This window comes from Clostridium beijerinckii (assembly GCF_036699995.1).
Taxonomy (GTDB): Bacteria; Bacillota; Clostridia; order Clostridiales; family Clostridiaceae; genus Clostridium; species Clostridium helianthi.
In genome coordinates this window covers 1,852,740-1,968,082 of record NZ_CP144906.1, presented here as the reverse complement: position 1 = coordinate 1,968,082, position 115,343 = coordinate 1,852,740, and the positions used below count along the sequence as shown (strand labels likewise).

General features: G+C 29.4%; 110 protein-coding genes and 3 rRNA genes (2 of these 113 cut by a window edge). 12 read left to right on the top strand and 101 right to left on the bottom strand.

The features are described from left to right. The 7 genes from PZA12_RS09215 to PZA12_RS09185 all read right to left on the bottom strand — a co-directional run. On the bottom strand, positions 1–396 hold the beginning of the coding sequence (locus tag PZA12_RS09215) for a metallophosphoesterase (protein ID WP_078117099.1). It extends 453 nt beyond the left edge of the window; the window shows 396 of its 849 coding nt (coding positions 1–396); it begins with the start codon at positions 394–396; its stop codon lies off the left edge, out of view. A gap of 39 nt (positions 397–435) precedes the next feature. Then, positions 436–1,632, bottom strand: coding sequence for an Mbeg1-like protein (locus tag PZA12_RS09210; RefSeq protein ID WP_078117100.1), 1,197 nt, complete (start codon positions 1,630–1,632; stop codon positions 436–438). Positions 1,633–1,808: 176 nt separating this feature from the next. Further along, positions 1,809–2,807 carry an inorganic phosphate transporter gene (locus PZA12_RS09205; protein WP_077837071.1) on the bottom strand — a complete coding sequence of 333 codons (999 nt, stop codon included), beginning with the start codon at positions 2,805–2,807 and terminating at the stop codon, positions 1,809–1,811. After that, positions 2,800–3,423 carry a DUF47 domain-containing protein gene (locus PZA12_RS09200; protein ID WP_077837072.1) on the bottom strand — a complete coding sequence of 208 codons (624 nt, stop codon included), beginning with the start codon at positions 3,421–3,423 and terminating at the stop codon, positions 2,800–2,802. Before PZA12_RS09200 ends, PZA12_RS09205 begins: the two co-directional genes overlap by 8 nt. A gap of 725 nt (positions 3,424–4,148) precedes the next feature. Beyond that, a complete protein-coding gene (locus PZA12_RS09195) occupies positions 4,149–6,083 on the bottom strand; it encodes a [FeFe] hydrogenase, group A (protein WP_077837073.1) in 1,935 nt (644 codons plus the stop codon). Between the two features lie 503 nt (positions 6,084–6,586). Continuing rightward, positions 6,587–7,252, bottom strand: a complete 666-nt coding sequence (locus tag PZA12_RS09190) for an HAD family hydrolase (protein ID WP_078117101.1) — start codon at positions 7,250–7,252, stop codon at positions 6,587–6,589. 101 nt (positions 7,253–7,353) lie between these two features. Next, positions 7,354–8,013 carry a nitrite reductase gene (locus PZA12_RS09185; RefSeq protein WP_077841668.1) on the bottom strand — a complete coding sequence of 220 codons (660 nt, stop codon included), beginning with the start codon at positions 8,011–8,013 and terminating at the stop codon, positions 7,354–7,356. A 449-nt stretch (positions 8,014–8,462) separates the two neighbouring features. Here PZA12_RS09185 and PZA12_RS09180 point away from each other — a divergent pair, with 449 nt between their 5' ends. Then, positions 8,463–9,692, top strand: coding sequence for an MFS transporter (locus tag PZA12_RS09180; RefSeq protein ID WP_078117102.1), 1,230 nt, complete (start codon positions 8,463–8,465; stop codon positions 9,690–9,692). A gap of 130 nt (positions 9,693–9,822) precedes the next feature. On the opposite strand, the gene PZA12_RS09175 is transcribed toward PZA12_RS09180, so the two are convergent. The 17 genes from PZA12_RS09175 to PZA12_RS09095 form a co-directional block, all read right to left on the bottom strand. Then, on the bottom strand, positions 9,823–11,361 hold the full coding sequence (locus PZA12_RS09175; RefSeq protein WP_077837077.1) for a histidine kinase N-terminal 7TM domain-containing diguanylate cyclase: 1,539 nt from the start codon (positions 11,359–11,361) through the stop codon (positions 9,823–9,825). Between the two features lie 257 nt (positions 11,362–11,618). Continuing rightward, on the bottom strand, positions 11,619–12,011 hold the full coding sequence (locus tag PZA12_RS09170) for a zinc ribbon domain-containing protein (protein ID WP_078117103.1): 393 nt from the start codon (positions 12,009–12,011) through the stop codon (positions 11,619–11,621). 165 nt (positions 12,012–12,176) lie between these two features. Further along, positions 12,177–13,340: an ABC transporter substrate-binding protein gene (locus tag PZA12_RS09165; RefSeq protein ID WP_103698887.1), complete on the bottom strand. Its 1,164-nt coding sequence runs from the start codon at positions 13,338–13,340 to the stop codon at positions 12,177–12,179. Positions 13,341–13,530: 190 nt separating this feature from the next. After that, on the bottom strand, positions 13,531–14,244 hold the full coding sequence (locus PZA12_RS09160) for an ABC transporter ATP-binding protein (RefSeq protein ID WP_077841672.1): 714 nt from the start codon (positions 14,242–14,244) through the stop codon (positions 13,531–13,533). After that, the gene (locus PZA12_RS09155) at positions 14,237–15,007 is read right to left on the bottom strand and encodes an ABC transporter ATP-binding protein (protein ID WP_078117105.1); all 771 of its coding nucleotides are present in this window, start codon (positions 15,005–15,007) and stop codon (positions 14,237–14,239) included. Before PZA12_RS09155 ends, PZA12_RS09160 begins: the two co-directional genes overlap by 8 nt. Next, positions 15,007–16,065: a branched-chain amino acid ABC transporter permease gene (locus tag PZA12_RS09150; protein WP_077837082.1), complete on the bottom strand. Its 1,059-nt coding sequence runs from the start codon at positions 16,063–16,065 to the stop codon at positions 15,007–15,009. The genes PZA12_RS09155 and PZA12_RS09150 overlap by 1 nt, the downstream gene beginning before the upstream one ends. A gap of 2 nt (positions 16,066–16,067) precedes the next feature. Beyond that, positions 16,068–16,970 (bottom strand): branched-chain amino acid ABC transporter permease, encoded by a 903-nt coding sequence (locus tag PZA12_RS09145; protein ID WP_011969087.1) that lies wholly within the window; start codon positions 16,968–16,970, stop codon positions 16,068–16,070. A gap of 14 nt (positions 16,971–16,984) precedes the next feature. Next, complete coding sequence (locus PZA12_RS09140; RefSeq protein WP_017212966.1) at positions 16,985–18,151, bottom strand: ABC transporter substrate-binding protein; 1,167 nt, start codon at positions 18,149–18,151, stop codon at positions 16,985–16,987. Positions 18,152–18,726: 575 nt separating this feature from the next. Further along, on the bottom strand, positions 18,727–19,467 hold the full coding sequence (locus tag PZA12_RS09135; RefSeq protein WP_078117106.1) for a tetratricopeptide repeat protein: 741 nt from the start codon (positions 19,465–19,467) through the stop codon (positions 18,727–18,729). Between the two features lie 216 nt (positions 19,468–19,683). Then, positions 19,684–20,328, bottom strand: coding sequence for a lactate utilization protein (locus tag PZA12_RS09130; protein WP_078117107.1), 645 nt, complete (start codon positions 20,326–20,328; stop codon positions 19,684–19,686). Between the two features lie 529 nt (positions 20,329–20,857). Then, positions 20,858–22,258, bottom strand: a complete 1,401-nt coding sequence (locus PZA12_RS09125; protein WP_078117108.1) for an MATE family efflux transporter — start codon at positions 22,256–22,258, stop codon at positions 20,858–20,860. A 357-nt stretch (positions 22,259–22,615) separates the two neighbouring features. After that, positions 22,616–23,314 (bottom strand): 2,3-diphosphoglycerate-dependent phosphoglycerate mutase, encoded by a 699-nt coding sequence (gpmA, locus tag PZA12_RS09120; protein WP_078117109.1) that lies wholly within the window; start codon positions 23,312–23,314, stop codon positions 22,616–22,618. Between the two features lie 313 nt (positions 23,315–23,627). Further along, positions 23,628–23,744, bottom strand: a 5S ribosomal RNA gene (gene rrf / locus PZA12_RS09115). Positions 23,745–24,012: 268 nt separating this feature from the next. After that, a 23S ribosomal RNA gene (locus PZA12_RS09110) occupies positions 24,013–26,923 on the bottom strand. Between the two features lie 506 nt (positions 26,924–27,429). After that, a 16S ribosomal RNA gene (locus PZA12_RS09105) occupies positions 27,430–28,941 on the bottom strand. Together the 16S, 23S and 5S rRNA genes form the textbook arrangement of a ribosomal RNA operon. Positions 28,942–29,655: 714 nt before the next feature. Further along, positions 29,656–30,075 (bottom strand): hypothetical protein, encoded by a 420-nt coding sequence (locus tag PZA12_RS09100; protein WP_077839471.1) that lies wholly within the window; start codon positions 30,073–30,075, stop codon positions 29,656–29,658. Between the two features lie 115 nt (positions 30,076–30,190). After that, the gene (locus PZA12_RS09095) at positions 30,191–30,490 is read right to left on the bottom strand and encodes a hypothetical protein (RefSeq protein WP_077839470.1); all 300 of its coding nucleotides are present in this window, start codon (positions 30,488–30,490) and stop codon (positions 30,191–30,193) included. Between the two features lie 290 nt (positions 30,491–30,780). On the opposite strand from PZA12_RS09095, the gene PZA12_RS09090 reads away from it, so the two are divergent. Next, entirely contained in the window at positions 30,781–31,194 is a 414-nt protein-coding gene (locus PZA12_RS09090; protein ID WP_078115257.1) for a DUF1284 domain-containing protein, read from the top strand. Between the two features lie 152 nt (positions 31,195–31,346). Here the strand turns inward: PZA12_RS09090 and trpA are convergent, their stop codons facing one another. The 7 genes from trpA to trpE form a co-directional block, all read right to left on the bottom strand. Further along, positions 31,347–32,123, bottom strand: coding sequence for a tryptophan synthase subunit alpha (gene trpA / locus PZA12_RS09085; protein ID WP_078115256.1), 777 nt, complete (start codon positions 32,121–32,123; stop codon positions 31,347–31,349). Next, the gene (trpB, locus tag PZA12_RS09080) at positions 32,123–33,298 is read right to left on the bottom strand and encodes a tryptophan synthase subunit beta (protein WP_077839467.1); all 1,176 of its coding nucleotides are present in this window, start codon (positions 33,296–33,298) and stop codon (positions 32,123–32,125) included. The genes trpA and trpB overlap by 1 nt, the downstream gene beginning before the upstream one ends. 21 nt (positions 33,299–33,319) lie before the next feature. Next, complete coding sequence (locus tag PZA12_RS09075; RefSeq protein ID WP_077841797.1) at positions 33,320–34,009, bottom strand: phosphoribosylanthranilate isomerase; 690 nt, start codon at positions 34,007–34,009, stop codon at positions 33,320–33,322. 42 nt (positions 34,010–34,051) lie between these two features. Then, the gene (gene trpC / locus PZA12_RS09070; RefSeq protein WP_078115255.1) at positions 34,052–34,855 is read right to left on the bottom strand and encodes an indole-3-glycerol phosphate synthase TrpC; all 804 of its coding nucleotides are present in this window, start codon (positions 34,853–34,855) and stop codon (positions 34,052–34,054) included. Positions 34,856–34,879: 24 nt separating this feature from the next. After that, positions 34,880–35,896, bottom strand: a complete 1,017-nt coding sequence (gene trpD / locus PZA12_RS09065) for an anthranilate phosphoribosyltransferase (RefSeq protein ID WP_206491025.1) — start codon at positions 35,894–35,896, stop codon at positions 34,880–34,882. An 82-nt stretch (positions 35,897–35,978) separates the two neighbouring features. Next, positions 35,979–36,566, bottom strand: a complete 588-nt coding sequence (locus PZA12_RS09060; RefSeq protein ID WP_077839463.1) for an anthranilate synthase component II — start codon at positions 36,564–36,566, stop codon at positions 35,979–35,981. Then, a complete protein-coding gene (gene trpE / locus PZA12_RS09055; RefSeq protein WP_078115253.1) occupies positions 36,563–37,954 on the bottom strand; it encodes an anthranilate synthase component I in 1,392 nt (463 codons plus the stop codon). Before trpE ends, PZA12_RS09060 begins: the two co-directional genes overlap by 4 nt. A gap of 728 nt (positions 37,955–38,682) precedes the next feature. On the opposite strand from trpE, the gene PZA12_RS09050 reads away from it, so the two are divergent. After that, positions 38,683–38,868: a hypothetical protein gene (locus PZA12_RS09050; protein ID WP_077839461.1), complete on the top strand. Its 186-nt coding sequence runs from the start codon at positions 38,683–38,685 to the stop codon at positions 38,866–38,868. Between the two features lie 74 nt (positions 38,869–38,942). Here the strand turns inward: PZA12_RS09050 and PZA12_RS09045 are convergent, their stop codons facing one another. Further along, the gene (locus tag PZA12_RS09045; protein ID WP_077841802.1) at positions 38,943–39,371 is read right to left on the bottom strand and encodes an RrF2 family transcriptional regulator; all 429 of its coding nucleotides are present in this window, start codon (positions 39,369–39,371) and stop codon (positions 38,943–38,945) included. 324 nt (positions 39,372–39,695) lie between these two features. On the opposite strand from PZA12_RS09045, the gene PZA12_RS09040 reads away from it, so the two are divergent. Further along, positions 39,696–40,805 (top strand): DEAD/DEAH box helicase, encoded by a 1,110-nt coding sequence (locus PZA12_RS09040; protein WP_078115252.1) that lies wholly within the window; start codon positions 39,696–39,698, stop codon positions 40,803–40,805. A gap of 215 nt (positions 40,806–41,020) precedes the next feature. Here the strand turns inward: PZA12_RS09040 and PZA12_RS09035 are convergent, their stop codons facing one another. After that, complete coding sequence (locus PZA12_RS09035; RefSeq protein ID WP_078115251.1) at positions 41,021–41,713, bottom strand: cyclic nucleotide-binding domain-containing protein; 693 nt, start codon at positions 41,711–41,713, stop codon at positions 41,021–41,023. 171 nt (positions 41,714–41,884) lie between these two features. Between PZA12_RS09035 and PZA12_RS09030 the strand changes: the two genes are divergently transcribed. Beyond that, positions 41,885–42,307 carry a DMT family transporter gene (locus PZA12_RS09030; RefSeq protein ID WP_017208937.1) on the top strand — a complete coding sequence of 141 codons (423 nt, stop codon included), beginning with the start codon at positions 41,885–41,887 and terminating at the stop codon, positions 42,305–42,307. Positions 42,308–42,328: 21 nt separating this feature from the next. Further along, the gene (locus PZA12_RS09025) at positions 42,329–42,790 is read left to right on the top strand and encodes a DMT family transporter (RefSeq protein WP_078115250.1); all 462 of its coding nucleotides are present in this window, start codon (positions 42,329–42,331) and stop codon (positions 42,788–42,790) included. Between the two features lie 95 nt (positions 42,791–42,885). On the opposite strand, the gene PZA12_RS09020 is transcribed toward PZA12_RS09025, so the two are convergent. From PZA12_RS09020 to PZA12_RS08990, 7 genes are all read right to left on the bottom strand, one after another. After that, complete coding sequence (locus tag PZA12_RS09020) at positions 42,886–43,665, bottom strand: M48 family metallopeptidase (RefSeq protein ID WP_078115249.1); 780 nt, start codon at positions 43,663–43,665, stop codon at positions 42,886–42,888. Between the two features lie 81 nt (positions 43,666–43,746). Then, positions 43,747–45,783, bottom strand: coding sequence for a GTP-binding protein (locus tag PZA12_RS09015; RefSeq protein WP_103699173.1), 2,037 nt, complete (start codon positions 45,781–45,783; stop codon positions 43,747–43,749). Positions 45,784–46,062: 279 nt separating this feature from the next. Further along, positions 46,063–46,764 carry a lysophospholipid acyltransferase family protein gene (locus tag PZA12_RS09010; RefSeq protein WP_077842624.1) on the bottom strand — a complete coding sequence of 234 codons (702 nt, stop codon included), beginning with the start codon at positions 46,762–46,764 and terminating at the stop codon, positions 46,063–46,065. Between the two features lie 264 nt (positions 46,765–47,028). Continuing rightward, positions 47,029–47,955, bottom strand: coding sequence for a ribonuclease Z (locus tag PZA12_RS09005; protein WP_077842623.1), 927 nt, complete (start codon positions 47,953–47,955; stop codon positions 47,029–47,031). A 69-nt stretch (positions 47,956–48,024) separates the two neighbouring features. Then, complete coding sequence (gene yaaA / locus PZA12_RS09000) at positions 48,025–48,807, bottom strand: peroxide stress protein YaaA (RefSeq protein WP_078115247.1); 783 nt, start codon at positions 48,805–48,807, stop codon at positions 48,025–48,027. 84 nt (positions 48,808–48,891) lie between these two features. Beyond that, positions 48,892–49,047 (bottom strand): hypothetical protein, encoded by a 156-nt coding sequence (locus tag PZA12_RS08995; RefSeq protein ID WP_168983008.1) that lies wholly within the window; start codon positions 49,045–49,047, stop codon positions 48,892–48,894. Between the two features lie 426 nt (positions 49,048–49,473). Continuing rightward, positions 49,474–50,070: an FMN-dependent NADH-azoreductase gene (locus tag PZA12_RS08990; protein WP_078115246.1), complete on the bottom strand. Its 597-nt coding sequence runs from the start codon at positions 50,068–50,070 to the stop codon at positions 49,474–49,476. Between the two features lie 362 nt (positions 50,071–50,432). On the opposite strand from PZA12_RS08990, the gene PZA12_RS08985 reads away from it, so the two are divergent. Both PZA12_RS08985 and PZA12_RS08980 read left to right on the top strand, forming a co-directional pair. After that, positions 50,433–50,921 carry an RNA polymerase sigma factor gene (locus PZA12_RS08985; RefSeq protein ID WP_077839452.1) on the top strand — a complete coding sequence of 163 codons (489 nt, stop codon included), beginning with the start codon at positions 50,433–50,435 and terminating at the stop codon, positions 50,919–50,921. After that, on the top strand, positions 50,914–52,305 hold the full coding sequence (locus tag PZA12_RS08980; protein ID WP_078115245.1) for a hypothetical protein: 1,392 nt from the start codon (positions 50,914–50,916) through the stop codon (positions 52,303–52,305). The genes PZA12_RS08985 and PZA12_RS08980 overlap by 8 nt, the downstream gene beginning before the upstream one ends. A 103-nt stretch (positions 52,306–52,408) precedes the next feature. On the opposite strand, the gene PZA12_RS08975 is transcribed toward PZA12_RS08980, so the two are convergent. Then, positions 52,409–53,641, bottom strand: a complete 1,233-nt coding sequence (locus PZA12_RS08975) for a hypothetical protein (RefSeq protein WP_078115244.1) — start codon at positions 53,639–53,641, stop codon at positions 52,409–52,411. 491 nt (positions 53,642–54,132) lie between these two features. Between PZA12_RS08975 and PZA12_RS08970 the strand changes: the two genes are divergently transcribed. After that, positions 54,133–54,435 (top strand): hypothetical protein, encoded by a 303-nt coding sequence (locus PZA12_RS08970; protein WP_078115243.1) that lies wholly within the window; start codon positions 54,133–54,135, stop codon positions 54,433–54,435. A 177-nt stretch (positions 54,436–54,612) separates the two neighbouring features. Here PZA12_RS08970 and PZA12_RS08965 read toward each other — a convergent pair whose 3' ends face one another. The 56 genes from PZA12_RS08965 to dapF all read right to left on the bottom strand — a co-directional run bounded on the left by PZA12_RS08965 (position 54,613) and on the right by dapF (position 108,154). Next, on the bottom strand, positions 54,613–56,127 hold the full coding sequence (locus tag PZA12_RS08965) for a sensor histidine kinase (RefSeq protein ID WP_078115242.1): 1,515 nt from the start codon (positions 56,125–56,127) through the stop codon (positions 54,613–54,615). A gap of 2 nt (positions 56,128–56,129) precedes the next feature. Continuing rightward, positions 56,130–56,810, bottom strand: a complete 681-nt coding sequence (locus tag PZA12_RS08960; RefSeq protein WP_078115241.1) for a response regulator — start codon at positions 56,808–56,810, stop codon at positions 56,130–56,132. Between the two features lie 148 nt (positions 56,811–56,958). Further along, the gene (locus PZA12_RS08955; RefSeq protein ID WP_078115240.1) at positions 56,959–57,465 is read right to left on the bottom strand and encodes an NUDIX hydrolase; all 507 of its coding nucleotides are present in this window, start codon (positions 57,463–57,465) and stop codon (positions 56,959–56,961) included. Positions 57,466–57,666: 201 nt separating this feature from the next. Then, on the bottom strand, positions 57,667–59,352 hold the full coding sequence (locus tag PZA12_RS08950; RefSeq protein ID WP_181006061.1) for an IS1634 family transposase: 1,686 nt from the start codon (positions 59,350–59,352) through the stop codon (positions 57,667–57,669). Between the two features lie 327 nt (positions 59,353–59,679). Then, positions 59,680–60,903, bottom strand: a complete 1,224-nt coding sequence (locus PZA12_RS08945) for a macrolide family glycosyltransferase (RefSeq protein ID WP_103698943.1) — start codon at positions 60,901–60,903, stop codon at positions 59,680–59,682. A gap of 159 nt (positions 60,904–61,062) precedes the next feature. Continuing rightward, the gene (locus tag PZA12_RS08940; RefSeq protein ID WP_077839444.1) at positions 61,063–61,515 is read right to left on the bottom strand and encodes a hypothetical protein; all 453 of its coding nucleotides are present in this window, start codon (positions 61,513–61,515) and stop codon (positions 61,063–61,065) included. A 181-nt stretch (positions 61,516–61,696) separates the two neighbouring features. Continuing rightward, positions 61,697–62,587: a UTP--glucose-1-phosphate uridylyltransferase GalU gene (galU, locus tag PZA12_RS08935; protein WP_078115238.1), complete on the bottom strand. Its 891-nt coding sequence runs from the start codon at positions 62,585–62,587 to the stop codon at positions 61,697–61,699. Then, complete coding sequence (locus PZA12_RS08930; RefSeq protein WP_078115237.1) at positions 62,584–64,335, bottom strand: glycosyltransferase family 39 protein; 1,752 nt, start codon at positions 64,333–64,335, stop codon at positions 62,584–62,586. The genes galU and PZA12_RS08930 overlap by 4 nt, the downstream gene beginning before the upstream one ends. Before the next feature lie 377 nt (positions 64,336–64,712). Next, positions 64,713–66,932: a glycosyltransferase family 39 protein gene (locus PZA12_RS08925; protein WP_078115236.1), complete on the bottom strand. Its 2,220-nt coding sequence runs from the start codon at positions 66,930–66,932 to the stop codon at positions 64,713–64,715. 13 nt (positions 66,933–66,945) lie between these two features. After that, positions 66,946–67,932 carry a glycosyltransferase family 2 protein gene (locus PZA12_RS08920; RefSeq protein ID WP_078115235.1) on the bottom strand — a complete coding sequence of 329 codons (987 nt, stop codon included), beginning with the start codon at positions 67,930–67,932 and terminating at the stop codon, positions 66,946–66,948. Positions 67,933–68,236: 304 nt separating this feature from the next. After that, positions 68,237–69,955 (bottom strand): methyl-accepting chemotaxis protein, encoded by a 1,719-nt coding sequence (locus tag PZA12_RS08915; RefSeq protein ID WP_103698942.1) that lies wholly within the window; start codon positions 69,953–69,955, stop codon positions 68,237–68,239. A gap of 425 nt (positions 69,956–70,380) precedes the next feature. Continuing rightward, positions 70,381–71,547: an iron-containing alcohol dehydrogenase gene (locus tag PZA12_RS08910; RefSeq protein ID WP_078115233.1), complete on the bottom strand. Its 1,167-nt coding sequence runs from the start codon at positions 71,545–71,547 to the stop codon at positions 70,381–70,383. Between the two features lie 474 nt (positions 71,548–72,021). Continuing rightward, positions 72,022–72,966, bottom strand: a complete 945-nt coding sequence (locus PZA12_RS08905) for a metallophosphoesterase (protein ID WP_241395600.1) — start codon at positions 72,964–72,966, stop codon at positions 72,022–72,024. A 390-nt stretch (positions 72,967–73,356) separates the two neighbouring features. Beyond that, entirely contained in the window at positions 73,357–73,968 is a 612-nt protein-coding gene (locus tag PZA12_RS08900) for a histidine phosphatase family protein (RefSeq protein WP_077842606.1), read from the bottom strand. 25 nt (positions 73,969–73,993) lie between these two features. Next, positions 73,994–75,004 carry a type II toxin-antitoxin system antitoxin SocA domain-containing protein gene (locus PZA12_RS08895; protein WP_078115231.1) on the bottom strand — a complete coding sequence of 337 codons (1,011 nt, stop codon included), beginning with the start codon at positions 75,002–75,004 and terminating at the stop codon, positions 73,994–73,996. A gap of 38 nt (positions 75,005–75,042) precedes the next feature. Next, positions 75,043–75,444, bottom strand: coding sequence for a hypothetical protein (locus PZA12_RS08890; RefSeq protein WP_078115230.1), 402 nt, complete (start codon positions 75,442–75,444; stop codon positions 75,043–75,045). 183 nt (positions 75,445–75,627) lie between these two features. Then, positions 75,628–76,236, bottom strand: a complete 609-nt coding sequence (locus tag PZA12_RS08885) for a thioester domain-containing protein (protein WP_241394389.1) — start codon at positions 76,234–76,236, stop codon at positions 75,628–75,630. Positions 76,237–76,446: 210 nt separating this feature from the next. Then, on the bottom strand, positions 76,447–77,739 hold the full coding sequence (uraA, locus tag PZA12_RS08880; RefSeq protein ID WP_171772990.1) for a uracil permease: 1,293 nt from the start codon (positions 77,737–77,739) through the stop codon (positions 76,447–76,449). A 352-nt stretch (positions 77,740–78,091) separates the two neighbouring features. Then, positions 78,092–78,319 (bottom strand): hypothetical protein, encoded by a 228-nt coding sequence (locus PZA12_RS08875; RefSeq protein WP_077837561.1) that lies wholly within the window; start codon positions 78,317–78,319, stop codon positions 78,092–78,094. A gap of 314 nt (positions 78,320–78,633) precedes the next feature. Next, positions 78,634–79,041, bottom strand: a complete 408-nt coding sequence (locus PZA12_RS08870; protein WP_077837560.1) for a bacteriohemerythrin — start codon at positions 79,039–79,041, stop codon at positions 78,634–78,636. Between the two features lie 880 nt (positions 79,042–79,921). Beyond that, on the bottom strand, positions 79,922–80,743 hold the full coding sequence (gene spo0A, locus PZA12_RS08865) for a sporulation transcription factor Spo0A (protein WP_011969036.1): 822 nt from the start codon (positions 80,741–80,743) through the stop codon (positions 79,922–79,924). A gap of 615 nt (positions 80,744–81,358) precedes the next feature. After that, a complete protein-coding gene (gene spoIVB / locus PZA12_RS08860; protein WP_078115229.1) occupies positions 81,359–82,549 on the bottom strand; it encodes a SpoIVB peptidase in 1,191 nt (396 codons plus the stop codon). A gap of 228 nt (positions 82,550–82,777) precedes the next feature. Further along, positions 82,778–84,466 carry a DNA repair protein RecN gene (recN, locus tag PZA12_RS08855; RefSeq protein WP_103698941.1) on the bottom strand — a complete coding sequence of 563 codons (1,689 nt, stop codon included), beginning with the start codon at positions 84,464–84,466 and terminating at the stop codon, positions 82,778–82,780. 19 nt (positions 84,467–84,485) lie between these two features. Beyond that, entirely contained in the window at positions 84,486–84,938 is a 453-nt protein-coding gene (locus tag PZA12_RS08850) for an arginine repressor (protein ID WP_026886488.1), read from the bottom strand. After that, entirely contained in the window at positions 84,935–85,789 is an 855-nt protein-coding gene (locus PZA12_RS08845; RefSeq protein WP_078115227.1) for an NAD(+)/NADH kinase, read from the bottom strand. Before PZA12_RS08845 ends, PZA12_RS08850 begins: the two co-directional genes overlap by 4 nt. A 16-nt stretch (positions 85,790–85,805) precedes the next feature. Beyond that, the gene (locus PZA12_RS08840; protein WP_077837551.1) at positions 85,806–86,615 is read right to left on the bottom strand and encodes a TlyA family RNA methyltransferase; all 810 of its coding nucleotides are present in this window, start codon (positions 86,613–86,615) and stop codon (positions 85,806–85,808) included. 12 nt (positions 86,616–86,627) lie between these two features. Then, positions 86,628–88,484: a 1-deoxy-D-xylulose-5-phosphate synthase gene (dxs, locus tag PZA12_RS08835; protein ID WP_078115226.1), complete on the bottom strand. Its 1,857-nt coding sequence runs from the start codon at positions 88,482–88,484 to the stop codon at positions 86,628–86,630. Positions 88,485–88,501: 17 nt separating this feature from the next. Next, complete coding sequence (locus PZA12_RS08830; RefSeq protein WP_078115225.1) at positions 88,502–89,371, bottom strand: polyprenyl synthetase family protein; 870 nt, start codon at positions 89,369–89,371, stop codon at positions 88,502–88,504. Further along, a complete protein-coding gene (locus PZA12_RS08825; protein WP_077837548.1) occupies positions 89,358–89,582 on the bottom strand; it encodes an exodeoxyribonuclease VII small subunit in 225 nt (74 codons plus the stop codon). Before PZA12_RS08825 ends, PZA12_RS08830 begins: the two co-directional genes overlap by 14 nt. 12 nt (positions 89,583–89,594) lie before the next feature. After that, entirely contained in the window at positions 89,595–90,794 is a 1,200-nt protein-coding gene (gene xseA / locus PZA12_RS08820; RefSeq protein ID WP_017208899.1) for an exodeoxyribonuclease VII large subunit, read from the bottom strand. After that, positions 90,784–91,632 (bottom strand): bifunctional methylenetetrahydrofolate dehydrogenase/methenyltetrahydrofolate cyclohydrolase, encoded by an 849-nt coding sequence (locus PZA12_RS08815; protein WP_078115224.1) that lies wholly within the window; start codon positions 91,630–91,632, stop codon positions 90,784–90,786. The genes xseA and PZA12_RS08815 overlap by 11 nt, the downstream gene beginning before the upstream one ends. A 128-nt stretch (positions 91,633–91,760) precedes the next feature. Next, positions 91,761–92,162, bottom strand: coding sequence for a transcription antitermination factor NusB (gene nusB / locus PZA12_RS08810; protein ID WP_078115223.1), 402 nt, complete (start codon positions 92,160–92,162; stop codon positions 91,761–91,763). Positions 92,163–92,293: 131 nt separating this feature from the next. Then, the gene (locus tag PZA12_RS08805; RefSeq protein ID WP_011969024.1) at positions 92,294–92,674 is read right to left on the bottom strand and encodes an Asp23/Gls24 family envelope stress response protein; all 381 of its coding nucleotides are present in this window, start codon (positions 92,672–92,674) and stop codon (positions 92,294–92,296) included. Positions 92,675–92,775: 101 nt separating this feature from the next. After that, positions 92,776–93,291: a SpoIIIAH-like family protein gene (locus PZA12_RS08800; protein WP_011969023.1), complete on the bottom strand. Its 516-nt coding sequence runs from the start codon at positions 93,289–93,291 to the stop codon at positions 92,776–92,778. A 39-nt stretch (positions 93,292–93,330) separates the two neighbouring features. Beyond that, positions 93,331–93,951: a stage III sporulation protein AG gene (gene spoIIIAG, locus PZA12_RS08795; RefSeq protein ID WP_077842594.1), complete on the bottom strand. Its 621-nt coding sequence runs from the start codon at positions 93,949–93,951 to the stop codon at positions 93,331–93,333. An 11-nt stretch (positions 93,952–93,962) separates the two neighbouring features. Beyond that, complete coding sequence (spoIIIAF, locus tag PZA12_RS08790) at positions 93,963–94,562, bottom strand: stage III sporulation protein AF (RefSeq protein WP_078115222.1); 600 nt, start codon at positions 94,560–94,562, stop codon at positions 93,963–93,965. Positions 94,563–94,568: 6 nt separating this feature from the next. Then, entirely contained in the window at positions 94,569–95,858 is a 1,290-nt protein-coding gene (gene spoIIIAE, locus PZA12_RS08785; RefSeq protein WP_078115221.1) for a stage III sporulation protein AE, read from the bottom strand. Between the two features lie 10 nt (positions 95,859–95,868). Then, positions 95,869–96,252 carry a stage III sporulation protein AD gene (gene spoIIIAD, locus PZA12_RS08780; protein WP_011969019.1) on the bottom strand — a complete coding sequence of 128 codons (384 nt, stop codon included), beginning with the start codon at positions 96,250–96,252 and terminating at the stop codon, positions 95,869–95,871. A gap of 11 nt (positions 96,253–96,263) precedes the next feature. Beyond that, a complete protein-coding gene (gene spoIIIAC, locus PZA12_RS08775; RefSeq protein WP_011969018.1) occupies positions 96,264–96,461 on the bottom strand; it encodes a stage III sporulation protein AC in 198 nt (65 codons plus the stop codon). A 64-nt stretch (positions 96,462–96,525) separates the two neighbouring features. Continuing rightward, the gene (gene spoIIIAB, locus PZA12_RS08770) at positions 96,526–97,044 is read right to left on the bottom strand and encodes a stage III sporulation protein SpoIIIAB (protein WP_078115220.1); all 519 of its coding nucleotides are present in this window, start codon (positions 97,042–97,044) and stop codon (positions 96,526–96,528) included. Beyond that, positions 97,032–97,952, bottom strand: coding sequence for a stage III sporulation protein AA (gene spoIIIAA / locus PZA12_RS08765; protein WP_078115219.1), 921 nt, complete (start codon positions 97,950–97,952; stop codon positions 97,032–97,034). The genes spoIIIAB and spoIIIAA overlap by 13 nt, the downstream gene beginning before the upstream one ends. Before the next feature lie 155 nt (positions 97,953–98,107). Further along, a complete protein-coding gene (locus PZA12_RS08760; RefSeq protein WP_077842589.1) occupies positions 98,108–98,473 on the bottom strand; it encodes a CD1247 N-terminal domain-containing protein in 366 nt (121 codons plus the stop codon). A 90-nt stretch (positions 98,474–98,563) separates the two neighbouring features. Then, entirely contained in the window at positions 98,564–99,121 is a 558-nt protein-coding gene (efp, locus tag PZA12_RS08755; RefSeq protein ID WP_023974718.1) for an elongation factor P, read from the bottom strand. A gap of 323 nt (positions 99,122–99,444) precedes the next feature. Then, the gene (locus PZA12_RS08750; protein ID WP_078115218.1) at positions 99,445–99,813 is read right to left on the bottom strand and encodes a hypothetical protein; all 369 of its coding nucleotides are present in this window, start codon (positions 99,811–99,813) and stop codon (positions 99,445–99,447) included. Continuing rightward, the gene (locus PZA12_RS08745) at positions 99,806–100,216 is read right to left on the bottom strand and encodes a hypothetical protein (RefSeq protein WP_078115217.1); all 411 of its coding nucleotides are present in this window, start codon (positions 100,214–100,216) and stop codon (positions 99,806–99,808) included. Before PZA12_RS08745 ends, PZA12_RS08750 begins: the two co-directional genes overlap by 8 nt. After that, a complete protein-coding gene (locus PZA12_RS08740) occupies positions 100,167–100,832 on the bottom strand; it encodes a hypothetical protein (RefSeq protein ID WP_078115216.1) in 666 nt (221 codons plus the stop codon). The genes PZA12_RS08745 and PZA12_RS08740 overlap by 50 nt, the downstream gene beginning before the upstream one ends. 67 nt (positions 100,833–100,899) lie before the next feature. Then, positions 100,900–101,322 (bottom strand): hypothetical protein, encoded by a 423-nt coding sequence (locus tag PZA12_RS08735; RefSeq protein WP_242964319.1) that lies wholly within the window; start codon positions 101,320–101,322, stop codon positions 100,900–100,902. After that, on the bottom strand, positions 101,313–101,777 hold the full coding sequence (locus PZA12_RS08730) for a hypothetical protein (protein ID WP_078115215.1): 465 nt from the start codon (positions 101,775–101,777) through the stop codon (positions 101,313–101,315). Before PZA12_RS08730 ends, PZA12_RS08735 begins: the two co-directional genes overlap by 10 nt. Beyond that, on the bottom strand, positions 101,767–102,192 hold the full coding sequence (locus PZA12_RS08725) for a hypothetical protein (RefSeq protein ID WP_078115214.1): 426 nt from the start codon (positions 102,190–102,192) through the stop codon (positions 101,767–101,769). Before PZA12_RS08725 ends, PZA12_RS08730 begins: the two co-directional genes overlap by 11 nt. Continuing rightward, positions 102,189–102,635 carry a type II secretion system protein gene (locus PZA12_RS08720; RefSeq protein ID WP_078115213.1) on the bottom strand — a complete coding sequence of 149 codons (447 nt, stop codon included), beginning with the start codon at positions 102,633–102,635 and terminating at the stop codon, positions 102,189–102,191. The genes PZA12_RS08725 and PZA12_RS08720 overlap by 4 nt, the downstream gene beginning before the upstream one ends. Beyond that, the gene (locus PZA12_RS08715; protein ID WP_078115212.1) at positions 102,632–103,747 is read right to left on the bottom strand and encodes a type II secretion system F family protein; all 1,116 of its coding nucleotides are present in this window, start codon (positions 103,745–103,747) and stop codon (positions 102,632–102,634) included. Before PZA12_RS08715 ends, PZA12_RS08720 begins: the two co-directional genes overlap by 4 nt. Further along, positions 103,740–105,104, bottom strand: a complete 1,365-nt coding sequence (locus PZA12_RS08710) for a GspE/PulE family protein (RefSeq protein WP_171983622.1) — start codon at positions 105,102–105,104, stop codon at positions 103,740–103,742. The genes PZA12_RS08715 and PZA12_RS08710 overlap by 8 nt, the downstream gene beginning before the upstream one ends. A gap of 204 nt (positions 105,105–105,308) precedes the next feature. Beyond that, entirely contained in the window at positions 105,309–105,530 is a 222-nt protein-coding gene (locus tag PZA12_RS08705; RefSeq protein ID WP_078115211.1) for a hypothetical protein, read from the bottom strand. A 92-nt stretch (positions 105,531–105,622) separates the two neighbouring features. Continuing rightward, positions 105,623–106,045 (bottom strand): GNAT family N-acetyltransferase, encoded by a 423-nt coding sequence (locus PZA12_RS08700; protein WP_077854236.1) that lies wholly within the window; start codon positions 106,043–106,045, stop codon positions 105,623–105,625. Between the two features lie 247 nt (positions 106,046–106,292). Next, positions 106,293–107,300, bottom strand: a complete 1,008-nt coding sequence (locus tag PZA12_RS08695; protein ID WP_078115210.1) for a hypothetical protein — start codon at positions 107,298–107,300, stop codon at positions 106,293–106,295. Positions 107,301–107,326: 26 nt separating this feature from the next. Continuing rightward, on the bottom strand, positions 107,327–108,154 hold the full coding sequence (gene dapF / locus PZA12_RS08690; protein ID WP_077853671.1) for a diaminopimelate epimerase: 828 nt from the start codon (positions 108,152–108,154) through the stop codon (positions 107,327–107,329). A 428-nt stretch (positions 108,155–108,582) separates the two neighbouring features. On the opposite strand from dapF, the gene PZA12_RS08685 reads away from it, so the two are divergent. Beyond that, positions 108,583–110,316: an Rqc2 family fibronectin-binding protein gene (locus PZA12_RS08685; RefSeq protein ID WP_078115209.1), complete on the top strand. Its 1,734-nt coding sequence runs from the start codon at positions 108,583–108,585 to the stop codon at positions 110,314–110,316. 71 nt (positions 110,317–110,387) lie between these two features. Here PZA12_RS08685 and PZA12_RS08680 read toward each other — a convergent pair whose 3' ends face one another. The 4 genes from PZA12_RS08680 to PZA12_RS08665 form a co-directional block, all read right to left on the bottom strand. Then, positions 110,388–111,233, bottom strand: coding sequence for a MurR/RpiR family transcriptional regulator (locus tag PZA12_RS08680; protein WP_078115208.1), 846 nt, complete (start codon positions 111,231–111,233; stop codon positions 110,388–110,390). A gap of 363 nt (positions 111,234–111,596) precedes the next feature. After that, positions 111,597–112,757, bottom strand: a complete 1,161-nt coding sequence (locus tag PZA12_RS08675; RefSeq protein WP_078115207.1) for a THUMP domain-containing class I SAM-dependent RNA methyltransferase — start codon at positions 112,755–112,757, stop codon at positions 111,597–111,599. 23 nt (positions 112,758–112,780) lie between these two features. Further along, positions 112,781–113,317: a bifunctional pyr operon transcriptional regulator/uracil phosphoribosyltransferase PyrR gene (gene pyrR / locus PZA12_RS08670; RefSeq protein ID WP_011968922.1), complete on the bottom strand. Its 537-nt coding sequence runs from the start codon at positions 113,315–113,317 to the stop codon at positions 112,781–112,783. Between the two features lie 17 nt (positions 113,318–113,334). Beyond that, positions 113,335–114,252, bottom strand: a complete 918-nt coding sequence (locus PZA12_RS08665) for an RluA family pseudouridine synthase (RefSeq protein WP_103698482.1) — start codon at positions 114,250–114,252, stop codon at positions 113,335–113,337. Positions 114,253–114,546: 294 nt separating this feature from the next. Here PZA12_RS08665 and PZA12_RS08660 point away from each other — a divergent pair, with 294 nt between their 5' ends. Together PZA12_RS08660 and PZA12_RS08655 are read left to right on the top strand one after the other, a co-directional pair. Beyond that, positions 114,547–115,320: a flagellar motor protein gene (locus PZA12_RS08660; RefSeq protein ID WP_103698481.1), complete on the top strand. Its 774-nt coding sequence runs from the start codon at positions 114,547–114,549 to the stop codon at positions 115,318–115,320. A gap of 12 nt (positions 115,321–115,332) precedes the next feature. Next, a protein-coding gene (locus tag PZA12_RS08655) for an OmpA family protein (RefSeq protein ID WP_103698480.1) crosses the window boundary here: on the top strand, positions 115,333–115,343 show its start. It continues 745 nt past the right edge of the window; only the first 11 of its 756 coding nucleotides appear in the window; the start codon lies at positions 115,333–115,335; the stop codon falls past the right edge of the window.

Below are 115,343 nucleotides of genomic sequence, written 5' to 3'. Positions count from 1 at the left end.
TTCACTCAGCCTTTTTATGATAAAATCTAAATCGTGCTTTTTTAATCTCTGTTCATGGTTACCTATAATATAATATATTTTATAACTTTTACTCAAAGTTTCTGCTAACTTAAAAAAAATACTAAAGTCTTTATCATATTTATTAACCATGTCTCCAGTCATAACGATAATATTTGGAGCTTCAGCATGAATTTTTTTAATTACTTGGGAATTATCTTTCCCGATAAAATTATAGTTATGAAAATCTGATAAATGAACTATTTTAAATTTATTAAATTCTTTTGGAATCTTATTACTTTTTATTTCATATTTAGATAATTTTATAATTTTATTATCTAGATATATTAATGTAGAGATTAAAGCAAAACCCGATAATGTCAATAAATTTTTAATCATTTATTTACTCCATTTCTTTCAATACTATTTTTTATACCTCTAAATTTCATTCTCAATCCTATATATTAGCTCATCAACTGAACTCGACATGCTCTGTATTAACTCTATTTGGCTCTTATCTATTATTTGCAATTTTTTTACCGCCATACTTTCTAATAACTTCATTCTTACTACTACATTATTAAGCAATTCCTTTGAATTGCTTTCCTCTATAATAACAAAATCCTTCCAAAAGAATAATGGTAATATTAATATCTCTGATACAGCATATCCTATACTAAAAAATTCTTTATAGTTAGAACAATCATCATGGCAAAACATTATTAAATATTCACCTAATGATTTAAATAGATTATCCTTACCATCCGTCCTACACAATATGAGCTCTATTACATTAACTATGCCATCTATCACTAAATATCTTAAATTATCGGGCAAATTTGATATTATACTAGAAGAAAAGTAATTAATTATTTTTGAAAATTCAGCTTCGTTTGTCTCATCTCTTAAATTGCCATTTTCGTCTAAAAGCACACTTGCCTTATGGTAATCAAATGGGTTAATCTGAATATCGGTTTTTATATATATATTCTTTTCTGATATCGAATTAAATAAACAGTTTACATAATCATATTTTGCATTTATAGATATAATCTTTTCCTTGTTTTTGCTAATCTCTTCTTCATACCTACTTATAAACTCTTTTGAAAATCCTTGTCCATTAATAGAAACACATTTACTTACCTTAGGAGAAAATATTGATACGTATTGAGCCTTGTTCCCTCCCTTAGAATGGCCAGTAACCGTAATATCACTATATTCAAGGCTATTTATATATTTTAAGGCCTCTATTTGTTCCAGTGTATCATATTCATAAGCACCTTTGCCATTATCATTCCACTCTTTTGTTGTAGCTGTTCCCCTAAAAATTACTGTTGCATTTCCCTCTTCGCTTAAGAAACATGCATACTCCATTCCATTATTATAACTATTTACATTTTTAATTCTTAGATTCTTTAAATTTGGTTTAACTTTTATTTGATTTAATATCATTATCCATTCTTTTGTATCCATTCTTATTATACAATCTCCAATAGCGTTCATAAGATAGTCAAAATTATCACTTTTCAATAAATTATCTACAAGATTTATAAGTTTTTCGTTTTCTTTTATATCCCATTTCAAATATATCAGATTGTCTAGAAGTATCAACTCTTCATAAGTCAAACTGCTCATTCTGCCTCCATATAATATTACATTGATTATCTTTATATTAATAAATTATTCATATAATATAAAAATAAACCTATAAATCTCAGTTATATGAAATCTATAGGTTTATTATTTTAAAATATCATTTATTGCATATATATGATTTTAGCATAAGCGTCTCGAGCTTATTGCTCAAATGCTTACATAAACAGCTTAGCTATAAATATAATAAATGCTGAAAGAGCTGCTGTTATTGGAATAGTTAAAATCCAAGCCCAAACTATATTTTGAGCAACTCCCCACTTTACAGATTTAATTCTTTTAGAGGCTCCTACTCCCATTACAGTTGTTGAAATAATGTGAGTTGTACTTACTGGAGCGTGAAATAGTGTTGCTAAAAATATTACAGCTGCGCCTCCTGTTTGAGCCGCAAATCCATTTACTGGTGTTAATTTTGCCATTCCACTTCCCATTGTTTTGATAATTTTTTTTCCTCCAGATGCTGTTCCAAGAGCCATAGCTATAGCACAACATGCTATAACCCATGTTGGCACTTCAAATGTGCTGATAAGTCCACCACTTAATAACGCCATAGTTATTAATCCCATAGACTTTTGAGCATCATTACTTCCATGATTTAATGCCATAAGTGAACCAGCAACAACTTGTAATTTCAAAAAGATTTTATTTATTATTCCAGGCTTAAATGGCTTTAATATCCAATTCAGCAATATCATTAATATGTATCCAACTGTGAAACCAATAATTGGTGCAATAAATATCCATATTACTACATCATGAAAAAGATTATACCAATTTACTACATCAAATCTCAAATTATAAGCTATTCCGCCACCAACTAGTGCACCTATTAACGCATGAGATGAACTACTTGGAATACCAAAATACCATGTTATTATGTTCCATATTATTGCTGAAATTAAAACTCCTAATATAACCCATTGAGGCATAGAATTATGACTTACTATGTTTTCTCCTACAGTTTTTGCAACCGCTGTTCCTGCGAATGCACCAATGAAATTAAAAATTGCACATATTACTATAGCTGTTTGCGGTTTAAGTGCCCTTGTTGTTATAGAAGTAGCTACCGCTGTTGCTGTATCATGGAATCCATTGATAAAGTCAAATATTAATACTGTAATTACTATTAATACTGTTATAGTCATAGTACTAAACATTCTTAATGACAACTCCCTCTACAATATTTGCAATTTTTTCACACTTATCAATAGTGTTTTCTAATATTTGATATATTTCTTTCCATTTTATAATTTCTATAGGATCTTTTTCATTTCTAAACAAATCACCTACTGTATTTCTAAATAAACGATCTACTTCACTTTCTATTTGGTTTATTGTTAGTATTTTTTGATTTATGCTATTTTTGCCACCTATTAAATGAAGTTCATCCATTAATTCAGATATGAGTTTTGTACACTTTATTATCATATCAGCTAAATATTTTGCTGGTTCTGTACTTTTAGTAACGTTAAACATTACAAATCTATGTATTGTTGAGTTGATTAAATCTAAAATATCATCTAACCTTTTAATCAATAGATAAATATCTTCTCTATCAAAAGGAGTTATAAATGAATCATTTAATTCTTTAACCATAACATTTACTAATCTATCACCGTTATGTTCTAATTCTTCGATCTTGCTAACATTAAGTTCAATATTGGATAATGAGTTTAGGCTTTCTCTTAATACTTTTGCACCTTCCTCTACATTTTGTGCAGCTTCTATAAACATTTTATAGAACTTATCTTCTTTTGGATTTAAATTAAACATATTATCACATCTCCCTATAAAATATAAATATTCGACATATTGTTAAATATCATAATCCAGTAACAAGTATATTCTATTTTGTAACACTTTTAAACTCTTTTTAAAAAACTTAACCTAATTTTAATATTACTCACCTTATTTTAACAATTGTAGTATTTCTTGAATCACTTCAAATTATGTTATCTTACTACTAAAAAATTAATAGCCAACATCCACCTCGTTATCAATTGATAATAATTATATAATCTCTTTTATTTATTTTAAATAAAATTTCATAATAATATTATTTGATCTATTTATTAGATGATAAAATATTAATATTACTTGGCTTAAATAAGTAAATTAAAATAGCTAGAGATATATAAACAAACACTATTCTTTATGCTATAACTTGCATAATTTCATTATACAAAATATAAATGTATTATATATAATTGAATCCGATTTTTTCTCAAAATATTTTAATGAAAGATACTTATTAAATATATAATAAAATTTAACATTACATAAAGAATATTTAAATATACTCATAATCATATGAAAAACACGTACACATTCATTTTATAAATTTCAATTGCATATGTAAAGAAAATTATAAAAATGCTCTTTCAAATAATAAACTGTAAAAAATGATATATTCTATATTTTAATATAATTTTAAGAAAAACCTCGATATTTAACATCGAGGTTTTTCCATAATTTTAAATCACACTCAAATTCATGTTCTAATCTTTTTTTACTCTTGGGAAATATACTGTATGGAGTAATTCATGAGCTTTATTACTTAATGGATGATCTAAATATTTTTCATATATAGCAAGTACTTCTGGATTTTCATTTGATCTTCTAAGTGTCTTTGATCTATCTATATTATTCAATCCTTCTGCTCTTTTTTGCAATGCTGCTTGCTTATTTCCCTTTGTTTTAGGTTGACCACCACCGCCGATGCATCCACCTACACAAGCCATTATTTCTATTGCATGGAAGAATTCTTCTCCTGATCTTATTTTATCTAACATCTTAGCTGCTTCCCTAAGTCCGTGAGCAACACCTATTCTTAATTTTATATCTCCAGCTTCAAGTTCGCAAACTCTGAATCCATCCCAACCTCTAAGGCCTTCAAATTCTATATTATCAAATCTTTCTCCAGTCATCTTTTCAAGAGCTGTTCTTGTAGCTGCTTCTATAACTCCACCTGTTCTACCAAAGATAATTCCAGCTCCAGTATATTCTCCCATAACTGTATCTATTTCTTCATCTTCAATTTCTTTTAAGTTTATTCCTGAATTTTCAAATATTTTAATAAGTTCTCTTGTTGTGATTACATAATCAACATCATAATTCATATCTACTGAAAATTCCGCTCTTGAAGCTTCATACTTCTTTGCAATACATGGCATAATAGCAACTGAAGTAACTTCATCTCTTGAAAGACCCTTCTCTTTTGCCCATATTTCTTTAGCCACTATAGCAAACATCTCCATTGGAGATTTAGCTGAAGAAGGAACATCTAACATATCTCCATAATTCTGCTCTATAAATTTAATCCATGAAGGACAACATGAAGTAAGAATTGGAAGTTTTACACTCTCATCTCCAGCTAGATGTCTTTCAAGTCTTTCTTGAAGTTCTGCTGCTTCTTCCATTATTGTTAAATCAGCTCCCCAGCTTGTATCAAACACATAATCTACTCCTAGTTTTCTAAGACCTGCTGCTATTTTCTTTTCAACATTCTCTCCTGGTTCAAAGCCAAAAGCTTCACCTATCGCAACTCTAACTGCTGGTGCCATCTGAGTAATTACAACCTTATTAGGTGTCGCTAAATCTCTAAGAAATAACATAGTATTATCTCCTGCACTTATTGCATCAACAGGACATGCAGACACACATGCGCCACAATGTGTACATCTATTATAATCTATTTCATGTTTCTTTTTTAATTCTCCATCTATACAATCAACAGGACATGCTCTTTTGCAAGCTCCACATCCAATACACTTTTTAGTAATTGTTAGTTTTACTAAATGGTTACATTGTGATGTATAACACTTCTTTTCTTCTATATGTTCTTCAATTTCTTCATAGAATTTATCTATTATTTCTTCCATGATATTATGCTTTTGGTTCATCTTACTTTTCACTGTCACTGCAAGATTTCTCAAAAGATAAATCTCACGCATATTAGACACACCTTTACTTATTCTGTTTAATATGTTAAACATTTCAGTTATGTCCTCTTTAACAACCTCATAGTTCTTATAAGATCCATCTTTAATTTTTGCTAGTAAGTATTCTATATAAAATTTTTCAAACTGGATAATACAGTCTTCTTGTGATAAAACAATAATTGTTCTTGCAATATTTTCATAAAATATTCCAAAATCAAATTCTTTATCTAAGCTATCCTCTGTTAAAAAACCACCGAAAGGAAGTCCTATTTGAGCTGCTTTAAAGTTACTTTTGTTTATAAGCCCACCACATAATTGTATTATTTCATTAAGGGTAGCCCCTTCTGGAACTTCTATTATCCCTGGATTGTTAACTTTTCCACATATAGCAATTTTTCTGCCGTTTGACAGTTCTTTTAATTCATCTTCGCTAAAAACAGAAAAAACTGAGCCTAATGCACTTTGTATAAAAGATTTTTTATTATCTCCCATAATATTCACTCCTTAACATTTTGTCTTCTTTTTATTTTCAAATCTAATCATATAAAATATATATTATTTAGTGTAATTGTTTATTATTTTTAACAAAACCGTCGCATAATAATCTATTGTATCTATTAACGCACTATTTTAATAAAGAAAATCCATATATATGATACACCATATTTCGCGAATTCTTCAAGTTAATAAAACTTTCTTAACACGTTTAATAATAAACTTATTATCCTCCCCCTTAAGTTAATAACGAGATAAATACGAAGCTCTCTATTTTATGCGTCGCCAATCTATTATAACATATATTTATAGAAAATTATTAAATATTATATGATTATTTTATAAAAAAAGACAACAAATTTATTATTAATAAATTTGTTGTCTAAAATAAGTATTATTTTAGAATAATCTCCAAGCTATGTACCGCATTTTATCAAAATAGTAAGATAATAAATATTTATAAAAACACAATTTAGCGTAAATTCTGAATATATTAATTATTACCTATCAATATTCTTACTTAAGTACGCCTTAATATCTAGTAGATTCTCAAAGCTTATATGACAATACTTTAGTATATCACTGTCGGCTTTCTTAAGATCTTCTACATGTATTCCTATCATTTTAGCTTTATAGGCTCCTTCAATACCTGCAGCAGAATCCTCTATAACAATACAATCTTCAGGATTTACACAAAGCTTTTTAGCCGCCTTTAGAAATATTTCTGGATCTGGTTTGGCTTTTACTACATCATCACCATAAACCATAACATCAAAATCTTCTTTTATATCAGTATTTCTAAACTGAATATTGGCTCGTTCTCTTTTAGCCGATGTCGCAAGAGCTATTCTATATCCTCTCTCTTTTAGAAACTCTAAAATTTCCTTCGCGCCTTCCTTAATAGCAACTTGACCACTTTCTACTGCATTCTTTAATTCCTTATCTTTTTCTTCATACATTTGTGTTATAGGCAAGTCTTCTCCATATAACTCTAAAAATTTCTTGATTACGTTTTTCCGACCTCTTCCCATTACAGAAATATAAACATCATCACTCATATTATATCCATACTTCTTAAAAATCTTTCTCCAAGTCTCTAAGTATACTCTCTCTGTATCGAATATAACTCCATCCATGTCAAATAACACCGCTTTTATTTTTTTCATTATTCCCCCGTGAATTAATTTTTTTATTTAATCAAAATTCTACCTTGTTTAAAAAACTCTTTAGGTATTATCTATATAAGTCTAAATTATTTATAAGGAATTTATATGTCTATACCTTTTAGAACCTCTTGATTAAATTTCTCAATTCCGATTCTATCAATAAAAAATCCCAACTTTTCTCCTGCTTCTGCATTTTCTATATAATATTCAAAAATATTATCCACTAAACTCAATGCTTGGCTTTCTGTTATATCTTTAGCAATGATATCTGACATTCTTGGATTATAACCTCCTGATCCCCCTGCTGCAACAATGAATCCAGTTTTATCTGCTATTACTCCAATATCTTTACTATAAACGCTTCCACAAGCATTCCTACAGCCTGCTACTCCTATTTTAGTCCTACATGGCATTTCCATCCATTGATATTTTCTTGAAAGTTTCATTCCTGTCCCAATTGTGTTATATTTAGATCTTTTACAGTATCCAGCCGGACATATTTCAACATTCTTAACTGAATTTTGTGTTTTAACTGCTGGCTCCATTCCAAGTTCATTCCAAATGCTTTCTAAGTCTTCTTGCTTAAGATTAGTTATTAATATCCTTTGTCCTGAAGTTATTTTTAATATACCATTATATTTTTTTGCTACATCCACAATTTTTTGCATAGTCTCCACAGTAATAAAACCGCCTGGAATATGTGGAGTTATCCCAAAAGTTCTCTTTCCATTACTTATCTTCTGAAGATTTCCAAAACTCATATTACATCCTCCTCTTATGTGTATTAATAATATTTAATACTAGATTAATGTTTATTTTATCATATTTTTAACATAAATAATTATTTACAGTTGATGAATTCTTTTTCAAAATAACTTTTTTCCATTTTATTCTCCATCAATTTCGAATTTTTTGCCTTATTATATCTTAACCCAAAGCTAATTTTTAACCAATAAATTTTATGTTAATAAATTTATTTTTTATATCAAATCACACAATCCATTTAATAGATTCCTTAAAAATTTTAAGAGTTTATGGCTTTACTTATAGAATAGGAAGAAAATAATTCCATTATTAACTTGATACGTGTTCTTCTCCGTTATATACTATTAATAATGCTATTTAATATATTATAAACCTATAATTTACTTATGTTTATGAATGTTCATTTAGCCATAATAATCTATATACAGAAAGGTTCTGAAATATAATGATTTCAACTAAAGATAATTCTGCTTTGCTCAAAAATAAATCATTAAGACTATTAATGACAGCACGTGTATCCACTAATTTCGCATATCAAATGATTACAGTTGCTATTGGATGGCAGATGTATTCATTAACTCATTCGGCATTTTATTTAGGTCTTGTTGGACTAGTTCAGTTTTTACCAATGCTTTTTCTCTCTCTTTTTGTCGGACATATATCGGATAGGTATGATCGCAGAAGAATAGTAACCTTAAGCCAAGTAACTCAAAGCGTGTTTATTTTTATTATGGCTTTTGGGAATTATAATGAGTTAATTACTAAAGAACGGTTTTTAATTCTCATTTTCTTTATAGCGGTAGCTCATTCTTTTGAAGGCCCACCAATGCAAGCTTTATTGCCTAATATTGTTAGTAAGGAGATTTTCCCGAGAGCTTCTGCTTTAATGTCTTCAGTTTCAGAATTTGCAGTTATTATAGGACCAGCTGTTGGTGGAATTTTATATTCTTTTGGCCCAACACTAGTTTTTTTATTAACTGGTATCTTATATTTAATATCAGGCATTCTTATATATCAGATTTCAATCAAGAAAGAAAAATTTAAATCTGAGCCAACTACTATAAAATCTTTATTCGCAGGAATATCTTTTATAAAGAGCAGACCTATAATACTTGGGGCGATATCACTAGATTTATTTGCAGTATTGTTTGGTGGCGCAACTGCCTTACTTCCAATTTACGCAAGTAGCATTCTAATGATAGGTTCTTTTGGTTTAGGAATACTAAGATCTGCTCCTGCCGTTGGAGCATTATTAATGTCTGCTTATCTTGCAAGAAAACCATTAAAACACAAGGTAGGAAAGACAATGTTCATAGCTGTTATATTCTTCGGTTTGTCTACTATAGCTTTTGCAATATCTAGATCTGTTATAATATCTTTCATTGCTCTTTTGATTTTAGGTGCTTCCGATGTAATTAGCGTTGTTATACGATCTACGCTTGTTCAACTTAATACTCCAGATTATATGAGAGGACGGGTTAGCTCTGTAAATATGATATTCATAGGAACTTCTAATCAGCTTGGTGAATTTGAATCAGGAATTACAGCGTCTTTATTCGGGACTGTTCCCGCTGCTCTTATTGGAGGCATTGGAACTATAGCAGTTGTAATGCTATGGATGAAATTATTTCCTTCTATATTACATGTTGATAGATTTGAAGCAAACAAAAACTAAAAATGTATTTTTAGTTCATGAATTTTTTAATTAAATATCTTAAAATAGAAAAACTTTAAATAGTATTATAATAACTATTTAAAGTTTTTTTACTTTGTAATAATCAATGTGCTACACCATTTATAATAATCTAACTATTCCCCATTTTTATAGAAACCCTATTTCTTCCTAAACTCTTCGCTTCATACAAAGCTTTATCTGCAAATTTAATCATATTTTCCAAATCTCTTTCTCTAACTGATGTAAATATCCCAAAAGAAGATGTTATTTTTATACATTTATTGTCATGGAGTATTTCTAAATTTTCAATCCTTCTCCTTATTGTTTCACCAATTTCTAAAGCTTTTTCTGAATTAGCATTATCTAGTAAAATTAAAAATTCCTCTCCCCCATATCTTCCTATATAATATTTTTTCCCCAATAATTCTTTACAAATATTCATTACCTTTTTTAAAACAATATCGCCTATAGGATGCCCATAAGTATCATTAATAGTTTTAAATTTATCTATATCCATCATTAATAGAGACATATGTTTCTTATCCGAACAAGCTTCAATTTTTTCTTTTGCAATTTTATAGAAATACTTTCTATTATATACTCCTGTCAAAACATCAGTGATGCCGTAGTATTCAAGTTTCTTAATCATTAAAACTTGTTCAGTATTATCACTCAAAACAATAACTTTCCCCTTCCCTCTATTATTATTAATTAGTGTAAGTTTTCCTTTAAAATAATAGAGTTTGTTCTTTATTTTAATTTCACAGTTGAAACTAGTTTCTTTTTCTTCATATATATATTGAATAATTTCCTGATACTCTTTAAATTCTGTGCATACGTCTTGTCCTATTGCTAGCTTTGATTTTATATTAAAAATTTTCTCTGCTATATTATTCATATCTATTATTTTATTTTCTTGGTCTAACACTAATATTGCTTCAGAAATATTATCAAAAATAACATGTCTAGCAATAGTAGCTGTTTCAAAGATATTTGATTTAAACAAAGCGTATGTATATATCAAACAAAATACTCCCATAAAAATTGGAACTATATCTATTCTTATAGACGTAATCCTTGACATGTATATCCAATATCCAACCCAAGGAATAAATGATGTAAGCATGATTTTAAAACTTCTCTTTTTATATAAACTGTTTTCTTTTCTATAAAAAATTAAATACAGACTATTCCCTACTATGAAGCATACATTTACAAAAATTACGCATATAACATATACAATGCCTGGTTTAAGATTTGCAATATATAGATTATCTGCAATGTCAACTGTGTAACTTTTATAAAATAGATGATGATAGTCATTAGTAATATTTAATGCCACTAATACCGTAGGCAAAGAAAATAACAACATATAGAGCTTTTTAGTAATATACCTACTTTTATTAGTATACTCTAGAGCCATGATAACCCAAAAAGCCGGAATGGATGCTATTCCTATATACTCTATCCCAGTAAACAATTTCATAAAGGTTAAATTAGGGCATATTAATTCAAAAGAATAAAATAAACTATATATAAAAACACTTAAAATAACACCTAAAAGACCGTTTAAATGTATTCTTCTTTTTTTATAAAATAAAAATATGCATAATTGCGCCGAAACAAATGCTGTTAAAAACATTGCAAGAAATATTATATAATTAACCATTTAATATCCTCTTTCATAATCACTAATTCTTTAATATATTATTATCTTAATGTCAATTTTGACTTTTGGAATTAGAAACCTATTCTATCATTATATATTATAAAACCCACGTTATTCCATTTCAATAACTATTACAATATATTTCTATAGTTAAAGATTTCTCTATCAATATTTACTCGAATCAACGTGATTTTGTGAAACTTTTAATTAGAGAAAAAAAATCAAGTAGCTACAACGGCTACTTGATTTTTTTTAATTTAAAATTTAATCCTATTCCCACAATGAGGACAAAATTGAAAACTTGGGTCAACTTCCATACCACAGTTCCTGCATATACCACTATTATAATTATCTCTATAATTACTGCTTTCTAGCTCCTCAAGATCCCAATAAGTTATATTTACAGGTTCGTTATTCTCAATGGCTTTTCCTTTGTTCACTGAAATACTAAAGTTAGTTCCACATCCATCACATATTATATAATATTTTATATTCCACTTAAAAATGGGAATAAAGAAAAAATGAAAATAATTAAAATTTTTTATCAGCTTTCCCCGAAAAACTTTATTACATTTTTTACAGTTTAAATTGTCTAAAATCTTTATTTCTTTATTTTTATTTTCAATGCCAAATATACCTATAAAAAACATACAACAATTTACCTCTATCTATAAATATTATTATCATATATATCTTTAAATACTAAGTATACATTTAGAATCCTTATAAATCAAGTTATTCAGTTAGGACCACAATATTGGAACTTAATTGTAATATGCATTATCTATTTTATTAAAGTATTTACATTTTTAATTCTATTCAGGCTTTATTGTATCTAGATAAGTAAACTTGCCATCTTTAACTATCTTTAAAACAGCTTCTTTTACTGCATTATTGTTTTCATCAATTGTTATTACTCCTGCTGCACCCGGAAAATCTTTTGTTTTTGCTATTTCATCTCTAATTTTAACTGGATCTACAGAATTAGCTCTCTTAATTGCATCTAAAATTACTAGATATGCATCATACCCTAATGCTGTAGCTGCTGCTGGCTCCTTATTATATTGTTTTCTATATTCATCAAGAAAAATTTTAGATTCTTCAGTTATAGGTGTCTCAGTTGCAAAAAATGTTGAAAATACAGTTCCTTCAACATCCTCTTTACCTATATCTAAAAATTCCGGTGTCTCCCAGGTATCAGCTCCAATTATTGGGGCTGTAATTCCAAGTTGCCTTGCCTGCTTTATTATCATTGCTCCTTCTGTAAAATTCCCTGGAGCAAATATTACATCAGGATTGCTTCCTTTAATATTTGTAAGCTGTGCTGAGAAATCCTGATCTCCTGTGTTATAATTTGCTTTTGCTACAACAGCATTATTATCATCAGTTAGCTTTTTGAATTCATCAGTAAAGAATTTGCAGATTCCAACTGAGTAATCACTTGAGACCTCTTGAAGAATTGCTACCTTTTTAGCCATTAACTTATTAGCTGCGTATTTTGCCATAACAGTTCCTTGAAAAGGATCAATAAAGCAAACTCTAAAGTAATAATCATTTCCTGCAGTTACTAAAGGGTTTGTACAAGTTACACCTACAGCTGGAACCTTAGCTTCCTGTACTATATCACCTGCTGCCATAGAGAAACCACTTCCATAGCTTCCTATAATAGCATTAACATGCTCCTGCTCAATAAGGTTTGCAGCTGCACTAGCTGCTTCAACTTTATCAGATTTATTATCTGCAAAAACTAGTTCTACCTTTTTACCAAGAACAGTTGGATAAATCTTATTTGCAAGTTTTGCACCTTCTGCTTCTAGCTGTCCGCCTGCTGCATTTGCACCTGTCATTGGTTCAAATACACCTATTTTTATTACATCACTATCATCATTAGCTCTTGTGCCTGATTTTGAATTACAACCTCCTAAAGTAAAAGAAGTCATCATAGCTATAACCAAAAGCAATGAAATTTTTCTTTTCATCTATATTTCCCCCTAATATTTAAATATCAATTTAATCTTATCAGTATACACAGTATAAAAAATTATAGTTTTTTCACACTACATTTTAGCAATAAGAATAAAATAAATTTCTTAAATGCAAAAAATAACAAGTCAGTATTTTGTTATTTCCTGACTTGCCATTTCTTCTTTAAATACGAAAATTTTCATATTATAAAGCTTCACCAAGATAAGCTTTTTTAATTTCATCATTAGAAAGTAATTCTTGCCCTGAGCCACTTAGTGTTATTCTTCCAGTTTCCATAATATAACCAATATCAGCAATTTTTAAAGCTGCATTTGCATTTTGCTCAATTAGTAGAACTGTCATGCCTTCTTCATTAATTTTTTTTATAATTCCAAATAATTCTTTTACGATTATTGGTGCAAGTCCTAAAGAAGGCTCATCCATCATTATTAACTTTGGTCTTGACATTAGTGCTCTTCCTATGGCGAGCATTTGTTGCTCACCTCCTGAAAGAGTTCCCGATAATTGCCAAGTTCTCTCCTTAAGTCTTGGGAAAAGTGAATATACCTTTTCCAAGTCTTCCTGAATACCTGATTTATCCTTTCTTGTATAAGCACCTATCTTTAAATTTTCTAGTACTGTAAGGTCTGAAAAAACTTTTCTTCCTTCTGGTACTAATGCTATACCTTTTTTCACCATGAGTTCCGTATTAAGCTTAGTTAAATCAGTTCCATCATCAAAACTTATAGTTCCACTCTTTGGTTTAACTAGACCTACTATAGATTTTAGCGTAGTACTTTTTCCTGCACCATTGGCACCAACTAAAGTTACAATTTTCCCTTCTGGTACCTCTAAGCTTATTCCTTTTAATGCTTCAATTCCACCATAAGCGACTACTAAATTATCAATTTTAATCATCTTCAGATACCCCCAAATATGCATCTATAACCTTTTTATCATTTTGTATTTCAGAAGGTGTACCTTCAGCTATAGTTATTCCATATTCAAAAACCTGTATTCTATCTGATAAACCCATAACCATATTCATATGATGCTCTATCATAAATATAGTTAAATCGAATTTATCCTTAATTTCTCTAACAAAATCTGTAAGCTCATCAGTTTCTGTAGGATTCATCCCTGCTGCTGGCTCATCAAGAAGAAGAAGCTTTGGATTAGTAGCAAGTGCTCTTGCTATTTCAAGTTTTCTTTGCATGCCATATGGAAGAGAATTTGCTTTTTCATTTCTTAGCTTTTCAAGACCTACCTCTTTTAAAAGCTCTAAAGATTTCTCAACCATCTCTTTTTCTTCTCTTTTATACCTAGGAAGCTTTAACATCGCTTCAAGACAGTTTGACTTAATATGAACATGGTTTGCTATTAAAACATTATCAAGTACACTCAAATCTTTAAAAAGTCTTATGTTTTGAAATGTCCTTGCTATACCAGTTTGCGTTATTTTATCTTGTCTCATTCCTGTAATATTAGTACCATCAAAAATTATTTTTCCTCTAGTAGGAGTATAAACATTAGTAATCATGTTAAAAGCTGTAGTTTTACCAGCTCCATTAGGTCCAATTAAAGAAATTATTTCTCCTTGATTAATTTGAAGGTTAAAGTCTTTTACAGCCGTAAGTCCTCCAAACTGCATAGTCGCGTTTTGTACATTTAATAATGTCATTACTTGTCTCCTCCTTTTTCTAGAGGTCTATCATTAGAATATTTAAATATTGATTTCCAAGAAAATTCTTTTGTTCCCATTATTCCATGTCTGAAGAATAGTACTATTATCATAAGCAAAATTGAGAAAATAACCATTCTAAGTCCTGGTATTCCCGAAAAGCTAAAGATTCCCAAATCAAATTGTTTTTCCATATCCAAAAATCTTAAAGCTTCTCCAAGTATTGTTACGATGAAAGCTGATATAACTGTTCCTGTAACGCTTCCCATTCCTCCAATAACTATTATAAGAAGTATATTGAACGTAAGGCTGAACTTAAACATATTAGGATCAATTGTTCCCATTAAGTTCCCAAGTAATCCACCTCCAACTCCAGCAAAGAAAGCACCAATAGCAAATCCTATTACTTTGTGTTTGAATAAACTTATTCCCATACTTTCAGCTGCAATCTCATCTTCTCTAATTGATTTTAGAGCTCTTCCATATGAACTATTTATAAGTGATAGCAATATTATTATTGTCACAATTGCTATTCCAAAGCTCCAATATAGGTTTGTCATATGAGGAATACCACGAAGACCCAAAGCTCCATTTGTTAAACCTTGTATATTAGTAATAACTATTCTTATAATTTCTGCAAATCCTAAAGTAACAATAGCCAAATAGTCACCCTTAAGCCTTAAAGCCGGAGCACCTATTAAAACTGCTATAAATGCTGATAAAAGACCAGCTATTAACAAAGCTACAATAAACGGTACCGATATATGATTAAAAGGCGCCATTAATGGTTCCATAAAGAAATTTTGATTTTTAACTTTTTCGCTCATTGTAAGCAATGCAGTTGTATAAGCACCTACTGCTATAAATCCTGCATGTCCTAGTGAAAACAATCCTGTAAATCCATTTATTAGATTTAAACTTAGTCCAAGAACTGTATATATTGCACATAAATTTAAGATTCTAATTTTATAAGAGTCCAAGCTATTATTTGCAACAAATAAGAGTAAAAATACAATTGCAATAAGAGCTATATTTAAAAATTTATTTTTATTGTTCATTTTTACACCTTCTCTGTTAAATTTTTGCCCATTATTCCTGTAGGCTTAAATAGCAATATTACGATTAATAGTATAAATGCTAAAGCATCTCTATACCCTGTAAGTCCAGGGAAGAACCCAATTAACATAATTTCAGCTAGTCCAAGTATAAAACCACCAATAACTGCTCCCTTAATATCTCCTATACCACCAATTACAGCTGCTATAAAACATTTAAGACCTGGCATCATTCCCATAAGTGCAACTATTTGTGGATATTTTACACACCACATCATAGAACCCACTGCAGCCAATCCCGATCCTATAGCGAAAGTAAATGATATTGTCTTATTTACATTTATTCCCATAAGCCTTGCAGTTTCAACATCTTTTGAAGCTGCTCTCATTGCCATACCAATATTCGTATTATTAACTAAGTGTAATAAAACAAATAGTATTACTATTGTAACAACTGGAATTATAAAAGTAAGTCTTTGAATTGAAATTCCACCTATAACTATTACATCTGTAAATAGCTTTACATCTGGAAATGCTTTAGGTCTTCCTCCAAATAAAACAACTGCTAAATTTTCAAGTAAGAAGGATACACCAATAGCTGAAATTAAAGCTGAAATCTTAGGTGCATTTCTTAACGGTCTATAAGCAGTGAATTCAATTCCCATTCCAAGGAATGCTGTTATAACCACTGCAATTATAAAAGCAAAGTACCAAGGTAGTCCAAATGTTGCAACTCCGAAAAATCCGAAATATGCAGCCATCATAAATATATCTCCATGCGCAAAATTTATAAGTTTTAATATTCCATAGACCATAGTATATCCTATAGCTATAAGTGCGTATAAACTTCCTAGTGAGATACCATTTGCTAAATTTTGCATAAATGTGCTTAAATTCATTAAAGTCATATTTTCACCCCTAATTAATTTTCTTCAGGTTTTATTGTATCAAGATAAGTAAATTTACCATCTTTAACTATCTTTAAAACTGCGTCTTTTACTGCATTGTTATTTTGATCTATAGTTATTACTCCTGCAGCACCAGGAAAATTCTTGGTTTTTGCAATTTCATCTCTAATCTTTACTGGATCTATCGAATTAGCTCTCTTAATTGCATCTAAAATTACTAGATATGCATCATATGATAAAGCTGAAACCGCTGCTGGTTCTTTATTATATTCTTTTCTATATTCATCAAGAAAGACTTTTGATTCGTTAGTTATAGGAGTCTCACTTGCAAAAAAAGTAGAAAATACTGTTCCATCAACATCTTCTTTACCTATATCTAAAAATTCTGGCGTTTCCCAAGTATCTCCTCCAATTATTGGAGTAGTTATTCCAAGCTGTCTTGCTTGTTTTATTATCATAGCTCCTTCTGTAAAATTACCTGGAGCAAAAATCACATCTGGATTACTACTCTTTATATTTGTGAGTTGAGCTGTAAAATCCTGATCACCTGTATTATAGTTAGCTTTAGCTATAATTGCATCTTTATCTCCTGTAATCTTTATAAATTCATCGGTAAAGAACTTACAAATTCCAACTGAGTAATCACTTGAAACCTCTTGAAGTAACGCTACTTTTTTAGCTTGCAATTTATTTGCTGCATATTTTGCCATAACAGTTCCTTGAAAAGGATCTATAAAACAAACTCTAAAGTAATAATCATTACCAGCTGTTACAAGAGGATTTGTAGCTGAGGCTGCAACTGCTGGAACCTTGGCATCTTGTACAACATCTCCTGCCGCCATAGAGTTTCCACTTCCCCAGCTTCCTATAATTGCATTAACTTGTTCCTGTTCCACAAGATTTGATGCTGCACTAGCCGCTTCAACTTTATCTGATTTATTATCTGCAAAAACCAGCTCAACTTTTTTTCCATTAACCGTTGGATAGAGCTTGTTCGCAAGTTTTACGCCTTCAACTTCTAGCTGTCCACCAGCTGCGTTAGCACCGGTCATTGGCTCAAATACACCAATTTTTATAACATCGCTGTCTATATTTGCTTTAGTATTTGATTTTGAACATCCCGCCAGCGTAAATGTAGTTGTCATAGCCAGCGCCAAAAGTAAAGAAATTTTTTTCTTCATAAAATAAGCCCCCTAGTATTAGTTTTATTTTCTTAAGGTGTACGCTGTAAAAAAATAATAATTTGACAATAAGATTTACAAAAAACATAGAAAATAATTAACCAGCTATTCATTGTTTAAATATTACTATTCTTTTTAATATTTCTATTGAAATTGTTTATATAAATTAATCCCTAAAGTATAAAATTATTAATTTATTAATTTAATCCGACGATTATTAACAAATTATATATTATCCTATATCTGCTCATCTGTCAACCCACGAAAGACATTTGTATTCTCTACAAATATAAATATTAGAACTATATTATTAAAAAACGTTCGTTATGTAGAAATGTTATGATAGTTTTTACAAGTTAATTTATATATATATCAGTTATGTATTTCTTAGTCTCTATCTCTTTTAATTAATTCTAGTCTAGAAAGATATTTTTGCTTTACTTTTCAGAATGTATTAAATTAATTTACATACAATATTTTAACGTTGTTTACCTTTGGCTTATTAAAACACAAAAAAGCTTAATGTTACTAAAATATAACATTAAGCTTTTTTATCTATACAATTTTCTTATAGACTAAAATCCTGCTGGCTCTGATTTAGCACCAGCTTCATGCATTTCTTTGATTGCTTCTACATACATGCTTTTATCTTCTACAATCTTAGCGGCTTGCTCATAGCAATATAATGCTTTATTTAAATCTTCAATATGATAATAACATGCAGCTAATCTATTGATTAAATCAGGATTTCTCCTATTTATTTTTAGTGCCATTTTATAATATCTTACTGCACTTTTATAGTTCATACTATATTTATCTCTCTCATTAAATTCTACTATATTTTCTTTACTTAAATATATATTTCCTATACACTCATAAGTCGCACAGATTAATAATTTATGATCTTCCTTTTCATTTTTTGAGATGTTCTTTTCGCCTTTTCTAAGATGATCTAATGCATTTTCTATGTTTCCTAATTCTGCATACGAAAGTCCCATATATATGTGGGTTAATGAATCATCAGAGTCTTTACAATATACATTAAATGCTTCAATCGCATCTTCATTTTTACCTAACTTTCTATATACTAGACCTTTTATAAAATATGAATAATAATTTTCTTTATTGAATTCAGCTGCTTTTTCTGTAAAATATAATGCCTTATCTAGCTTTCCTTTTTTCAAATCACCCATTGCAAGATCATTTAAAACTAGTGATAATTGCTTTTCACTTGTTATAGTTCCACCTTTAACATTTATCCTATTCTCTTCTAAAAAACTCTTTATTTTGTCTTGTATATTTTGATTATCTTCCATTTTGTTCCTCACTTTTTATCTTTATTTTAATAACAAATGCTAAAAATGTTAATTATTAATTCTAGCATTTTTATTTTCATATATATTTATATATTATTTTTCATTTTATTACAATAAATACTTTATTAAATTTTTAATTTATATCCACTTTATAAAAATGTATGTTCATCTTAATATAATTATCAAAATATATTAAGTATTTTTAATTCATTGTAACTAAAAGCCTCCACTTTCTCCCATAATTATTACGGTTATATCTGTGGTCATAGGCTTTCTTCTCATAATTGAATATACTCTGCATATCCTAGTTTGCGATTTACAATTCATGCATATGCCAGTTTTTGAACAAGGATTCGGCTTCTCAAGTCTCTTATTATTCATAGGTGATGCTATATTCTCCAATCGCTCAAAAGCTGCTGCTTCATCTTTACATATCTTATCAACACTTGCTACAATTATGACTTTTCTAGGTCCAAAAGTCATAGCTGATATCCTGTTTCCCATTCCATCTACATTAATAAGAGTCCCATCTAAAGTTATAGCATTACTACTACATAAATATAGATCACTAAATATCTCCTCTCTTGCAATAGACATAGCCTCTTCTACACTTGATACTTCTCCATGATCAAAAACTCTCCCTCCAGCAGCCTTAACTTTATCCTGAATTTTCATATCAGATATTGTCACTGAACCACCAAAACCGACCTTAGTACCTGCTTTCACATATTTCATAATAAATTCTATTACCTCATCTTTAGTTGCCAAATATATCGCATCAAAATCATTTTTTATCAAAGCATCTACTACTCTTTTTCCATTTATATCTTTATGCCACTTTATCACTGATTTTCCGTCCATAATCTCACTCCCGATCTTCTAATTATAGCATTTATATAAAACCTATTTTATATTCTTAAGTATATATATTATAAATTTTATATATTCAGTATTTTACATTCAAATATCTGTGGAAATTTTTCACCAATATTAATTTATCTAGTTTCACTTTCCTTTTAATCTTCTATACTAAACTTAGTTTTATCAAAACTAAAAATTCTTCTGTTATTATATCTATCAAACTTCTGCTCATCTTCACTGATTTTCTAAACAAACACGTCATAACTTCATTAAATATTAAAACATTTTATATACCTCTAGGATAAGTTATTTGTTCAAAATATATGATTTATCTTAGAAGCTAAGAAATAAATATAAATTCAATATTTAATTGCAAGTCACTCTATTAGAGGTATAGATTTAAACATAATTAAAATATTCAAGAAAATGAAATAAGGAATGAACTAAGATTATTGGTGTTAAATAATCCTATTTCATTCCTTATTACATAAATCTTACGACAATACAAAGTTACTATATAAACTAACTTTTACTTACTTATATAATTGCATGCATCTATATTTGATTCATACAAACAGCTTTTCTTTTTTGAATATTCTATATCTATTCTTCTAATGCTAATATAGTATGCACTTATAAGTGGAATACATGCTCCAAGCCATGCTAATGGATTAGCTATACATACGCCTAAAAAACCTAACGGTCGTGATAATATAATTGCAGCGAACGTCCTCATTAATAATTCCATAATTCCTGCTACTGTTGGAATAAAACTTTGTCCTAATCCTTGAAGCGTATATCTATATATAAACAGTAGTGAAAGTAAAAAATAATTTAATCCGTTTGAAGTTAAATATATTTGCGACAACCTAATAACTTCTTTTTGATCATATCCAACAAAGATTCCTGTAAGAAAATAACCTGCAAAAGTATTTATAAGGCCCACTATAATACTAAATGCTACTGATATGAAAACACATTTCTTTACGCCTTCTTTAATTCTATCAATTTTTTCCGCACCAAAATTTTGAGCTGTGTATGTAGCCATTGTTATACCAAATGACATCATAGGTTGAGTTGCGAGAGTATCTATTTTCTGAGCAGCAGTATATGCAGCTACAGAAGTAGCCCCAAGGCTATTTAATGCAAATTGTAATATGATAGCTCCAATTGCTATTATAGATGCCTGAAATCCCATTGGTAGAGAAATTTTAATGTGTTCTAAAAAAGTTTCTTTGGATAACTTTAAGTCACTCTTCCTTAACTTAAGTATGGGCAAATTTCTCTTTATGTACCACATACACAATAATGCCGATACTCCCTGGGCTATAACAGTTGCACAAGCTGCCCCAGTTACTCCCATCTTGAATATTAATATAAATGCAAATTCTAAAATTATATTTAAAATACACGCTACCACTAGGTATATTAATGGAGTTTTGCTATCTCCCAAAGCTCTAATAATATTAGAAAAAAAATTAAAAAACATTGACGCTATTATTCCAATAAATATTACTACTACAAAATTATATGCATCATCAACAATTTCTACAGGTGTATTCATTAGTTCTAATATAGGTCTAGCTAGAATCGTGCTTATAGTTGTAAGAATTATAGTTATTATCATGCTAATAACTATGCCTGTGAAGTAACTTTTCTTAACTCCTTCCTTATCATCTGCACCAAATTTTTGTGCAGTAATGATTGAAAGTCCAGATGTTAAACCTTGAGCAAACCCTAAAATTAAAAACATTATACTTCCTGTACATCCTACTGCTGCTAAAGCATTTACGCCTATTGTACGACCAACAATAAATGTATCTGCTATGTTGTAAAATTGTTGAAATATATTTCCTATTAATAAAGGAATAGTAAACAGCAATATCAATTTTGCCGGATTTCCTTTTGTTAAATTTCTAGTTATCATCATTTAATGTCTCCCCCTTAAAGATATTAGTAAAAATTAATTTATATTAGTCAAACATTTAGTACGATACCACAAAAATATCCTATTTGAATTCTGTACTCCACAACTATGTAATTATACGCTTTATATTAATAGAAATATATAAACAAAAAGTACAAAATTTTATATTTAATTTGAATAAAATCACAAAAACAGTAAATCTATATATAATTTAAACATGTGATTCAGTATTTCACTCATTAACAATCATAATTTAAAATTTTAGAAGATTTACTGTCTTCGCAATAAATTATATTTCTTTATTATAGCTATTGTAATTCTTTCTTGAATTCAGATTTTTACACCAATTTATCCTATCGCTTATTCCTTATCTGATAGGTAATAATGAGTAATTGGCTTTAACTTCTCATCCAATTCATATACTAAAGGTATTCCTGTTGGAATATTCAAATCAGCTATATTATCAGCTGGAATACCATCTAAATATTTAACTAAAGCTCTTAATGTATTTCCATGAGCAGATATTATCACTCTTTTACCTGCTTTCAAATCTTGAGCTATATTTCCTCTCCATTCCTCTAACACACGTCTTTCAGTATCAGCAAGATTTTCTGTTAAGGGTATCTGTTCTTCATTTAAATCCTTGTACTTATATTCATTTCTAGGGTATCTGGTATCCTCTTTAGTCAATTCTGGAGGTTTTACATTTACAAATCTTCTCCATTTATGAACTTGCTCTTCTCCATATTTTTTAGCAGTTTCTGCTTTATTTAATCCTTGTAAGGCTCCATAATGCCTCTCGTTTAATCTCCATGATTTAAAAACAGGAATCCATGCCAAATCCATCTCATATAATATTATCCATAATGTTCTTATCGCTCTTTTTAGAACTGATGTATAAGCTACTTCAAATACAAAACCATTTTTCTTAAGTATTTTTCCTGCTCTACTTGCTTCCTTTAATCCATTCTCTGACAAATCCACATCTGTCCATCCAGTAAATCTATTTTCTAAATTCCAAAGACTTTCTCCATGCCTTACTAGTACTAATTTAATCATAATCTCACCTTCTAAAGTAATTTATCACAATCACAATTTAATGATAGTTAGCAAATTCTTAAACAGTCCAAATAATGAAATCTAACTATAAAAAATTGTGCATAGAAATAAATTTCAATATATATGCTTATCTCTATTAATACCAGTATAGTCGTGTCCAAAAAATTAGTTACACGTTGTATAGTAGTTATTACAAATCCTTAAAGCTGAATTTTTATATTAAATGATTCTTTAATTATTATTTTAAATCAAAAAACTTTATAATAAAAAATATGCTCAGATGATAACTTATCATCTGAGCATATTTTTTATTACCTCGCAACGTCCTACTCTGCCACACAGTCTCCCATGCAGTACCATCGGCGCTATAGACCTTAACTTTCCTGTTCGGAATGGGAAGGAGTGTTACCTCTATGCCATCATCACGAGATGCATAATTTACAGAAATCTTCGATTTCGTGTAAATTAGCACTCAGCGAACGAATGTGAGTCGAGTTTCCTTTGAAAAAAGACTCTTAGTTTACGCTTATACTACATTTACATGAAACTATTACTGTAATTATTCCTTATGAAAGTTTTGTTCTTTCAAAATTGCACATAAGTGAGAGTCCAAATTTTATATTTGGATACTCGAACTTACTCAGCGAACGCCAGTGAGTCGAGCTTCCTCTATTAATGTATATTACAACTTGATTATATTGGTCAAGCCCTCGACCTATTAGTATCAGTCAGCTAAATATGTTACCATACTTACACCTCTGACCTATCAACCTTGTAGTCTTCAAGGGGTCTTACTAGCTTATGCTATGGGAAATCTCATCTTGAGGTGGGCTTCACACTTAGATGCTTTCAGCGTTTATCCCTTCCCGACTTAGCTACCCAGCTATGCTTCTGGCGAAACAACTGGTACACCATAGGTCAGTCCATCCCGGTCCTCTCGTACTAAGGACAGCTCCTCTCAAATTTCCTACGCCCGCGACGGATAGGGACCGAACTGTCTCACGACGTTCTGAACCCAGCTCGCGTGCCGCTTTAATGGGCGAACAGCCCAACCCTTGGGACCTACTTCAGCCCCAGGATGCGACGAGCCGACATCGAGGTGCCAAACCTCCCCGTCGATGTGAACTCTTGGGGGAGATCAGCCTGTTATCCCCGAGGTAGCTTTTATCCGTTGAGCGATGGCCCTCCCACGAGGTACCACCGGATCACTAAGCCCGACTTTCGTCCCTGCTCCACTTGTAGGTGTCGCAGTCAGGCTCCCTTCTGCCTTTACACTCTTCGAACGATTTCCGACCGTTCTGAGGGAACCTTTGGGCGCCTCCGTTACATTTTAGGAGGCGACCGCCCCAGTCAAACTGCCCACCTAACAATGTCCTGTCACCAGTTTCATGGCATCCAGTTAGAACTTCAATACTATCAGGGTGGTATCCCAACAACGACTCCACCAAGGCTGACGCCCTAGTTTCCCAGTCTCCCACCTATCCTGTACAGACAATACCGAAATTCAATGCTAAGCTACAGTAAAGCTCTACGGGGTCTTTCCGTCCAATCGCGGGTAGCGAGCATCTTCACTCGCACTACAACTTCGCCGGATTTGCAGTTGAGACAGTGCACAAGTCATTACGCCATTCGTGCGGGTCAGAACTTACCTGACAAGGAATTTCGCTACCTTAGGACCGTTATAGTTACGGCCGCCGTTTACTGGGGCTTAAGTTCACACCTTCGCGATATTTCGCTAAGTGTTCCCCTTAACCTTCCAGCACCGGGCAGGCGTCAGCCCCTATACATCAGCTTTCGCTTTAGCAGAGACCTGTGTTTTTGTTAAACAGTTGCTTGTGCCTATTCTCTGCGGCCTGATTTCTCAGGCACCCCTTCTCCCGAAGTTACGGGGTCAATTTGCCTAGTTCCTTAACTGCAATTCTTCCGTCGGCCTTAGGATTCTCTCCTCATCTACCTGTGTCGGTTTGCGGTACGGGCACTACTTCTCTCTCTAGATGCTTTTCTTGGAAGCATGGAATCAGATACTTCGGTTCCGTAGAACCTTCCCCATCACGCCTCAGAATTGTTGGAACGGATTTGCCAATCCCAACTCCCTAAACGCTTAGACTAGCATCCAATAGCTAGCACATCCTATCCTTCTCCGTCACACCATCGATAATAACGATTATAGTGGTATTGGAATATCAACCAATTGTCCATCGACTACGCCTTTCGGCCTCGCCTTAGGTCCCGACTAACCCTGAGAAGACAAACTTTACTCAGGAAACCTTAGATATTCGGCCTGTAGGATTCTCGCCTACATCTCGCTACTAATGCCAACATTCTCACTCGTAATCAGTCCACCGCTCCTTACGGTACGACTTCAGCCCGATTACGACGCTCCTCTACCGCTCACGTAAAACGTGAACCCGTAGCTTCGGTGGTAAGTTTGAGCCCCGGACATTTTCGGCGCAGGATCTCTTGACTAGTGAGCTATTACGCACTCTTTTAATGAGTGGCTGCTTCTAAGCCAACATCCTAGTTGTCTTAGAAATCCCACATCCTTTTCCACTTAACTTACACTTTGGGACCTTAGCTGACGATCTGGGCTGTTTCCCTTTTGACCATGGAACTTATCTTTCATAGTCTGACTGCCGGACTGATAGTATGTGGCATTCGGAGTTTGATAAGGTTCGGTAAGCGCTATGCCCCCTAGCCTATTCAGTGCTCTACCTCCACTACTCACATTTTCCGACGCTAGCCCTAAAGCTATTTCGAGGAGAACCAGCTATATCCGAGTTCGATTGGAATTTCTCCGCTATCCACAGCTCATCCCATGCTTTTTCAACAGCAACGTGGTTCGGTCCTCCACGAGGTTTTACCCTCGCTTCAACCTGGCCATGGATAGGTCACCCGGTTTCGGGTCTACAGCATGCAACTAGTCGCCCTATTAAGACTCGGTTTCCCTTCGGCTCCGTACCTTAAGTACTTAACCTCGCTACATACCGTAACTCGTTGGCTCGTTCTACAAAAAGCACATCATCACACACATAAGGTGCTCTGATCGGTTGTAGGCACATGGTTTCAGGTTCTATTTCACTCCCCTCCCGGGGTTCTTTTCACCTTTCCCTCACGGTACTGCTTCACTATCGGTCATCAGGTAGTATTTAGCCTTGGGAGGTGGTCCTCCCTGCTTCCCACAAGGTTTCACGTGTCTCGTGGTACTCTGGTGCAGAACTGATTATCATAGTTTTCACTTACGGGACTATTACCCACTGTGGTCCAACTTTCCAGTTGTGTTCAATTAACTATGATTTCTCGTTATGTTCTGTCCGCAACCCCAGAGATAAATCTCTGGTTTGGGCTCTTTCCTTTTCGCTCGCCGCTACTAAGAAAATCGATTTTTCTTTCTCTTCCTCCAGGTACTTAGATGTTTCAGTTCCCTGGGTATACCTTCATAAAGCTATGTATTCACTTTATGATACATGGGGTTTCCCATGTGAGTTTCCTCATTCGGAAATCTTCGGATCTCTGGCTATGTGCGCCTACCCGAAGCTTATCGCAGCTTATCGCGTCCTTCATCGGCTCCTGATGCCAAGGCATTCACCATGCGCCCTTTGTAGCTTGACCTTTGGTTCGCTCGCTTATTAGCACCAATAACTTCGTCAGCTGCGTGTTTTACTCACTCACGTACATGAAGTACGCTCGCTTCCTAAAACTCTTGCTTCCTCGTTCTTGTCACTACTAAGCTTCGCTTTTGGTAAATTAATATATTTTATTCAAATATATTTAATTTACTTAATCATTTCACAAAGAATATTTATTCTTGGCTTTGTTGTATTTTATATACATTAAATCTATGTGCAATTTTCAAAGAACATCTGCCTGCTTATTATCGGCAATTGCTTCGTCAGCTTCGAATTTTACTCATTTACGTACGTGAAGTACGCTTCATTTCATAAAATTTTCGCTTTCTCGCACTTGTCGCTACTAAGCTACGCATTTTGAAAGACTTAGTCTTTCAAAATTGAACAGAACAAATACTTAAGTAACCTTTGAGCAAGTATTTTATATTTTGATACATAATAATGTATCTGTACTAGTCAGACATCATGCTGATCTAGATTTCTCCATAGAAAGGAGGTGATCCAGCCGCAGGTTCTCCTACGGCTACCTTGTTACGACTTCACCCCAATCGCTGACCCTACCTTAGGTCGCTGCCTCGCTTGCACGTTAGCTCACGAACTTTGGGTATTGCCAACTCTCATGGTGTGACGGGCGGTGTGTACAAGGCCCGGGAACGTATTCACCGCGACATTCTGATTCGCGATTACTAGCAACTCCAGCTTCATGTAGGCGAGTTTCAGCCTACAATCCGAACTGAGACTGGTTTTAAAGTTTGGCTCCACCTCACGGTTTAGCATCTCTCTGTACCAGCCATTGTAGCACGTGTGTAGCCCTAGACATAAGGGGCATGATGATTTGACGTCATCCCCACCTTCCTCCCGGTTAACCCGGGCAGTCTCGCTAGAGTGCTCAACTAAATGGTAGCAACTAACAATAAGGGTTGCGCTCGTTGCGGGACTTAACCCAACATCTCACGACACGAGCTGACGACAACCATGCACCACCTGTCTTCCTGCCCCGAAGGGCTTCCCCGATTAAGGGTAATTCAGGAGATGTCAAGTCTAGGTAAGGTTCTTCGCGTTGCTTCGAATTAAACCACATGCTCCGCTGCTTGTGCGGGCCCCCGTCAATTCCTTTGAGTTTTAATCTTGCGACCGTACTCCCCAGGCGGAATACTTAATGCGTTAGCGGCGGCACAGAGGTCATGACAACCCCTACACCTAGTATTCATCGTTTACGGCGTGGACTACCAGGGTATCTAATCCTGTTTGCTCCCCACGCTTTCGAGCCTCAGTGTCAGTTACAGTCCAGAAAGTCGCCTTCGCCACTGGTATTCTTCCTAATCTCTACGCATTTCACCGCTACACTAGGAATTCTACTTTCCTCTCCTGCACTCTAGATATCCAGTTTGGAATGCAGCACCCAGGTTAAGCCCGAGTATTTCACATCCCACTTAAATATCCACCTACGCTCCCTTTACGCCCAGTAAATCCGGACAACGCTTGCCACCTACGTATTACCGCGGCTGCTGGCACGTAGTTAGCCGTGGCTTCCTCCTCAGGTACCGTCATTATCGTCCCTGAAGACAGAGCTTTACAATCCGAAGACCGTCATCACTCACGCGGCGTTGCTGCATCAGGGTTTCCCCCATTGTGCAATATTCCCCACTGCTGCCTCCCGTAGGAGTCTAGGCCGTGTCTCAGTCCCAATGTGGCCGATCACCCTCTCAGGTCGGCTACGCATCGTCGCCTTGGTGAGCCGTTACCTCACCAACTAGCTAATGCGACGCGGGTCCATCTTATAGCGGATTACTCCTTTAATTGCTATGCCATGCGGCACTACAATCTTATGCGGTATTAATCTTCCTTTCGGAAGGCTATTCCCCTCTATGAGGCAGGTTACCCACGTGTTACTCACCCGTCCGCCGCTAATCCACTCCCGAAGGAGCTTCATCGCTCGACTTGCATGTGTTAAGCACGCCGCCAGCGTTCGTCCTGAGCCAGGATCAAACTCTCAATAAAAAGTTTAATCTTAGCTTACTCAAATAAAGAATTGCTGGTTTACTTAAATATATTTATGTTATTCTGTTCAATTTTCAAAGACCAATTTTTCTTTCTAAACCTTCTTGTTACAAGGCTTTACAAGTTTCTGTCGTTTCTGACAGCTTACTCAGTATATCATCGCTTTCAGACTTTGTCAACAACATTTTTAAAAAACTTTTTAAACATTTTATAAGCTTTAAGTTATTGAATTTTATGCTTTTCAGCGACGAATTACATCATATCACCGCTGCTTATTCTTGTCAATAACTTTCCGAAAACTTTTTCTATCTTACATTTTAGATAGTTTTATAAAATGTAGTTGCTTTTTATAACTTTATCTTTAACTAAATATTTTACATTATTACTATACCCAGTGACTCTAAATTTATACTATAAAATTAAATTATTTTTATATTTCATAAAAGTTCTATATTTATCTGATTATAGTGCTGAGCGATACACTAGTATTAAGCGTTTTATATAATAATGACTTTTCTTTATTTTTACATTATAAATTACTCCTATATTTAGTAATTCAAACTATTTGTGTGTATAACACCCTAAAATATAATACGCTACGAATCCCCTCTACTTCTATTCTATTTTTTATTAAAGCATAGAAGATTATACAAACTTACAGAAAAAAATAAGTTCTCATGAATATGAAAACCTACTTGTTCTTGAAAAAATATTTTAATTATTATTCCTTGGTATAAATCCTTTTATAATTAATGTTGACCAATCACTATTAGGATTTTCAATCCACTCACATTGGATATCAAGAAACTTAAGCCACGCATTAAGTCCATGACTTTTTTTACTGACATTTGGCGACTTTCTTCCGTGTATTTCTTTTATATCTTCTAATAATTTAACTTGTTCATCTTTTCCTAATTCTTTATTTAACAATTGCTTTAATATTTCTAAACTCTCATTATAAGCTACAGCATCACCTATATACAATTCATCCGCATATACTTGTCTTTCCTTATTTAATAAATCGCTTATTTCATTAATTTCATCTTTATTTGATAAATATTGTTTAACCCTTCTTAAGGCTTCAATATCATTATCTAATTTGTTTATGGTTTTTTCTAAACTTTCAAATCTCATTTATTCTTCTCACTTTACATTTTATATTTTAATCATCAATTACTTAATGAAAATTAATTTATTATAACATTAATATTTATATTTTATCTATATAATTTAAATAATCTCTAATAATTTATAATTTCGAGTTAATTTTATCATAAAGATGAACTAAATATTCAACATTCACACTATTATCAATTAGTTTATCAATTCTATTTCTAGCAATTCCTAAGGTATCCCTTGCCTCTCTTAGATCTTTATCCTTTACGCAATTATTTGCATATGTTAATAAATAATCTATCTTTAGCACATCTTCAGCTAAATCTTCCCTATCAGCATTTACTAGTTCTACTAATAAAGAATAAACTTTAGGAGATGTTGTATTTTTAGTATCTTTTAATATATCTGTATTTCTGCTAGTCTTTTTTGTCATAAACTTAAACACCTCATTTCCTCAAAATTATAACATTATTAATTACAATTTACTATTTATATTCAATAGACCTTAATAAAACTATTTTTTAACTGATGTATTATTATATTTTGCTCCTATAAAAAATTCATATTCAGATATTTTATAGACTTCTTTATCATTAACTTTATTTTCAACATAAACTATTTCATAAATCGATCATATAAATAGTTAACCTAATAATTTCACAAGGTTGACAAACTGTTTTTATATGCTATATACTGGAAGAAAAATCAGATGGAGTTATAAAAATGTTATTACTTAGACCACATCATATAAATTGCTTATTTTTTTATCAGGGATTAGGATATAGTAAGAATTTTACAAGAGGCATGGATAAATTAGTAACTTTAATTAAGGAAAATCCTTATTCCAAGGTTATGTTTATTGTAGGATGTGATGCCATATGTAATGATTGTCCTAATAGACAAGTTAACAATTGCTGTACAACTCAGGATAAAGTCAATGAATTGGATTATAGTACTTTACAAACATACAATATCAAAGAAAATAAAGTATATACGTTTCATGAACTTATAGATACTATTTACAAAAATTTTAGTGAAGCTAAATTTAATAAAATATGTAGATCATGTAACTGGTACAAAAGAAGAATATGTACCGAAAGTATAATTAGTTGTCAAATTGAAAAATGGGGCTTGTAAAACAAATATCCTATTTATACTTTGTTCTCTTTCAGCCTATTTAACATCAGAGTAAGAAATCCACTTTATCTTTACGATAAGGTGGATTTAGCTGAAAATATCATAATAATAAATATGATATTTTTTATAGCTCATATTAAATATACTTTATATTATTTAAAACCATCACTTAAATCTTTCACGAAGTCTATTACGGCTTCTTTTCCTTCTGCCATTCTCTTAACTATTGCACTACCTACAATTACCCCATCACAATAGTCTTTAACTTCTTTTACTACTTCTTTTGACGAAATTCCAAAACCAATGCACATTGGTATGTCTACGTTCATTCTAACTTCTTCTAAATATTCATGAGTTCCAGAATCCAAAGTTTTTCTTTCCCCTGTAGTTCCATTTGTAGATACACAATATACAAAACCTTTTGCCCCTTTTGTTATTGCTGCTATTCTATCTTTTGAAGTTCTAGCCACTAGAGGAATTAAGTACATGCCATTATCTTCACAGACTTTATCAAGATCTCCCCTCTCCTCTAGAGGGACATCTGGAACTATAAGCCCATCTACACCGCTTTTTGCCGCTATTTTTAGGAAATTTTCTACTCCAGTAAAGTATACAACATTGAAATACACCATTAACACAATCGGAACTTCTGATTTTTCCCTTATTAATTCTACACATCTAAATACGTCTTTTACTTTTGTTCCATTTTGAAGCGCTTTAGTATATGCATTTTGTATTACTGGGCCATCAGCAAGAGGATCTCTAAAAGGCACTCCAATTTCAACTATAGTTGCTCCTTCTTTTTCTAAAGACACTATCAAATCAGCTGTTTCTTCAACCGTAAAATCTGCTCCACATGTTACAAAAGGTATTAAGGCTTTTCTATTTTCTTCTTTTACTTTATTAAATGATAAATCTATTCTATTCATTATTTTTCACCTAGATATGCAAGCACAGCATCCATATCTTTATCTCCTCTCCCTGAAATATTAACAATTATGATTTTATCGCTGCTAAGTGTTTGTGCTAATTTTTTAGCATATGCTACAGCATGAGACGATTCAAGTGCTGGTACTATTCCTTCTATTCTGGTTAAATACATAAATCCATCTCTTACAGCTTCTTCATCTGTTATGCTTTCATATTCAGCTCTATTAGTTTCAGCTAAATATGCATGTTCAGGTCCAACTCCTGGATAATCAAGACCAGCTGATATTGAATATGCTTCAAGTACTCCACCATCATTATCCTGAAGTACATAACTCAACATTCCATGTAATATTCCTTTTTCCTTTTTTGTAATGGTTGCTGCATGTTCTCCAGTTTCAATACCTTTACCTGCAGCTTCAACTCCAATAAGATTAACTTCCTTGTCGTTAATAAATGGATAAAATATTCCTATTGCATTGCTTCCACCACCAACTGGAGCTAAGATATAATCCGGCAGCCTTCCTTCAAGCTCTAATATTTGCTTTCTAGCTTCATCACCTATTACTCTTTGGAAATTCCTAACCATAGTTGGATATGGGTGAGGACCAGCAGCTGTTCCTAAAACGTAGTATGTATCTTCTACATTTGAGGCCCAATATCTAATTGCTTCAGTTACTGCATCATTTAATGTTCTTACTCCATTTAATACTGGAACAACTTCAGCACCCAAAAGTTCCATCTTCTTAACATTCATAGCTTGTCTCTTTATATCCTCTTCTCCCATAAATATCTTACATTCCAAGCCAAATTTTGCTGCCACTGTAGCTGTTGCAACGCCATGTTGTCCAGCACCTGTTTCTGCTATGACCTTCTTCTTACCCATTCTTTTAGCTAAGAGTACTTGTCCTAACGCATTATTAATTTTATGAGCACCAGTATGATTTAAATCTTCTCTCTTTAAATAAATTTTTGCTCCACCTAAATCTTTTGTCATATTTTCAGCATAATAAAGTGGACTTGGTCTTCCTGTATAATAATTTAAATAATACATGTACTCATCCATAAATTCTTTATCATCTATCACCTTATTGTAAGCATCTTCAAGTTCGATAAGTGCATTCATTACAGTTTCAGGAACATATTGCCCCCCAAATTCGTTAAATCTACCTTTCATTACTTTTTCCCCTTTCTTGATTCAATTAATATTAATTGCTCTCACTTTTTCAATTAAACTTCTCATCTTTTCAAAAGATTTTGTTCTAGTTCCATCTTCATTTGTTATTTCTACCCCTGATGAGACATCAATTCCATAAGGACTTACTTTCTCTATTCTTTCAACTACATTTTCTGGGGTTATACCACCTGCCAAAAAGAAGCTACAGGTATTATTAGTTGTATTGTAATTATTTTCCTTATTAGAATCTACTTTTAATAATTCACATATATCTTCTAATGGGAAAGTTTCTCCACTACCTGGTTTATCTCCATCTATAAGGATATTATCAATTAAATCTATATACTTATGATCTACATATTTTTTTATATTTTCAGCATCGCTTATTGATAATGCTTTCCATATACTTACTGATTTCTCCACACTTGCCTTTAACGATGATATAAAGTTTTCATCTTCTTTTCCATGAAGCTGAATAATATTTAAAGGTAGTGCATTAGTAACATCTAAAATTTCATCTATAGAATTATCTTTAAATACTCCAACGATTTTTATTTCTTTATCTAAATTATTAGATAACTGTTTAGCTTCTCTTAATGTTACCTGTCTTTTACTTTTTGTAAAAACAAATCCCATATATTCTGGCTTTAATATATTTAAATATTTAATCTCACTCTTATTAGTTATCCCACAAATTTTAACTTGAATCATATCAAATCCTCACATAATCTAATATTATTTTAGATTTATAAATTACTTATTATTTCTAAATTCTTTATATTTAGCTTTAAATTCAGAATCATTTATTTTTCTCATAAATAATTCTCCAATTAAAACTCCATCTACTCCATATTCATTAATTACATTCAAATCTTCTATACTCATGATTCCACTTTCAGCTATTATTATCTTATCTTTTGGAATACACCGAATTAATTCTTTAGTTATATCTAACGAAACATTGAAATTTTTCAAATCTCTATTATTAACTCCAATAATTTCACAATCATGCTTAAGTGCTAAATCTAGTTCTGCCTTATTATGAATTTCTACTAATGGTTCTAAATTAAATCTCTTTGCTTCTTTGTAAAACTCCCCCAGCCTTTCACCTAAAACACTTGCAATAAGCAGGATTCCATTCGCACCCAAAACTTTCGACTCATAAATCTGGTAGAAGTCAATTATAAAATCTTTACGTAATATTGGAGTATGCGAAATTTTTCTAATTTCTTTTAAATAATCATCACATCCTAAAAAGAAATCTTCTTCAGTTAGAATCGAAAATACATCTATTCCAATATACGTATAATAGTTTAATATTTCTTTTATATTAAAGTCCTCTACAATAACACCTTTAGATGGTGATGCCTTTTTAAATTCTCCTATTACTGATAACCCATCTTTTCTTAATTCCTGTATAAAAGGATTTCTAAAACTTGCTTCTACTTCATTTTCAACTCTACATAATGCTTGTTTTTCTAATTCTTTCATAGGAATTTCTTTTTTTCTCTTCTCTACCCTTATTTTTTTCATTTCAATAATATCATCTAAAATCAAAAGCATTGCCCCCTTTATTATTATTTAAACTATCACTTGCAAACTAGAAAGTTCCTCATACTTTTTATAAGCTGCTCTCGAATCAATGAGCTCTGATGCTTTTTTAATACCATCTTCTATGGAATCAACTAAGTTCGCTACGTATAACGCGGCCCCCGAGTTCAAAACTACAATGTCTCTTTTAGGACCTCTTTCCCCCTTAAGAATTTTCATTATTATTTCTGCGTTTTCTTTTGCTTCCCCACCCTTAATATCATCTAAAGTAGCTTTCTTAAAACCTAGCTTTTCTGGATCTAGTTTATAATTTTTAATTTTTCCATCCTTAACTTCACATATACTTGTTGATGTAGTAATCGTAATTTCATCTAACCCATCATCACCATGAACAATCATTGCTCTTTTTAATCCCAGATTTAGCAATACTTCCCCAATATCCTCTAGTAAAGCTCCATCATATACTCCCATTAGTTGCCCAGTAATTGGCGCTGGATTTGCTAATGGTCCCAGTAAATTAAAAATTGTTCTTATTCCAAGTTCTTTTCTTTCTTTTGATACATTCTTCATGGCACCATTGTATTTTGGTGCAAATAGAAATGCCATTCCATTTTCTTCAATGATTTTTTTACTTTGAATTTCATCAAAATCAATATTTATTCCAAGTTCGACTAGTACATCTGCACAACCACTTTTACTTGAAACTGCGCGATTCCCATGTTTTGCAACCTTAGCGCCACCACTTGCTGCAACTATTGCTACTGCTGTAGAAATATTAAAAGTTTTTGAACCATCTCCACCTGTACCGCAGGTATCAATCAAATGTTCTGTGTTTTCTATTTCAACTTTTACCCCATTATCTCTAATTGCTTTAACTGCACCTAATATTTGCCTTGGAGTTTCCCCATTTACTCTAAGTCCAACTAAGAAACCTCCAATTTGTGCCGGAGTTGCTTCCCCTTTCATAATCTGATTAATTACACCTCTTACTTCATCTTCTGTTAATTCTTCCCTTAAAGCCAACTTCTTGATTGCATCATTTATAATCATTTTAATGCCCCCTTAAAATTTATAAAATTGCTTATTTCAGCGCTTTCACATTTAATATTACATTCTTTAATATTTAATTTTAATCGCCTAATGTGTCCCCACAAATATTAATCACAAAATTTCCAATAATATGCTTACCTTTTGCTGTGTATATTGATTCTGGGTGGAATTGAAGTCCAAAAACGTTGTATTCCTTATGCTTAAGTGCCATTATATAATTGCCTTCAACAGTTAAAGCTAGTACTTCAAGACAGCTAGGAAGTGAACTATTCTCAACTATAAGCGAATGATATCTCATAACTTCTAATTTTCTTGGTATTCCTTCAAATATATCCTTTCCTTTTACTTGAACTTTTGATGTTTTGCCATGAAAAATTTCACTTGCTCTAATTACTTTTCCTCCATAAGCTTCTGCAATGCTTTGATGTCCAAGACATATACCCAAGATGGGAATCTTATTTCCTAATTCTTTTACAACCTCTATGGATATACCTGCATTCTCTGGAATGCCTGGTCCTGGGGATATTACTATACCTTTTGGGTTTAGTTCTCTCAACTTCTCTACAGTTATTTCATCATTTCTAAAAACCACTGTTTCTGCAAATTCACTTAAGTATTGATATAAATTAAATGTAAATGAATCATAATTATCTATTAAAGCAATCATCTTAAAGCCTCCTTTAAAGCCATTAGTTTACTTTGAACTTCTTCAAATTCTTTTTCTGGAACTGAATCATATACTATTCCAGCTCCTGCTTGAAGATAAGCCGTTTTATCCTTTAATATTAACGTCCTTATAGAAATTGCTGTATCCATATTTCCTCCATAAGAAAAATATCCAACGGCTCCTGAATAAATTCCTCTTTTGAAATCTTCAAGATCTTCTATAATCTCCATAGCTCTGATTTTAGGGGCACCAGATACTGTTCCTGCTGGAAGACATGCTGCTAATGCATCAAATCCGTCCAAATCATCTTTTATATCCCCAACAACCTTAGTAGTAATATGCATAACATGCGAAAACCTCTCAATTTTCATAAAATCGCTCACATTAACTGTTCCTATCTTGCTTACTTTACCTATATCATTTCTTCCTAGATCAACAAGCATAACATGTTCTGCAAGCTCCTTTTTATCTTCAATTAATTCTTTTTCAAGTGCATTATCAATTTCTGGAGTTTCACCTCTTTTTCTAGTTCCAGCTATAGGATTTGTAATAACTTTACCTTCTCTCACCGATACTAAACTTTCTGGTGATGATCCTATAACTTGATAGCTATCATAATCTATTAGATACATATACGGTGAAGGGTTCTCTTCTCTAAGCTTTCTATATATCTCAAAATGGTTTTTTTCAGTTTCACAAGTCATTCTCTGTGATAATACAACTTGGAATATATCTCCTGCCAATATATGTTCTTTTGCTTTTCTAACTTTTTCTTCAAAATCTTCTTTAGATGTATGAAATCTGAAAGAAACATCTTTCTTTCCTTTCGATGGCTCCGTTAGTATCGGCTTGTAAAGTAGACTATTTATATATTTATATTGTGATTCGATTATTTCACCATACTCTCGAGCATCGTTATTTAATATGTTGTCTATAATATAAACTTTATGAGTAAAATGATCGTAGCAAATATACCTGTTATAAAAATTAAATCTTATTATAGGAAGCTTTAAATCATCTTTGTTATTAAAATTAAGTTTCTTCTCATAAAACTGTATGGAATCATATCCCATATATCCTATAGCCCCGCCTTTAAATGAAAAAATATTAGTACTATTATCAAACTTTAATCTACTCTCTTTTTTGAGTTCATCTATTTCTTCTTTTCCATCCCCACAAATTTCTTTATAAGGATTTTCTCCTAAAAATGAATACCTACCGAAATAATTTTCTTTACTTCCACTTTCGAAAATAAATTTTCTTTTGCCTTTGAATCCACCAAAAATTTTAATAGGAGTAATTTCATCTCCTCTAAATTCACTTATTAATGAAAAAATACATTCACCCTTCTTTTTTTGATTAAAAGTTTCCTTTGAAATATTAATCATGATTCTCCCCCCAATTTTCGTTAAATTATATAAAAAAAGCCACTTCATCCCGAATATTGGGACGAAGTGACTCGTTATGCCACCCAAAATCAAATACAATCTAAACGGTATTTCTCATAGCTACTTTAATCTTTAAATAATAGTTAAATTTAATATGGAAAATAGTAAGTACTTTTACTTCTAACTCTATATTTATTAGAATTAAAAATATTTTATAAGAACAAATAACATATTAAACTTATTAAAAATAAAAAACATCCCGTCCTAAATAGGACGAAATGTATAAATTTCGCTATGCCACCTAATGTATATATGCTATCAGATACTATTATGAAATTCAGCCTAACACAAAATCCCCATAATTATATCCTGTCATTTTAACGGCTGACTTCCCGTACATTCCTACTCTTAAGATTTCAAAATGTCACCTCAAAGACCCATTCAATAATATCTTCAGTACTCGACTCTCACCAAACATCGAACTCTCTTTACACTAAGTTTTATTATCTACTATTCTTATCAAAGGTTTTAATTTATTGAAATTATAATAACATAGTCTTAAAAATAATACAAGCCCTTTTAACATAGATATTTATCTATAATATTAACTAAAAACATTATAGAAATATATAATTCACAATAATTATTTAGATTGAATATACTACCTAGTAATTAATTATCATCTACACTTAATGGATTATTTATATTTTAATGAAAGGAGTTTTCATATGGAAACAGCATATGATTTATTTAAAAAATTATTAGTAGTTATGGCCGATATAGATAGAATTTTAGATGAAAAATCTAAGGTAATTGACTCTAAACGTAATGAAATCTTAGATAAAAAAATAGATTCCTTGGAATTAGAAATGTTTGAATTAAAAAACAAATTAAAAAGCATTAAGCTAAAATAAAATAAGCCTACAGTAATGGTAGGCAGTACATATTTAGTAGCAGTAAATATATATCTACTGCTACTAAATCATGATTAAATATAATACATATCTTCTCTATTGTATTTTTTATAATCGTTAACCAAATCCTCTAAAGTTATTGAATTGAAAAAATTAATTATTTTATTATTTATAACATTCCACAAATTTTCGCTCATAAAATTTTCTATTTCATTTTCATCATTCTCTATATCAATTAGAAGTAAATCACCTTCTAGAACATTTAATATATCTCCAACTGTAAATTCTCTAGAACTTTTAGCCAAAAAATAACCTCCTTGGGCTCCCTTTTTAGCATTTATAATACCTCCTTTTCTTAAAGAAGAAAATATTTGTTCCAAATATCTCTCAGATATTCCTTGTCTTTCAGAAATACTTTTTACAGTAACCATCTCTGAAACCGAGAATATACAAATATCAATTAATGCTCTTAATCCATATCTACCTTTTGTTGAAATCTTCATAAAATCACCGTATCTTGCCTTTCTTCTATATTTAATTATATTAAGACACATTTAGAAAATCAACTATTAAAAGTTTTGCTTTACATACGATTTTCTTCAAATCTTTCTTTACCAATATATTAAATAATATCTTTTTTCCCATAATTGTAAATACATTTTCTTCTTCCTATTATAATTTAACACATTTTATTATTTTGTAAAACTCTTTTATATAGTAGATTGACTTTTAATGCTAGATAATTATATTATAAAGAATAGTGTCTAACATAAAAAGAAATACTTAAATTGATACTTTATTTGTAAATTATGAAAGGTATGAAAATAATGAATTTTAAACAATTAGGTCTTAGTGACGATTTAATCAAAATACTAAATAAATCAGGGATTGCTGATCCCACACCAATACAGAAGCAAAGTATCCCCCAAATAATAGACGGTAAAGACGTCATTGCAGAAGCAGCTACTGGAACTGGGAAAACCCTTGCATTTTTACTTCCTCTTTTAGAAAATATAAATCCAAAATCTAATGAAATTCAAGCTCTCATATTGACTCCAACTCGAGAGCTTGCAATACAAATAACTAATGAAGCTAACAAACTCAAAGAATTTAATGATATAAGTATATTGCCTGTTTACGGAGGTAAAGATATTGCTTCTCAGTTAAAAAAACTAAATAATAATATTCACTTAATTATTGCAACTCCAGGCAGACTATTAGATCATCTAGAAAGGAAAACAATCGACTTAAGTAAGTTAAAAACTTTTATTTTAGATGAAGCAGATCAAATGTTACTAATGGGATTTAAAAACGAAGTTGAATCAATTATAAGCAAGATGCCTAGAAAAAAACAAATTCTTTGCTTTTCAGCTACAATTGACTCTTCTGTAAAAAAACTAGCTTATAGATATATGAAAAATCCTATTGAAGTATTCATAAAACAAGATGATATAGCTCTAGATGCTATAGAACAAGACATTGTTGAAACTACTGATAGAAAAAAACGAGATGCTTTATGCAAAGTTCTAGATGAAGATAATCCATTTATGGCTATTATATTTTGTAGAACAAAAAGAAGAGTTGATGAACTTGAAGCAGTCCTGCATACTCGTAAATATAATTGCGAAAAATTACATAGTGATATTCCTCAAAATAAAAGAGAAAGAATAATGAAATCTTTTAGAAATGCAGAAATTCAATACTTAATTGCTACCGATGTTGCCGCAAGAGGACTAGATATAAACGGAATAACACATATCTACAATTATGATATTCCTGAAAGCGTTGAAAGTTATATACATCGTATTGGTAGAACTGGAAGAGCTGGCGAAAGCGGCTATACATGTATGTTTATAGATCCAAAGAACATAAAAGACGTCAACGAAATTGAGGATGTAATTGGATTTAAAATAAGAAGACGAAATGTAGAAATATAAAATTTAGACCACTAGGAGTTTTGAAAATACTAAATCAAAATTTTGTATAAATAAAAAGTCCACTACTAAATATAACTTTAAATTTAGTAGTGGACATTTTTTAATACTATTCTTAATATATAATTCAATGCATATTTATCTAAATAAGCCTTTGCATCAATCTATGCTAATTATATGTCTGGTAGATCCTAACAATAAGTAAATAAAACAATTTGTTATTTATATAAGTCTCCTGCTAAATACAATAATTTATCATAATCTTGAATAAAATATTCCTTATTATCTCTTTTCAAAATCCCTTCTAAGCAAAGCTTATTCAATGTTCTACTTAAATGTCTATAACTTGTTCCTAGCAATTCTGCTATTTCAATGTAATTTTCTCTAAATACAATTTTTCTAGTATTTGAATTTTCAATTTCAGAGAATGCTATTATATAACTAGCAAGCCTATTTTCAAGTGGATATAATAAGTTTATTGAAGTATTAGTACTGCTATTTGTTAATTTCTCACTCAAATAGCTACATAAATTCACCAAAAACTTACAATCATTTATTAGAATCTTTCTTACAATATCAAATCTAATTCCTATACAGTAAGTGTCCTTAATTGCTTGAACACTGCAATCAGTTGGATTATTTCTTACAAATTCAGCATCTCCAATTATTGTAATCGGGCTATAAAATGATATTAATAATGATTTACCATTTTCTAGATGTTTAGATACTTTGGCTTTTCCTTCAACCAAAAAATACATATTTTCTAAAATCTCTTCTTCCCTACAGATATATTCATTTTTATTGAACATATATAGTTCCATATATCTTCCCATATCTTCTGAAAATAGGTTTTCTAATTTATTTTTATTTATGTATTCTGAAAGCCTGATATTATCTTCTATCTTTATCAATGAAGTCAACTCCTAATATATATTGAATAAAAAATTAATTTTAAACATGACATTTGTCCTATATAAATCTCATTATAGTAATTTACAATATAAAGAGCAACTTTCCTTTCGAAATAACTCTTAAAACTATTTATAAACAAAATAATAAATTTATTTAAGGAGATAGCACTTATGTATAATATTTTATCATTACTAATAGGCGTACTTATAACTATTATGATTGCTTTCAACGCTAAATTATCTGACGGACTTGGCAACTATTCTTCCTTAATTGTAATTCACTTTGTGGGATTGATAATTGTTATAGGAATAGTTATCTTTAAAAAGATTAAAATTACTTTTAAGAATAACTTACCATTATATCTTTATATTGCTGGCGCTATTAGTGTTTTTACCGTTATGTTTAATAACTTAAGCTATGCAGCTCTTGGAGTTTCTCTTCCTGTTGCATTAGGACTTCTAGGCCAACTATTAACTTCATTAGCTTTTGATCACTATGGATTCTTAGATGTACCAAAGTCTAACTTTAATAAGAAAAAATTTATAGGACTCTTAGTTATAATAGCTGGAATCTTTATCATGTCATTTTTTTAAAAGAAAGGAGCAATTATCAATATGTTTTTTGTTTTAATTTCGATAGCAGCTGGCGCTATTGTAGTAATTTCAAGAATTCTAAATACTAGACTTTCTGAGAAGGTAGGGTTAGTACAATCAAGCTTTTTTAATTATATTACTGGTTTAGTTGCATCAATATTATTATTTCTTATTATAAAAGATAAATTTTTACTTGAACAATTTCACACTCTTCCACTTTATGCTTATCTAGGTGGTCTATTAGGAGTAATTGTTGTCATCTTATCTAGTGTTATAACACCAAAGATGTCCTCATTTTATGCTACTTTATTAATATTTATTGGACAACTTTTTACTGGAATCATTTTGGATTGTGTGATACAAAACACTATTCCATTAGCCAAAATCATCGGGGGACTTTTAGTTGTCTTAGGTTTAGCGTATAATTTGCATATAGATGCATCTACACAAAGACTTACACAATTAGACGAAAATGTTATATAGGCTAATCTAGAAGTATGTGATTATAAAAAGAGGTAACATATAAAAAACAAAGCGTTACCTCCAAATCCACATATTATATTTTACAGTGTTATATCTCATAAATACATATTTAATCCATTTAATTTAAGCCATTCATGTTTTTCTTTATAATCCGGCATTATTTCATGAACTCTATTCCAGAAATCCTTTGAATGATTCCTGTGGTCCATATGGCACATTTCGTGTACAACAATATAATCCAAAACATCAGGTCTTGCCATGCTACATCTCCAATTAAATAGAATAGCATTTTTCCATGTGCAGCTTGCCCACCTTCTTTTTTGTTCCTTCACTCTTATATCTGTAACCTTGTCTCTAAAATTCTTTGAATAATAATCTATTCTTCGTGTAACGATCTCTAAAGTTTCTTTCCTATACCACTTTTCAAATGCTGCCCTTAATTTTTCCATTTCCATTGTATTTGTGTGTATAATAAAACTTTTCTCCTCATTACTGATATCTATATCTCCTAATAGCTCTTCACCATTTCTATATACATTATTCGAATTTCCACTAAGTTGAATAGATATGTTTTTTATTTTTTCATCAAAAATTAATTTAAAAGAATACTCTTTTCCTAAATATATAAATGTGCTTCCTGGTGTAAAATCTCTCTTAGTCTTTTTTGAATTTCTTTGAATCATTTCTTTCTGCTTTTCAAAAATCCAATCTGACCTTTTTCTCACAACTAACATAATATAATCTTTGCTAGTTTTTAAAGGAGCACTAACAACAACTTTTCCACTTTCTTCAATTTTAATACATATAGTTTTTCTTTTCCTCCGAATCAACTCAAATTCTATAATCTTCTTTTCAATCTCCAATTTATATTTCATTTTATCTCCAAATTATTAAATTTGCATTATAATTATTAAAATGAGTAATTACCTAAATGTAAATTTACTGTAGTAACTTATTTATGCATCAAATTCAATATGCATTTCCTCATCAGCTCTATCCCATGTGACCAAATAGCCTTGACCATGCGAAGAAAATACTGATGTTGACGTATATTCAATATCAGCGTTTTTATTGTATGCTTTAGTTTCTATTACTTCTTCACTATTATGGCATAAATCATATCCATCATATATCAAATTTATGCTGCCTTTCCCTCTTGTAAAAGCTATAACTTCCATACTGTAATCCATAAATGTTGAGACTGGTCCCCTCCCATTTACTATCACTTTGCTTTCTAGCATTTCTATAGGTTCAAAAGTTCCACTTAGTTTTTGAATATCTGCCAAAATTCTTCCTACATGTTCATTAGAGGCTTCTATTACAAATTTATAATATGGTTCCAATAGTATATTGTAAGCTTTCTCTAATCCTTGCCTTAATGCCCTAAATGTTGCCTCCCTAAAATCCCCCCCACAAGTATGCTTGTTATGGGCTCTTCCAGTTAATAGTGTTAACTTTATATCCGTTATAGACGATCCTGTTAATATACCATGATGCTCTCTCTCAAAAATATGTGTTCTAATTAAATTCTGATTTCCTTGAGTCAAATCATCGTCATGACATTTATTTTCAAAAACAATTCCACTATTCCTTGGCAACGGTTCAAGTTTAAGATGCACTTCTGCGTAGTGTCTTAATGGCTCAAAGTGTCCACGACCTATAGATTCTTCTGCTATAGTCTCCTTATAAATAATTTGACACTTACCAAAATCAACTACTAAACCAAACCTTTCTTTAACTAACTCCTTCAATACCTCTAGCTGAATTTTCCCCATTACATGTACATGGATTTCTTGAAGAATTTCATTCCATGTAACATTTAGTGATGGGTCTTCTGACTCTAGCACTTTGAAATACCTTAAAACTTCACGAGCATTGCAATTTTTATCAAAAATCACTTTAGACATTAAGGTTGGAGTCATTTCGTATTGTGTTTTTTCTTTTAGATCCCCAATACCATCTCCTGCTACTGCCTTTGAAATACCTGTCACAGCAAATAAATCTCCAGCTTCTACAACATCTACTGCTTTAAATCTTTTCCCATTATATATTCTTATACTGCTTATTTTTTCAGTAATTTCGTTAGAATTATTTTGTACATGATCGAATTCTTTTACGAATTCACCACCATAGCTTACTTCCTCTCTAATCTTTAACTTTCCTTTTAAAGCTTTAATAAAAGTTACGCGATTTCCATTTTCATCATGACGAATTTTATATACACGCCCAGAAAATTTTTCATTACTTTTATACTCTGTATATGTTAATTTGTCAATAATATTTAGAAATTCTATTATTCCATCATCTTGAAGTGCAGATCCCCCAAAACATGGAAATACTTTGTTTTCTTTTATGAGTGATATAAACGTTTTTATCCAAAGATCATAATCATAGTTTCCTTCAATATATTTTTCTAAAAGTTCATCATTATGCTCACTTATAAATTCTATTAAATACTCATTTAAATTGAACTCATCAAATTTGTTTATATCATCTATTTCTTCTTTGCTGTCATAAATAAAATTATTATCTATATAACACGCATCACTAGATAAATCTCTTTTTATTTCTCTTACAACTCTATCTTTATCTGCTCCAGTTCTGTCTAATTTATTAATGAAAAATATAGTCGGAATCTTATATTTTCTTAATAAATTCCACACTGTCTTTGTATGACCCTGTACTCCCTCAACTCCGCTTATAATGATTATCGCATAATCCATAATTTCTATAGACCTTTCCATCTCTGTGCTAAAATCAATATGTCCTGGAGTGTCAATTAAGTAGTACGTAGAACCATTCAGTTCAAAAGTCCCTTGATCAGAAAATACAGTTATTCCTCTTTCTTTTTCAATATTATGACTATCTAAAAATGAGTCTTTATGATCTACTCTTCCTCTATTTGCTATACTTTTTGTATGATAAAGCACTTGTTCTGAAAATGTAGTCTTCCCTGCATCAACATGTGCTAAAATCCCTATTGTCTTTTTCATCAAATCATCCTTATAGTTTATTTATAAAATAATTATTTATCTTTAATCTTCTACTAGTATTTACTTAAAGTATATCACATAAATTATTTGGAAGTAATATAAAACAAATGCACAATATTCAACTAAGTAATCTCAAAGAAAAAACATAATTTAAATTATATCTATAATTATGATAATTATTATATAAAATAAATTTCTTCTTCCCATAAAATTATTTGCTAAAAATTGCGCATTAGTATTAATACGAATAATTTGGTTCTAAAAATTATTAACTATTCTTTATTTTAAGTTATCTATAATTGTATTTCTTATATTCTCTGCTAAATTATACTCTTCTTCTTTTGATAAGTCTTTAGTAGCAATAGCTTTCCCAAATACCACTTTTATTTTTGTAGGTTTAAATTTTCTAGTATCTTCAAATGCTCTAGAAGCCCTATCTATACTTACTGGCACTATTATAGCTTGAGATTTAGTTGCTAATTTCAAACTTCCTTTTTTGAATTGCCCTACTTTTCCCTCTTTATTTCTAGTTCCCTCGGGAAATATAACCATTGAACTTCCATTCCTAATATTTTCGATTGCCTCATTAATTGATGCTATAGCAGCTCTTGTATTACTTCTGTCTAAAGGTACACATTTGCTCTTTTTCAACCAATAACCTAGTATCGGAGTTTTTAACAATTCCTTCTTGGCGATAAATCCCATCTTCTTATTTACAGTATAAAGCAATATTATTATATCTAATATACTTGAATGATTACCTACAAACACGCATTGCTCTTCAGGTATATTTTCCGTGCCCGTCACATCTAATTCTATTCCTATTATTTTTAAAGTGAATTTACTCCAAAGATATGCAGTTTTTCTTACATATTCCTCAGCAGATTCATCACCTTGAGTTCTCAAAATAAATGTATGCTTAACTCCTTTTATCCTTACCCACAGCATATAAAAAACATAATATATTTTTTTAAAAAACATTTCTTGATTTCTCCTTTTTCTTTTGTCTCCAATTATTATATAATTTCTACCATATTATACTCTTTTTTTATTACATTGGCTATTTATATATGTAAGAATTATATAATTTCATCTTTCAGATTCACACCCAACTCAAATTTATGTTAATTTTCTTACTATCAAGTATAACTTCAAACCATATAAATATTTAGATTGATTTAATCTAATATTAAAAGTAAAAAAACATAAAACTAATATTCAAAATTGGTTTTATGTTCTCCTGGATTAGTCTTCATTAAAATTTAAAGTTGTTTTATACCTATCAAAACCAATTATAGTTTTATCGAAAACTTCATTTGCATTATTTAAGTATTCTTCTGGTTCGTTCATCGCCGTTCCAAAATGGGTTAATAAAAGTTTTTTAACATTGCCTTTGAGTGCTAAATCAGCCGCTTCTCTAAAAGTCATATGTTTATTTTTAATAGCTTTAGGTAAATCTTTATCATCTCCATAAGTACCCTCACAAATGAAATAATCACTATCACTAATAAATTCTATTATATTTTTAATTGGTCTTGTATCTGTAATTATACTGACTTTTATTCCTTTCCTCTCTTCTCCCATTACCATATCATTCGTATATAAAACACCATCTAACACAATATTTTCTTCATTTCTTTGCAACCTATTCCACAGAGTTTTAGGAACTTTATTTTTTTCAGCTTTCTCCACATCAAATTTTGGCTGCCGTTTAAAATAAAAACAATAACCTATACATGGTGAAGAATGATCTAACTCTAGAACTGATATATCTACATCTAAATTTATACTACCATCAAATAATTTAAAGGTTTCTTTAGGATTTTCTATTATATTAATTTCATACGGCAACCAATTTGCTATTACTCTTAATTTTTCTACTGTTTCTCTTATTCCTTCTGGGCCTATAATTGTTATGGGTTCAGTTCTTCCACTATTACCTATCGTTCCAAGAAGTCCTGGAAGTCCTACAATATGATCGCCGTGGGTATGAGTAATGCAAATAATATCTATAGACTTAAATCCTGTATTTGATATTCTCATTGATACTTGAGTACCTTCACCGCAGTCAACCAGGATTTTCCTACCTTTATAATTTATCAGTGTAGCTGATAAAAATCTATTGGGCATAGGCATTCCACCTCCGCAACCTAATAAAAGTATATCAATCATCTAATTTCACCTCCTTTATATAAAATACATTAAATTAGCTTGTCTAAAAGCAAGTAAATCCAAAATTATCTAGTATCTATTATGTATATCTCTAGTAAATACCAAGTCCGCTTCATTAGATAACTCTTCATTAAATTCATAACCATCGTGATTGAATTCTTTTAATTTTTCTAAATCTTCTATCTTATTTCTTATAATAAAAGAGGTCATCAGCCCTCTTGCTCTTTTCGCCATTATAGTTATTATTTTATATTCTCCATTTCTGTATTCCTTAAATATTGGTGTTATAACCCTTATGTCGTCTATTCTTTTAATATTTTCTATTGCTTTGAAATATTCATAAGAAGCTAAATTAACAATGGTCTTATTTTCACGTATTTCTACATCTTTCAAAATATTATCTATTAATTTATTTCCCCAATAATCATATAAATTTTTAAACTCGCCAATACTCAGCTTCGTTGCCATTTCTAACCTATATAAGTTTATTCCATCAAAAGGCTTTACAACTCCATAAAGTCCGGATAATATCCTTAGATTATCATTTGCATAAAAATAATCTTCCATCGTATAGCTTCCTACATCAAGTCCCTTAAAAACCTCACCTTTAAATGCAACTAGACATTGTCTTGCAGATTCTAAAGACTCTGACCAATTTTGAAATCTTTGAGTATTTAATTTAGCTAGCTTAGGACTTATTTTCATAAGCTTTTCCAAAGATAGATTATCATATTTTTTCAACTCCTCAACTAATTCTCTAGCCTCATTTAAGAAATATGGCTTAGTCATTGGTAATGTTTCATTAAATTTAGAAAAATCTAAAGTTTTAGCTGGGGAAATTATTATCATCATTAAGTTTCTCCGCCTTTCATTTATAATATACTTCTTCTAGTTAATATAAATTTATTATTAAATACTTACTTTGTGCTGTTCAGGTTACTTATCAAATAAACCTCCACCGTTACCCACTTTTACACCTTTAGAATGTTTTCCTATAACTTTTTTTGCCCTTTGATTATTCTTAATATTATTATTTTTTTGTTTCTTTTCCTCAATTATTTTTTTCATAATTTCTATGCTTTTATCGTTCATGTAAAATTCCTCCGTTTATAACATATTTATTTCTGCATTTAATCTTAATAGAATAATTTTCAGCTTATTAAATCTTTAAACATAGATTTATTATTGTAACATATATAATTTAGTTTAATAGTTACCAAATTATTTTACAATATAGAAAATGTATTAAAGTTTATGATTACTACCTAAAAAGATTTATTTATATAGATACCCCAACTAAGACCTGAATTTATTCATATAACTCTCCGAAATGAATAATATACTTTTCTTCCAGTTAGAATATATCTCATAGTCTAAGTATAGTTTATGATTGTGTTATCTATAATTTATGAAAGTTTTCTAACATTTGTATCTAGAAATAACCGGATAGATAAAATTAATCATTATTAACTAGTTAATTTAATAGTTAATAATGATTAATAAATAATATTATTAAATTTAGAAGTTCTTTGCAGTTTCCTTTGCTTTATCTATAGCTTCTTCTAGTATTTTATCAACATTTTCTCCTTGTACATCTAATTTCTCCGCTGAAATAGTTGTAATATCTTTTATTCCAAAAAAGCCTAGTATACTTCTTAAATAGATACCATCAAGCTCATATGGTGTTTCAGCATATGATCCACCTCTTGCCGCAATATATACAGCCTTTTTATTTTCTAAAAGTCCTACAGCTCCTTCTTGTGTGTATTTAAACGAAATTCCTACTACACTTATATAATCAACATATGCCTTTAATATCGCTGGAACACTTAAATTCCACATTGGTGCTGCTATAACATATTTATCAGCTTCTGCAAATTGATATGCATATTTAAGTACTGGATGACTTTTACTCTCATCGTTTTTAGGTCCGAATACTGTATCTAGATCCTTACTTCTTAAGAAATCTATATCTGTTTTATACAAATCTAATGTAATAATTTCATCATCGGGATTATTTTTTTTATATTCATCTATGAAGTTATCTGAAATTTTGAAAGTTCTTGATTGACCTTCCGGTTTTGCATTTGCTTTAACATATAATACTTTGTTCATGTATCTATCTCCCTTACTATATTATTCATATATAAGTTTGCACAGCTTTTTCATTTCTATTACTAAAAGTGATAGTTTTCTTTTACCTTGATTTCTCCCTATAAGCTGCTACACAATATTTCAGAAAAAGTGCTTTTATATTATATGTTACTTAGTTTAATGACAGACATATATGAAAATATTATTTTTCGAATTTTAATTGATTAAACTCTTAATATCTTTTAAAGTATTCTATATACAATTATTACTCGTATATACTTATTCTAATAAATTGAAATTCATCATAAACTAAGAAAATTATTATCGTTTGCAAAATTTTGTTGTTATAAATCGTATTAAGTATTGGAGGGGGTAAAAATCAAATGGATGAGTTGGATAATAACAAAAGTTACATTCATTACTTAATAGAAACGTATTCCGATATGCTGATTCGAATTTCGTATTCATATATGAAAAATTTAAGTGATGCCGAAGACATAACCCAAGAGGTTTTTATAAAACTACTTGAAAAACGACCTGATTTTAAGAACGAAACACATGAGAAATCCTGGTTAATTAGAGTTGCTATAAATTTAAGTAAAGATAAATTAAAGTCTTCTTATTTTAAAAATACCACATCATTAGAAGATGATTTTGTTGATACAACTCAGGAAGATAATGATGTAATCCAAGCAGTACTTAGCCTGCCAGTAAAATATAGAAGTATCGTTTTTTTATATTATTATGAGAATTATAGTATTTCTGAAATTTCTAATATTTTAAACATAAAGGAATCTACTGTAGGTTCACAACTTAGCAGAGGACGAAAATTACTAAAATCTATACTAAAGGAGGATTTTGAATATGAATAAAATTAAGAGCTCTTTTTCCAAAATAAAAGCAAGTGAAGAATTTAAAGACAAGCTAAAAATGGAATTACTAAATGATGCTTCACAATTAAGAATAAAAACAAATAAAAATTATTCTCCACTTGGATTAAAAGCAGCTGCTGTCTTATTAATACTTTTAGGTACCGCTAGTTTTAAACTAATTATAAATAATACATATAAACACCAAAATATAGATTCTGGAAATACGACATATGCCTCAAAAGATGAATTAGATAAATTCACTAATGATAATTCAATTTCTTCTCCTGTTTCTAACAAAAATAATAACCATGCTATTGATAATAATAAATCAAATGTAAAAGCTGAAAACTCTACTGGTATAAAAAATAGTTCAAGTTTTCATGATAATTCACCAAGTACTAACAATAACTATGACAACAATAATAATAGTAATAATAAAGTTAAATATTCTAAAGAGACGACTTTAGGAAATACTAGCACTAATGAAAATGTAGCATCAGTTTCCCAGAATTCTGATAATAATAATCTAACACCTTCAAATGATATAAATTCATCACAATATGCAACAACTTCAAGCACTACTACTAATAATTCTAACAAGAATGAAGCTTTGACTCTTAATTCAACCTTGAGAAGTTTTAGTTCGAATACTGTATACATTCCAAAATTTCAGATACCTGATCTTCATGATAGAACTAAATCAGTGAAAATGGTTCCGTTAATTGTTTACAACGGAAATGTATATCTCCGCGCGCCTATATTAATAGATTCAAAAGATATTTTAGGCAGAAAAATCGGTACTACAACAGGTGAATTAAATAACTTTAATCCTATGAACACATATTCTAAAAATATCATTTCTAATATAGGTACTAATGATGTATATGCGGTAAACGGATATGATGAAGATTTTAGAATAATGACTAATGTAACTTTAAGTGATGGGACAAATCACCCTGAAATTTATGAGTGCCTTAATGGAATTACAATAACTACCGGAAATGATTTTTTTGGAAAATTTAATCTCCCTGGAAATATCGTAAACGCCAGAGTTCAAACTCAAACATCTAGTGATTCGAATAATGAAAAAGAAAACTTCTATACAACTAGTGATCCTAATTTTCTTAATTCTTTTGTTCAAGAACTAGATGATTCAACTCCATATCTACCGGAAAATATAGAGAATTCTTTAGATGACTATACAAATAATGATAAATGTAAAAAAATATTCTTAGATTTAAAAGATGGTAGTAAAAATGTTCCTTTTACGATATTAAGGAATGGTTATATATACTATGGAGAATATCCTACAATCTACTTTAAAATTAGCACTAACTTTATAAATGAAATTTGGGGTACCCCCTCTATAATTAGCGCTAATTGACCTTTTAATTAAAAAATAGTAGGGTCTGTCTGTTATATTCCCTACTATTTTTATAAAAGTCTTCTTACCATAATATATTTATCAATATTCTATTTAAATAGCTCTATTCTAGTGGCTTTGAATTCATAAATTCTTTAACAATTTCATCACAATTTTCAATATTCACAAAAAATATCACACTATAATATATGTTATTTTCTTTCCAAACATAATTAACCTGAGGCACGATACCTTCTTGTGAACGTTTAAATACTTGATTATTTTCAATTCTTAATTCTTGAATTTTCTTCTCTACATTTCCTTCTTTATTAATTTTAATATACTTATTTTTCATCATTTCATCATAAACTGATGAATTCGCAGACTGAGTAAATGTTATCGAACCATTTTTGTTTGAATAAAGATTATTTATTTCATAGCATGTTTTTTCTTTGTTATTATTCAAATCTCCAACTAATCTAGCAGTGGAGTTAGTTATACTTATATTATTATTAATTCTAATTGGAAATTTAGGATCAAATTCCAGAGCATTTTTTGCTTCTTCTATATCATCTCTGTCATAAATGTTCATTTCTACATCTCCACCATTAAGATTCTTTATACAATAATTTAAATCTTTTGTATCTTCAGGATATTTTAACGATTTCACTATATTTTTTATATCATCACTTGAAAGTTCTAATGAGTTATTACTACTCCTTTCGCTTTTAGAATCCGATTTATATTCCACACTATACCATAATCCATCATCTTTCCATGAAAAATAATTATTAACAGCTTTTATTTCACTTAATTGGTTTTCCATAGCTTTTTTTACCGGAAATGTGGTTGTTAAAATAACACTTAGTCCATTTATATCCCCTACTTTCATTGGTTGCTTAGAGATTTCCACCTGAGAATTTTCTAATGCCTTAGATTTCCCATTTTCTATCACTTTTAGTGATTCTGAAGGATCTTGTTCCGATATTTGTAACGAATATATTCCATCTTTATTTCCGTAAACTATTTCTAAAACGCTATCTTTATCAGAAATCCTTTTCAATTGAAGCTCTTGAACTTTGTAGCCCTCTGGAAAAAAATCTAGAACTTTAAATCTAAAGTCCGATACCTGCTCCACTCTTTCTATGTCATTATAAAATTTTATAGGTGCATCAATAATAAATCTATGTTGTTCCTTCATCTTATCCATGTTATTTGAACTTATTTCATAAAGACTATTTTCTTGTGTAGCTTTAGCAACTATAAAATTTGTAAGAAATACTGCTGTTATTGCAATGCAACTTAGAATAAATCTTGTTAATTTATTATTATATCTATTTCCCAACACCTTCCCCATTGTATTCCTCCTTTTATTCATTATTCTTTTCCTTTTAGTTATGCATATTTTAAATCATTCCAATAATCTAAGAGTATGGAACCAGACACTTCTTAATCCTAAATAATTTATAGAAATTATTTATAAAGAAATTGAGTTGTCCTTTAGCTTCTTATGATATAACTATTGTAATAATTTTACAATAATTATATCATAACTCTTGGTTTATTAAATTTGTTTTTTTAAAACATTTTTCCTTATTTTATAAACATTTAAGCTCAATTTTTACTTATTTCTTTATCATTATTGTCTCTCAGCGTATAAGTAAATATTAATGATAATAACTATTCTCTAGTAGAATACACTTATAAAAGAATATAATTACTCTAATGTAATAAAGAACTATTTGTCTATTTATTTCTCCCATATTATAATTAGGTATAAAAATATCTATTATTAGAGCTTAAGTACCTAAATAACTAAATTATTTTCGTGGAGGATGATAAAATAATATGATAGATTTACTTTATAAATTATTGCCTATGGTATTCTTACTAATACTGAGTCAAGCTATCTACTTAAAGTTCGATGAAAAATACAAATTTACAGATATAATAAATTCAAAAATTAAAGTTCAACAAAAATGGAAACAATTTATTTGTATACTCTTTTTAGCGATTTTTTTATTATTTATTGCCGCTATTGGTATTTATGTGATTGAAATTCCTACAATTGTTTACTCCATGTTATCCGGTGTTTTAACTGGTACAAGCATTGGTATTTCGAACAAAATAAAAATTAAAAATAGTTTATAATATGTACTTTCTAAAAAATTTAAGTTCATTGAAACTTATCTTAGGATATCAGGCTATATAAACTAAATAATTTTATAATGAATAAATTATATTATTGAAAACTTATATATAAATTAGGGAGCTGCCGCTAACAGATTTTAATCTGATATACCGACAACTCCCTTTGTATTTTTATTTTTAATTTGCTGCTGAACTTAAATCTATCTTATCAATTTCAAACCAAAAGTTAACTCCATCTTCAGTGTTTTCCACTCCATAAGCATTACTATGAAGATCTGCTATCGCCTTTACTATAGATAAGCCCAAGCCATAGCCTCCATAAGCTCTTGTCCTAGCTTTATCTACTTTATAAAAGCTATTCCATATCTTATCCAAATATTCATCTGGTATATGCTTTCCTGTATTAAATACATTTATTCTTATTTTATCTTTAACACTAATCTTATTTATCCTAATAATCTTATTATTGTCTACATGATTAATTGCATTATTAATGTAGTTTGTAAGTATTTGCTCTATACGAGTCATATCTCCGTATACAATCACGCTTTCTCCGGGTTCAAATTTGATTTCTATACTTTTTTCTTCGAAAGTTGATTTATATCTATTAAGTACATATTCTATTAATGATACTAAATCAAATTCTGTTTTTTCTATATGAAAATAACCAGATTCAATTTGTGATAAGTTTAATAAATCTCTTACTAATTTATTCATTTTATCAGTTTCATTCATAATAACATCACAGTAAAATTTCCTATCTTCATCACTTTCTGTAACATTGCTTACAAGCCCTTCCGCATAGCCTTGTATTACTGATAGCGGAGTTCTTAACTCATGAGAAACACTTGAGATAAATTCTTTTCTCATTTCGTCTATTTTTCTTTCCTTCTCTATATCTTCTTCTAATTTCTTATTCTTTATATTTAATTCCGTAATTGCCCGACTTAGCTCTCCAGATAGATAATTAACACTTTGTCCAAGCTGTCCGATTTCATCTTTTCCATTTATATTGCATTTTTTACCAAAATTGAATTTAGCCATATTCTGCGCTATGCTATTTAATTCTAGTATTGGTTTTGTAAATCTTTTTGAAAACCAAAATGCCCATAAGCTACCTAAAAGTATAATTACTCCTCCAATAATTAATATAAATCTATTTGCAATATCAACACTTTCACTTATTGAGACTAATGGAACTCTTATAGCAAGGATGTCACCATTATTTGTTTTAGTTACAAGAGTTAGAAAGTTTATTTTAAGCTGAACATCCCATCTATTTTCAAATGTATACTTACCTTCACTATATGTATTGTTAATCTTATCATTTTGAGCATCCGAATCTGGTGGTGGTTCTATATTAGGTCTAAATTTATTCCCCATATTATCAATTATATTTTTTTCATTTGGCAGTCGCCTTGAAGATTTATATATGAGTTTACCCTCTTTATCTCTAATATCAATACTGCCTCCTATTATATTTGCGGTTCTATCCAATTCATCTTGAATATCATTTGGGTCTCCAGTATACATATCAACTAAATGCTTTGCATTATTTTCAAGCATATTTTCTTTATTCTTAATATAGTATTGCTGAAGATATAAGTTATTTAATATCCATAAAGCAGAGATAAAAAAAACTAACAATAAAGTTATAGATAAAAAAAGTTTTGATCTTAATGACTTATTCATACCTATTCCTCAAACCTATAACCGTAACCACGTACTGTTTGTATATAATCACTTTTTCTATCTAACTTTATTCTTAATCTATTTATATGTGTATCCACTGTCCTTAAGTCTCCATAATAATCATATCCCCATACCTTATCTAATATTTGCTCTCTACTTAATGCTTTTCCATAATTTTCAGAAAGATAAATCAATAGTTCATATTCCTTAGGACTTAAATCAACAACTTCTCCATCTATAACCACTTGATGGGCACTATGATCTATTGTCAATCCATTAAAATCTTTGAGCTCCTTATTACCTCTATCTTCTGAATTTGCCCTTCTCAAAACAGCATTAACTCTCGCTATTAGTATATTAGGACTAAAAGGTTTTGATATATATTCATCAGCTCCAATATCTAATCCAAAAACTTCATCAAATTCCTCTCCCCTTGCAGTTAGCATAATAATCGGAACTTTAGATTTCTTTCTTATCTCTCTGCATACAGTAAATCCATCATATTCTGGCAGCATTACATCAAGAATTATTAAATCTATATTTTCCTCACTAGAGAACAAATTCATAGCTTTCTTTCCATCATCAGCCTCAATTGTTACATACCCTTGTTTTTTCAGAAAATCTGTCACGAGTTTTCTTATTAATGGTTCATCATCAACAACTAGTATCCTTTTCCCCTTCATTATATCCCTCCACAAAAATATCAATTATTCTTATTGTAGCTAATTTTTGTTACAAACATGTCACAGATCATTCTGTTCTCTTAAAATAAACAAATATTAAGATATGTATTATAAATTTTCTTGTCTTACTTGATATAACTAACTACCTCTAATATTCACTAACTTTATCATCAATTAGGGATAACATATCATAAATTTCTGGATATTCAAATAGTTCTCCAGATAAAAGCATATTATTAAATTCTTCAATAGATACAAATTTAACGTTACTAACTTCTTCCTTTTGAAGGATTAATTTCGATAACTCAACATCCTTATATACAAAATATATATCCCAAATAGAATTTTCACGAAATATTCTACGAATAAAATTTAATTCATCTTTTTCAATAGATAATCCTATCTCCTCATTAACTTCTCTCAAAGCTCCTTCCTCTGAGCCCTCTCCACTAACCATACATCCTGTAGTTAGTCCCCACATATTAGGAAGTACATCCTTGTTACTTGATCTTTGTTGAATTAATATTTCGCTTCTGCTATTAATTATCCACACTTCAGTTGCTAAATAATATTCACCATCTTCTAACTTTTCGGACCGTTCTTTTCTTACTTCAGTTTTATATCCTTTATTATTGTATATATCTCTTAATTCCATATTGCATCTCCTATTTAATTAATATAAAGTTAATAATCAATTATATATCTCATATTTCGCTGAATGCTATGCATTTCAGTGAAATATCTTTTCTTTATTTAAAGTTTGGAATAATATATATCTATATGTGAATTATTCCATAGTAAATTTCTAAACTATCCCTAATGGAATCATTATTAAATTTTTTGAAATATATACTTGTTAAATAGCATGTCCAACAAAAATACTTTCATCCAAACCTAAATAATTCAATATCTGCCGTTGATTATCTTTTAGTGGTTTTTGAAACTTTCTTATACAATTGTTATTAACTTTAATTACTTGTATAGGCACATACTCAAAGATACCCATTATAGCTTTTAAACTCGGCTTGGACATTTTTATTTTTCCAGGTCCAAGTATAATCGTATTATCTTTCTTCATCTCACGTCTGACTACATGTTCCATTACTGATAAAATCATTAAACCAATAAGTATCATGTATGTTAAGGCTTCAACTCTTTTGGGAGTTTTTACAAAAAGGTCATCTATAAACTCTGGTGCTTTTAGCTGCTGAAACTTTTTCTCTACGCTGCTTTGAGTTTTGTATTCTTTCAGCATTTCTTCACATGAAATATCAGAATCATTACTTGCTAAGATGAAAGTACACTCTCTTTCAATTGCTGCTTCAATTTTTGAATCTTCACGGTTAATTTCTAAATTAATAGTATATTCATATTCCTTTTGTGAATCCTTATTATCAGCTTTTTTACGCTTACGTTTTTCATTCATTTCAATATTCAAATTAACAGAATGGTATTTTAATTTTTTCCCTTTAGTCTTTAAAAACTCTTCTATTTCTTTTTGTGAATCTGCTTCGCACGCGAAGCTACGCTTGGAAAATACTTTGATTTTTTTCTCTAATTCGGCATATTCTTTTTCTGCATGCCTAGAAATAGTTTTCCTTTTGGTTTCTTCAAGAGTGAAGGAATAACAGACTGCCAGTTTAACTGGAATCCCCTTATATTCTGATTTATAATCTAATACTTGATATTTAACTTTTTTACCTTGGGCATTTTCAAAAATAACATCTTTTGTTAACTGTCTTTCACTAAAAAATTTACCAATATAGATTTTAGACATATTTGTTGTTTCAGGAGCTCTTGTTATAAATTTTATATCTCTACCATTTGCTTTATTAATATTTTCTTCTGTAAAAAATGCACTATCTGCAACATAGTAGAATGAATCTTTACTAGTTTTGGATTTTTTTAAAATTTCATCAACATCATCTATAGCGTCATTATTATAAGTTTTATCATCTGTATTACCCGAAAGAACTTTTGCGTCTACAACTATACCGTTAGCTGTTCCAATTCCAATTTTTATTTGTTTCTTATCATTTCTTTTATCTTTACTATATCCATAATCAATTGATATTTCATCTATTTTACCTTCTTCTGTTTCATACTGGCCCCACATTACCTTTGAGGTAGTATCGTAATTAATATTCTTTATACTCAATCCATACGTAGCGAAAGCAGTCATACTTATTTCAGAAAAAATTTTTCTTGGACCAGCTTCATGAAAATTATCAAGAAAACAGCCAAATCTATCATCTGTAAGATTATGAGGCTTCGCATCGCTGTTAAATGTCCCTTCAATATCAATATGTTCAAAATACTCATCCATAAGATATAATGGTCGTCTTGAATGACAAAGATTTGCTAACATCATTTGAGCCATTATCCCATAAGCTATATCAGGCTTTCTCCCATTTTGTTTAGTCAAATATTGATCAAAGATGTTGATAACTCCTAGTTTCTTACACATACCTGCTACAAGCGTCGCTTTTCCATGGCTATATGCTTCCATTTCAATATTTTCCAATAACAACTCTTTATCCATTCCAATCCCCCCATTAAATATTATTTGCATACCGTAATCATAATAATTTTTAGTCAAATAATATAGTGAATAGTTGAGGTTAAATAGGAAAAATTAGTTAGGCGGAATATGAGATATATAGCTTTATTTCTTTTTGAAATATTATAATAAATATACTATACATAAATTATAATATTATATTTCATTTAATGCGAATTTCTTCCATATAAATTATAAATTTTTAAAATAAATATCGCATAATTCAAATGAATTTGCGATATTCTAGCACCTTATGTTTATATACAATAAATCTAAAATAATTAAATTTGATTTATCAATAGCTAAATCTTATTTCATAGAATTTTTTAGCTTTATTATTTCATCAACTCCAACTTTATATCCTCCTGCTTCCCTTAAGGATTCACCTATCTTCTCACTGTTAAGCTTAAAGTTATCATCTGATAGTATCTCAGCTACACATTTATTTAGTGCTTCCGGCGTAATTCTATTTTTTTCTATCACAATCCCTGCGCCAAGCTCAGCAACCCTATTAGCCACAAAAGGTTGATCAACCGATTGAGGTATTAAAATTAATGGTATGTTAAAGTATAAACCTTCATTTGTACTATTCATGCCACCATGAGTGATAAATACATCTGCATATTTTAATACCTCTAATTGTGGTACATAGTTACGAACTATAAAGTTTGATGGGATATTTTTAAATATGCTTATATCAATTTTTCTGCCTACAGACATAATAACTTTTACATTCATATTGCAAAAAGCTTTAAAGCAACACTCATAGAATTCAATAGAATTATTGAATATAGTTCCTAGCGATATATAAATTACCTTCTTATCCTCATTATTTGATAAATCAAAGTCGATACTTTCTTTTCTATCTATTACTGATGACCCAATAAATTTATAACTTTCATCAAAACTTTCGCTATATGGTTGAAAGTACTTAGATGTATATACAATATTAAGCATTCCTTTCTTTCCAGATCTCTCTATAATACTAGGAAACTTTATATTATACTTCTCTTGTAATTCATTGACAAAGTCCACATAATTATGACTGCTTAGAATTTCTTTAATCTTTGGCTTAGCTCCTTCCATCTTTAACTTAAATTCTTGTGAGATTGGTAGATCTAACAAACTTTTTATTATTTTTTCATTTATTGCAAAAATGCTACTAGAAGAAATTGTTGGTATATTTAATACTCTTCCAACTTCTTCACCTAATATAAACGAAGAATCGTAAATAATATAATCAAATTTTTCATCTAATTTGAAGATCTCTTCGATTATTTCTTTAAAAGTATTAAGGGCATTCAATAGTTTTTCATTAGTTTCTAAATTTAAACTACTGGTAATTAAACTAGATAAATCAAATAAGTTTTTATGCCCAATAAACTTGGCACCTGTTTTTTCTATTTTATCTCTAAACTCTTCTCCTGCTATATATGTAACATCTTCTCCTCTATTTATGAGTTCCCTAACTATTCCTATAGTTGGATTAACATGTCCGTGACCTAACATATTTACAAATAAAGCTTTTGACATTCTTTTCACTCCTTTGCCCTTATTATATCTATATTTGTGATCTACAAATATTTGTTTTTTGCAAGACTTTAAATATTAATTTTATATTATCTAATGTTTATTTAAAAAATCCACGTATTACTAAAAAGTAATCCATGGATTTTTATTTTTAAGAAAGATTTAAAACCGCTTATTTGGTTGGATTTGATATGCTGCCATGCTTATATTTTGGCAATACTCCGCATCAAAGTCTGGTACATCCCAATCTATTTCAGATTTATGAAATACTCCTTCATTGTGACTACCTTTTTCTATATATACTTCTCCATCCTGTATTATTGTAACTGGCATCAAGCTTCCAAACTTTACAGCTACTGGACCTTGTATAGTTTCATCGCTCATTTGCATAAATTTTCTATCCTTAGGAATAAAAATTCCGTCACATTGCCAATCACTAGGAATAGTTTCTCCTGAGTGGAGAACATACCACGAATTATCATAGTTTCCTCCATCTGTTTCCCTTCTTGGTCCATATACAACAATTGTTTCAGATGTTGAATTCGTTATTATAGCATTCTGATCCTTATGTTCTAGCTTTTTTTTAGTCGCAATAGTCATAGTTGAACTACTCATATTTCTCCTCCTTTGATTACTTTTTATCTTACGTTACTAATATACCCAACATTAATTAACTATACTCATACTATAAATTTGTTTTTCCTAACTATTGATATATTAATTTATTTATAAAATGTTTTTATACAAACAGGGAAAATTATATAAAGTTTGCATCACCTAGACAATGTATTATATTTTAATGAATCAAATCTAGATTAACACTTCTATCTCTTAAATCTGACAAGTACGTTATAAAATCATCCTTTAAATCATCACGCTTTAAAGTAAATTCTATATTAGCTTGAAGGTATCCTAGCTTATCACCAACATCATACCTTTTTCCTTCAAAGCAATAAGCATATACTGCTTCTTGTCTTGTTAATTCTTTTAGCGCATCTGTCAATTGAATTTCTCCTGATTTTCCTGGTTTAGTACTTTCAAGTATGTCAAATATATCTGGAGTTATTATATATCTACCCAAAATAGCTATGTTAGATGGTGCCTCTTCAATTTTAGGCTTTTCCACCATATCACTAACCTTATAAAGTCCATCTTCAATTTCTATACCTTTTATTATTCCATATTTCGGTATATTGCATTCAGCAATTTCTTGAACGCCTAATACTGAAGTCTTATACTTATCGTAGCAATTTATTAATTGTTTTAGACATGGGATTTCATTATCAACAATATCATCACCAAGCATTACTGCAAAAGGTTCATTTCCCACAAAATTTTTGGCATGACTTATTGCATCTCCAAGTCCTTTAGGTTCTTTTTGGCGTGTATAGTAAATATCCACCATATTGGATATACTTTGTACCATCTTAAGCAACTCGTCTTTTTTACTATTCTCAAGCTCATCTTCAAGCTCTACAGATTTATCAAAATGATCTTCTATAGCCCGTTTATTTCTCCCTGTTATTATAAGTATTTCTTCAATCCCAGATTCAACTGCTTCTTCTACGATATATTGGATAGTAGGTTTATCTACTATAGGTAACATTTCTTTTGGCTGGGCTTTAGTTGCTGGCAAAAACCTAGTTCCAAGGCCAGCTGCAGGTATTACAGCTTTTCTTACGTTCATAACAATTCACTCTCCTTATTATCAATCTTTAAAGAAAATTTTTTAACAGTGTTATCTATAATAACTTTTACTAAATATAAAACTAATATTACATTAAATAATGAAGTAACTTTCAATAAAACCTCAAAAACTGATGTGTTTGTTTTGAAGAAAACCGTGGAGATGTTGATATAGCTAGTAATACTAAATCCAATAGCCATTATAAAAAATCTCCTGTCTTTTGAATATATAAATGCTAAAATTGATAATGCTACCGCTGGAAATAAATATCTTTCGTGCATTCCAACCGAAAACGTAAATACTCCTGCAATTTGAAGTAAGGATATTGCCGAAATATACTTTCTGTCATTCCCTTTTATATATAAAATCCATCCAATTAAAGTTGTTAGAATTATAAACATAATTCCAATTGTATGATAGCTAAATATAAAAAGTGTAGTATTATCATTTTTATAATTTGCTCCTACTAAACCAAAAAAATTAAACGCATTTACAGAAGCATATGGATATTCTGATATTGTCTTTAAGTAAAGATTAAAAATCCAAATTGGACTTTGTTCGTTTACTGAAAAAGGAATTATAATTACAATTATAGTTGATACCGCTGAAACTGCAGCATATATAAAATTTCTAATTTTTCTTTGTCTAACTAATTCAAAGAAAAGTACTGGAAGAAATATAATTCCCTGTGGTTTCATAAGTACAGATAATGCAAACATTACTGATGAAAATGCATATTTTTTTTCATATAACAGATATATCGAAATAACAATAAGTAATGTAAATAAAGAATCAACTTGTCCCCAAAATGTAGAATCTATAAAAATTGCTGGATTAAAGATATAAAATGTAGCTAAAAAAATACTAGTTACTGTATTTAAAAACCTTTTCCCAATTCTATATATAAAATAAGCTGTCGCAACATCTGCTATTATAGATGGAATTTTAAGTAATAATATATAATACGAATTAAATACTTGTATATTTGCAATTTTTCCTATGCACCCTAATATGTATATATATACAGGTGGATAATCGGCTTGTCTAGCATTAGCATAAAATTGTGAAAAACCGTTTGCCGCAGTTTCTGCCCAACTTTTAAATAAATTAATATCATTATGTCCATTTACAAGTGTAGAAGCTGCGATTCTAAGAAAAATTCCTGTAAATATTAATATAATTATTATGAATTTTTCATCTTTATAATTAAATTTTATATTTTTTCGTTTAATTAAACAGTAAGCGCTACATGATCCAATTAAAAATAATAATGAATATATAGTGATACTTAAAAGATATCTATCATCCACTCCCCCTCTTTGAATATTGCCATTTGCCTCCCCTTGCTTAGCATTTTTATTGTTTCCTCTTTGTTTACTATTAGATCCAAATTGAGTATCACGACCTCCATTTATCCCTACACTTCCATATTGCTGTGATTTATCATTCATTCCTTTCTCAATAGAATCAGCATTTTGTGGAACTATTCCATTTGGACCATATTGACTATTATCACTTTTAATCTTATTATTTTCTAAATTAGATCCGCTATTGTTTAATGAAGGTATATTATCTGGTAAATTTTCGCCATCTCTTATATTTAATATTTTTTTTAATCCACCACTTTGTTCCATAATATTAATACTTTTATAGTTTCTTACCGCATAAATACTAGAAAACATTGATACTAATAATATAAAAATCAAACCTATTCTAAATATATATTTCTTAAAGTTTACTTCATTCATCACTATTGTTTCCTTTCACAATATATAAATATATGTTGCGATTAAGTTTCTACATTCTAGCCTTAATCGATTATTTGGCTTGTGAGAATTTTAAATATATATATTACAAAAATAATTCTTCATCATAATTCTAAAAATATTTCAAGAATTTTAGCTGTAATTGTAAATTATGAAATGTGCATTGTGAATTGCAACATATATATTGATCATTTTCTTTAAAATTTTAAGAATTTATTCTACTAAAAAAAGGGCTTGTTCTTGCAAATATTAAACTATAAGAATTAGTTCTAAAACTACTAAATAGTTAAACTCTTTAGTCTTTATGTAGCTAAATCTTAATAACTTGCACTAATACATGCCCTTTTATTGTAAAAAACTTATTTTAAAATATTTGCTTCATCCTTTAAATCATATAATTGTTCCGAATTATTTCCTCCTGGTGCTCCCATATTCTGCCTTACTGAATTTATATTCTGATTATCATCTTTTGACTTATTTTTTATATCGTTACTGTCTTTAATATTTGGTTCATTGCCTGATACCACATCCTTATATTGACTTTCCGGAACTAATGTTCCATTTTCAGCAACCCATTTTAGAATTTCACTACTTTCGCCTCTGCCCATGCCACCAGTGAGTACATATCTTACTTCTCCATTCTTAACCATCTCTTTAAATTCATCTAAAGAAAGAATCTTATCAGATCCTGAAAATCCACCAAGTGCCATTACTGGTTCACCAGTTTGGATTATTATACTATCAGCGCTTTGTGATGATGGTACAACAAGTGAATATTTTTCAGTTGTTATATTACTTTTTAAGAAATCAAGTAACTTCGAATTTTTACCATTGTCACTTCTTTCCTTGCCAAAACTTGCTCCACCTCTTTCGCCGTTTGAAAGAAGTTCCAATCCAGCAGTAGGAATAGTACTATTTACACTATGAGTAATTGCTGCACTTGATCCAATAAATGGTACAGTTAAAATACTAACCATAGAAATTCCTAGCAATATCTTTTTCAAATGCATGTCCTTATTATCACTTAAATTAGTATTATTTTTTCTTCTAATAAAGCTCAATAAATTTAATATTGCTAATATTGATGAAGTTAAAAAACATAATAACAAGGCTATTAAAATTATTTTTCTTATACTATCTGATAGATTATTTGAAAAATAAGATAACATCATCATATTAACAAAACCTTCTATAATTAATGATATCGGTAATAACCATGACGTCCATTTTTTTTCATTATAAAGTTTCCACATTGTTACTATTCCGATTCCAGCTAATGCTGCAGCCGGAGGTGCCATCATTGTTAAATAATATGGATGGAATAAACCTGTTGTGTAACTGAAATATATGAATTCAGGTACCAACCATAAAATCCATAATGCTAGTGATATTTTTCTTTTATTATCTAACTTTAATCTTAGTTTTTCTTTTATAGCACCAGCTACAAAACCTAACAACGCAAGTGGTAAAAACCATACTATTTGATCAGATAAACTATTTTTAGAAAATAATCTTGCTATTCCTGCTTTTGTCTGTCCTCCAAAGGTGCCTTGAAGTCCACCTTGTCCTCCTGGACCTCCATCTGGAATTCCTTCATTAGGTGCTTTCTGCAGACTTCCGCCACCTTGTCCATCTCTGTTTTCTGCTCCACTTACCATTCTATTAGTGCTTCCATTATAATTTTCTTTATTCATTTGTTGATTCTGATCATTACTTACTTCAGTATTATTTTGAATTTGTCTATCATCTTTTTTATTGTTGCTAGCATTAAATCCTTTATTTGATTTACTGCCAATTCCAAGTCTTTCTAATCCGTTGTGACCAACTATAAGTTCCATAACACTATTATCTGTACTACTACCAATATAAGGTCTATTTTGTGCTGGGACTAAATCTACAATAAAAGCCCAAGATAATGATACTGACAGAAGAATAAATGTGCCTATAAAAATATGAACTATTCTCTTTTTTAATCTTATAGATGAAGAAAGAAGATATGTTATATAAATTGCTGGTCCAATCATATATGCTTCCAGCATTTTTATATTAAAACCAATTCCAACAAGTGTTAAACTTAGATAAAGATATTTAGCCTTTCCTTTTTCAGCAGCTAGTGTAAGAGCCAAACAGGCAAAGAGCAGTGTTAAAACAAGCAAGTTATCTATTGTATTGTTTCTACTTGCTGCTACAAAAACTGGAGTTACTGAAAGACATACTCCTGAAATAAGTCCAGCAACACTTCCAAAAGATTTTTTCACTATAAAATATATGAGATAAACTGAAATTACTCCAGCTAATGCTTGTGGTAATAATATACTCCATCCGTTAAATCCAAGTATCTTAGCAAATAAAGCCTGTATCCAGAATCCCATTGGCGGTTTATCAATTGTAACAAAACTCCCTGGATCGAAGGATACAAAGAAGAAATTTTTAAGATTCAAAGTCATACTCTTTACTCCAGCAGCATAATAACTATTGCCATATCCTTCAATCCCTATATTAGCAAAATTCAATACTGCAGATAATATTAAAATTAAAGATATACTTATATTCTCTTTAGTTAATTTTAGTTTCTTCAAATTTGTTCCCCCTCTATAAAGTCTTTTTCTCTAGATTAATAATATTATATTTTTTACTTGATCTATTATAATTTGTTGTACTAGAAATTATATAAATTGGCCTACCTTTACTTTCATCAAATATTCTTCCAATATACTGACCCATTATCCCAATACAACCTAAAACTACTCCAAACATCATCATGTTAATTCCTATAATCATAGTAAAATTCAGTACGCTGCTTTTATTAAGTATAGCTTTCATAATATCAACAAACATTAAAATCATTCCAACCAGCAAAGCTAGAACCCCAAAATGACCTGCAATAATAAGTGGTTTATATGATAATGCTGTTATACCATCACATGCCAACTTAAACATCTTTTTTAAAGGATATTTAGTTTCTCCTGCAAATCTTTCCTGTCTTATAAATTCAACATAGGTTTGCTTATAGCCAACCCAACTCACGAGTCCTCTTACATATCTATTCCTTTCAGGCAAAGCTATTAGTGTATTACACACCTTCCTATCTATAAGTCTGAAATCTCCTGCATCTACTGGAACGTCAACTGTTGTCATACTTCTTAATAATCTATAATAAACTCTTGCCGTAAATTTTTTAAAAAAGGTTTCCCCTTCTCTCTTTAATCTCTTTCCATAGACAACTTCATAGCCTTCTTTCCATTTTTCAATCATTTTAAGCATTACTTCTGGTGGATCTTGGAGATCAGCATCTATTACAATAATTGCATCTCCTAATGCTAGATCCATACCTGCAGTTATAGCAGCTTGGTGACCAAAATTTCTTGAAAAATTAATGAGTTTTATATTCTCATCTCTGCTACATATTTCTTCTGCTATTTCTCTTGTTCTATCTTTACTTCCATCATTCACAAATACAATTTCATAACTTTCATTTGTAGAATCCATAACCTCTTTGAGTCTTTTATAACTTTGATTTATAACAAGTTCCTCATTATATAAAGGTACTATAACAGAATAAACTATTTTATCATTCATATTTATCACCTCAAATATCTTTCATAAATTAAATGTTGAGTTATAAACTCTTTTAAATCTATATTTACATTCTAGAAAATAATTGTCACAGTTTTGTTACATTCCAATCACAAATTATATACATTTTAAATAAACATTATCATTAGAGATTTACATATAAACTTATACCAATATACTTAGGCGAGGAAGATTTCTCATTAAATGAAAAATAATTCACAAAAAAAAGATAGCACCTCATCTTGAAAATGCTATCTTTTTTCTTTAAATACTATAATTTTAAATAGATCTATTTATATATAATTTCTTATATCTTAAATTTGTTCACCACTTCATTTAACTTTTCTGCTAGCAGAGCCTGCTGTTGCGCAGCTTTCGCTAGCTGCTCTATCTCAATTGTTGTTTCGCTTACACTATCTTTTATTGTTTCAGCGTTTTCAGATGATTTCTGTGCAATTTCAGCTGTATTTTGTACTGCATTAGTTATTTCATGAATTGTTGCTGTAAGTTCCTCTGACATGGAAGCTATTTCCTCTGACATATTTGCTACAAATTCTGCATCATCATAATATTGATTCCCCATATTCTTCATATCCTCAAATTTAGAATTTACATCTTCTTTTATAAAATCTAATACTTCTATGTTACTATCAGAAAGATTTCTAAACGCAGCTTGTACTTTTACTATTGTATCTTTTATAACGGTAACGGCCCGAGATGCCTCTTCCGCTAACTTCCTAACTTCTTCTGCTACTACTGCAAAACCTTTTCCATGATCTCCTGCTCTTGCTGCTTCAATTGCAGCATTAAGAGCAAGTAAGTTTGTTTGCTCTGATATATCAGCTATAGTATCTGCCATCGCTTTTATATCTTCTACAACCTTCCCAGATTCAATTGCTTTAACCCCTTTTTCTCTCTTTTCTTCATATAATCTTCTTGCTTCCTCTAATGACACTTTACCTTGACCTTGCACTTCTGTAGCTCTTTCTTTGGATTTACTTGCATTATTGCTTCCTTCCATTGCTTTACCTGATAGTAAATTAATATTAGAATCCACTTCCTGAATAGATGCACTTATTTCTTCTGATGATGCACTTGTTTCTTGTATATCATTTGATATATTTCTAATTGATGCGTCTATGCTCCCTACAGTTGTTGTTAATTCCTCTACAGTAGCAGAAAGTTCCTGGCTAGAAGCATTCATATCTTGTGATCTTTCCATTATCTCCTTTACTAAAATGCTAATATCATTTTTCATTAAAAATATTGAATTAGCTAGATCTCCCATTTCATCTTTTCGCTTTAAAAGAAGTTCAGGAACCGATACTGTAAAATCTCTCTTAGCTAAAACTCTAATGCACTCTACTGATAATTTCAATGGGTTAGCAATTGTTTTAGATATAATAACTGATAAAGTAGTTGCTATCACTACTGCCAAAAAACCTAACATCATAAAAATCTTTCTAGAATAACTAAAACTATTGTTATTTTGAATATTTATTTCTTGTGCTTTATCAGTACTATATATCGCCAAAGCCTTTAAGTTTTTTTGAAATTCATCTACTTTCCCAGTTATTGATTTATACCTTTCTAAAGCCTCTTCTTGCTTCCCATCCATAGCTAATTTTATAATTTCATCTCTTGCTGCTCTATATTCTTTAAGATCGTTCTCAACTAATGGTATAATTTCTAATTCATATTGGTCAAGCTCAGTTTCTTTATACGCCTGCCAGTTGTTATCGTATGCCTTTACTCTATCTTTAATATCATTTAATTTCTTATTTTGTTCTTCAGTATCTTTTATATTCAAAATAATATTATATGTATCTGCTTCTATTGCTCTTGATTGGTTTCTATTATCATTTAACCACTGTACCGGAAGCAATCTATCTTTATACATGGATGTTACATTGTAATTTGATTGCAAATTATAATAATATCCAACTCCCCCCATAAAGATAATCAATAAAATCATTATCCACGAAAATAAGAAAATCTTCTGTTTAACTTTTAAATTATTAATCATATTTTATCCCCCTTTAAGCATTGAAAACTTAATTTAATCGTTTAATCTTTTAATTATTTAATATTTACTCCTACCCAAATATAATAATAGACCAATTAAAACTGTAAAGTTTGAACCGGCCTTTTGTAACTTTAGTATAAACTACTAAAACATTTAGTAAAAATAGCTAACCACATTCTTCTATATTATTGTATAAAATTACATCATATGACCTTTATTGATCTCGTAGTAATTGTTATTTTCTTAATATTAAAGTAATTTTATCATTTAAACAAAAAAATAACAATAAATATTATTATTTCCCTATAATTTTTTTCATAATAAAAAAGCCCTCAATAGAGAGCTTTTTATATGAAAGTAAAAAACATTAATTTATACAATTATATTACTTCATTCTTATGTTCTTACATATATACATCTAAGTATTATAGTTCAACCTTTGTTCCATAATATGTGCATTCAAATAATTTTTCCATTGTAGCATCATCTATTTCTCTAGGATTTGATCCTGTGCACGCATCTAACACTGCATTATGGGCAATGAATGAAAGATTTGCTTTAAAATCGTCCTCTGTAACCCCATATTCTTTCATTGAATGAGGAATACTCAAGTCATCATTCATTTTATTAATCATTCCAATTAATGAATCAGTTAATTCTGCATCTGTATTTCCTTCTAATTTTAATGCTCTGGCAATATCAGCATATCTATCTTCACATTTTATTCTATTATATTGAATTACATATGGTAAGAATATAGCATTCGCACATCCATGAGGAATATGGAATACAGCACCAACCTTGTGAGCCATTGAATGAACTATTCCAAGTAATGCATTAGAAAATGCCATTCCTGCTAAACATTGAGCTTCATGCATTAAGTTTCTAGCTTCCTTGTCTCCTTCAAAAGACTTGATTAAATTTTCTTGTACCATTTGCAATGCTTTAATTGCTAAAGGATCAGAAAAATTTGATCTAAGCGATGCAGTATATGCTTCTATAGCATGAGTTAGTGCATCCATTCCAGTATGAGCTGTTAATGTTTTTGGCATAGTTTGAGCTAATACTGGATCAACTATTGCTATATCTGGAGTTATGTTAAAATCAGCTAAAGGATACTTAATCTTTTCTGTGTAATTTGTTATAACTGAAAATGCTGTAACTTCTGTAGCTGTACCACTTGTTGATGGAATAGCTACAAATTTAGCTTTTTGTCTAAGCTCTGGTAAACCAAATGGAACAACCGCTTGTTCAAAAGTAAATTCTGGGTATTCATAAAATATCCACATAGCTTTTGCAGCATCTATTGGTGATCCTCCACCCATAGCAATTATCCAATCAGGCTCGAAGTTTCTCATTGCTTCGGCACCCTTCATTACTGTTTCTACTGATGGATCTGGTTCTACTCCTTCAAATAGTTCTACTTCCATTCCTGCTTCTGTTAAATAATCTTCAACTTGTTTAAGAAAACCAAATCTTTTCATTGATCCTCCACCAACAACTACAAAAGCTTTTTTGCCTTTTAAAGTTTTAAGTACTTCAAGCGCCCCTTCTCCATGATATAAGTCCCTAGGTAAAGTAAAACGTGCCATAAATTTATACCTCCTAAAATTCATCTGTCATATTTATTTGCCTTTAACCACATTAATTATGTAAAGCAATATTTATGCCAAATGTTATTATTTTATCAATTTATTATATAAGCTTATGTAATATTCTGGTATAATTCATCGCATAATTTTTATTTCATACTAATACAAATAAGGATATATTTGCCTATAAATACAAGGTTCTAATTAATAAATCTACATGAATTTTTTAAGACATATTAATATACTAATTTCTCCATTTATTAAAATTTTATAATCTAATTATTAACAATGTTGCTTTTCTAAGGCAAATTTATTGTAATAAAAAAATACACTTTATAAATAAATTGTCCGCTTTTATTACATTGTATCTTTTTAGGACATATATTTAATTGCATTTTTTTCACTTAGATTTTGTTCATTTTTTATTTATCCATAATTTATCTATTTATCACTATAAGAAATAAAAATTATCTCTTATTGAAATGTTACATTTATATTTACTATCTCACATTTACTCCCAATTCTTATAGGCGGCCCCCAAGTTCTTGTGCCGCATGAAACTATTATTTGAAATTTTTCCATTTTTAGATATCCATAATCAATTTTAAATACTCTTTTCGTTATTAAATTAAAAGGAAAAAACTGCCCTTTATGTGTGTGACCAGATAATTGTAAATCAATCCCTTCACTCATAGGTTCGTTTAGGTTATTGGGCTGATGATCAAGCACTATTATAGGTAATTCTCTACTAATTTCATTTACAGTTTCTGATAGATTTTTTCTTCTTACCCCATTTATTCTTTCGTAAGAGATATCTTCACGTCCTATAACACAAAAGCTATCATCAATTTTTACATAACTGTCTCGTAATATATTTACCCCTACTTTTTTTAAATTGTTTATTCTATTTGATGAATCACCTTTATGATCATAGTCATGATTCCCCAAACATGCATAAATCCCATATGTACTTTTTATTTTTTGAAAATTACATTGCATCTTAGAAAAATCATAATTTATCATATCTCTATTAGAATCAATTATATCTCCTGCAATTAAAACAATATCTGGTTGTATAGAATTAATTTTATCAATTAGTTTATCTATTCTTTTATCCATTAAATTACCAAGATGGATATCTGATAAAAGTGCTATTTGCAATTTACTTATCTTTCCTGCCTTTTTAGGTAAGTCTATATTATATGGTGTAATTATTACGTTTTTAGCATTTACCGCTCCGTATAGAATTATAATTATTACAGTAAAAAGAACTATCAAAGCAATATAAAATAAAGCATTTGCGTTAAGTTTAATATCGCTAGGTATAAGCTGTAAAGTATTGCCTAAAATAAAAAAGCACTCAATTATGCCAATAAATATTGCAAAGTATACTATAGCAGCAAGCCAATACGATGCCATCAAGTAAACTCCATCCTGGAGAAATTTAGGTAGATGGCGATTCCATATAACTCCAACTAAGCTTATTATAAATATAATAAAAAAGAAGCTAAAGTATATTTCACTATTAAAAAAAGGGATCATACTACATAAATTTTTCCAAAACCATATGCTAATGTAATAATTTATTCCAGAATATAAAATCAATATAATACTTATCATTATGTATATCATTCTTTTTTACTCCTTATGAAACATCGTAAAATATATTTACGATAATTTTATAAACTTCATTGGTAAAATAAATCTTATCTATTTATTTAGAGTAATTATTTTATGTTTAACATTTAATATATTTTGAGACCTTTTACAGAATTACATTTTTTAATTAATTCATATAACTTCCGTAATTTAATCTAAGTGAGTTGTATCATTTAAACTAACTAACATTGGCATTAAATCATCATTGAAAGTTATTTTATTAATACAAGTATTGCCAAGTGCTACTTTATGATACATTGTCATATCCCAGTCAAATATTCCTATAAGTCCAGCTTTTATTATTCCTCCATGAGCAACAATTACTATCTTCTCACCTTTATGTTTAGATACTATTTCTTGAATACACTTCTTAGCTCTACTTACCGCATTTCGGATACTAGAATCTCCACCGCAAATATAACTTTCTTTTTTATCAGTTCTCCAAGCTTTAAAAACATCAGGATACTTTTCACTAATTTGCTTAACAGTCAATCCTTCCCATTCTCCAAAATTAATTTCTCTTATCTCAGGTTCTATTATAACTTCTTTATTCGTAATTGATGCTAATATATTTGCTGTTTTAAAAGCTCTACTTAACGGACTAGCATATATCCAATCAAATTCTCCATTAAGTCTATTTTTTAATATTTGCGCTTGTTTTACTCCTTCCTCTGATAACTCTATATCTGTACACCCTTGAAATTTCCCTAAAGCATTCCATTCTGTTTCGCCATGTCTAATAAGTAATAATGTAGTTTTCATAAATTACCTCTTTCCTAAATTTATATTAAATAGATATCTTATCGAATAAATCTCTACTATAATTTTGTATATCTAATAAACTACTAATATTATATTTTTCCTTAATACTATCAAAATACTCTTGAATCAAGCTTTTTTCAATCACAGTATTAAATTTACCATATTTGATACTCTTTCCATTAATAGAATTAGTTCTTGTTAATATCCAAGGAGCTTCGCTTTTAGTCATCTCCTTTAATATTTTTCCACTATAACAGCCATAAAATTTTATTATACTTTCTACAATATTCCGTTCAAAATTCTCTAACCTTAATTTGTCATTAGCAAGTATATCTTTATTAACTTTTTCATATCCAAATTGTTCATACCTTTCATATAGGCTTCGATAAAACGGACCATCCTTCCAAGCTTCGCAATCTTCTTCAAACATGAAATTACCAGTAAAGACATAATGAAATGCTTGTACGTAATATAGAAGTTTTTGGATTGATAAAGCTGTGAAATCTTCACATCTTATCAACAAGTATTTTATTACTGCATCGATTTTTTCTTCTGTCTGATCTTGAGCTAAAATATATCTAATAGCTTGTCTACTTTTATTGTAATCTACTGGATTTATTCTTTCCTTATTATTTTGCAATATAATAGAATAATAGCTAGCATTCTCATATACTTTTCTTAATAAATCACTATTGGAGACTCCAATCATATCCCCATCTAAATATCGTTCTATAGTCTTACTATTCCATCCTAATATTAGTGAAAGTGCTTCTGAATTAATTGAATACTTTATTTTAACTTTTTGTATTTCATCTGTACTAATAATATTATAATTCCTTCTATATTCTTTATATAAGTTCATCAAATTATACTCACATATGTCTGACACAAAAATCTCATTACCACAAACGTTACAAACAGCTTCTTTAGCCTTGTAGCTTACCTCTTCTTCTTTTAGTATAGATGTTCTTCTTACTTTATATACTTGATATTCCCTTTCACTAAAACAATATTCACAAAATGCTGATTTTTTCATGAGTTTATCCCTCCTTTTAGAAATGAAGATAATTCTTTTTATCTAAAAAGATATGTAATAGGCTTGTTTCTTTTATGTAGAGACACTAGTACTCTACTACTACTTACTTCATTGCATATTACATTAAACTTTAAATAAATATCTACTATTTCTCTCTTATCCTCAACATTATACAATTCTTTTTGTAAACAAAATACGTAAAGATCATTTTGCTCAACTCCATTTTTTACGTTTTGAAGGCCATAACAAAAATCTTTGTAGTCTATATCGCATAGTATACTTATTCTCTTCTTTTCATTTATATTATATTCTTCTATAAATTGAATATTTTCCGCCTTATTTTCTTCTAAAGATACGGTATACCTGTCTTCACGAACACACTCTTTAATGATTTCAACTAAATTCCTAATTTGTTCCTTACTATAATCCTTTAGCAGCAATCTTCTTCACCACCTTACCACTTCTAATAATCTAACAAAAGGTTATCATTTTAGATGATTGGTGTCAATAATAGCCAAGATTTCCTTCTAATTAACCATTAATGCTGTTACAAGGTAAATTTTTTAGACTAATCATAAAACATTCATTATGTAACAGCATTAACATGTAATGTATAATTTTATTTATCCTTCTTGTGGTGCATATTCTGTTTGAATCGATTCTGCTTTTTCTTCCGATACTAAATCATCAGTATATACAACTATAATTTCTTGTATAGATTCATCACTTGTTTTATATACTTTACTTCTTATTTTACTTGAATATTTCCCATTTACTCCGTCATTATATATGCTCTTTATTGCATCTACTATTTTAGAGTTATTTCCTTTTATTTTATTGACATCGTATCCTTCCATTGAACTCCATATTGCTATCTGAGTAGCGAAATATGCTTCATTCTCATTATCTAGATTTAATTCAGCCACAGATCTATTTGGATATCCAGCAGCAATAACATTACGAATTGATTCACTTAGATTACTATTTGACGAAAAATTTTGTCCAGACGGATATTTTTCGTTTATCTCTAAGCAATATGCAATATTATTGCTTCCAGCAACTCTTATTCTTCTCGCTGTAAGATCATAGCCATCGTACTCAACTGTATATAATGGCTCCTTATCAGTAGTTATTTTCACAGTATTAGCATCAGCTCCAATGAAAGCAAAACTCATAATTACGTTAAAAATAATAAAATAACTTAATACCTTTATGTATTTTTTTAATTTCATTTGTATTCCTCCTATACATTTATCTTCATACATAGTTTCTCTTTTAATACTCTTATATATTCATAAATTAACTATAAAAATATAAATAGTTAAATATATCTACTTTCTTTAATTTTATACTCCTTTTCTTTAAAATAAAAAAATGCTATTAGTATTTATTAATACTAACAGCATTCTTATAATTAATTTACTTATTTATAAACTTTTGTCTTATTCTGCTTCGTTCATTATACCTAATTTATCAAATATCATAAAGCTTATGCTTAACACCATAGCAACTACTGTTGCTAGTCCCATTCCTTTAAGTTCAATAGTTCCTAAAGTTAATTTTATTCCACTCAATCCTACTATGAATATTACTGAAGTTAATATTAAATTTCTTGATTTAGAAAAATCAACTTTTTCTTCAATAAAAGTTCTTAATCCTGAAGTTGCAATAGTTCCAAATAATAAGAAACTTATTCCTCCAATAACAGGTGTTGGAATTGTGCTAATAAGTGCTGACATTTTCCCAGAAAACCCTAGCAAAATTGATACTAAACCGGCCCCACATATTACATATACACTATACACTTTAGTTAGAGCTAAAACTCCTATATTTTCACCATAAGTTGTTGTTGGTACAGAACCAAACATTCCCGAAATGATAGTTGATAGCCCGTCTCCAAGTAAAGATCTATGAAGTCCAGGATCTTTTGATAAGTCTCTTCCAACAATGCTGCTAGTAACTTTTAAATGACCAACATGTTCTGCAATTACTACAAATGTTGCAGGTAGTATAGTTAAAATTGCATTTAAACTGAAATGTGCAACCTTTATATTAGGTAAAACAAAATAATTTGCATTATTTATAGTACTAAAATCTACTAATCCCATAAAGAATGCTGTAATGTATCCAACTACCACTCCTATTAATATAGGTATAACTTTCAAGAATCCTTTTAATAAGATATTACATAAAATCACTGTAGCTAAAGTAACCATAGAAACAATTACCCATGTTATGTTTAAAGTTGGAGAATTACTTAATCCAACCGGAAAACCTGCTTGATCTGCTGCATTACTAGCCAATTCTAAACCTATAATTGTTATTATTGATCCCATGGCAGCTGGTGGAAATAATTTATTTATCCATCCCATACCTGTGTAGCCAACAATAATCGCTATTATTGAAAATGATATACCTACAAATACAAAACCGCCTTGTATAGTCTGAAAATCATATCCTTGACTATATAAAAGTAATACTGGTGATATAAAGGCAAAACTTGATCCTAAATAAGCTGGAATACTTTTTTTAGTAATAAAGGCATAAAGTAATGTACCAATACCATTAAAAAATAGCACTGTTGTCGGATCAATTTTAAAAATAAGTGGTACTAAGACTGAAGCTCCAAACATTGCAAACAAATGTTGGATACTTAATGGAATTGCTCTCTTTAAAGAAACTTTCTCTTTTACATCTATAAAATTTTTTTCACTTTTTAATGATTTATTATTCATCATATGTTCCCCCTTCTTAGCTTCTCTGAACTAAATTAAAAGTATGCTTTTACAAAAATATCATATATTCATGAGTTTTGTCAACAATTCTATACAATTTTTTTAAATATTATTGCTGAAATTTTAATATTAGTTTTTTTATAGTTGTCATAATATTGCCACAATATATATTTATAATATTACTTGAAACAAGATAAAACATTATTTTACTCCTATAAAAAATACTATGACCCATATAAGAATAGTTCATTTCACCCTAGTGAACTATTCTTTTTGTTGCGTGAAATATTTTTTACGCTACACTAATTATACTTTAATAACATTATACATATTTTAATTATTTAGATTAGTTTCATATTCCTTCCCATAATACGCCTTTATCAAGCTTACATTGTGTTATAAATTCTATTGCTGCCACACTATGTTCAAGATCACCGTATAATTTTTGTTTCTCTAGGCCTGATATATTATTATTACTTATTAGTAACATCTTATAGTTTTCTACTATCATTGTTATAGCGCTTTTTAATGCTTCTTTTTGTTGATCCTTTGTTAGCTTTTCGTCTTTTACTTCTCTCATACCCTCACCCCTTTTCTATAACTAAAAATATTCTATAAGATTATATAAAATCCCTTTTTCCAATCTACAGTATTTATGTTATTTTGTATAAGATTTTTATTAATAAAATTGTGTTATTGCTATTTCCCAATATAAAACAATTTTCATTATTTTTTTACCTCAAAAAAATATCATAAACCAATTTTAGGATAGCTTATATTTCCAAATAAGCTATCCTTTTCATTGATTTTTCTTAATAATTTGCCAAATTAAAACGATTAAGATTTTTTATCTTTTAATATAATTATATTCCATCATATCTTTAGTAAACAGTACTATTTAGAACTTTCTATTAAGAATCCTCCTAGATCCCGATCCAATTCTCTAATATGCTTTCTCCACCAACTGGACATCTTTTGTTGTACATTTATAACGAATAATGCTGAGACACCAGCTTTTTCAAAAACTTTTCTTAATTCTCTAAGCTCCTCTTTGAATTCTTCATGTTGCTTATGTTGAATATCGTATTTAGGATAATTACTCTTTCTTTGCATCTCTTCTTCATCATTAAAATGCTTAATAACGTACTCTTCTAGAAAGCTTAAAGTCTCTATAACCTCATCTTTTCCTTTTCCCTCTCTCATCGCAATTACTAACTTATTAATTCTATCAAACAATTCTTTGTGTTGATGATCTATTTTATCAATACCTACTGACCACTTCTTATCCCAATTAAATTCCATAAAAAACCACCCTTCATTAATGCACAAATTATTCTCAAGTTGATTCTCTTTTTTATAATACCTCCATAATATAATTTTAGTTAAATTGACTCGATATACTTATAAATATCAAATCTCTTTCACCTAACCATATATTTCTACATTCTTATACAAATACCTTCTTTATATCGTCTTTATTTTAACTTTTATTTCCACATTTTTCAGCACTAAAAGCATCATTTTCTCTTTTTTATACACGATGAATTGTAAACTTATAACATTGTGTAGGTTTTTATGTCGTTAATAATTTACTATTGTAATATATTTTTTAATAAAAATATACTTATTCTCTTTTTCTTACCACTTGTATACCATATAATTGTACTTTCATATGCTATAATCCACTTTTGAAATCCCATTACTTTATTGTTAGTTAATTTATTTTTTTACATAAAAAAAGACCAAAGAATATTTATATCTCCTTAGTCTAAAATATCATATCTATTTATATACTATTATTCCAGTTATATAACCCAATATTCCCGAAATAGTTATCGCTAATATTTTTAATACTGGAATATTAATTTTTATTTCCATACACTTTAATCCTCTGTCTTTCTATATCTTAAATTCTAACACTTTAATTATAACATGTCCGCTTCAAATTTTCTACTTAAAAAGGATGGTTAATTTAGGTTGCTTTCCTCTATAATTCTTTTGCTTTTGCAACCAAAACAACCTTCTATTAGTTAGATTGCTACACCTAACTAATAGAAGGCATTAGTCATATATAATGTTAGAATATTAATTTTCACAAAAACTATTAGTCGCTATTAAAATATAGATAGAAACCATTTTTTTGCAATATTCAACTTAGCTTTTCAACTTAATTAAATGCTTACTAAGACACTTTATTTTTAAGTCTTAATTTATCAGCTATTATAGCTATAAATTCACTATTTGTTGGCTTGCCTTTATCATTATGCACTGTATATCCAAATAACCTGTTAATAGCCTCAATTTGACCTCTTCCCCACGCTACTTCTATTGCATGTCTTATTGCTCTTTCAACTCTTGAAGCTGTTGTATTGTACTTCTTAGCTATTGAAGGATATAACTCTTTAGTTACTGCTGATAATAATTCCATATCGTTAACAACCATTGTTATAGCTTCTCTTAAATACATGTAACCTTTAATATGAGCTGGCACTCCAACTTCATGTATTATATTAGTTATTTCTGTTTCTAAATCAATAGGTGCCTTTGTTTTATTTTCACTTGGAGTAGATATCATTGATGATGCATACGAATTTCTCATGTTTGTTTCTTGAACTGCAGCAGAGCTATTAAACATTTCTCTGATTCTTTTTGTGAATACTTCCATGTCAAAAGGTTTTACAGTATAATAATCCGCACCAAGAGTTATTGCCTGTTGAGTAATCTTATCTTGACCTACTGCTGATAATATTATTATTCTTGGAACCTTTTCCAATTGCATTGTATTTAATTTTTCTAAAACACCTAATCCATCTAAATGTGGCATTATTATATCAAGAATAACTAAATCAGGCTTTCTTTCTACTATTAACTCCAAAGCCTCTCTACCATCTTTTGCAATTCCTGTGACAACTATATCTTTTTGATTAAGTAGATAATCATTTAATATACTGCAAAATTCTTTGTTATCATCAGCAATTAGTACAGATATTTTTGAATCTTCCATATTTTTTCTCTCCTTTTGTCCATTCTTTTATTATGTTTGTATTTTAATATATTATTTAACCCCTATAACCATATCTTATTAAATAGTTCCATTATTGTACAATATAACACAATATATTACTTCTACAAATTATTGTAAGATCCTTTGACATTAATAGGGTATGTACGTCTACATTTACACTAGTAATTTTTCTATTAATATATTCACTTTTACATAAATATCTCTTAAGTCCGATTAATATTACTTTATCATCTTCCACTATTTGTAAATTATACACTTTTTTTCTCAGAAAGTAAATAGGTTCTGACAAAATACTTTTAAAGTATTTTTTTAAGTAAAAATGTAACTATATATTTCCTAAATTCTCAATTATTAAGTGAATACATATTTATTATATAATTATATTCCTTTTTCTACAATCTATATCGAAATTATATATTAATAATTATTTTAAAATTATGTAATTTTATATGATATAGCGCCATAAATCAATACTATATTTTCCTTTGTTAATTTTATATTCCATAAATTCAAATAATTTTATATCAAACTCAAAACGAAAGCAAATGATGATAGGTAGCGATTTTTAAATACGCTACCTATCATCATTTGTTTTTATTTTATTATTCCTGCCTCTTGAAGCATCCATTCTATATAAATACCATAGCCAGTATCAGGTTTATTTATTAGTACGTGAGTGACCGCTCCAACTATTTTATCATTTTGAATTATAGGACTTCCACTCATTCCTTGAACAATTCCACCTGTTTTTTGTAACAACCTTGGATCAGTAATTTTTATTACCATGCTTTTTGACCCTGGAATAGATTGATTTAAAGTCTTTTCAATCTCAATGTCGAATTCTTGTGGACCACTCTCATCTACTGTTGTAATTATTTTAGCTTTTCCTACAGATATTTCATCTCTAAACCCAACTTTAAGAGGTTTAATTTTATTATTTAATGCTTGAGCATTTTTGATTTCACCAAAAATTCCACTTTGAGTATTTTTTTCAATATTTCCAGTTGGTGTCTCTTCATTTAAAAAAATTCCTTTCAATTCACCTGGAGATCCTTTTTCTCCTTTTCTAACACTTATTATAGATGACTCTAATAAGTCTCCTTTCTTTACTAAAAATGGTTCATTTGTGTCTGCATCTGTTATCGGATGTCCTAATGCTCCGAACTTTTTAGTACTTGGATCAAAGAAAGTCATTGTTCCCACTCCTGCAGTCGAGTCTCTTATCCATAATCCTATTTTATAATCTTTATTATTTTCTTTTTTTAGATGTATTGTTTTTGTAAGATTCTCACCATTTCTTAAAATATCAACCTTTATACTTTCATTATCACATTCTTTAATTGTTTTTAATAAATCCATGGAATTCTCCATATTTTCACCATTTACTCTTAGTATTACATCACCAATTTCAAGCCCAGCAGCCTTACCAGGACTTTCTTCCTTTTTATTATTGATTTCAATTTCAGAATATCCAACAATAATCACGCCTTCACTATTCACTCTAACTCCGACTGGATTTCCGCCTGGATATATTTCTAAATCTTTAATTTTTTGTACTTCGACAGCTTTCAGAGGAATCATTCCCAAAAATTTTATCTCATACTCATTATCGTTATTACCAATCTTACTTATGGTGTTTCCTATGGGTGCAATTGATTGTACTGTCTTTTCATCTCTTGTATAAATCTTACTTGGTAATTTCCTTATGCTCATTGTGGTAAATAAAATTAGAATAAGGATTGGAGTCATAATTAAACTAGTAGCACATAAAATTTTTTTCTTCATATTTCTCTCCTCCTTTACTTACTAATTTTAATTTTCCCACTGCACTCAAGTCTTATCCTATAAGAACTTTGTTATTGTAGTCAAAAAATTTAGCTTATACTAAATTTTAAAAGTATATAACTTTATTTCTTTTACTTTATATATAAATTTCCAAAATTATAAAAATAAAAAAATAAAACCATGCAATTACATGGTTTTATTTTTACCAATTTTATTTTCTATATGTATTTATTTTTTAATTTCTAGCTTTTTTAGTTCACTTAATTTTATCATTTCCTTAACATTATTTAATGTAGCTTCTGTTACATCGTCTCCTGCCAACATTTTACTTATCTCAAGTTCCTTTTCTTCTTTTTCTAAAATCTTTATCCTTGTAAATGTTTTGTTATCTTTAACTTTTTTCATAACAAAATAATGATGATCAGATAATACAGCAATTTGCGGTAAATGAGTTATGCATAAAACTTGATGTGTATCTGATAGTTGATACATCTTTTCTCCAACTCTTTGTGCAACTGCTCCACTTATTCCTGTATCTATTTCATCAAAAATTAATGTTGGTATTTCATCCTTCTCAGCAAAAACACATTTTAAAGCCAGCATTATTCTTGACAGTTCTCCACCTGATAATACTTTTTCAAGTGGCATAAGCGGTTCTCCTGGGTTTGTAGATATTAAAAAACTAACCTCATCAAATCCCTTCTCATTAAACTCTTCTTGACGAACTATACTTATTTCCATTCTTGATTTTTCAAGACCAACAAACGTAAGTTCTCTTAATATTTTTTCTTCTAAGAATTTACTTTTTCTTACTCTTAGTTCATGAAGAATTAAAGCTTCCTTTTCCATTTTAGATAGAATTTCTTTCTCTTTTTCCTTAAGACTTTCTATTATTTGCTCAGAATTTAATATTTCATTATATTCTTTTTTTATTTTTTCATAATAATCTAATATCTCCGGAATTGTTGGCGCATATTTCTTCTTGTAAGTATTTATTTCATAAATTCTAGAATTTACTTTCTCCAACGCATCTTGATCAAAAACAATCTCTTCTGCCATATCACGAATTTCGCGACTAGCTTCTTCTAAAGTATAAAATGCTTCTTCAATTAATTGTTTATTCTTCTTAATCTTTTCAAAATGATTTTCTACATTAGATAGTTCATGCATTATCTTTGATATGGAATCAATCACATTTAACTCTTCGTTTCCACTAAGTATTCCATATGATATAGATAAACTATTATTAATTTTTTCAGCATTTGCTAAAATATTATATTCTTCTTTTAACGTTTCTTCTTCATCCTTTTTTAATTTGGCTTTCTCAATGTCTTCAATTTGAAATTTAAGATAGTCTAATAATTTTTCCCTATCTTGATTGCCACAAATTCTATTAATTTCTTCTCTTATTTTTATTAAATCTGCCCTTAAATCACTAAATCTACCTATTGGATTTATCATCTCATCGCCTATAAATCCATCTAAATATGATATATGAGTATTTCTTTGTAGAAGTTCTTGATTAGCATGTTGGCCATGAATATCTAAAAGTTTTGCTCTAATTTTTCTAAGTTGTGAAGTAATTAAGCTTTTTCCATTTACCTTTATCAAGTTTTTTCCACTCGCATGGCTTTCTCTCGAAATTATTAACACATCTTCATACTCAATATCTAATTCTTCCAGAACCTCAGAAACTTTTGATTTTTCTAATGAAAATAATGCCTCTACATATGTTCTATCTTCACCAGTTCTTATTAAATTTTTCGAGAACTTTCCACCAAGAACAAAGTCGATTGCATCTATCATTATGGACTTCCCTGCTCCTGTTTCTCCTGAAAGTATATTAAACCCTTCACTAAAATTTATCGTCATGTCTTCTATCAACGCAAAATTTTTGATATTTAATTGAATTAGCATTTCATCCCACCCTTAATATTTATGATGACATTCTTTTTCTTATTTTATCAACCAAATCTTCAGCACTTTCCAAACTTCTAACTAAGATGAAAATAGTATTGTCTCCTGCCACTGTTCCTGCAATATCCGCACTTTCCAAATTATCAATAGCTTCAGCTGTAATCGGTGCTGACCCTGTTATAGTTTTTATTACAACCATTTTATCTACGTTTTCTACTGAAAGTACTGTATTCGCTAAAATATTGCTTAATCTATCAATAATGTTTTTTTGTTCTCCTGTAGACACGACATATTTAGATTTACCATTAGTCGATTGCATTTTTATTAACTTTAAATTCTTTATATCTCTAGATACAGTAGCTTGTGTCACATCAAATCCTTCTTTTTTTAATGCATCTGCCAACTCTTCTTGTGTCTCTATTTCTCTTGAGCCTATGATTTCTAATATTTTAGTATGCCTTTTTGATTTCAAAGTTTCTCACCATCACATTCTTTAGAATTATTCAAAATCTTACTTCTCAAGACTTTAAAATAATCATAATCATCAAATACAAGTAATTTTACACTTTTTTTATTTTTACTTACCTTTACCGAAGTTTCATGATTAATTTTAATAGCCTTTTGACCATCTACAGTCAAATAAATTTTTTCTTCTTCATGGTCTGCATATATCTCTATAATACTGTCTCCTTTTAATACAATAGTTTGCATACTTTTGGTATGAGGGCATATAGGAGTTATTGTTATAAGTTCTAAATCTGGATATATAAATGGTCCTCCTGCTGAAAATGAATATGCTGTAGATCCAGTAGGTGTTGCTATAATAAGTCCATCACCTTTGAATGTGGAATATATTTTTCCATCTACAAAGATCGTAAATTTCACCATTCTTGAAAGAGTTCCTCTAGCCAGTACCACATCATTTAAAGCCTTAAGTTCTTCTTTATTCTCATCTGATTCAACTTTACAATTTAACATCATTCTGTCAACAAATTTATATTTTCCATCTTTCAATTTTTCAAGAGCAATATCAATATCTGATATATCTACACTTGACAAAAATCCTAAATTTCCTATATTAATTCCCAAGATAGGTGCATTAAAACTATCGTTTAAAGATCTAGCTATTCCAAGGAGTGTACCATCTCCACCCAATACAATAAGTAAATCAATATCTCTTAAATTCTGATCCTCTATATCGAATGAATTAAAAACTTCAATGTTTTTTAAGTTAAACTTTTCCTTAAACTTTTTTACAACCATATTTAATATTTTATTATCTGCATCTTTTGATGGATTAATTGCAATCCCAATATTATTCATAGCCCCTCCAAGGAAGTTAAATTTCTATGTGTGAATTTTCAACAACTTCATCTATATCATCTTTTCCAAAATCACTCGTTTTATTTTTATCCTTTGTAAAATACACTAAATATTCTCTATTTCCTTCTGGCCCTTTAATAGGAGAAAAGCTCACACCTAAAACATTTAAGTTTTGCTGTAATAGAAAGTCTATAATATCATGTACTACTTCCTTATGTGTGCTTATCTCTCTTACAACACCTTTTTTTCCTACTTTTTCGCGTCCAGCTTCAAATTGAGGCTTTATAAGCGCAACAACTTCTCCATCATCTTTTAGCAAATTTATTGTTGCAGGCATTATTTTTTTTAGTGATATAAAAGATACATCTATAGATGCAAAGTCTAAAGGTTCTCCTATATCTTCTAGAGTAACATATCTTATATTGGTTCTTTCCATGCAAACTACTCTTTCATCAGTTCTAAGTTTCCATGCAAACTGTCCATAGCCAACATCTACAGAAAACACTTTAGAAGCACCGTTTTGAAGCATGCAATCAGTGAATCCGCCTGTTGATGCACCTATATCCATACACACTTTATTTTCTAATGATATGTTATAAGTTTTCATTGCTTTTTCTAATTTAAGCCCACCTCTGCTAACATACTTAAGCGTTTCTCCGCGATATTCAATATTAGCATTAGAACTTACTTTCTCCCCAGCCTTATCTACTTTTTGACCATCAACATAAACTTTACCTTCCATTATGCAAGCTTTTGCTTTTTCTCTAGAATTAATTATGCCCTTTTCTACTAAAAGTAAATCAAGTCTTTCTTTTTTTTCCGCCATTTGTTTCTCCTTTTAATCATAAAGCTTCATAACAATCTTGCTTATATTCTCGTAATCTAATTTATATGTTTTATACAAGATTTCTACATTTCCCTGAGGAATAAATTCATCATCATATCCAAGTGATCTAATAGTTCCTTTATAATCTATTTCACTTAAATAATCTCTTACAGCTGAACCTAATCCACCTTTTAAAATGTTATCCTCTATTGTTAAAACATTATATCCTTCTTTTTTTATATTTTCTAGTAATTTTTTATCAATTGGCTTAACAAATGTTGCATTAATAACCGTTGGATTTAATCCTTTCTCATATAGGAATTCTTTTGCAAGCATTGCATGTTGAACCATCCTGCCAGTTGCAATAATACAGACCTTAGAACCTCTATTTACTATTTCCCATTGTCCTTCTACCACCTCTTTAATTGGTGAAAGAGTATCAATTATGTTTCCACCCTTTGGATATCTTATTGCAACTGGCGCATTTTTGCTAATTGCCCACTTTAATAAAACATCAACTTCTTCTAGACATTTTGGTACAACTATATGTATATTAGGGATCATAGATAAATAGGATAAATCATTAATACCTTGATGAGTTTCACCGTCTTCTCCAACTATTCCCGCTCTATCTATCGCAAATACTACAGGAAGATTTTGAATACAAACATCATGAATTACTTGATCAAATGCTCTTTGTAGAAATGTTGAATAAACTGCAAAAACAGGTTTTAAACCGTTACTCGCCATCCCAGCTGCAAGAGTAACTGCATGTTCTTCTGCTATTCCCACATCAAAGAATCTGTCTCTAAATTTCTGTGAAAAACATTTAAGTCCTGTACCTTCCGGCATAGCTGCTGTAATTGCAACTATTTTTTCATCTTGTGTCCCAAGATTTACTAGCGCCTTTCCGAATGCCTTTGAATAGCTATTCTTTGGCGATGCATTTGATTCACCGCTTTCTAAATTAAAGGCTCCTACCGCATGGTACTTACTTGGGCTTTCTTCTGCTAGCGCATAACCTTTTCCTTTTTGAGTTAAAATATGTATTATGACTGGTTCGTTTATTTCTTTTGCTTTTATAAACACCTCTGTCATTGCATCGATATCATGCCCATCGATTGGTCCAATATATTTTACCCCCATGTTTTCAAAAAACATAGATGGAACTATTAATTGTTTTATGCTATCTTTAACTTTAGATATTTTTCCTGCTATATTTTTACCTAGATTTGAGTTATCTAGAGATGCATGAATATCAGTCTTTAACTTATTATATACTGGTGCTATTCTAAGTTTATTTAAATATCGCGATAATCCTCCGACATTCGTTGAAATTGACATCTGGTTATCATTTAATATAATGATTAATTTTGTTTTTCTAAATCCAACATCATTTAGAGCCTCGATTGCCATTCCACCTGTTAGAGCACCATCACCTATAACAGAGATAACATTATATTTTTCTTTCTTTAAATCTCTTGCCCTTGCAATTCCAAGCGCTGCTGATATTGAAGTGCTACTATGACCTGTATCAAAATAATCATATTTACTTTCATTTCTCTTAGGAAATCCACTTATTCCATCATATTTCCTAAGCTTTTTAAATCCTTCTTTTCTTCCAGTCAAAATTTTGTAAACATAACTCTGGTGCCCTACATCCCATACTATTTTATCTTTATCAAAGCTAAAAGCTTTAAATAAACTTAATGTTAATTCAACGACTCCTAAATTAGATGCCAAATGGCCACCAGTTTTAGAGACACTATCTATTAAAAATTTTCTAATCTCACTACTTAAAACTTTATAATCTTCTTCATTAAGCTTTTTTAAATCTTCTGGAAAATTCAATTTATCCAGTAAGTTCATAACAATCATTCCCTCTATTAATTTTCTCTATTTAAAAGAGTATATGTAAGTTCAACTAAACAATCTGAATTAACACTCAAACTCTTAAGAATAGATATGCATTCTTTAGTTAAAGTTTCACATAATTCTTTGCACTTATCTAATCCAAAAGCCGATATAAAATTTGTTTTATTATGTTCTTCATCTGCATGTATATTTTTACCTAATACATTACTATCTCCAATAACATCCAATATGTCATCTTTTATTTGAAAAACAAGCCCTAGCTTTTCACCATATTCTCTTAATAATCTCAAATCATCTTCAGGAGCGTCAGCTAAAATTGCTCCTGAAACTATTGCTGCTCTAATAAGTGCACCTGTTTTTTTAGCATGCATATATTCTAACTCATCTTGTGATATGTTCTTTCCTTCTGAAATAATGTCTACTACTTGACCGCCTATCATACCTTCTGCGCCTGCCGCAACTGCTATCTCATGTGCCGCTCTTAAAGCATTGTTTTCACTTTTTAGCGCATAATCCATCATTATTATCATAGCTTCGTTTAATAAAGCATCTCCTGCAAGAACTGCTATATTTTCCTGAAATTTAATATGATTTGTAGGTTTTCCTCTTCTTAAATCGTCATTATCCATACAAGGAAGGTCATCGTGAATCAATGAGTATGTATGAATCATTTCCATGGCAGCTGCCATTGGCATAACTTTCCTATAATCTTCTTTGTATATATAGTAAGTTAGCGAAAGCAATATTGGTCGTATTCTTTTCCCGCCTATATTCAAACTATAGCTGCATGAATCATATATAATTCTATTAAAACTTCCTTTTTTACTAAAATAATTTTCTAAATATTCATTGATATCTTTTTTTAAATTATTTATCTCCATACTCTTCACTAAACTCCAATTCTTTATCATCTTTAATTATAGAAATTTTAGCTTCATAGGAATCTAAAATCTTATAAATCTTATTTACAAGTTTAACACCTTCTTCATAAGATTTCATAGATTCCTCAAGATTCAAGTCATCTGTTTCTAAATTGCTTAATATATCTTGAAGTTTAGTTAACATTTCTTCATAACTTTCTTTTTTAGCCATATCTCAAACTCCTCATTTTGATGGTATGAATTTTCCCTCTATATTACCATCTTTAAGAATAACTTCTATATTTTTATCTTCATTTAGCTGTTCTTTCGATGTAATAATATTATTTTCATTATCTTTTATTATAGCATATCCTTTTGAAATTACCTTAATTGGATTATGAGCAAAAAGCAAATTATTTAAATTTTCTACTTTGTTCTTTTCTCCTTTAATTTTCGTTCTCATTGCAAAATTCAACCTATCTTGTAATCTATCCACTTCTAAATATGAATTAGATATTTTAGCCATCGGAGAATGAACCTTTAAAATTCTTTGAGCTCCTGATAAATTATTTCTACAAGTATCTAATCTATCACTTATATACTTATCTAAATTCTTTGAAATATCTAGTAATCTATCTTTTATATTATCACTAAGTGGAACAGCAATCTCAGCACCTTGAGAAGGTGTTGCTGCCCTGACATCTGCTACAAAATCACAAATCGTAAAATCTATCTCATGTCCTACTGCTGAAATTATGGGTATTTTAGAGTTAAAAATCGCCTTAGCCAACTCCTCTTCATTAAAATTCCATAATTCCTCTATTGAACCTCCGCCTCTGCCTACTATAATTATATCTACTGATTTCTTTCTATTAAAATAACTAATTCCAGAAATGATATCCTTGTAGGCACCTGCGCCTTGTACTTTTGCCGGATATAGGACTACATCCACAAGACTGCTTCTTCTAGTTGAAACATTTATAATATCTCTTATCGCCGCTCCTGTTGGCGATGTAACTATTCCTATTCTCTGAGGATACTTTGGTAATTCCTTTTTATATGCTTCATCAAAATATCCTTCTTTAGATAGTTTTTCTTTAAGTTTCTCAAATTTAATAAATAAATCTCCTAAGCCTTCTTTTCTTATCTCATCACAATAAAGTTGGAAGCTTCCAGTGGCAGGGTATATTGATGCCCTACCTTTAATAATAACTTCCATTCCTTCTTCTAATGGAAAATCTAATAATACTGCATTACTTTTAAACATAACGCAATTTATCCTGCCACTACTATCTTTAAGTGTAAAGTAAATATGACCACTACTATGATACTTCAAATTAGAAATCTCCCCTTTTACAGAGAGATTACTTAAGATAAAGTCATTGTCTAACATTCTTTTTATATAATTTGTGACCTCTGAAACAGTTAAAGTCTTAATATTCATTTTCCTGTAAAGCCTCACATGCATTTTTTATTAATAAAGTAGTTGTTAAGGAGCCAACTCCACCTGGAACTGGAGTTAAAAATCTACATTTATCTATTACCTTATCAAAATCTACATCTCCAGTTATTTTACCCTCAAAAGATGATGTTCCAACATCTATTACAATCGTATTTTCATTTACGTATGTTTCATCAATGAATTTTGGTCTTCCTATAGCTACTACTAAAATATCTGCATTCTTGCAAACTTCTCTTAGATTCTTAGTTTTTGAATGACAAATTGTAACTGTTGCATTTTCATTCAATAAAAGCTGAGCTACTGGCTTTCCAACTATATTGCTTCTTCCAAGGACTACAACATTCTTCCCTACAATATCTATGTTTAGACTTTTAATTAAGGTAATTACTGAATTAGGTGTACAAGGTAAAAATTTTGGCTCTCCCATATATAGTTTTCCTTGACTCTCAAATGTAAGACAATCAATATCCTTATTAGGAGATATTTGTTTAATAATTTTCTTTTCATCAAAATTATTCGGAAGTGGCAACTGTAGAATAATTCCATGAATATTATTATCTTCATTTAATTTATGTATTTCTGCTATAACATCTTCGTCATTACAAGTTTCTGGTAAAGTTAATTTTAGAAACTCAACTCCAAGAGAATTAGCTACTTTCTCTTGACTGCCCATATAATAAATAGATCCACCATCATTACCAACTAATATTGATGCAATTTTAGGAACTTGAAGATTTTTTTCTTTTCTATTATTAACAAAATTTTTTATTTCTTCTTTAACTTTTAATGCAACTTCTTTACCATTAATAATTTGCCCCATTTTATCATTCTACCCACTTTCAATTTGTAATCCTATTTTATATGATTTTAAGTATTTTTAATTGCAAATATTCTAAACATAATTAAATTATAAATCATGTGTATTTCAAATGTATTAGTATATTAAAATTAGTCCTGCTTAATCTTATCTAGTACTCCATTTATAAACGATACACTTTTTTCATCTGAATATCTTCTTGTAATTTCTAAAGCTTCGTTTATGGCAACACCTCTTGGTACTTCCTTATCATATAATAATTCGTATGTTGCAATTCTTAAAATGCTTAAATTAACTTTAGATATTCTTTCAATTTTCCAGTTATGTAAATTATCTTGTATAACTTTGTCAATTGCTTCTTTATTATTGTTTACACCAATTAACACTTGTTTTACATATGTTAAGTCAATCTCTTTTATATCCCCTTCATAATTCTCTACAAATGCTTCCACTGCATCTTCCATTGTATCTTTGCTCAAAGTCATTCCAAAAAGTAACTCCATAGCCTTTTCTCTTGATAATTTTCTATTCATATATTCCTCCTAAATATGTATCATAGTTAATTATGTACATTTATCATTATACACACTTTTGCTTTCTTTTAAACCTTGGTTAATTTCAGCATAGAAACACCCTCTGAAAGCTTCAGAGGGTGAAAATCAAACTAGTTAGATTCACTTTCTTCCTTTTTTGATATATAAATATTCTGAACATAGATATTAACGGCTTCAACATATAGTCCAGTCATAGCTTCCACGGTTTTCTTAACATTATCTTGCACCTGAGGCACAACTTCCATTATTTTCTTACCATATTCAACTGATACGTTCATATCTATAATTGCTTTATCTTCTTCTAGAGTAACTTTGCTTGCTTTAGCGGTGTTCTTTTTACCTTTAAATATGTTTGTTAAGTTGTTTGCAACACCCATTTGAGCATCTAATATTCCATCAATCTCCTGAGCAGCAATTCCTGCAATAACGCTTACTACCTCATCAGAAATTTTAACTACTCCGATATTTTCTTCTCTAACTAAATCTTCCATGTTACTTTAACCTCCTAGGTTTTGTGATAACAAAACATGATAATCTTGTGTTCATTATATCAAATATAATTTAACATTACAAATATATTATGGTTTTTATACTATTTTTGTACTTGTATTATTACGTCTTTAATTTTTGATATCTCTTGAACTATTTCTTGTATAGCTACAGTTTCACTTTCTTGAAGTTCATTAGGTGATTTAACAATTACTGTTGCTTTATCTGATTGTAACATACATAAAGCATCCTCATAACCTTTATTTTTGATACTTAATTCTATTCTTCCTTCGCTATCTTTTGTCATTGTTTTTTGTGTTAACTCTTTTGTTGCTTGATCCTTTTGTTCCTTTGATGTATTTGCATCTGAAATTATTGAATTTAAAGTTTGTATTGTAGTTGAATCCTGTTGATCTCTTTCGCTTCGCGCATCATAAAAATAATTTTGTTGACTTAAAGCCTGTGTATCTTGTTCAGTTTTTGATTGATCAGTAGATAAAACCTGGCTTAAATCTGTTGGATCGTTTAGCCCTCCGTTATTAAGTTTTGCTGCTAGCATTCCTACACATAATATTAATGCTAATAATGTAAATATAATCCCACATTGTTTCTTTGTCATAATATTCTTCCTCCCATTCTTTTTCTATAAAATTATATGCTACTTCTTCATGCTATATACATTAACCTTATCTAAACTTAAGTTATATAGTTTTGACACAGCTTGTTCTATTCCATATTTTATCTTGCTATTGTCAGCACCTTCTGCAAGTATTATTATCCCAGTAATTTTAGGCTTATATGTTTTCAAAATAAATGGTTCATTATTTCCATCAGATGTTGTCATTACAGTTTTTGACGCATCTGTGTCTTGATTTGTAACTCTTTTTCCACCCTCGGTATCATTTTCCTCTGTAGTTGACTTTTGATTATTCTTATCATATGCCGGAACTTTTTCTCCTCCATTTTCAAAAGACATCATTACCTCAACATCACCAACTCCATTCATTTTCTTTAATATGTTTTTTAAATCATTTTTTTGTTTTTCTTCATAATTTTTTTCATCTGCTTCATTATTTATTTTAGTATCATCTACATTTTCTGCATTTGTTTTAGCTGCGGTAGATGATAGTTTATTGCTGCTAAAATTATTGTTGCCAGATGAAAATACATTCATAGCAATCAGGATAAATGCAAGTATTATGCAAACTGCTATAAGGCTCTTCATCTTTTTCTGCTCTAGTATTTTGCTAAATTCTTTTTTTAATTTATCTTTATCCATATATATACCTCCTACTCCTCTAATCCATATACTTCTATTTTCTCCTTTGGAATGTTTAATTCATTGCTTGCAAAATCGGCTATTTCACTGTATTCTGCATTTTTCCCTTCGTTATTTTCATCTGCACCTTTGCTTATTACTATTTTTTTTATTTTATTTATTTTATTACTACTTACACCTATCCTAAGTTTCTTTACATTTATAGTTACCTTACTAAAATCTACATCACAATCAACTTCGCTCTTAAAATTCATATCCTTGAAATTATTTTTTAAAATGTTATCACAATTTTTATTAAAGTTAGCTACAAATGCTTTTTTTCTCTCATCATCTTTATTACTTCTGCTTAATGTATTTATACTGTCAAAATTAGCTGTATCTCTATCTTTTGAAAACACTTGTTCATAATTATTAATTACATCTGTAAAGTTTTTTTCTCCACCTTCTACAAATTGCAAAATTGGATTTAATATAATTGTTATTAATATTAATCCTAAGACGAATTTTATATATTTCTTCATCTTACTAGGAGCAATCATCTCTACAGCGCTCATAAATATAAGAACAGTCACAAGGGTAATTACAAATTTTTTTAAAGCTTCCATAAACATATTATTTTATCCTCCAACTATAAACCTACCAGTGGATGCCATGATACCTATTAATATAAAAAACATAAAGCTTACAGTTAATACACATGATATTATAAGCATCATGGAACTTCCCGCTGCCTCCAATGACTTCGTTATTCTCGAATCGCTTATTGGTTCTATTAATGCTGCTGATAATTTATATATAAACTCTATAAGAACTAACTTAATAAGAGGATGTAAGAGAATTAAGATAATTACAACTAACCCTATTGAACTTATAGCGTTTTTTATTATAAGTGAATATCCAGCAACAGAAGTAATCGCATCCGAAAAGGCTTTTCCAACAATAGGAATAAAGTTGTCTACAGCGAATTTTGCCGTCTTTAGTGTTACTGCATCAATCGTAGTTGATGTAATCCCTCTAATCGTTAATAATCCTATAAAAATTGTTACTATGATTCCCTGAAACCATATAATGATCTGCTTAAACAACTTACACAAATTATTTATTTTATGCTCTGCTGATATGTTATTCGCAAATTCTAATACAAATCCCATTAATATCATTGGAATTATCACATTGGAATAAACTTTAGGTATAAATACAACTGCACCAAGTACTATAGGATCTAATGTAGTAGCCGCTGCTATTCCTCCAGCAAGAGAAATCATAGTCACAAGAATAGGGAGAAGCGCACTCATAAAATCTGAAATATTATTTATTACATCTTTAGCAACTGAAATTGAAATTATAAAACTCTTTGATAACACCATTATTATTAAGGCGTAGCATGCATAAAATGCTACTTGGGATATACTTTCACCTGAAAATGCATCTTGTAGATTTTTTAGTAGTGAACATATTATTGCTATTGTAACTATTGATATTACTAAAGATAATACACTTTTCACTTCTTTAAATATTATGCTTAATGCTGCTTTTAGAAGTGTATCAATTGAAAGATTCCCTTTACCTTCTTTGATATAAGTTTTGACATATTCAACTGGATTTAAATTGTTCATGAGCTCAACATCTGTTTTCATTTTGCTTATATATTCATATAGCGAATTAATTTCTTCTTTCGCACTTCCCCCTAATTCATCTATGTTAACTTCATTTTCAGAAGATTGTTTACTTTTATTCTTATCATAAAAGTTTGTGTTATTACCTGTTTCCATATCAACTTTATTATTTACTTCTGCCGCATAAATAGTTCTCGACCCAATAAAAGAATCACCTGGCACAGCCGAAATAAATATGTTAATCATAAGGCTCATTAATACTATAAACGTAACTCTTTTTATCATCTTCATATATAAACACCTACATTATCTGCAATATAGAATTTAATACTGCCATAAGTATCGGAATTGCTAGTACTAAAATCATTATTTTACCTGATAAATCTATTTGAGTTGCAAGACTATCGGCATTAGCATCCTTACATAATGCACTTGAAAATGATGCTATATATGCTATAGCCAAAATCTTGAGTACTATTCCGATATAGACCATATCAATATTGGCTTTATCTGCAATTTCTTTTACAAAATCTATAACTTGTCTAAGTGGCTCTATCATAATAAGAAGAATTAATGCACCCGCAGTTAGAACAAGGAATGTATTTAATTCATTTTTAGATTGCTTGAATAATAGCATAATAAATAATGTTATAAACGCTATACCTACAATTTTTACTATTAACATAATCTGCATACCTACATTACAAACATAGTTTTAACAGTACTAAATAAATCTCCTATGATCGAAACTATCATAAGCAGAATTATTACAACTCCTGCAATATTTGTTATAGCTGCAATCTCACCTTTTCCACTGCTAGTAAGAACCTTATCTAATACTACTAAAAGTATCCCAGCTCCTCCAATTTTAAAAAGTATAGTTATATCATGCATTTATCTTCCTCCAATCCTTATTTAGTATAATTATTTTAGCTATTATAAATTATTTATAATGACCTCATATCATAAATATGATTATCATTGCTCCCAAACATACTCCAAGATATCTATAAAGCTTTGTATTCTTCTTTGCATTTTCCTCTGCATCACTTAGATTTATTTTTATTCCTTCAATCGCCAATATGAATATTTTTTCTTGTCCATAAACACCTGATTCTCCAAGATACTTAAAAAAATCTGACATTATCTTTCTGTCATCACGTTCAAGATAAAATTCATTTTCTAACACTTGAAACTCCTCTAATGCTGCTTCATATACGCTTTCTACATTCCCTTTTAGTAATCTATTAACCACTGATTCAATAAAATTGCTCAGAGGCTTGCACACTTTATGTGATAAATTTCCCAAAGCTTCAGGCAAAGGAGTTGTTCCATAAACTATATCATTTTGGAGAATTGTTAAAGATTTTAATATCTCTTTAAGCTGCTCCTGCCTTTTCTTGAAAGTTTCTCCATATGCAAATCCTATATATGTGCTTATAATAAATATGCATACTATAAGAATTAATTTAAGCACATACTCTCACCTCCTTTTATGCTATACACATTTTCAACTGTTCCAATTCCATTTCTGTTACTTAATATTATTGCTCTTTCCAAAATCTCATTATCTAATAAATCACTAAGAACTCTTCTCTTATATAAATCTTCTATTGTAAAACCATGGATTGTTGTTATTATATTTACGCCAGAATTGAACGCCATAATAAGTGCTTCTATATCGCCCTTAGTGCCTATTTCATCGCAAATTAGTACTTCCGGAGAAAGACTTCTAATTGCCATGATTAACCCTTCTCTTTTTAAACAGTTATCTAATACATCTGTTCTGATTCCTAAATCGCTTTGAGGAATTCCAAAATAGCAGGCTCCTATTTCACTTCGTTCATCTATCACAGCCACCTTCTTACCAGTAACTCCTAAAGATGGCATTCCACTTGATATATTTCTAGCTATGTCTCGTAAAATTGTTGTCTTTCCACATTTAGGTGGAGAAATTATTATAGTATTATGAACTTTATATGCAGATGTAATATATTTCATAACCTTATTTGAACATCCAATTACTTCTCTGCAAATTCTTATATTTACAGATGAAATATTTCGTATAGTCTTTACTTCACCCTTTTCCATTACACATTCACCAGCTATGCCGATCCTATGTCCACCTTTAATTGTTATAAATCCTTGCCTTATATCTTCTTCATAGGCATATAATGAATAATTGGAAACTTTTTGCATAATACTTTTCATATCTTCCTTTGTAGAAATATAATTAATAATACTTTCTCCATATTTTGAGTAAACCAAAATTGGTTTCCCAATTTTAATCCTAAGCTCATATACCTGTTCTTTATTAAGTCTATCCTTAAGTAAATTACCTATTTTAGTTGGAAAAATTCCCACTATCTCTTCTTCACCAATCAAAACTCCACTGCCTCCTCCATCGTTCTCTTAATTAATTAATATTTAATATCTCCCAAAAATATTACTGAATTATAATAAAAATATGTAAATTAAAAAAATGGCTACCTTAAATTTAACTTTAAGATAGCCATTTCATTTATATATTTAATAATCAATTATCCTTTTATATTCTTTTTACAATAAGGACATGGAATTTCTTCGTTATTGCTTAGGGTGGATTGTTCAATAAAAATTGGTTTATTACAATGAATACAGTTTATTTCCGTATATTCATCTTCCATATCATTTAATTCATCTATAGACATCTCTTCAAATAGTTCATCTTGAATATTTGATAAATCATCATCCATAAATCTAATATTTTCTTCCAATGTTTCTTGATTTACAGTCAACTCTTCTATTCTTTGATTCATAACTTCTAAAATAGAGTATACATTATCAAAACATTCTTTATATTCCTTATTTTCTATTTTAGATAAATTCTTTTTTAAAGCTTCAATCTCTTTGCTAAGCTCTTCCATCTCTTTTCACTTCCTTCTCTTTATTTGTAAAAATGTTGCGATTAAATATAAAATAAAGTTGCTAAGCTTCTCGCTTAGCAACTATATAGCTTAAACTCTTTCCATGTATTCGCCAGTTCTAGTGTCTACTCTTATAACATCACCTTCATTAACAAACATAGGAACATTAACTATCGCACCTGTTTCAAGTGTAGCTGGTTTCATTGCATTAGTAGCAGTGTTTCCTTTAACGCCTGGTTCAGATTGTGTTATTAATAATTCAACAAAGTTTGGAGCTTCTACTGAGAATGCATCACCTTTAAAGAATTTTATTGTTGCAAACATATTTTCTTTTAAGAATCTTATTGCATCTTCAACTTTTTCGTAGTTTAAAGGAATTTGCTCATATGTTTCTTGATCCATGAAGTAATATAATTCTCCATCTGAATAAAGATATTGCATTTCTTTTCTTTCGATTACTGCTTCTTGTAATTTTGTAGTTGGATTGAATGTTGTATCTGTAACTCCACCTGAAATTACATTTCTAAGTTTAGTTCTTACGAATGCTGCTCCTTTACCTGGCTTAACATGTAAAAATTCTACTACTGTAAATACTTGTCCATCCAATTCAAACGTTGTTCCTTTTCTTATATCTCCTGCTGTTATCATTAAAGATCCCTCCAAATTTATAAAATAAGACATATAATAAATAACACCTCTAAGATGTTCTGTATTCTTTTTGTTACTAAATAAAGAACATTACATCAAAGTAATATATTATTCAGTAAATATATTACTTTAGTACTATACAAAACAGACTATCATAATGACTTGTTATTTTTTTTAATATGCCTAATTACCGCGTAACTTTTTTTCAAATATTAAGCTAATATACTTAATCGTTGACATAACACTCATATTTTATCAAAAGACAATGATAATTGCAATCTTTCTGATTATTTTCCAGTAAAATTTTATAATTTTATAACCTTTTAAACACTTTCCTTAGTGCTTATATCTAATATAATAGAGGTTTCGTTCTTATTTTTATCTATACTATAGTTATTCACATCATAATTTTTTAATTTAGGCAGCTCATTTAATAGATCATCTTTACTACCAGATATTTTTATTTTCACATGCCATTTACCGTCTTTTTCATTAGCAGAAAGAATATTCTTTTCATTTAAGCAATCTAACTCTCTGTTAATTTGTTTTAAAGTTTTATGATCGTAAAATTTATTTTGCTGATTGTATACTTTGATATTATTAGCTTTTTTTATATTATTTATACATAGTATTTGCGTAAAGGCTAATATTATCATTATGCTTAAAATTATATGCTTGAGTAATCTATTCATATAAGCTTACTCCTAGTTTATATTTTTCATTATCATTTAAATTTATATCATGTATTTCTATAAAACCATTGGAACTTAACTCATCTATATCACTTAAATTATTTACTATTATATCCCCGCCATTATTAGTTATGTGTGCCTCTTCAATATTGTCTTTCGTTAAATTCTTTACCCAAATGCTAATATCTTCAAACTTAATCTTACCTTCTTCTAGGTTACTATTTCTATTTAATTTAGAACTTTCTTTAGTTTCACTTATATTTTGAACTACAAACGGAAAAGCAATTAAGTTAATAATTAAAAATGATATTATTACTTTATTCTCCTTTCTAATTGTGTTCATTTCAACCTTGTTAAAAAATCTTTCTGGAATGAAATCTTTGTTTTTCGTATATATTTTCATTTATAAATTCTCCTATATTCACTTTTTTAGCCTTAGATTTATTATTGTCTGAAATAATATCAACCGTATTGTCATCAACGTATATTTCTTCGAGATCACCTTTCTTTAAAAGGTTTTCTTCAACAATATGTTTATTTTCAGAAATAAATCCATCATGATATAATCTATCCCTAAATGATACATAGTAATAGCATGTATCATATTTTATTAGTGCTTTAAAATTTCTATTATTATCTCTAACTATTTTCATTAAAACATCTTTTATTATAAACTGAATTGGCTTAATTTCTATATTTATTGCCTTCTCAACTATTTTTTCAACTCTCTTACACCCTTTTATGGAGTATATTGAAATTACATTTCCCTTTTTCTCAAAATCATATAGTATATCTCCATTTTGAGGGAAATCATTTCTGATTTTTGAATCTACAAAGCTACATAATTTACATCTTCTTACAGCATTCTCAAAATGGCTCACAAATAATTCTTCTTGAAGTATTACCACCTTTATATTTGAAGTTAATAAACCACTTAATTCTCTAAATTCATTAAAATCATAATTTTTCCCATCATATGTGCAATAATTTTTTTTAATAAATATTATTGATTTTCTCATTAAATACCTCTTTTATAAACTACTCTTAGTCTAAATGCTTTCATAATTATTCACATTATTATAGATGCTATTTGTTATAGTCATCAAAATTATATGTTGGAATTAAAATTATTTTTTCCCCTTTAAAACTGTAAATAATTGATCTTTTTCTTATTACACTATCTTCTTTGTAAGTTGTTAGTAGAAGTTTATTATTATCTTTATTGTATTCGATTATATTATCATCTATTTTTTTATTAAAGTTTTCTAAAAACATATCTTCATTCAGTTTCTCACTATTTACTTTCTCTTTATTAATCTCTATCATAAACTTATTTAACACTTGTTCCTCATTTGAATTCAAATCATACCTATCTTTATCAAAATTGTATAAACAGCTTAGTTCATTGTTGTTTTTCATCATTTTAAACATAAAACATCCTAGAATGCTCATTAAAGATAACACTATCATAGTACTTATTAGTACAGTTCCTTTTTTCTTCAAATGCACTTAATAAATTCCCTCCCATCTTTGTCATGTAGTATAAAATAAATTAATTTTCCTTTTCCCTTAATTTCAAGATTGTCTATATCTTCAAGCATAGTATTTATTGTTTGTGTAACATCATTTCTTGTATATTTTATAAAAACTTTTCCGTCATAAGATTTAATTATTTTATCCATGCTATTGAATTCATCATTCTTTAAAAATTTAATTTGGTTATTATTAACTATTATCTGCTTAATTCCACCTTCACTTATAATATTATCTAAATCTATAAAAAAATTTTGATAGTTATTATACTTTATACTTAACTGAATTGATTCTAAATACGCTCTATACATGGATGTAAACAAACTTATTCCAGATGCTAAAATCATTGTTGTTAAAAAAATATAGGCTAATGATTCAATAATAGTAAATCCTCTCTTCTTTTTAAAAACGTATCCAATTTTATACTTCATCCATCCACCAACTTTTAGTAAACTTTTTTTCCACATTCACTTCATTTTTTCCGATCTTAATATTAGCTACTATTTCTAAATTTAAGTCAATGCCATCCTCACTTATTTTGTTTAACCTAATGTCTTCTCCATCTTCTAATTCCTCTAAATTTTTATATATTAATTCTCTACTAAAATCACCATTATATTTAAATCCAATTTTATTTTCTAACATTTCATGTATTTCTTCATTTGATATATTGTATTTCAATTCATTTTCCAAATTACTTATTGCTCTATCGACTTCTTCTTGTAAAATTCTTTCCTTTAGTGTATTAGAATTTTCTATGCTAGTACTTATAATAAATGTAACAGTTAAAGTTAAAATCATTGCAGATGCTAATGTTTCAATTAATATACTGCCCTTCTTTTTCATATTGCCTCACCATTCTTTATACTAATCAAATCCACTCCAACGCCTATCGTTATATCCTGCTTTACGCCGCAATTATCTATTATCTTTATTGTATTTCCCCTAGATATTTTTCCATCTGGCGTTACCAATATATTTATGTCTCCACTAATGATTTTTATTTCCTTCGGAATGCATACAGTCTTCTCTATACTATCCCAACCATCTATAAATTTAATTTCATTTTTACTTGCCTTTACAGTTATTTTTCCATAGTTATTCTTTTCTCTACAAACCGCTTTGCCATATGAAAGTAAATTTTGAATCTCATAAATATATTCTGAATTGTCCATATTTTTTGATATATTTCGAGCAAATTTACTTAATGATATTCCTACACTAAGTAAAATTGTTATTATAAAAACACTTACCATCGTTTCGATTAACGTGAATCCATTGCTTCTCATTTTCTTATTCCGCCCTGAAGATTATTAAACAACGGAAGGACAAATATCAATAAAAATATAGTTATAAAACCGGCCATCATGATTATGAAAATCGGATTTATCAATTTCAAATATTTTTGTATTTTCTCATTAAGTCTATATTCTAGAGTATTTGCTAATTCTTTAAAACCTTCTTCTATTGTCCCACCCTCTTCTCTAATCCTTACAATAGCTAACGCATATTTTGAAAAGACACCGCTTTTCTCTAAAGATTCAGTTAAAGTTTCCCCGCTGATAATACTTGAATTTATTTCAGTAATTTTATTTCGTAAATACATAAAACTCATACTATTTTCACAATATTTAAGAGCCTGTGAAATGTTTATTCCAGTACTTGTTATTATAGAAAAAAGCAATACCATTATATACTCAAAAAAAGATCTTACGATACTTATCTTCGTTAATTTGTTTATGCTAATTTGATTAGATAAACATTTTATAAGAATTATTAATATTAATCCCCAAGAAAAAATTGCCACACCAGTAACCAGATGATTGTCCTTAAAAGCAATACTCATATCATATATAACTTGGCACCCTTTTGGTAATTTGACATTCATAGATTTATAGATTTCGAAAAAGTTTGGAATCACTTCGTTTACCAAAAATATACTGAGTAATATCATTGAAATAAATACAAACATCGGATAAATACATGCATTTTTGATTTCTTTCTTAATAAATAGCGATTTATCATAATAGACACTTAATCCCTTCAGCACTTCATATAGTTTTCCAGTATTCTCGCCAATTGAAATTATTCCTATGAAAAATTCTGGATATAAGTCTTTAAACTCTGAAAATCCTTGCGATAAACTACTACCTTGTTTTATCAGCTCTAAAACTCCATATAAACTATCCTTATAGATCTTGCTTGATAATATATCTGCTACTAAATCTAATGCTTCAGTTATTCTTATTCCATCCTTATAAATCTGTGACAAACTTCCTGATATTAGCGCCAACTGTTTTTCATCTGTTTTATGCTTAATCCTCATATCTTTTTTAAAGCTAAAATGTGTTATATTTTTGAATCCCCTATAAGTCGAACTTTCCGAATTATTGCTATTCATTCAATCTTTCCCCTTCTATAAATTCTATATAATCACTATTAGATATCTTTCCTCGAAGTAATAGTTCTTCCAAATCCTTCTTCATATTTTCATTTGATAGGTATTTGCTATCCTTATATAAATCCATCATCCTTTTTTCACTATTGTCCTGCAAGAAGTGAACTGAACTGATTATTTGTCTTCCTGCATACCCTGAATAATTACACATTTTGCAACCACATTTTTTATATAACATCCTTCCGTTCACTGAATTTTCATCATCTATCTTCTTACAATTATCACATAAAATCTTAACTAATCTTTGTGATATTATTCCAACTAGCGCATCACTTAATAGATATGGTTTAATCCCCATATTCTCTAATCTTATATAAACTTCCCTTGCTGATTTACAGTGGATAGTGCTATATACTTTATGCCCAGTAATCGATGCCCTTACCGCCATGCTAGCTGTCTCTTCATCTCTAATCTCTCCAATCATAATCACATCTGGGTCCTGTCTCAATATGCTTCTAAGACCATTTGAGAAATCTATGTCCAATTTTTTATTTAGACTCATTTGGTTGATATTAGGCATAACTATTTCAACTGGATCTTCCAACGTCGTTATATTTAAAGCTTTGGAATCGATTTCTTTCAATATTGTATAGATTGTAGTAGTTTTGCCAGAACCGGTTGGACCGCTAATTAATATAAGTCCATTCTTCAAAGATATTATTTTTCTAATCAGTTTAATTTGACTTTCTGAGAATCCTAAGTCCTCAAGATTATAGTCAAAGTTATCACAATATAATATTCTAATTACTAGTTTTTCTCCGTATACTACAGGTATTGAAGATACTCTTAAATCGTATTTTAGATTATTATAATTAACTATTATTTTTCCATCTTGAGGTCTTCTTTTTTCAGTTATGTCCATATTAGCTTTGAGCTTAATCTTCGATGCAAGAGTTATATATTCATCAGAATCTATTTTGTGCACCAAAACTAAACTACCATTAATTCTATATCGTACATAAACACAGCCATTTTGAGGTTCTATATGAATGTCGCTAGCATTAACCTTTATTGCATTAGTTATCAATATCTCTTCTAGTGATTTATCATCTATACCAAATATTATATTTTTTAAGCTTTCGTAATTTCTCTCTTCGATTTCTTTGATAACTATGTTTTTGTTATATATAAATCTTAGATATTCTTTTGCTTCTTCAGTTACTCCATATGACAAAACTATTACCTCGTCCAATTTTTCTTTTATTGGAATAACTCTATACTTCTCACAAATTTCTTTTTTTAAATTTTTAGCAGTTCCTAAATCTACATCTTCAATTTCATATTCCTTAATTTTAAACACACCTATCTGATTTTATATTTTTTAGTTTCTATTTTAAATTTTGAACCAAAATCTCAGTAATTATTCATTTAATTCCAAATAATGTAATTTTCTTATTATCAAAATGAGAGAGACCACTAAATGTTTAAATTAAAAATCCTAGACATTAATAAATGCCTAGGATTTTATGATAACTTAACGAGTTAAATGCTAATACTATACTTTTCATTTCTTAACATCATTATATTTTCTTGCAGCTTTCCATGTTTTACCGTACAATGATTTAGGATTTTTATTTGGCTTAACTCCTCTCATTTCTTCTCTAACAATTGCTCTTGCAATAATTTTAAATTTTCTGAACTCTTCTTCAGTAACTTCTTGCCCAAGTAAGTTCTTTGTTATTAATTCACTAGTCTTTTTGTTAATAGCTTTATCAAATTTATTCATTAATCTACGCTCCTATATAACAATTTTAAATTCTAAAGATATTATTATCTTTAAAGCTTTAGTTTATCCATTAACTCTTACTTATTCTTTTATTATTCTATAAAACCTTTCATTTGCATTTTAATGGAATTTCTGAAAAAAGCCATTCCTGTTTTCATCTTTCTAAAATTTAATTTTTCATAAAATTTCTCTTTTCCAGGTGAAGCATATAATATAGCATTACATGTAGGAACGCCTTCTAAGATTTTATTAACAATCTTACTTCCTATACTCTTACCTTGATATTCAGGTAGCACAGCTACATCATAAATTGCAGATTGATAAACTCCATCAGAGATTGCTCGTCCAAAACCAATCAACTTATCATTATCAAAAGCAAATACAGCAGCATAACTATTTTCAAATGCTTTCTTATGTATTTCGCCTTCATAATGACTCATCCCTACTTTTTCTAGTATACTAGATACCTCTTCCCAATCTATATTACTACAGTTATATTGTAATTTTAGATCCATTCTACTATCTCCTTTTTTAATATATATATTTCAATTCATAATGCTGCACATTTCACAATTCACAATTACAGCTAAAATTCTTTTAATATTTTTAGAATTATGACGAAAAATTATTTTTGCAATATATATTATTATTTTTATGATAAGAATAGCATATACCCCTACGTAAGGTAAGAGTCAATACTTTTCTATATTAATAAAGAATCCTCCATCATATAAAGACATGATAAAGAATTCTAAATTTAGATTACTGCGTATATGCTAAAAAAACATATTCTGATGAACTATTTCCTATTTCACTTATGCTACCATCTTGAGTGTATGTATAAATTTGCTCTTTCTTGAGATCTCCATTACTAGAACCTATAAATAAAACATCTCCATTTTCACTTGCCTCTAATCCTTTTTCTATTTTTACAGTACCCGGAAAATCAAAGACTAATCTTTTTACCTTGTTATCTGTTAGTTCATATAAAGAATTAATATTATTATACGCTTTTCCTGTAAAATACAGCTTATCTTTATTTATAATTATATCTGAAATCTCTTCTATGCTATCTGTCAGAAGCTTAACATCTTTTGTCTTTTTATTTATCATCATTACTTCTCTTTTATTTTCCAGTGTTAATTGTAGAAATACTACATCGTCATCTCTTGATTTTATAAATGCTAAATAGCCTTCATTAATCTTATAAAGCAACTCTTCTTTATTTTCTTTTATATTATAAGTAAATAATCCATTAACGCCATCATTGCTTACTCCATAATAAACCAATGTATCTGTATCATACCAGTCGTATAATGTTCCCGATATTGAAACATTAGATTTCATTTCAATTTCTTTATTTCCATTTGTATTGAATATTTTCAACTTAAGCCCATTATCATCTATAAAGTAAGAAATATAATTTCCACCTTTTGATAATTTTAATCCACTATAATTTTCATCTTGGATTTCATATCTATGTCCGCTATTAACTATATAATTTTTACCGCTATCTACATATATATAATTAGAACTACTTTTATCATAATCTATGATAACCTTATTTTCCTTTGTCTCCACATACTTACCATTATCATAATTATATAGTTTATAATTACCGTCTTCGCTTTTTAGAACAGCTCCTATATTTAACTTGATATCCTCTGTCACATTAGGCGCATCTTCTTTTTTAGATGCACATCCTAAGACAAACAGTGGAATTGCAATGAAAGCAAAAATGCTTAAGCACTTTCTTACTAATGAATTCATTTTTTATTTCCTCGTTTTTTATAATTTTATAAAGAAAGTTCACCCTTGAAAACCACTTCTGCAGGGCCTTTCATATAAACATCTTTACCTAAAACTTCTATTATCAACTCTCCTCCAGGAGCTTTAACAAAAATTTCTTTATCTTTATTAACAAATCCCAAATCCTTAGCAACTACTACTGAAGCACTGCATCCTGTTCCACAAGCTAATGTAGCTCCAGCACCTCTCTCCCATGTATTAACTGTTATATGGGTATCATCCACTATTTTCACAAAATTTACGTTACTTCCTTCACCGAATATATCCAATTTTTCTATCTTTGATCCCTCTTGAATAACATTGTATTCTCTATCACTTTCGAAAATTATTGTATGAGGAACTCCAAGTAGTAAAGTAGTCATCTTATACTTTTTATCATCTACAGTAATTTCTTTTTCTATAAGACTTTCCAAATTATTTAAAGGTATATCGCATCCGTTATAAGATGGATTCCCCATATAAACTCTTACATACTTAACATTTTCATTTTCTAATATTATTTCAATTTCTTTAATTCCATCACCAGTTTCAACTGAAAATTTATCCCCTGTAGCTATTTTATGTTCATAAACATATTTTCCAAAACATCTTATAGCATTTCCACACATATTAGCTCTTGAACCGTCGGCATTTATTATAACCATTTTAGCATGAGCTATCTCTGATTTTCTAACAATAACAAGACCATCAGCACCAATGCCAAAATGTCTGTCACAAAGTTTTTTTGCTAATAAGCATTCATCTTTAATCTCATTATTGAAATCCTCAATAAATACGAAATCATTTCCTGCCCCTTGCATTTTATAAAAGTTCATTTAAATTCCCCCTATTGAATAACTGTATTTCTTATAATTAATAATTGTATAATTTCATAAGCGTCAACTATTTAATATTAAACTTTTGTATTTAATCATTAATAATATCACCAAGTTTAAATTATAACTTATTTAAAAATTTTTCTATATACTTTTTTTAAATTTTTTTATAATATTTAACTCTTTTTCATTCTATTATTCTAGTTTTCCATTTATAATATATATTTTTTAATATCAGTTTACATTTGGTACTTTAGCAATCCAAAAACTCAATTAGAATTACAATGTTAAAACTAAATTTTATTATATTAATATAACATCTATGTATACATTCGATTCACCCTTCTTCTCATTTTTGCTATTAATTGATAATTATATGCCTATAATGTTATACTATTTATAGTTACACTAAGAAAGGATGACATAAAATGGCATTAGATGGTATCTACCTATATAGTTTAGTAAATAATTTAGAAAAATCAATATTAAATTCCAAAATAGATAAGATAAATCAACCTGAAAAAGATGAAATTATTCTGACTCTAAGAAAAGATCGTCAGAATATCAAACTTTTGATTTCAGCATCCCCTAGGTTTGCCAGAATACATTTAACAAATAGCACGAAGGAGAATCCTATTAAAGCTCCTATGTATTTAATGGTTCTTAGAAAATACATACTAGGTGGTAGAATTACAAATCTTACTCAAAAAGATAACGATAGAATTTTAATAATAGAAATTGAAAATAGAGACGAACTAGGATTTGATAGTTTATATTCTCTTATAGTTGAAATTATGGGACGACACTCTAATATCACACTTGTTAGAAATAGAGATAATAAAGTTATGGAATCAATAAAACATATAACTGCTGATATAAATAGTTATAGAGTATTGTATCCTGGTGTCAATTTTATTTATCCTCCATCTTCTACTAAATTAAATCCTTTTTCTACTACCTTAGAAGAACTATCTTCTTTTGTAAACAAAAATTCTATTGTTTTTGATAATAAATTTTATTTTAATTGTTTCACAGGAATAAGTAATCTATTGTCTAATGATTTATATTATAACATTACAAATCATAATAATTCACCTACAATAAGTGAAATTTATGAAAATTTTAATAAATTCATTTGTAATTTAAATCAAAACATCTCTTACAATATGTATACAAATAAATTGGGAATTGTAAAAGATTTTTATTCCCTAAAATTAAATTCACTAAATGAAGATTATCTATCAATTTCATATGATAATCCTAATGTATTAATGGATGCCTTTTATGAGAAGAAAGATAAACAAGATAGATTACAAAATAAATCTACTGATTTGCAAAAACTTATTCATACAAATATTGATAGATGTAATAAGAAATTAAAAATACTTAATGAAACTCTTAATGAGTGCGCTGAAAAAGAATCTTTTAAAATAAAAGGTGATCTTTTAACTTCATATATTTATAGTATAAAAAAAGGTGATAGCGAATGTACTTTACTAAATTTTTATAACGAAAATCAAGAAGAATATATTACTATCTCTTTAAATAAAACCAAAACACCTGCTGAAAATGTTCAGTATTATTATAAAAAATACAATAAGCTAAAGACATCTGAGGAATACGCTAAAGTTCAACTCAAGAAAAATGATGAAGAAATGGAATATTTAAATTCTGTACTTACTAATATTCTAAATGCTGAAAGCTATAATGAAATTGATGAAATAAAAAATGAACTTATTGAAACTGGATATATAAGATTTAGAAAAAATAGCAAGAATTCAAAAAAGGTAAAGACTTCTAAACCTAATCACTTTGTTTCAAGTGATGGAATTGACATTTACGTTGGCAAAAACAACCTGCAAAATGATTACCTAAGTTTAAAATTTGCAAATAAAAACTATCTGTGGCTCCATGCAAAAGATATTCCTGGGTCTCATGTTATAGTTTGCTCTTTTGATGTACCAGACAAAACTCTTGAGGAAGCAGCTATAATCGCAGCTTATTATAGCAAAGGAAAAGATTCACTAAAACTACCTATTGATTACACGAAAGTTAAAGAATTAAAAAAGCCTAATGGGGCAAAACCTGGAATGGTAATTTACCATACTAATAAAACTCTAATTGTAAACCCTGCTGACTTTAATAAAATATTTAATGCATAATTTACTGAAAAAGAGATATATCTTAATCCTAGGATATATCTCTTTTTAGTAAACATATAATATTTTTAGATTTAAATAAACAAATCAAATTTTCTACACGCTTCCTCTAGCAATTCTACATTACTATTGAAAAAGTCTTTCTTTTCTTTTTCAATAGATGCAATCAAAGCATTAATCAAGCTCAATGGTGCAGCAAAAGATTCTATAAACCTTGTTCCCTTGCTTATAGCTGTTAATGTTATATCGGAATATGGAACAAGCGGAGACAGCATACTGTCAGTTATTGATATTGTTGTAGCTCCCTTTCTTTTTAGATGTGTAAAAATTTCTACTGTACTTCTTGCATATTTCTCAAAGGTAATCCCTATAATTACATCTTCATTATTGACTCCACTAATCTGCTTTGGGATTTGCTCTATATGCTCAATTAAATTTACGTTGTTAAACATTAAATCTAGATAATATTTAAAAAACATTCCAAGTACAGATGAGCTTCTTCTTGCTACTATATATATTCTTTTTGCATTTAATAGTAGATTAACAGATCTTCTTAATTCATATATATTTAAGTCCTCCATTGTCAATTTAATATTATTTACGTCATCTTCAAATATGTTGTAAATATCTCTTTCTTCACTATCACCAGAATCAGAATCGATCCTTATACGCTTGGTTTTAGACACTTGCTGTTGCATGGATTCTTGAGTATCTTTTAAAAATTCAGGATAACCTTTGTATCCCAAAAAAATCACAAACCTCGTGACAGTTGCTATGCTTACTCCTGATAATTTAGCTAACTTTTCAACAGTTAGAAAAGGCGTACTATTTGGGTGTGCTAATATATATTTTGCTATTTTTTCTTGTGCTTTGCTCATATTCGGTATTTTTTCTGCCATTTTTTGATATACCTCTGACATAGTTTAAACTCCTTTCTTTTGACAATTTAAGAGTATCTATCTGACTACTAGTTTCAAATTCTTTACAATATTATTTCTGAAATTATTAATTTCTGATATACATATCACAATTGATTCTCTACATTTTATTTCTAATTAAAGATTTGGATTATTAAATTTTCAAATTTAAATTTGTTATTGAAACTTGTATATCTTATATATTTTTATTTCAATTATCATATGCAGAAACTCTTTAACAAAAAAAGACGCTAACAATTCCAACTGATTGTTAGCGCCTTTGCTATCAAATTTTATTTAAATTTATTTTATCACTTTAAGAAAACTTTGTAAATATGTTTTCAAAGCTTTCTGATGCCTTAAACTTTACTTTATTAATTCATTTATTAATATATCACCAGCATTTTTAATTTTATTATTGTCAAAATATTGATAATAATAACATTTTATTTTTCCATTGTATAATTTTCTATTCTTTGTTGATTTTAATCCAAATGTTTTTTCAAATGGCTCAAAAGATGTTAATATGTTAAAATCCCAATCTTCCAGCTTTCTCTTTGTATTTCCCATATGTTTATATAGTGTAGGTAATATTTCCTTCTCACCGATTCTTTCTCCATATGGTGGATTTGAAACTACAAATCCATACTTTCTTGAAGTTGAAAATTCCATAAAATCTCTCTTTTGAAATTGTATATATTTATCAACTCCTGCTTTTTTTGCATTTTCCATAGCAACTTTAAGAACTCTATAGTCTATATCGTATCCTATTAGTTTTATATCCTTATTCTTTTCAGATTTTTTTGCACCTTCTCTTACTGAATCAAATATATCTTTAGTAATTGAAGGCCATGTTTCACATACAAAACTTCTGTTTACTCCTGGTGCAATATTTTGAGCTATCATAGCCGCTTCAATTAAAATTGTCCCCGAACCACAAAATGGATCTATTAATTCAAACCCGTCATTCCATCTTGAGATTAGAAGCATTGAAGCTGCTAAAGTTTCTTTTAATGGTGCTGCTCCGGCAAGTTCTCTATAACCCCTTTTATGTAATCCTGGTCCTGTTGTATCTATAGTAAGCGTAACTATATCTTTTAAGATAGCTACTTCTATTTTATAAACTGGTCCACTTTCGCTGAATGTCTCTATGCCATAGCTTTCACTCATACTTTTAACAACAGCTTTTTTAACTATAGATTGGCAGTCAGGAACACTATGAAGCGTTGATTTAATACTTTTGCCAACAACATGCATAACTCCGTCTTCAGGAATTATCTTACTCCATTCTACTTTTTTAGTCCCTTGAAAAAGTTCTTCGAAAGATTTAGCTTCAAATTCTGCCATTTTTATAAGTACTCTATCCGCAGTTCTTAAATGAATATTGCAAATTGCTATATCCATTTCGTCTCCCTCAAAAGTTACTCTTCCGTTTTCAATTTTCAAATCTTCATAACCAAGTGCCCTTAATTCTTTTGCAGTTATGCTTTCTATTCCGAAAGTACTTGTTGCAATTAACTCATACATATTTTTGCATTCTCCCTTTTTATCTATTTATCAAATATTTTCACTGAATCTTCTCCATCAATTTCTTTTAGAGATACTGCTATAACCTCATTTTTAGAAGTTGGAATGTTTTTACCCACATAATCTGCTCTAATTGGTAGTTCTTTATGCCCTCTGTCTATAAGAACCGCTAATTGAATACCTCTAGGTCTATTTACATCCATAATTGCATCTATAGCTGCTCTTGCTGTCCTACATGTATATAAAACATCATCAATTATAATTATCTTTTTATCTTTTATTTCAAGACCTAAATCTAAATTCTTAATCTCTAAATCTTCACTTATCTTAGTTAAATCATCTCTGTACAATGTTATATCTACAGATCCAACTGGAACATCTACCCCTTCTATTCCCTTTATATAGCTAGCAATTCTTTTTGCAAGCGGATACCCTCTAGTCTTAATTCCAAGTAAAACTAGTTCATCTATTCCTTTATTTCTTTCAATTATTTCATGAGAAATTCTTATTAATGTTCTATTAACAGCTTTTTCATCTAATAAAACTGATTTTAATTTCATGTTATTCCTCCACTATTTTATCTTAATTCATTTCTTAATTTTTCTATTATTTCTTGAAAGTATTCTGGCAATTCTGTTGTGAACTCCATATATTCATTTTTGCTTGGATGAACAAAACCTAATGTCTTAGCATGTAACATTTGACCTTTCAATTTGAATCTTTGTTTCTTAAATCCATAAAGAGGATCACCAACTAGCGGAAATCCGATAGATGCCATATGAACTCTTATCTGATGTGTTCTTCCAGTTTCTAATATACATTTTATCAATGTGTAGCCATTGAATCTTTCTAAAACTTCATAATGTGTTACAGCTCTTTTGCCTCCCTCTACAATTCCTATCTTTAATCTATCTCTCTTATTTCTAGCCAAAGGTTTATCAATTATACCTTTATCATTCTTTAGTCTTCCTTCAACCAAAGCATAATATTCTCTCTTCATTGAGTGATCTTTTAATTGCTCTGAAAGCTTATTATGGGCTTCATCATTTTTTGCTACAACCAAAACTCCAGATGTATCTTTATCAATTCTGTGAACTATTCCTGGTCTTATAATTCCATTTATGCTAGATAAATCTTTACAATGATAAAGCAGAGCATTAACTAATGTTCCATTATAGTTTCCTGGCGCAGGATGCACAACCATCCCCTGTGGTTTATTAACAACTACTACATCTTTATCTTCATAAAGTATATTAATAGGTATTTCTTCAGCCTCTACTTTTAATACTTCAGGCTCGCTAAATGTTACTTCTATTTCATCAAGAGCTCTTAGTTTATAATTACTCTTAGGAGTTTTATTATTAACCTTAATACCATCCTTTTCAATAAGTCCTTGGATAAAAGATCTTGATTTATCAACAAAAATTTCAGCTAAATACTTATCGATTCGCTCTCCTCTATCTTTTTCATCAACTATAAAAACATTTTTCTCCATAAATCAATATCCCTTCCTATTTAGCATATTCTTTCAACATTATAATATAATAACTTAGACTTTACAATTACTTAACACCTGAAATTTATTAGATTAATTTGTATGAATTAGCGGTCATATATAAACTTCTCCCCTAAATATATAATTATTTTACATATTTTTTATAATATGCTATTATTTTTGTATAAGTATATAAATTCATATACTGTATTAAATTTACATAAATATATATTAACCAGTATGAAAAGTGCTACATATGAGCTAAAATTTCATATATTCAAGGGGGATAATTTTATGGATATTATGACAATTTTAAGTGTACTATTTGCATTTATTTGTATTATAGTAGGCTTTATTATTGAAGGGGGAAAACCTATAGCTTTACTGCAACCAACTGCAGCAATGATAGTTATTGGTGGAACACTAGGTGCAGTAGGAATTTCATTTCCTTCCTCAACATTGAAAAAGTTCCCAAAAGTATTATCAATAGCTTTCAAAAAGAAAGAAATTGATCTTAAGGGGTATATAGACTATTTCAAAGGAGTGTCAATTAAAACGAGAAGGGATGGGCTTTTGAGTTTAGAATCTGAACTAACAGATGATGCCCTAGATCCATTTGTAAAAAAAGGGCTGCAAATGGTTGTGGATGGTATAGATCCATCCTCTGTAAAAAGCATCTTAAATACCAAGCTCGAACAGCTTTCTACAAGGCATGAAAATTGTATTGAAATGTTCACCTCTGCAGGTGGCTATGCTCCTACTATGGGAATAGTAGGAACTATAACAAGTTTAGTTATAATACTGAGCGCCTTAAGTGATGTAGCTGCAATGGGTGAAAAAATTGCTGTTGCATTTGTAGCTACTCTATATGGTCTTGCTACAGCAAATCTTTTTTGGCTTCCTATAGCAAGTAAATTAAGAGAAATAAATAAAGAAGAGATTGCTGAAAAAGAAATGATCATTGAAGCAGTATTACTCATTCAAGAAGGAGTTAATCCAAATACCTTGGTAAGTAAGCTTGTTAGTTATCTAACCGAAGATGAAGCTAAAGATTTAGAAGAAATTTAAAGAGGTATAATTATGAAAAAGAA

What these genes read in the sequence shown, in the direction of transcription:
- PZA12_RS09210 (WP_078117100.1), bottom strand. Translation starts at nt 1,632, where the DNA reads ATGAGCAGTTTGACTTATGAAGAGTTGATACTTCTAGACAATCTGATA.
- PZA12_RS09205 (WP_077837071.1), bottom strand. Translation starts at nt 2,807, where the DNA reads ATGTTTAGTACTATGACTATAACAGTATTAATAGTAATTACAGTATTA.
- PZA12_RS09200 (WP_077837072.1), bottom strand. Translation starts at nt 3,423, where the DNA reads ATGTTTAATTTAAATCCAAAAGAAGATAAGTTCTATAAAATGTTTATA.
- PZA12_RS09195 (WP_077837073.1), bottom strand. Translation starts at nt 6,083, where the DNA reads ATGGGAGATAATAAAAAATCTTTTATACAAAGTGCATTAGGCTCAGTT.
- PZA12_RS09190 (WP_078117101.1), bottom strand. Translation starts at nt 7,252, where the DNA reads ATGAAAAAAATAAAAGCGGTGTTATTTGACATGGATGGAGTTATATTC.
- PZA12_RS09185 (WP_077841668.1), bottom strand. Translation starts at nt 8,013, where the DNA reads ATGAGTTTTGGAAATCTTCAGAAGATAAGTAATGGAAAGAGAACTTTT.
- PZA12_RS09180 (WP_078117102.1), top strand. Translation starts at nt 8,463, where the DNA reads ATGATTTCAACTAAAGATAATTCTGCTTTGCTCAAAAATAAATCATTA.
- PZA12_RS09175 (WP_077837077.1), bottom strand. Translation starts at nt 11,361, where the DNA reads ATGGTTAATTATATAATATTTCTTGCAATGTTTTTAACAGCATTTGTT.
- PZA12_RS09170 (WP_078117103.1), bottom strand. Translation starts at nt 12,011, where the DNA reads ATGTTTTTTATAGGTATATTTGGCATTGAAAATAAAAATAAAGAAATA.
- PZA12_RS09165 (WP_103698887.1), bottom strand. Translation starts at nt 13,340, where the DNA reads ATGAAAAGAAAAATTTCATTGCTTTTGGTTATAGCTATGATGACTTCT.
- PZA12_RS09160 (WP_077841672.1), bottom strand. Translation starts at nt 14,244, where the DNA reads ATGATTAAAATTGATAATTTAGTAGTCGCTTATGGTGGAATTGAAGCA.
- PZA12_RS09155 (WP_078117105.1), bottom strand. Translation starts at nt 15,007, where the DNA reads ATGACATTATTAAATGTACAAAACGCGACTATGCAGTTTGGAGGACTT.
- PZA12_RS09150 (WP_077837082.1), bottom strand. Translation starts at nt 16,065, where the DNA reads ATGAACAATAAAAATAAATTTTTAAATATAGCTCTTATTGCAATTGTA.
- PZA12_RS09145 (WP_011969087.1), bottom strand. Translation starts at nt 16,970, where the DNA reads ATGACTTTAATGAATTTAAGCACATTTATGCAAAATTTAGCAAATGGT.
- PZA12_RS09140 (WP_017212966.1), bottom strand. Translation starts at nt 18,151, where the DNA reads ATGAAGAAAAAAATTTCTTTACTTTTGGCGCTGGCTATGACAACTACA.
- PZA12_RS09135 (WP_078117106.1), bottom strand. Translation starts at nt 19,467, where the DNA reads ATGGAAGATAATCAAAATATACAAGACAAAATAAAGAGTTTTTTAGAA.
- PZA12_RS09130 (WP_078117107.1), bottom strand. Translation starts at nt 20,328, where the DNA reads ATGGACGGAAAATCAGTGATAAAGTGGCATAAAGATATAAATGGAAAA.
- PZA12_RS09125 (WP_078117108.1), bottom strand. Translation starts at nt 22,258, where the DNA reads ATGATGATAACTAGAAATTTAACAAAAGGAAATCCGGCAAAATTGATA.
- gpmA (WP_078117109.1), bottom strand. Translation starts at nt 23,314, where the DNA reads ATGATTAAATTAGTACTAGTAAGGCATGGAGAAAGTCTTTGGAATTTA.
- PZA12_RS09100 (WP_077839471.1), bottom strand. Translation starts at nt 30,075, where the DNA reads ATGAGATTTGAAAGTTTAGAAAAAACCATAAACAAATTAGATAATGAT.
- PZA12_RS09095 (WP_077839470.1), bottom strand. Translation starts at nt 30,490, where the DNA reads ATGACAAAAAAGACTAGCAGAAATACAGATATATTAAAAGATACTAAA.
- PZA12_RS09090 (WP_078115257.1), top strand. Translation starts at nt 30,781, where the DNA reads ATGTTATTACTTAGACCACATCATATAAATTGCTTATTTTTTTATCAG.
- trpA (WP_078115256.1), bottom strand. Translation starts at nt 32,123, where the DNA reads ATGAATAGAATAGATTTATCATTTAATAAAGTAAAAGAAGAAAATAGA.
- trpB (WP_077839467.1), bottom strand. Translation starts at nt 33,298, where the DNA reads ATGAAAGGTAGATTTAACGAATTTGGGGGGCAATATGTTCCTGAAACT.
- PZA12_RS09075 (WP_077841797.1), bottom strand. Translation starts at nt 34,009, where the DNA reads ATGATTCAAGTTAAAATTTGTGGGATAACTAATAAGAGTGAGATTAAA.
- PZA12_RS09060 (WP_077839463.1), bottom strand. Translation starts at nt 36,566, where the DNA reads ATGATTGCTTTAATAGATAATTATGATTCATTTACATTTAATTTATAT.
- trpE (WP_078115253.1), bottom strand. Translation starts at nt 37,954, where the DNA reads ATGATTAATATTTCAAAGGAAACTTTTAATCAAAAAAAGAAGGGTGAA.
- PZA12_RS09050 (WP_077839461.1), top strand. Translation starts at nt 38,683, where the DNA reads ATGGAAACAGCATATGATTTATTTAAAAAATTATTAGTAGTTATGGCC.
- PZA12_RS09045 (WP_077841802.1), bottom strand. Translation starts at nt 39,371, where the DNA reads ATGAAGATTTCAACAAAAGGTAGATATGGATTAAGAGCATTAATTGAT.
- PZA12_RS09040 (WP_078115252.1), top strand. Translation starts at nt 39,696, where the DNA reads ATGAATTTTAAACAATTAGGTCTTAGTGACGATTTAATCAAAATACTA.
- PZA12_RS09030 (WP_017208937.1), top strand. Translation starts at nt 41,885, where the DNA reads ATGTATAATATTTTATCATTACTAATAGGCGTACTTATAACTATTATG.
- PZA12_RS09025 (WP_078115250.1), top strand. Translation starts at nt 42,329, where the DNA reads ATGTTTTTTGTTTTAATTTCGATAGCAGCTGGCGCTATTGTAGTAATT.
- PZA12_RS09020 (WP_078115249.1), bottom strand. Translation starts at nt 43,665, where the DNA reads ATGAAATATAAATTGGAGATTGAAAAGAAGATTATAGAATTTGAGTTG.
- PZA12_RS09015 (WP_103699173.1), bottom strand. Translation starts at nt 45,783, where the DNA reads ATGAAAAAGACAATAGGGATTTTAGCACATGTTGATGCAGGGAAGACT.
- PZA12_RS09010 (WP_077842624.1), bottom strand. Translation starts at nt 46,764, where the DNA reads ATGTTTTTTAAAAAAATATATTATGTTTTTTATATGCTGTGGGTAAGG.
- PZA12_RS09005 (WP_077842623.1), bottom strand. Translation starts at nt 47,955, where the DNA reads ATGATTGATATACTTTTATTAGGTTGCGGAGGTGGAATGCCTATGCCC.
- yaaA (WP_078115247.1), bottom strand. Translation starts at nt 48,807, where the DNA reads ATGATGATAATAATTTCCCCAGCTAAAACTTTAGATTTTTCTAAATTT.
- PZA12_RS08995 (WP_168983008.1), bottom strand. Translation starts at nt 49,047, where the DNA reads ATGAACGATAAAAGCATAGAAATTATGAAAAAAATAATTGAGGAAAAG.
- PZA12_RS08990 (WP_078115246.1), bottom strand. Translation starts at nt 50,070, where the DNA reads ATGAACAAAGTATTATATGTTAAAGCAAATGCAAAACCGGAAGGTCAA.
- PZA12_RS08985 (WP_077839452.1), top strand. Translation starts at nt 50,433, where the DNA reads ATGGATGAGTTGGATAATAACAAAAGTTACATTCATTACTTAATAGAA.
- PZA12_RS08980 (WP_078115245.1), top strand. Translation starts at nt 50,914, where the DNA reads ATGAATAAAATTAAGAGCTCTTTTTCCAAAATAAAAGCAAGTGAAGAA.
- PZA12_RS08975 (WP_078115244.1), bottom strand. Translation starts at nt 53,641, where the DNA reads ATGGGGAAGGTGTTGGGAAATAGATATAATAATAAATTAACAAGATTT.
- PZA12_RS08970 (WP_078115243.1), top strand. Translation starts at nt 54,133, where the DNA reads ATGATAGATTTACTTTATAAATTATTGCCTATGGTATTCTTACTAATA.
- PZA12_RS08965 (WP_078115242.1), bottom strand. Translation starts at nt 56,127, where the DNA reads ATGAATAAGTCATTAAGATCAAAACTTTTTTTATCTATAACTTTATTG.
- PZA12_RS08960 (WP_078115241.1), bottom strand. Translation starts at nt 56,810, where the DNA reads ATGAAGGGGAAAAGGATACTAGTTGTTGATGATGAACCATTAATAAGA.
- PZA12_RS08955 (WP_078115240.1), bottom strand. Translation starts at nt 57,465, where the DNA reads ATGGAATTAAGAGATATATACAATAATAAAGGATATAAAACTGAAGTA.
- PZA12_RS08950 (WP_181006061.1), bottom strand. Translation starts at nt 59,352, where the DNA reads ATGGATAAAGAGTTGTTATTGGAAAATATTGAAATGGAAGCATATAGC.
- PZA12_RS08945 (WP_103698943.1), bottom strand. Translation starts at nt 60,903, where the DNA reads ATGTCAAAAGCTTTATTTGTAAATATGTTAGGTCACGGACATGTTAAT.
- PZA12_RS08940 (WP_077839444.1), bottom strand. Translation starts at nt 61,515, where the DNA reads ATGAGTAGTTCAACTATGACTATTGCGACTAAAAAAAAGCTAGAACAT.
- galU (WP_078115238.1), bottom strand. Translation starts at nt 62,587, where the DNA reads ATGAACGTAAGAAAAGCTGTAATACCTGCAGCTGGCCTTGGAACTAGG.
- PZA12_RS08930 (WP_078115237.1), bottom strand. Translation starts at nt 64,335, where the DNA reads ATGAATGAAGTAAACTTTAAGAAATATATATTTAGAATAGGTTTGATT.
- PZA12_RS08920 (WP_078115235.1), bottom strand. Translation starts at nt 67,932, where the DNA reads ATGAATGATAAAATAGTTTATTCTGTTATAGTACCTTTATATAATGAG.
- PZA12_RS08915 (WP_103698942.1), bottom strand. Translation starts at nt 69,955, where the DNA reads ATGATTAATAATTTAAAAGTTAAACAGAAGATTTTCTTATTTTCGTGG.
- PZA12_RS08910 (WP_078115233.1), bottom strand. Translation starts at nt 71,547, where the DNA reads ATGGCACGTTTTACTTTACCTAGGGACTTATATCATGGAGAAGGGGCG.
- PZA12_RS08905 (WP_241395600.1), bottom strand. Translation starts at nt 72,966, where the DNA reads ATGGCATCGTATTGGCTTGCTGCTATAGTATACTTTGCAATATTTATT.
- PZA12_RS08900 (WP_077842606.1), bottom strand. Translation starts at nt 73,968, where the DNA reads ATGAAAACTACATTATTACTTATTAGACATGGCGAAACAGAATGGAAT.
- PZA12_RS08895 (WP_078115231.1), bottom strand. Translation starts at nt 75,004, where the DNA reads ATGAAAAAATCAGCATTTTGTGAATATTGTTTTAGTGAAAGGGAATAT.
- PZA12_RS08885 (WP_241394389.1), bottom strand. Translation starts at nt 76,236, where the DNA reads ATGAAATTAAAAAAATACATAAAGGTATTAAGTTATTTTATTATTTTT.
- uraA (WP_171772990.1), bottom strand. Translation starts at nt 77,739, where the DNA reads ATGAATAATAAATCATTAAAAAGTGAAAAAAATTTTATAGATGTAAAA.
- PZA12_RS08875 (WP_077837561.1), bottom strand. Translation starts at nt 78,319, where the DNA reads ATGAGAGAAGTAAAAGACGAAAAGCTAACAAAGGATCAACAAAAAGAA.
- PZA12_RS08870 (WP_077837560.1), bottom strand. Translation starts at nt 79,041, where the DNA reads ATGGAATTTAATTGGGATAAGAAGTGGTCAGTAGGTATTGATAAAATA.
- spo0A (WP_011969036.1), bottom strand. Translation starts at nt 80,743, where the DNA reads ATGGAAGATTCAAAAATATCTGTACTAATTGCTGATGATAACAAAGAA.
- spoIVB (WP_078115229.1), bottom strand. Translation starts at nt 82,549, where the DNA reads ATGAAGAAAAAAATTTTATGTGCTACTAGTTTAATTATGACTCCAATC.
- recN (WP_103698941.1), bottom strand. Translation starts at nt 84,466, where the DNA reads ATGCTAATTCAATTAAATATCAAAAATTTTGCGTTGATAGAAGACATG.
- PZA12_RS08845 (WP_078115227.1), bottom strand. Translation starts at nt 85,789, where the DNA reads ATGAATAATATTGGGATTGCAATTAATCCATCAAAAGATGCAGATAAT.
- PZA12_RS08840 (WP_077837551.1), bottom strand. Translation starts at nt 86,615, where the DNA reads ATGGCGGAAAAAAAAGAAAGACTTGATTTACTTTTAGTAGAAAAGGGC.
- dxs (WP_078115226.1), bottom strand. Translation starts at nt 88,484, where the DNA reads ATGAACTTACTGGATAAATTGAATTTTCCAGAAGATTTAAAAAAGCTT.
- PZA12_RS08830 (WP_078115225.1), bottom strand. Translation starts at nt 89,371, where the DNA reads ATGGAGATAAATAATTTAAAAAAAGATATCAATGAATATTTAGAAAAT.
- PZA12_RS08825 (WP_077837548.1), bottom strand. Translation starts at nt 89,582, where the DNA reads ATGGCTAAAAAAGAAAGTTATGAAGAAATGTTAACTAAACTTCAAGAT.
- xseA (WP_017208899.1), bottom strand. Translation starts at nt 90,794, where the DNA reads ATGAATATTAAGACTTTAACTGTTTCAGAGGTCACAAATTATATAAAA.
- PZA12_RS08815 (WP_078115224.1), bottom strand. Translation starts at nt 91,632, where the DNA reads ATGGGGCAAATTATTAATGGTAAAGAAGTTGCATTAAAAGTTAAAGAA.
- nusB (WP_078115223.1), bottom strand. Translation starts at nt 92,162, where the DNA reads ATGAATAGAAAATTATCAAGAGAAAAGGCTATGGAGTTACTTTTTGGA.
- PZA12_RS08805 (WP_011969024.1), bottom strand. Translation starts at nt 92,674, where the DNA reads ATGGAAGATTTAGTTAGAGAAGAAAATATCGGAGTAGTTAAAATTTCT.
- PZA12_RS08800 (WP_011969023.1), bottom strand. Translation starts at nt 93,291, where the DNA reads ATGACAAAGAAACAATGTGGGATTATATTTACATTATTAGCATTAATA.
- spoIIIAG (WP_077842594.1), bottom strand. Translation starts at nt 93,951, where the DNA reads ATGGATAAAGATAAATTAAAAAAAGAATTTAGCAAAATACTAGAGCAG.
- spoIIIAF (WP_078115222.1), bottom strand. Translation starts at nt 94,562, where the DNA reads ATGTTTATGGAAGCTTTAAAAAAATTTGTAATTACCCTTGTGACTGTT.
- spoIIIAE (WP_078115221.1), bottom strand. Translation starts at nt 95,858, where the DNA reads ATGAAGATGATAAAAAGAGTTACGTTTATAGTATTAATGAGCCTTATG.
- spoIIIAD (WP_011969019.1), bottom strand. Translation starts at nt 96,252, where the DNA reads ATGTTAATAGTAAAAATTGTAGGTATAGCGTTTATAACATTATTTATT.
- spoIIIAC (WP_011969018.1), bottom strand. Translation starts at nt 96,461, where the DNA reads ATGCATGATATAACTATACTTTTTAAAATTGGAGGAGCTGGGATACTT.
- PZA12_RS08760 (WP_077842589.1), bottom strand. Translation starts at nt 98,473, where the DNA reads ATGGAAGAGCTTAGCAAAGAGATTGAAGCTTTAAAAAAGAATTTATCT.
- efp (WP_023974718.1), bottom strand. Translation starts at nt 99,121, where the DNA reads ATGATAACAGCAGGAGATATAAGAAAAGGAACAACGTTTGAATTGGAT.
- PZA12_RS08750 (WP_078115218.1), bottom strand. Translation starts at nt 99,813, where the DNA reads ATGAATAGATTACTCAAGCATATAATTTTAAGCATAATGATAATATTA.
- PZA12_RS08745 (WP_078115217.1), bottom strand. Translation starts at nt 100,216, where the DNA reads ATGAAAATATATACGAAAAACAAAGATTTCATTCCAGAAAGATTTTTT.
- PZA12_RS08740 (WP_078115216.1), bottom strand. Translation starts at nt 100,832, where the DNA reads ATGAGAAAATCAATAATATTTATTAAAAAAAATTATTGCACATATGAT.
- PZA12_RS08730 (WP_078115215.1), bottom strand. Translation starts at nt 101,777, where the DNA reads ATGAAGTATAAAATTGGATACGTTTTTAAAAAGAAGAGAGGATTTACT.
- PZA12_RS08725 (WP_078115214.1), bottom strand. Translation starts at nt 102,192, where the DNA reads ATGAAAAAGAAGGGCAGTATATTAATTGAAACATTAGCATCTGCAATG.
- PZA12_RS08720 (WP_078115213.1), bottom strand. Translation starts at nt 102,635, where the DNA reads ATGAGAAGCAATGGATTCACGTTAATCGAAACGATGGTAAGTGTTTTT.
- PZA12_RS08715 (WP_078115212.1), bottom strand. Translation starts at nt 103,747, where the DNA reads ATGAATAGCAATAATTCGGAAAGTTCGACTTATAGGGGATTCAAAAAT.
- PZA12_RS08705 (WP_078115211.1), bottom strand. Translation starts at nt 105,530, where the DNA reads ATGAATAAATTTGATAAAGCTATTAACAAAAAGACTAGTGAATTAATA.
- PZA12_RS08700 (WP_077854236.1), bottom strand. Translation starts at nt 106,045, where the DNA reads ATGGATCTAAAATTACAATATAACTGTAGTAATATAGATTGGGAAGAG.
- PZA12_RS08695 (WP_078115210.1), bottom strand. Translation starts at nt 107,300, where the DNA reads ATGAATTCATTAGTAAGAAAGTGCTTAAGCATTTTTGCTTTCATTGCA.
- dapF (WP_077853671.1), bottom strand. Translation starts at nt 108,154, where the DNA reads ATGAACTTTTATAAAATGCAAGGGGCAGGAAATGATTTCGTATTTATT.
- PZA12_RS08685 (WP_078115209.1), top strand. Translation starts at nt 108,583, where the DNA reads ATGGCATTAGATGGTATCTACCTATATAGTTTAGTAAATAATTTAGAA.
- PZA12_RS08680 (WP_078115208.1), bottom strand. Translation starts at nt 111,233, where the DNA reads ATGTCAGAGGTATATCAAAAAATGGCAGAAAAAATACCGAATATGAGC.
- PZA12_RS08675 (WP_078115207.1), bottom strand. Translation starts at nt 112,757, where the DNA reads ATGTATGAGTTAATTGCAACAAGTACTTTCGGAATAGAAAGCATAACT.
- pyrR (WP_011968922.1), bottom strand. Translation starts at nt 113,317, where the DNA reads ATGAAATTAAAATCAGTTTTATTAGATGAAAAAGCTGTTAATAGAACA.
- PZA12_RS08665 (WP_103698482.1), bottom strand. Translation starts at nt 114,252, where the DNA reads ATGGAGAAAAATGTTTTTATAGTTGATGAAAAAGATAGAGGAGAGCGA.
- PZA12_RS08660 (WP_103698481.1), top strand. Translation starts at nt 114,547, where the DNA reads ATGGATATTATGACAATTTTAAGTGTACTATTTGCATTTATTTGTATT.